The organism is Niveispirillum sp., assembly GCF_052437035.1.
Lineage (GTDB): Bacteria > Pseudomonadota > Alphaproteobacteria > Azospirillales > Azospirillaceae > Niveispirillum.
Genome location: NZ_JBQVOH010000002.1, coordinates 685,003 through 799,744, shown reverse-complemented (window position 1 = coordinate 799,744; position 114,742 = coordinate 685,003). Strand labels below are relative to the sequence as shown.

At 63.7% G+C, this 114,742-nt stretch carries 99 protein-coding genes and 4 tRNA genes (1 of these 103 cut by a window edge); 49 read left to right on the top strand and 54 right to left on the bottom strand.

Annotated elements, in window-relative coordinates:
* Positions 1–128 precede the first annotated feature (128 nt).
* Entirely contained in the window at positions 129–1,157 is a 1,029-nt protein-coding gene (locus ACT6Q8_RS08805) for a DUF2786 domain-containing protein (RefSeq protein ID WP_444733226.1), read from the top strand.
* A complete protein-coding gene (locus tag ACT6Q8_RS08800) occupies positions 1,154–2,326 on the top strand; it encodes a sialidase family protein (RefSeq protein ID WP_444733225.1) in 1,173 nt (390 codons plus the stop codon). The genes ACT6Q8_RS08805 and ACT6Q8_RS08800 overlap by 4 nt, the downstream gene beginning before the upstream one ends.
* A 108-nt stretch (positions 2,327–2,434) precedes the next feature.
* Here the strand turns inward: ACT6Q8_RS08800 and ACT6Q8_RS08795 are convergent, their stop codons facing one another.
* The 5 genes from ACT6Q8_RS08795 to ACT6Q8_RS08775 form a co-directional block, all read right to left on the bottom strand.
* Positions 2,435–6,247: a response regulator gene (locus ACT6Q8_RS08795; protein WP_444733224.1), complete on the bottom strand. Its 3,813-nt coding sequence runs from the start codon at positions 6,245–6,247 to the stop codon at positions 2,435–2,437.
* A 253-nt stretch (positions 6,248–6,500) separates the two neighbouring features.
* Positions 6,501–6,576: transfer RNA gene (locus tag ACT6Q8_RS08790), tRNA-Lys, on the bottom strand.
* A 91-nt stretch (positions 6,577–6,667) separates the two neighbouring features.
* Positions 6,668–7,189: a pantetheine-phosphate adenylyltransferase gene (gene coaD / locus ACT6Q8_RS08785; protein ID WP_054168750.1), complete on the bottom strand. Its 522-nt coding sequence runs from the start codon at positions 7,187–7,189 to the stop codon at positions 6,668–6,670.
* 132 nt (positions 7,190–7,321) lie between these two features.
* Positions 7,322–10,051: a DNA gyrase subunit A gene (gene gyrA, locus ACT6Q8_RS08780; protein ID WP_444733223.1), complete on the bottom strand. Its 2,730-nt coding sequence runs from the start codon at positions 10,049–10,051 to the stop codon at positions 7,322–7,324.
* Positions 10,052–10,158: 107 nt separating this feature from the next.
* Entirely contained in the window at positions 10,159–11,535 is a 1,377-nt protein-coding gene (locus ACT6Q8_RS08775) for an MATE family efflux transporter (RefSeq protein WP_444733222.1), read from the bottom strand.
* Between the two features lie 142 nt (positions 11,536–11,677).
* On the opposite strand from ACT6Q8_RS08775, the gene ACT6Q8_RS08770 reads away from it, so the two are divergent.
* Positions 11,678–11,857, top strand: coding sequence for a hypothetical protein (locus tag ACT6Q8_RS08770; RefSeq protein WP_444733221.1), 180 nt, complete (start codon positions 11,678–11,680; stop codon positions 11,855–11,857).
* Positions 11,858–11,889: 32 nt separating this feature from the next.
* Positions 11,890–13,254: a methylenetetrahydrofolate--tRNA-(uracil(54)-C(5))-methyltransferase (FADH(2)-oxidizing) TrmFO gene (gene trmFO / locus ACT6Q8_RS08765; RefSeq protein ID WP_444733220.1), complete on the top strand. Its 1,365-nt coding sequence runs from the start codon at positions 11,890–11,892 to the stop codon at positions 13,252–13,254.
* A 502-nt stretch (positions 13,255–13,756) separates the two neighbouring features.
* Here trmFO and ACT6Q8_RS08760 read toward each other — a convergent pair.
* Complete coding sequence (locus ACT6Q8_RS08760; protein ID WP_444733219.1) at positions 13,757–14,707, bottom strand: hypothetical protein; 951 nt, start codon at positions 14,705–14,707, stop codon at positions 13,757–13,759.
* Between the two features lie 288 nt (positions 14,708–14,995).
* Complete coding sequence (locus ACT6Q8_RS08755) at positions 14,996–15,841, bottom strand: phytoene/squalene synthase family protein (protein ID WP_444733218.1); 846 nt, start codon at positions 15,839–15,841, stop codon at positions 14,996–14,998.
* A gap of 209 nt (positions 15,842–16,050) precedes the next feature.
* Between ACT6Q8_RS08755 and ACT6Q8_RS08750 the strand changes: the two genes are divergently transcribed.
* The 3 genes from ACT6Q8_RS08750 to hpnE all read left to right on the top strand — a co-directional run bounded on the left by ACT6Q8_RS08750 (position 16,051) and on the right by hpnE (position 19,941).
* A complete protein-coding gene (locus tag ACT6Q8_RS08750) occupies positions 16,051–16,677 on the top strand; it encodes a superoxide dismutase (RefSeq protein ID WP_054168756.1) in 627 nt (208 codons plus the stop codon).
* 256 nt (positions 16,678–16,933) lie between these two features.
* Entirely contained in the window at positions 16,934–18,688 is a 1,755-nt protein-coding gene (locus ACT6Q8_RS08745; RefSeq protein ID WP_444733217.1) for a squalene/phytoene synthase family protein, read from the top strand.
* An 8-nt stretch (positions 18,689–18,696) separates the two neighbouring features.
* Positions 18,697–19,941: a hydroxysqualene dehydroxylase HpnE gene (gene hpnE / locus ACT6Q8_RS08740; protein WP_444739368.1), complete on the top strand. Its 1,245-nt coding sequence runs from the start codon at positions 18,697–18,699 to the stop codon at positions 19,939–19,941.
* A 4-nt stretch (positions 19,942–19,945) separates the two neighbouring features.
* Here hpnE and ACT6Q8_RS08735 read toward each other — a convergent pair whose 3' ends face one another.
* The 3 genes from ACT6Q8_RS08735 to ACT6Q8_RS08725 all read right to left on the bottom strand — a co-directional run bounded on the left by ACT6Q8_RS08735 (position 19,946) and on the right by ACT6Q8_RS08725 (position 25,168).
* Complete coding sequence (locus ACT6Q8_RS08735) at positions 19,946–21,241, bottom strand: Xaa-Pro dipeptidase (RefSeq protein ID WP_054168757.1); 1,296 nt, start codon at positions 21,239–21,241, stop codon at positions 19,946–19,948.
* Between the two features lie 72 nt (positions 21,242–21,313).
* On the bottom strand, positions 21,314–23,371 hold the full coding sequence (locus ACT6Q8_RS08730) for a methyl-accepting chemotaxis protein (protein ID WP_444733215.1): 2,058 nt from the start codon (positions 23,369–23,371) through the stop codon (positions 21,314–21,316).
* 387 nt (positions 23,372–23,758) lie between these two features.
* Positions 23,759–25,168: a class II 3-deoxy-7-phosphoheptulonate synthase gene (locus ACT6Q8_RS08725; protein ID WP_054168759.1), complete on the bottom strand. Its 1,410-nt coding sequence runs from the start codon at positions 25,166–25,168 to the stop codon at positions 23,759–23,761.
* Positions 25,169–25,412: 244 nt separating this feature from the next.
* Here ACT6Q8_RS08725 and ACT6Q8_RS08720 point away from each other — a divergent pair, with 244 nt between their 5' ends.
* Positions 25,413–26,765, top strand: coding sequence for an AmpG family muropeptide MFS transporter (locus tag ACT6Q8_RS08720; RefSeq protein ID WP_444733214.1), 1,353 nt, complete (start codon positions 25,413–25,415; stop codon positions 26,763–26,765).
* A gap of 37 nt (positions 26,766–26,802) precedes the next feature.
* On the opposite strand, the gene ACT6Q8_RS08715 is transcribed toward ACT6Q8_RS08720, so the two are convergent.
* Positions 26,803–28,533 (bottom strand): hypothetical protein, encoded by a 1,731-nt coding sequence (locus ACT6Q8_RS08715; RefSeq protein WP_444739367.1) that lies wholly within the window; start codon positions 28,531–28,533, stop codon positions 26,803–26,805.
* A gap of 166 nt (positions 28,534–28,699) precedes the next feature.
* Between ACT6Q8_RS08715 and ACT6Q8_RS08710 the strand changes: the two genes are divergently transcribed.
* From ACT6Q8_RS08710 to ACT6Q8_RS08700, 3 genes are all read left to right on the top strand, one after another.
* The gene (locus ACT6Q8_RS08710) at positions 28,700–28,906 is read left to right on the top strand and encodes a hypothetical protein (protein WP_054169473.1); all 207 of its coding nucleotides are present in this window, start codon (positions 28,700–28,702) and stop codon (positions 28,904–28,906) included.
* Positions 28,907–28,982: 76 nt separating this feature from the next.
* Positions 28,983–29,057: transfer RNA gene (locus tag ACT6Q8_RS08705), tRNA-Met, on the top strand.
* A 102-nt stretch (positions 29,058–29,159) separates the two neighbouring features.
* On the top strand, positions 29,160–29,444 hold the full coding sequence (locus ACT6Q8_RS08700) for a hypothetical protein (RefSeq protein ID WP_054169474.1): 285 nt from the start codon (positions 29,160–29,162) through the stop codon (positions 29,442–29,444).
* Between the two features lie 2 nt (positions 29,445–29,446).
* On the opposite strand, the gene ACT6Q8_RS08695 is transcribed toward ACT6Q8_RS08700, so the two are convergent.
* Positions 29,447–30,385 (bottom strand): hypothetical protein, encoded by a 939-nt coding sequence (locus ACT6Q8_RS08695; RefSeq protein WP_444733212.1) that lies wholly within the window; start codon positions 30,383–30,385, stop codon positions 29,447–29,449.
* Positions 30,386–30,618: 233 nt separating this feature from the next.
* Between ACT6Q8_RS08695 and ACT6Q8_RS08690 the strand changes: the two genes are divergently transcribed.
* Both ACT6Q8_RS08690 and ACT6Q8_RS08685 read left to right on the top strand, forming a co-directional pair.
* Positions 30,619–32,415 (top strand): acyl-CoA dehydrogenase, encoded by a 1,797-nt coding sequence (locus ACT6Q8_RS08690; protein ID WP_054169476.1) that lies wholly within the window; start codon positions 30,619–30,621, stop codon positions 32,413–32,415.
* A 155-nt stretch (positions 32,416–32,570) separates the two neighbouring features.
* Positions 32,571–32,777 (top strand): hypothetical protein, encoded by a 207-nt coding sequence (locus ACT6Q8_RS08685; RefSeq protein WP_054169477.1) that lies wholly within the window; start codon positions 32,571–32,573, stop codon positions 32,775–32,777.
* Between the two features lie 96 nt (positions 32,778–32,873).
* Here the strand turns inward: ACT6Q8_RS08685 and ACT6Q8_RS08680 are convergent, their stop codons facing one another.
* Complete coding sequence (locus ACT6Q8_RS08680; protein WP_082372577.1) at positions 32,874–33,413, bottom strand: sigma-70 family RNA polymerase sigma factor; 540 nt, start codon at positions 33,411–33,413, stop codon at positions 32,874–32,876.
* Between the two features lie 439 nt (positions 33,414–33,852).
* On the opposite strand from ACT6Q8_RS08680, the gene ACT6Q8_RS08675 reads away from it, so the two are divergent.
* The 3 genes from ACT6Q8_RS08675 to ACT6Q8_RS08665 all read left to right on the top strand — a co-directional run bounded on the left by ACT6Q8_RS08675 (position 33,853) and on the right by ACT6Q8_RS08665 (position 37,901).
* Positions 33,853–34,917, top strand: a complete 1,065-nt coding sequence (locus ACT6Q8_RS08675; protein WP_444733211.1) for a glycosyltransferase family 2 protein — start codon at positions 33,853–33,855, stop codon at positions 34,915–34,917.
* Positions 34,918–34,974: 57 nt separating this feature from the next.
* Positions 34,975–36,537, top strand: coding sequence for an ArnT family glycosyltransferase (locus ACT6Q8_RS08670; RefSeq protein ID WP_444733210.1), 1,563 nt, complete (start codon positions 34,975–34,977; stop codon positions 36,535–36,537).
* A gap of 95 nt (positions 36,538–36,632) precedes the next feature.
* Positions 36,633–37,901, top strand: coding sequence for an NAD(P)/FAD-dependent oxidoreductase (locus ACT6Q8_RS08665; protein WP_444733209.1), 1,269 nt, complete (start codon positions 36,633–36,635; stop codon positions 37,899–37,901).
* Between the two features lie 13 nt (positions 37,902–37,914).
* Here the strand turns inward: ACT6Q8_RS08665 and ACT6Q8_RS08660 are convergent, their stop codons facing one another.
* A complete protein-coding gene (locus tag ACT6Q8_RS08660; protein WP_054169480.1) occupies positions 37,915–38,193 on the bottom strand; it encodes a hypothetical protein in 279 nt (92 codons plus the stop codon).
* 33 nt (positions 38,194–38,226) lie between these two features.
* Positions 38,227–38,865, bottom strand: a complete 639-nt coding sequence (locus ACT6Q8_RS08655; RefSeq protein WP_444733208.1) for a pyridoxamine 5'-phosphate oxidase family protein — start codon at positions 38,863–38,865, stop codon at positions 38,227–38,229.
* Positions 38,866–39,027: 162 nt separating this feature from the next.
* Here ACT6Q8_RS08655 and mscL point away from each other — a divergent pair, with 162 nt between their 5' ends.
* Positions 39,028–39,438: a large conductance mechanosensitive channel protein MscL gene (gene mscL, locus ACT6Q8_RS08650; RefSeq protein WP_054169698.1), complete on the top strand. Its 411-nt coding sequence runs from the start codon at positions 39,028–39,030 to the stop codon at positions 39,436–39,438.
* A 22-nt stretch (positions 39,439–39,460) separates the two neighbouring features.
* Here mscL and ACT6Q8_RS08645 read toward each other — a convergent pair whose 3' ends face one another.
* From ACT6Q8_RS08645 to ACT6Q8_RS08630, 4 genes are read right to left on the bottom strand one after another with little or no spacing between them, the layout of a single operon-like run.
* Entirely contained in the window at positions 39,461–41,167 is a 1,707-nt protein-coding gene (locus ACT6Q8_RS08645) for a GMC oxidoreductase (RefSeq protein ID WP_444733207.1), read from the bottom strand.
* Complete coding sequence (locus ACT6Q8_RS08640; RefSeq protein ID WP_054169483.1) at positions 41,167–41,715, bottom strand: gluconate 2-dehydrogenase subunit 3 family protein; 549 nt, start codon at positions 41,713–41,715, stop codon at positions 41,167–41,169. Before ACT6Q8_RS08640 ends, ACT6Q8_RS08645 begins: the two co-directional genes overlap by 1 nt.
* A 12-nt stretch (positions 41,716–41,727) precedes the next feature.
* Positions 41,728–42,492, bottom strand: coding sequence for a family 16 glycoside hydrolase (locus tag ACT6Q8_RS08635; RefSeq protein WP_444733206.1), 765 nt, complete (start codon positions 42,490–42,492; stop codon positions 41,728–41,730).
* A complete protein-coding gene (locus ACT6Q8_RS08630; RefSeq protein WP_444733205.1) occupies positions 42,465–42,998 on the bottom strand; it encodes a 3-keto-disaccharide hydrolase in 534 nt (177 codons plus the stop codon). The genes ACT6Q8_RS08635 and ACT6Q8_RS08630 overlap by 28 nt, the downstream gene beginning before the upstream one ends.
* A 293-nt stretch (positions 42,999–43,291) precedes the next feature.
* On the opposite strand from ACT6Q8_RS08630, the gene ACT6Q8_RS08625 reads away from it, so the two are divergent.
* Together ACT6Q8_RS08625 and ACT6Q8_RS08620 are read left to right on the top strand one after the other, a co-directional pair.
* The gene (locus tag ACT6Q8_RS08625; RefSeq protein WP_444733204.1) at positions 43,292–43,768 is read left to right on the top strand and encodes a hypothetical protein; all 477 of its coding nucleotides are present in this window, start codon (positions 43,292–43,294) and stop codon (positions 43,766–43,768) included.
* Positions 43,769–44,090: 322 nt separating this feature from the next.
* A complete protein-coding gene (locus tag ACT6Q8_RS08620; RefSeq protein WP_444733203.1) occupies positions 44,091–44,453 on the top strand; it encodes a hypothetical protein in 363 nt (120 codons plus the stop codon).
* Positions 44,454–44,465: 12 nt separating this feature from the next.
* Here the strand turns inward: ACT6Q8_RS08620 and ACT6Q8_RS08615 are convergent, their stop codons facing one another.
* A complete protein-coding gene (locus tag ACT6Q8_RS08615; RefSeq protein ID WP_444733202.1) occupies positions 44,466–46,082 on the bottom strand; it encodes a peptide chain release factor 3 in 1,617 nt (538 codons plus the stop codon).
* A 119-nt stretch (positions 46,083–46,201) separates the two neighbouring features.
* On the bottom strand, positions 46,202–47,977 hold the full coding sequence (locus ACT6Q8_RS08610) for a DEAD/DEAH box helicase (protein ID WP_444733201.1): 1,776 nt from the start codon (positions 47,975–47,977) through the stop codon (positions 46,202–46,204).
* A gap of 461 nt (positions 47,978–48,438) precedes the next feature.
* Here ACT6Q8_RS08610 and ACT6Q8_RS08605 point away from each other — a divergent pair, with 461 nt between their 5' ends.
* Positions 48,439–49,506 (top strand): hypothetical protein, encoded by a 1,068-nt coding sequence (locus tag ACT6Q8_RS08605; RefSeq protein WP_444733200.1) that lies wholly within the window; start codon positions 48,439–48,441, stop codon positions 49,504–49,506.
* Positions 49,507–49,619: 113 nt separating this feature from the next.
* Positions 49,620–50,726 (top strand): energy transducer TonB, encoded by a 1,107-nt coding sequence (locus tag ACT6Q8_RS08600; RefSeq protein WP_444733199.1) that lies wholly within the window; start codon positions 49,620–49,622, stop codon positions 50,724–50,726.
* A gap of 45 nt (positions 50,727–50,771) precedes the next feature.
* On the opposite strand, the gene ACT6Q8_RS08595 is transcribed toward ACT6Q8_RS08600, so the two are convergent.
* On the bottom strand, positions 50,772–53,255 hold the full coding sequence (locus tag ACT6Q8_RS08595; protein ID WP_054169490.1) for a glycogen/starch/alpha-glucan phosphorylase: 2,484 nt from the start codon (positions 53,253–53,255) through the stop codon (positions 50,772–50,774).
* Positions 53,256–53,495: 240 nt separating this feature from the next.
* Here ACT6Q8_RS08595 and ACT6Q8_RS08590 point away from each other — a divergent pair, with 240 nt between their 5' ends.
* Complete coding sequence (locus ACT6Q8_RS08590; protein ID WP_444733198.1) at positions 53,496–54,992, top strand: alkaline phosphatase D family protein; 1,497 nt, start codon at positions 53,496–53,498, stop codon at positions 54,990–54,992.
* Here the strand turns inward: ACT6Q8_RS08590 and ACT6Q8_RS08585 are convergent, their stop codons facing one another.
* Positions 54,993–56,270 (bottom strand): tetratricopeptide repeat protein, encoded by a 1,278-nt coding sequence (locus ACT6Q8_RS08585; protein WP_444733197.1) that lies wholly within the window; start codon positions 56,268–56,270, stop codon positions 54,993–54,995. It lies immediately after the preceding gene.
* A gap of 327 nt (positions 56,271–56,597) precedes the next feature.
* Here ACT6Q8_RS08585 and ACT6Q8_RS08580 point away from each other — a divergent pair, with 327 nt between their 5' ends.
* From ACT6Q8_RS08580 to ACT6Q8_RS08565, 4 genes are all read left to right on the top strand, one after another.
* Positions 56,598–57,266, top strand: coding sequence for a transglycosylase SLT domain-containing protein (locus tag ACT6Q8_RS08580; protein WP_444733196.1), 669 nt, complete (start codon positions 56,598–56,600; stop codon positions 57,264–57,266).
* A 153-nt stretch (positions 57,267–57,419) separates the two neighbouring features.
* Positions 57,420–58,361 (top strand): DMT family transporter, encoded by a 942-nt coding sequence (locus ACT6Q8_RS08575; protein WP_054169494.1) that lies wholly within the window; start codon positions 57,420–57,422, stop codon positions 58,359–58,361.
* A 1-nt stretch (position 58,362) separates the two neighbouring features.
* Positions 58,363–59,226: a 23S rRNA (adenine(2030)-N(6))-methyltransferase RlmJ gene (locus ACT6Q8_RS08570; RefSeq protein ID WP_444733195.1), complete on the top strand. Its 864-nt coding sequence runs from the start codon at positions 58,363–58,365 to the stop codon at positions 59,224–59,226.
* Positions 59,227–59,383: 157 nt separating this feature from the next.
* Positions 59,384–60,115 carry a protein phosphatase CheZ gene (locus ACT6Q8_RS08565; protein WP_245924139.1) on the top strand — a complete coding sequence of 244 codons (732 nt, stop codon included), beginning with the start codon at positions 59,384–59,386 and terminating at the stop codon, positions 60,113–60,115.
* Between the two features lie 49 nt (positions 60,116–60,164).
* Here the strand turns inward: ACT6Q8_RS08565 and ACT6Q8_RS08560 are convergent, their stop codons facing one another.
* A complete protein-coding gene (locus ACT6Q8_RS08560; RefSeq protein ID WP_082372545.1) occupies positions 60,165–60,566 on the bottom strand; it encodes a DUF1465 family protein in 402 nt (133 codons plus the stop codon).
* A 297-nt stretch (positions 60,567–60,863) separates the two neighbouring features.
* Between ACT6Q8_RS08560 and ACT6Q8_RS08555 the strand changes: the two genes are divergently transcribed.
* Entirely contained in the window at positions 60,864–61,331 is a 468-nt protein-coding gene (locus tag ACT6Q8_RS08555; RefSeq protein WP_054169497.1) for an Hsp20 family protein, read from the top strand.
* A gap of 219 nt (positions 61,332–61,550) precedes the next feature.
* On the opposite strand, the gene ACT6Q8_RS08550 is transcribed toward ACT6Q8_RS08555, so the two are convergent.
* Entirely contained in the window at positions 61,551–63,449 is a 1,899-nt protein-coding gene (locus ACT6Q8_RS08550) for a propionyl-CoA synthetase (protein WP_444733194.1), read from the bottom strand.
* Positions 63,450–63,666: 217 nt separating this feature from the next.
* Here ACT6Q8_RS08550 and ACT6Q8_RS08545 point away from each other — a divergent pair, with 217 nt between their 5' ends.
* Complete coding sequence (locus ACT6Q8_RS08545; protein WP_054169499.1) at positions 63,667–64,017, top strand: hypothetical protein; 351 nt, start codon at positions 63,667–63,669, stop codon at positions 64,015–64,017.
* 4 nt (positions 64,018–64,021) lie between these two features.
* Here the strand turns inward: ACT6Q8_RS08545 and ACT6Q8_RS08540 are convergent, their stop codons facing one another.
* The 5 genes from ACT6Q8_RS08540 to ACT6Q8_RS08520 all read right to left on the bottom strand — a co-directional run bounded on the left by ACT6Q8_RS08540 (position 64,022) and on the right by ACT6Q8_RS08520 (position 69,713).
* Positions 64,022–65,278 (bottom strand): divergent polysaccharide deacetylase family protein, encoded by a 1,257-nt coding sequence (locus ACT6Q8_RS08540; protein ID WP_156344766.1) that lies wholly within the window; start codon positions 65,276–65,278, stop codon positions 64,022–64,024.
* A gap of 88 nt (positions 65,279–65,366) precedes the next feature.
* A complete protein-coding gene (locus ACT6Q8_RS08535; protein WP_444733193.1) occupies positions 65,367–66,752 on the bottom strand; it encodes a S41 family peptidase in 1,386 nt (461 codons plus the stop codon).
* 2 nt (positions 66,753–66,754) lie between these two features.
* The gene (locus tag ACT6Q8_RS08530) at positions 66,755–68,005 is read right to left on the bottom strand and encodes a murein hydrolase activator EnvC family protein (protein ID WP_444733192.1); all 1,251 of its coding nucleotides are present in this window, start codon (positions 68,003–68,005) and stop codon (positions 66,755–66,757) included.
* Between the two features lie 147 nt (positions 68,006–68,152).
* Complete coding sequence (locus ACT6Q8_RS08525; protein WP_444733191.1) at positions 68,153–69,175, bottom strand: alpha/beta fold hydrolase; 1,023 nt, start codon at positions 69,173–69,175, stop codon at positions 68,153–68,155.
* A gap of 55 nt (positions 69,176–69,230) precedes the next feature.
* On the bottom strand, positions 69,231–69,713 hold the full coding sequence (locus tag ACT6Q8_RS08520; protein ID WP_444733190.1) for a hypothetical protein: 483 nt from the start codon (positions 69,711–69,713) through the stop codon (positions 69,231–69,233).
* Positions 69,714–69,935: 222 nt separating this feature from the next.
* On the opposite strand from ACT6Q8_RS08520, the gene phaR reads away from it, so the two are divergent.
* Positions 69,936–70,547: a polyhydroxyalkanoate synthesis repressor PhaR gene (gene phaR, locus ACT6Q8_RS08515; RefSeq protein ID WP_444733189.1), complete on the top strand. Its 612-nt coding sequence runs from the start codon at positions 69,936–69,938 to the stop codon at positions 70,545–70,547.
* A gap of 64 nt (positions 70,548–70,611) precedes the next feature.
* On the opposite strand, the gene ACT6Q8_RS08510 is transcribed toward phaR, so the two are convergent.
* From ACT6Q8_RS08510 to purE, 4 genes are all read right to left on the bottom strand, one after another.
* Positions 70,612–73,770: an efflux RND transporter permease subunit gene (locus tag ACT6Q8_RS08510; protein WP_054169505.1), complete on the bottom strand. Its 3,159-nt coding sequence runs from the start codon at positions 73,768–73,770 to the stop codon at positions 70,612–70,614.
* The gene (locus ACT6Q8_RS08505; protein WP_444733188.1) at positions 73,767–74,945 is read right to left on the bottom strand and encodes an efflux RND transporter periplasmic adaptor subunit; all 1,179 of its coding nucleotides are present in this window, start codon (positions 74,943–74,945) and stop codon (positions 73,767–73,769) included. The genes ACT6Q8_RS08510 and ACT6Q8_RS08505 overlap by 4 nt, the downstream gene beginning before the upstream one ends.
* A gap of 164 nt (positions 74,946–75,109) precedes the next feature.
* Positions 75,110–76,177 (bottom strand): 5-(carboxyamino)imidazole ribonucleotide synthase, encoded by a 1,068-nt coding sequence (locus ACT6Q8_RS08500; RefSeq protein WP_444733187.1) that lies wholly within the window; start codon positions 76,175–76,177, stop codon positions 75,110–75,112.
* Between the two features lie 32 nt (positions 76,178–76,209).
* Positions 76,210–76,677, bottom strand: coding sequence for a 5-(carboxyamino)imidazole ribonucleotide mutase (purE, locus tag ACT6Q8_RS08495; protein WP_444733297.1), 468 nt, complete (start codon positions 76,675–76,677; stop codon positions 76,210–76,212).
* Between the two features lie 276 nt (positions 76,678–76,953).
* On the opposite strand from purE, the gene ACT6Q8_RS08490 reads away from it, so the two are divergent.
* The gene (locus ACT6Q8_RS08490) at positions 76,954–77,640 is read left to right on the top strand and encodes a uracil-DNA glycosylase (protein WP_444733186.1); all 687 of its coding nucleotides are present in this window, start codon (positions 76,954–76,956) and stop codon (positions 77,638–77,640) included.
* 394 nt (positions 77,641–78,034) lie between these two features.
* Positions 78,035–78,496: a PAS domain-containing protein gene (locus ACT6Q8_RS08485; RefSeq protein WP_444733185.1), complete on the top strand. Its 462-nt coding sequence runs from the start codon at positions 78,035–78,037 to the stop codon at positions 78,494–78,496.
* A gap of 14 nt (positions 78,497–78,510) precedes the next feature.
* Here ACT6Q8_RS08485 and ACT6Q8_RS08480 read toward each other — a convergent pair whose 3' ends face one another.
* The 4 genes from ACT6Q8_RS08480 to ACT6Q8_RS08465 all read right to left on the bottom strand — a co-directional run bounded on the left by ACT6Q8_RS08480 (position 78,511) and on the right by ACT6Q8_RS08465 (position 81,306).
* Positions 78,511–79,269 carry a substrate-binding periplasmic protein gene (locus ACT6Q8_RS08480; protein ID WP_054169509.1) on the bottom strand — a complete coding sequence of 253 codons (759 nt, stop codon included), beginning with the start codon at positions 79,267–79,269 and terminating at the stop codon, positions 78,511–78,513.
* Between the two features lie 232 nt (positions 79,270–79,501).
* Positions 79,502–79,741, bottom strand: coding sequence for a hypothetical protein (locus tag ACT6Q8_RS08475; RefSeq protein WP_054169510.1), 240 nt, complete (start codon positions 79,739–79,741; stop codon positions 79,502–79,504).
* A gap of 76 nt (positions 79,742–79,817) precedes the next feature.
* Positions 79,818–80,009 carry a hypothetical protein gene (locus ACT6Q8_RS08470; protein WP_444733184.1) on the bottom strand — a complete coding sequence of 64 codons (192 nt, stop codon included), beginning with the start codon at positions 80,007–80,009 and terminating at the stop codon, positions 79,818–79,820.
* A gap of 67 nt (positions 80,010–80,076) precedes the next feature.
* Entirely contained in the window at positions 80,077–81,306 is a 1,230-nt protein-coding gene (locus ACT6Q8_RS08465; protein WP_444733183.1) for a bifunctional alpha/beta hydrolase/OsmC family protein, read from the bottom strand.
* A gap of 100 nt (positions 81,307–81,406) precedes the next feature.
* Here ACT6Q8_RS08465 and ACT6Q8_RS08460 point away from each other — a divergent pair, with 100 nt between their 5' ends.
* From ACT6Q8_RS08460 to ACT6Q8_RS08420, 9 genes are all read left to right on the top strand, one after another.
* Positions 81,407–82,051 (top strand): NUDIX domain-containing protein, encoded by a 645-nt coding sequence (locus ACT6Q8_RS08460; protein WP_054169513.1) that lies wholly within the window; start codon positions 81,407–81,409, stop codon positions 82,049–82,051.
* A 122-nt stretch (positions 82,052–82,173) separates the two neighbouring features.
* The gene (locus ACT6Q8_RS08455; RefSeq protein ID WP_444733182.1) at positions 82,174–83,175 is read left to right on the top strand and encodes a cysteine synthase A; all 1,002 of its coding nucleotides are present in this window, start codon (positions 82,174–82,176) and stop codon (positions 83,173–83,175) included.
* A 142-nt stretch (positions 83,176–83,317) separates the two neighbouring features.
* Positions 83,318–84,046, top strand: coding sequence for an alanyl-tRNA editing protein (locus tag ACT6Q8_RS08450; protein ID WP_444733181.1), 729 nt, complete (start codon positions 83,318–83,320; stop codon positions 84,044–84,046).
* A 10-nt stretch (positions 84,047–84,056) separates the two neighbouring features.
* Positions 84,057–84,449, top strand: a complete 393-nt coding sequence (locus ACT6Q8_RS08445) for a DUF1801 domain-containing protein (RefSeq protein WP_054169515.1) — start codon at positions 84,057–84,059, stop codon at positions 84,447–84,449.
* 43 nt (positions 84,450–84,492) lie between these two features.
* Positions 84,493–85,347: a 3-mercaptopyruvate sulfurtransferase gene (sseA, locus tag ACT6Q8_RS08440; protein ID WP_054169516.1), complete on the top strand. Its 855-nt coding sequence runs from the start codon at positions 84,493–84,495 to the stop codon at positions 85,345–85,347.
* 98 nt (positions 85,348–85,445) lie between these two features.
* Positions 85,446–86,072, top strand: coding sequence for a GNAT family N-acetyltransferase (locus tag ACT6Q8_RS08435; protein ID WP_444733180.1), 627 nt, complete (start codon positions 85,446–85,448; stop codon positions 86,070–86,072).
* The gene (metC, locus tag ACT6Q8_RS08430; RefSeq protein ID WP_054169518.1) at positions 86,069–87,271 is read left to right on the top strand and encodes a cystathionine beta-lyase; all 1,203 of its coding nucleotides are present in this window, start codon (positions 86,069–86,071) and stop codon (positions 87,269–87,271) included. Before ACT6Q8_RS08435 ends, metC begins: the two co-directional genes overlap by 4 nt.
* Positions 87,271–87,705 carry a phosphoribosyl-AMP cyclohydrolase gene (gene hisI / locus ACT6Q8_RS08425; RefSeq protein WP_444733296.1) on the top strand — a complete coding sequence of 145 codons (435 nt, stop codon included), beginning with the start codon at positions 87,271–87,273 and terminating at the stop codon, positions 87,703–87,705. Before metC ends, hisI begins: the two co-directional genes overlap by 1 nt.
* A 106-nt stretch (positions 87,706–87,811) precedes the next feature.
* The gene (locus tag ACT6Q8_RS08420) at positions 87,812–88,183 is read left to right on the top strand and encodes a hypothetical protein (protein WP_054169520.1); all 372 of its coding nucleotides are present in this window, start codon (positions 87,812–87,814) and stop codon (positions 88,181–88,183) included.
* Between the two features lie 24 nt (positions 88,184–88,207).
* On the opposite strand, the gene ACT6Q8_RS08415 is transcribed toward ACT6Q8_RS08420, so the two are convergent.
* The 7 genes from ACT6Q8_RS08415 to ACT6Q8_RS08385 all read right to left on the bottom strand — a co-directional run bounded on the left by ACT6Q8_RS08415 (position 88,208) and on the right by ACT6Q8_RS08385 (position 96,685).
* Positions 88,208–88,465, bottom strand: coding sequence for a hypothetical protein (locus tag ACT6Q8_RS08415; protein WP_444733179.1), 258 nt, complete (start codon positions 88,463–88,465; stop codon positions 88,208–88,210).
* A 169-nt stretch (positions 88,466–88,634) separates the two neighbouring features.
* On the bottom strand, positions 88,635–90,563 hold the full coding sequence (locus ACT6Q8_RS08410; RefSeq protein WP_054169522.1) for a flagellin N-terminal helical domain-containing protein: 1,929 nt from the start codon (positions 90,561–90,563) through the stop codon (positions 88,635–88,637).
* Between the two features lie 686 nt (positions 90,564–91,249).
* A tRNA-Arg gene (locus ACT6Q8_RS08405) sits at positions 91,250–91,326 on the bottom strand.
* Positions 91,327–91,341: 15 nt separating this feature from the next.
* The gene (locus tag ACT6Q8_RS08400; protein WP_054169523.1) at positions 91,342–91,647 is read right to left on the bottom strand and encodes an ETC complex I subunit; all 306 of its coding nucleotides are present in this window, start codon (positions 91,645–91,647) and stop codon (positions 91,342–91,344) included.
* A 38-nt stretch (positions 91,648–91,685) separates the two neighbouring features.
* Positions 91,686–91,762 (bottom strand) — tRNA-Pro (locus ACT6Q8_RS08395).
* A gap of 91 nt (positions 91,763–91,853) precedes the next feature.
* Complete coding sequence (locus ACT6Q8_RS08390) at positions 91,854–92,759, bottom strand: DMT family transporter (protein ID WP_054169547.1); 906 nt, start codon at positions 92,757–92,759, stop codon at positions 91,854–91,856.
* A gap of 113 nt (positions 92,760–92,872) precedes the next feature.
* Positions 92,873–96,685: a LamG-like jellyroll fold domain-containing protein gene (locus ACT6Q8_RS08385; protein WP_444733178.1), complete on the bottom strand. Its 3,813-nt coding sequence runs from the start codon at positions 96,683–96,685 to the stop codon at positions 92,873–92,875.
* Between the two features lie 256 nt (positions 96,686–96,941).
* On the opposite strand from ACT6Q8_RS08385, the gene ACT6Q8_RS08380 reads away from it, so the two are divergent.
* The 3 genes from ACT6Q8_RS08380 (at position 96,942) to ACT6Q8_RS08370 (ending at position 101,456) form a co-directional block, all read left to right on the top strand.
* Positions 96,942–99,812 carry a TonB-dependent receptor gene (locus ACT6Q8_RS08380; RefSeq protein WP_444733177.1) on the top strand — a complete coding sequence of 957 codons (2,871 nt, stop codon included), beginning with the start codon at positions 96,942–96,944 and terminating at the stop codon, positions 99,810–99,812.
* A gap of 81 nt (positions 99,813–99,893) precedes the next feature.
* Positions 99,894–101,027 carry an aldose epimerase family protein gene (locus ACT6Q8_RS08375; RefSeq protein WP_444733176.1) on the top strand — a complete coding sequence of 378 codons (1,134 nt, stop codon included), beginning with the start codon at positions 99,894–99,896 and terminating at the stop codon, positions 101,025–101,027.
* 63 nt (positions 101,028–101,090) lie between these two features.
* On the top strand, positions 101,091–101,456 hold the full coding sequence (locus tag ACT6Q8_RS08370) for a helix-turn-helix domain-containing protein (RefSeq protein ID WP_444733175.1): 366 nt from the start codon (positions 101,091–101,093) through the stop codon (positions 101,454–101,456).
* On the opposite strand, the gene ACT6Q8_RS08365 is transcribed toward ACT6Q8_RS08370, so the two are convergent.
* Both ACT6Q8_RS08365 and ACT6Q8_RS08360 read right to left on the bottom strand, forming a co-directional pair.
* The gene (locus ACT6Q8_RS08365) at positions 101,457–102,998 is read right to left on the bottom strand and encodes a CYTH and CHAD domain-containing protein (protein WP_444733174.1); all 1,542 of its coding nucleotides are present in this window, start codon (positions 102,996–102,998) and stop codon (positions 101,457–101,459) included.
* 85 nt (positions 102,999–103,083) lie between these two features.
* The gene (locus ACT6Q8_RS08360; RefSeq protein WP_444733173.1) at positions 103,084–103,620 is read right to left on the bottom strand and encodes a SixA phosphatase family protein; all 537 of its coding nucleotides are present in this window, start codon (positions 103,618–103,620) and stop codon (positions 103,084–103,086) included.
* On the opposite strand from ACT6Q8_RS08360, the gene ACT6Q8_RS08355 reads away from it, so the two are divergent.
* From ACT6Q8_RS08355 to ACT6Q8_RS08345, 3 genes are all read left to right on the top strand, one after another.
* Positions 103,619–105,970, top strand: a complete 2,352-nt coding sequence (locus ACT6Q8_RS08355) for an RNA degradosome polyphosphate kinase (RefSeq protein WP_444733172.1) — start codon at positions 103,619–103,621, stop codon at positions 105,968–105,970. The two genes, ACT6Q8_RS08360 and ACT6Q8_RS08355, sit on opposite strands and share 2 nt — an antisense overlap.
* A gap of 15 nt (positions 105,971–105,985) precedes the next feature.
* Positions 105,986–107,515 carry a Ppx/GppA phosphatase family protein gene (locus tag ACT6Q8_RS08350; RefSeq protein ID WP_444733171.1) on the top strand — a complete coding sequence of 510 codons (1,530 nt, stop codon included), beginning with the start codon at positions 105,986–105,988 and terminating at the stop codon, positions 107,513–107,515.
* A gap of 78 nt (positions 107,516–107,593) precedes the next feature.
* Positions 107,594–107,983, top strand: a complete 390-nt coding sequence (locus ACT6Q8_RS08345; RefSeq protein ID WP_054169556.1) for a hypothetical protein — start codon at positions 107,594–107,596, stop codon at positions 107,981–107,983.
* Here the strand turns inward: ACT6Q8_RS08345 and ACT6Q8_RS08340 are convergent.
* From ACT6Q8_RS08340 to flgB, 7 genes are all read right to left on the bottom strand, one after another.
* Positions 107,970–110,153 (bottom strand): PAS domain-containing hybrid sensor histidine kinase/response regulator, encoded by a 2,184-nt coding sequence (locus ACT6Q8_RS08340; protein ID WP_444733170.1) that lies wholly within the window; start codon positions 110,151–110,153, stop codon positions 107,970–107,972. The two genes, ACT6Q8_RS08345 and ACT6Q8_RS08340, sit on opposite strands and share 14 nt — an antisense overlap.
* Positions 110,154–110,234: 81 nt before the next feature.
* A complete protein-coding gene (flhB, locus tag ACT6Q8_RS08335) occupies positions 110,235–111,317 on the bottom strand; it encodes a flagellar biosynthesis protein FlhB (RefSeq protein ID WP_054169558.1) in 1,083 nt (360 codons plus the stop codon).
* Between the two features lie 15 nt (positions 111,318–111,332).
* On the bottom strand, positions 111,333–112,097 hold the full coding sequence (gene fliR, locus ACT6Q8_RS08330) for a flagellar biosynthetic protein FliR (RefSeq protein WP_054169559.1): 765 nt from the start codon (positions 112,095–112,097) through the stop codon (positions 111,333–111,335).
* Positions 112,097–112,390, bottom strand: coding sequence for a flagellar biosynthesis protein FliQ (gene fliQ / locus ACT6Q8_RS08325; RefSeq protein ID WP_054169560.1), 294 nt, complete (start codon positions 112,388–112,390; stop codon positions 112,097–112,099). Before fliQ ends, fliR begins: the two co-directional genes overlap by 1 nt.
* A gap of 21 nt (positions 112,391–112,411) precedes the next feature.
* A complete protein-coding gene (gene fliE, locus ACT6Q8_RS08320) occupies positions 112,412–112,720 on the bottom strand; it encodes a flagellar hook-basal body complex protein FliE (protein ID WP_444733169.1) in 309 nt (102 codons plus the stop codon).
* A gap of 34 nt (positions 112,721–112,754) precedes the next feature.
* Positions 112,755–113,168: a flagellar basal body rod protein FlgC gene (gene flgC, locus ACT6Q8_RS08315; protein ID WP_054169562.1), complete on the bottom strand. Its 414-nt coding sequence runs from the start codon at positions 113,166–113,168 to the stop codon at positions 112,755–112,757.
* A gap of 35 nt (positions 113,169–113,203) precedes the next feature.
* Positions 113,204–113,608: a flagellar basal body rod protein FlgB gene (gene flgB, locus ACT6Q8_RS08310; protein WP_054169563.1), complete on the bottom strand. Its 405-nt coding sequence runs from the start codon at positions 113,606–113,608 to the stop codon at positions 113,204–113,206.
* Positions 113,609–113,983: 375 nt separating this feature from the next.
* On the opposite strand from flgB, the gene ACT6Q8_RS08305 reads away from it, so the two are divergent.
* The 3 genes in view from ACT6Q8_RS08305 to ACT6Q8_RS08295 are tightly spaced (each overlapping or abutting the next) and all read left to right on the top strand, a layout consistent with a single transcriptional unit that may run on beyond the window.
* Positions 113,984–114,277, top strand: coding sequence for an EscU/YscU/HrcU family type III secretion system export apparatus switch protein (locus ACT6Q8_RS08305; protein WP_444733168.1), 294 nt, complete (start codon positions 113,984–113,986; stop codon positions 114,275–114,277).
* A complete protein-coding gene (locus ACT6Q8_RS08300) occupies positions 114,274–114,621 on the top strand; it encodes a hypothetical protein (RefSeq protein WP_054169565.1) in 348 nt (115 codons plus the stop codon). Before ACT6Q8_RS08305 ends, ACT6Q8_RS08300 begins: the two co-directional genes overlap by 4 nt.
* A protein-coding gene (locus ACT6Q8_RS08295) for a flagellar biosynthetic protein FliO (protein WP_444733167.1) crosses the window boundary here: on the top strand, positions 114,622–114,742 show its 5' end (the start). The gene runs 200 nt beyond the window's last position; the window shows 121 of its 321 coding nt (coding positions 1–121); its start codon is at positions 114,622–114,624; its stop codon lies beyond the right edge, outside the window. It begins immediately after the preceding gene.

Here is a 114,742-nt window from a genome sequence, read left to right as displayed (position 1 = left end):
TCTTTACCGGAAACTGTCAGGCTCGTCGCGCAACCAAGGATCGGGAGAATTTGTGCGCTGCCGCGTGGCCGAACTGGACAGGGCGCAGGGTGCTGCTATGCTGACCGTCCAATATGGACGGTTTTCGTATGCTGGATCTCGTTAAGCTGGGCAAGGTGCTGGCCCTGGTCGACAGCTCGAACGAGGGCGAGGCCGCCGCCGCCATTGAAAGCGCACGGCGCCTTCTGGCCCGCGATGGCAAACGCTTCGCCGATCTGGCCGCGATGCTGATGGAAACAGCACCGGTCACACCGCCGCCGCCTCCCCCGCCTGCACCTCCGCCCCCGCCGCCGCCCGCAGCACCCCAGGCCGCCACCGCCACCCCACGGCCCGACTTCAAGGGCCGGCGGGCGCGGGCCGGTGTGCCCGATGCGCAAGCCGTACTAGACCGGCATGGCGGGCGCGACGCCGTGATGGCCCCCTGCTCCCGCGAAAAGCTGCTGCGGGCCGCTGTCGCCCGCTGGTCGATCGCACAGGATGCCCCCAATGAGCGCTGGACACGCAGCCTGTCCGGCTGGACCAGCGACAGCCTGCCCCGGCACATGCCCCCGGAAATCCGCCGGGCCGTGGAAACCGCCTATTCCCTGCCGATCAGTGTCACGGGGGCGCTGGCAGAGCTTGAATATTGGGAGAAGCGTGGGTTCGAAATCGCGTCTGTCCGGGGCCTGGACGGACAGCTGATCGCCGAGGATATCGAGCCGACACGCCATCTGGACCTGCCCGCCTATGCCCGCGCCATCGTGATCCGCCGGCTTGTCGAACATGGGCTGCGCGCCGCAACGATCCAGGATGCCCTGGCCAGGGCCGAGTATTGGCGGGCGCATAGCGGGCGCGGCAGTTGGGTGGAGGCAGCGATCCTGGCCGACCTGCGCCATCTGGCCGGTATCGACCGCGCGGGCCGGGACCCGGATGGGCCGGAGACGGAGATCGGGTCACCGACCCATTTCCGCACCGCCTCGGAACGGCGCGAGGAAGTGATGCGGATTCTGTCCGATCCCGCCATGGCCAGCCTGCCCGACCGTGAAATCGCCCGGCGTGTCGGCGTATCGCCGCAGACGGTGGGCAACCTGCGCCGCCGCGTTACCGATGGGGCCCAGACACAGGGAAACCAGATATGAAACTCCTGCCGGGCCTTGCCTTGTTGAGCACCCTCACCCTTATGACACCGGTGGCTATGGCGGATGCACCGCCCTATACCGTGGCAACCGGCCTGTTCAACCATGATCGGCCCGGTGATCTGGGGCTGGTGCCGGCACCGGGAACGGAGACTTTCACGATCTTCTCCCCCGGCGCCGACGCGCGGGATAAGTTCCATAACGGTGTCGTGCTGATCGCCTTCAAGGGACGGCTGCATGCACAATGGCAGGCATCGCAGCGGGACGAAGATACGCTGGACACCTGGATCGCGCACAGCGTCAGCGATGATGGCGGCAAGACCTGGTCCCCGCCCGCCGCCCTGTCGCCCCCCGCCACCAAACCGGGAGAGATGCGCTCCAACGGCGGCTGGTGGACCGATGGGCGGCAGTTGGTCGCCTTCACCAATGTCTGGCCAACGGGGTTTCAGTCCGGCGATGGCGGTTATGCTGAATACCGGATCAGTACGGACGGACAGAACTGGTCACCGCCACACCGCGTGATGGGCAAGGATGGAAAGCCCGTTGAGGGCATTATTGAGCAGGACCCCCACGCCCTTCCCGATGGCCGCATCATCACCGCCTTTCATCAACGGCCGGGCATGATCGTCGCCCCCTGGTACACGGATGATCCGCTGGCCGTGACGGGCTGGGTTCGTGGGCGGTTTGACAATCTGCCGCATGAGGGACGGGTCAGCCGGGAGTTGGAACCCAGCCTGTTCCTGCGCGGGGATTGCGCCATCATGGTGTTCCGCGATCAGGCCGAAAGCTTCCGGCAACTGGCATCGGAAAGCTGCGACCGGGGCGAAAGCTGGACGACACCTGCGCTGACCGCCATGCCCGATGCACGGGCCAAGCAGAGTGCCGGCAACCTGCCAGACGGCACCGCATTTCTGGCCACAGCTGTGAGCCAGGACAAGGCACGGATTCCGCTGGCGCTGACCCTGTCGGCGGACGGACAGGTGTTCGACCGCTCGTTCCTGCTGCGCGGTGCCGGCGACTTGCCGCCTTTGAGGTATGCAGGCCGGTTCAAACGCCCCGGATATCATTATCCCAAAAGCCTGATCTGGAATGGCTATCTCTACGTGGCCTACAGCACGAACAAGGAAGATATCCAGGTGACGCGCGTGCCGCTGACCTCGCTGGCCCGCTGACCGGTGTCATACCAGCGGGCGGGCGCATTCGCGCCCTTGGCTACGCCGCATGGGCGGCGCGGCGGCAGTCGCCGCCGTACCATCGGTCACAATTTATGACCGACGGTATCAGGCGCCCTCTTCCTCATCCTCTTCCTCGCGGATCAGGGGCGATGACATTTCGGCACGCACCTGATCGATCAGGGAGGTGGCGGTAAAAGGCTTGCCAATGAAGCCATCCATGCCTGCCACCGCCAGTGCCGGCCAGGCCCGCGACCGTTCCGCCGCCGTCATGCCGATGATGCGCACATGCCGTCCCGGCCCTGGCAAGGCCCGGATACGACGCGTCGCAGCGGCCCCATCCATGCCCGGCATCTGCACATCCATCAGGACGGCATCGAACGACGTGTCTGCAACGGCATCGATGGCCTGCTGCCCCGACAGGGCCTGACTGACGCGGTACCCGGCACGGGCCAGCACGCTGGTTACCAGGGTCAGGTTCATGTCGTTATCATCAACCACCAGGATATGGGGAGCCTCCGGCTCCACCGGGGGCAACGCGGCTGTGCTCGTCGCATCCACCTCCGGCGTTTGGGCGGGCCGCTGCGCCAGCCGGGCAAGGATGGCAGACAATCGGTCCAGCACGGGCTCAACGGAAGTGGCCCAGTTATCATCGCCAGAGCGCATCATGTCTTCCACTGCGCGAGCCTGATCACCCAGGTCGGCGGCACCGATGCTGGCCGCGGTACCGGCCAGTGTGTGCAGGATGGGCAGGACTTTATCCGCATCGCGCGCTTGGATCGCCGTACGCAAATGCAGGAAATCCGCCCCCTGCTGCCGCGCGAATCCATCCAGAAGCCGAAGCAGCAGATCAGGATTGCCATCCGCCCGTTTCAGCGCGTCCTCCACATCCAGGAGCGGCGGCAGTTCACGCAGGAAATTGATCATCAGGCGCGGTGGGACGTTCAGGGGCGTAGAGACCGCGGCTGCGGCTGCGTCGCGGCGCGGCAGCCAGGTCAGCAGCGCTTCGACCAGTTCATCCACCACCACGGGCTTGGTGACATGGCCGTCCATGCCGGCCTCCCGGCATTTCTGCCGGTCGCTTTGCAGCGCGTGTGCGGTCATGGCCAGGATGGGCAGGCGCGGCTTGCCCGGCACGGCCAGCGCCTCCTCCCGGATCACGCGGGTCGCCTGATACCCGTCCATCACCGGCATCTGGATATCCATCAGCACCAGATCGAACCGACCGGCCTTCACCTTGTCGGCGGCCTGCCGCCCATCCTCGGCCAGGGTGACATGCATGCCCCAGCGGGTCAGCATGTCGAACGCAACCTGCTGGTTCAGCGGGTTATCCTCGACCAGCAGGATTTCGCCACCGGCAACCGGGGCCAGCCTTTCCTCGGGCCGGGCGCTGATCGATGCCGGCCCCCGCGCCTGCGCGAAGGACTGACGCAACGCCTCGCGCAGGGCCGTGGGCGTCACGGGCTTGGCCAGGATATTGCGCACGGGCGTGCCCGCCGTGGCGGCGGCCAACTCGTCCACATCATAGGCAGTGACCATCAGCATGGGCGGTGGCGGCGACGCGGCGGCCATGATGGCACGGCACAAATCCAGTCCGTCCGTTCCCGGCATGCGCCAATCGGCGATGACGAGATCGTACCCCGCCCCCTCGCTGCGGCGCAGACGTTCCAGCGCCTTTTCAACCGTCTGCACCCCCTCCACCGCCAGCCCGTACTGTTCCAGCATGCTGGTCAGCACGTCGATGGCCAACGCGCTGTCATCGACCAGCAGAGCGCGCTTGCCCGTCAGGTCCACGTCGCTGTGCAGCAGATCGCCGGATGTGACAGGGCGCCAGCGCAGCGGCAGGCTGAAATGGAAGCGGCTGCCCTGCCCGACGGCGCTTTCAACGCCAATGGTGCCTCCCATCATCTCCACCAGTTGCCGGCTGATGGCGAGACCCAGCCCGGTGCCGCCATAGCGGCGGGTGGTGGAACTGTCGGCCTGGGAGAAGCTGATGAATAGCCGTTCCATCTGCTCCGCGCTCATGCCGATGCCGGTATCCTCCACCTGCACCGACAGGCGCAGGCTCTCATTCTCCTCCGCTTCGAAGGCAGCGGTGACGGTGACACGGCCCTCATGGGTAAACTTGATGGCATTGGCGATCAGGTTGCTGATCACCTGGGTCAGGCGCAGCGGGTCACCCAACAGAACACGCGGCGCCCCCGTGGGCCGGCGCAGGATGAATTGCAAACCATGGCGCCGCGCCTCATCGGCATGCAGCGAGGCAACGGCATCCAGCAGCTCATCCAGCAGGAAATCAACGCATTCGATGGTGACGCGGCCAGCCTCGATCTTCGACAGGTCAAGGACGCTGTTGATGATGCCCAGCAGGGATTTGCCGGCCTCTTCGATCTTGGTGAGATATTCCCGCGCCTTGGGCGGCAGATCGGTGCGCAGCGCCAGATAGCTCATGCCGATCACGGCATTCATGGGCGTGCGGATTTCATGGCTCATATTGGCCAGGAATTCCGACTTGGCGCGGCTGGCGGCCTCGGCGGCCAGCTTCGCCTCGCCCAGCGCCTCGGCAAGCCGCTGCAGCTCTTCCTCGCGCCGGCGCGCCTGGGTAACATCGGCATAGGACGTGACAAAGCCACCGCCCGGCATCGGGTTGCCATGGGCCTCCAGCACGGTTCCGTCAGGCCTTGTCAGTTCGAAATGATGCGGCTCGTTGTTGGCGGTGGCGCGCAGCCTTTCATCAATCAGGGCATCGACACCGTCCGGCGCCACGGGGCCATATTCTTCCCGCAGGGCTTTCCAACGGATCAGGTCGCGCATGCCCACGCCCTGCCGGCACAGGCCGGGTGGCAGGCCATGCATGGAAATGAAGCGGGTATTGAAGGCCAGTACGCGCAGATCGGCATCAAAGGCCACAATCCCCTGATCCACCGTATCCAGGACGGTGGCCAGCATCGTTTCCCGCGACCGCGCCGTGGCCCGCGTCTCCTCAAGCAGGCTGACATCCTGGAAGGTGCGAATCCATTGGCTGACACGACCGCCATCACCCAGGACGGGGGCGCTTTCCTCCCGAATCCAGCGATGGCCGCCATCGGGCATGGTCAGCCGGCACAGGCGGTTGATGACACCATCGGCGCTGCGCAGTGCGTCCGCCTGTTCCCCCGCCTCCAGACGTTCGGCGATCAGGGCGGGCAGCCGATCGGTGGACATCGCCTCGTCATGCGACAGGCCCATGAGACGCGGCAGATTGCCGGAGATTTCGCAACCGCCGTCCACATCCTCCACCAGCCAGGCCAGATTGGCGACGCGCTGCGCCGCTGCCATCCTTTCCTCTCCCCAGCGCAGGGCGCGAAACCCTTCCCAGTTGCCGCGCAGGAACAGGATCTGCCCCATGGTCATCAGCAGCATCAGCAGGGATGTGCCCAGCCAGATTGGGTCGCTGCGATCGGCGATGCTCAACACGATGGCAGCCGCCATCATGGGGCCGGCATAGGCGACGCAGGCCTGCGGCACCACCGACAGGGCGGCGTTGGCTCCCACCGCCAGGAAGGCGCAGCCGCCGAGCAGCAGCGCCTTTGCCTCCAGCGGTGCGTTGGACAGGTAGAACAGCATCATGCCGCCCCAATAGAGGCCCATGATGCTTGAACTGGCGATGATGATGCGGATGCGGCGGCGGGATGCCGTGCGTGGCGGGCGCCGCCCCCGGCTGCGCAACAGGCCCCGAATGGCCGGCAGCATCAGCAGGGGCACACCCAGCAGCAGGGGTGTCAACGCCAGAAACGAGAAATCATGCCAAAGGACGACAGCACCGATCCATGCGCCCAACAGATTTCCCAGGATGATCATGGGCAACTGCCGCACAAAGGCCGCCGATTGTGCGGCCCTTATCGTTTCATCGTCCTGGATACGGTACCAAGGGCTCAACACAGGCGTGTTCCGTGCACAAGAGAAGTGGAAACACGACCGGAACCCCGTCGTCGCCGGAATCGCCCGTCGCCGTCACTGGTGGATGGCTTTCCACACAGCATAGTATGTAGGCGACACGCATGGTGCGCAATCGCCCGCTTATATCCTTTGGACAGGGAACGGATTTTTCCAGCGATGATGGCATCATCGGAAAAACGAAAGACCCGGAACAATGTCCGGGCCTTTTCGTAACAGACTGAATTTACTTCGGGGATGGTGATTCCGGTGGGATTCGAACCCACGACCCCATGATTAAAAGTCACGTGCTCTACCGACTGAGCTACGGAATCATGCTCCCGAAGTGGCGCGCACCATAGGCAAGCCGACAGCGTCCGTCAACATGCGCGATGCGGCACCGCACCTTTGATTTTTCGCAGGGCTTCACCCCGGCTTGTTCACCCTTTCGGCATCGAAACGAGCCTGAAGGCTGGCCGCGACGCGCGGGCTGACAAACTGGCTGATATCACCACCCAGCCGCCCAATCTCCTTCACGAAGCGGGACGAGATGAACTGATGCTTGTCGGAGGCCATCAGGAAGACAGTATCGACAGCCGGGTTCAGGCGGGCATTCATGCCGGCCATCTGAAACTCATATTCGAAATCCGAAACGGCGCGCAGGCCGCGGATGATCACCGATGCCCCGCAATCGACCGCGAACTTCATCAGCAATTTATCGAAGGGCCGCACCTCGACATTGAAACCCTGTTGCCGCAACGTCGCCAGTTCACCCGCCACCAGGGCCACACGTTCATCGGTGGTGTAGAGCGGGCCCTTGCCGGCATTGCTGGCCACGCCAACGATCAGATGATCCACCATACGGCAGGCGCGCTGGATAATGTCGAAATGACCATTGGTCACCGGGTCAAATGTACCCGGATAGACGCCGATACGCGAAGCCACCATGGTCCTCTTCCCCTTCCCCTCAAGGCTCTCTCTACTGACCGTCGGCCCGGGTCCATGGCCCGCGCACTTTTCCGGTCACCGGCGCGGGTTCCGAGGGCTCTCTCCCCGATACCCGCGCTGATCGTCGTGAACTCACTCGGTCGCAGCGGCCTCGGCGAGGTCGCCACTGGTTTCGGAACCGTCATCTTCCAAACGGGCGACCGACACCACCTTCTCCTCGCCCGACAGGCGGAACAGGGTGACGCCTTTGCTCTTGCGGCCCGTCAGGCGGATATCATGGACAGGCATGCGGATGACCTGACCGCCATCGCTGACCATCATCAGCTGATCCGTCTCATGGATGGGGAACACGGCGGCAATCGCCTTGTTGCGGTCCCCCATATCCATGTTCCAGATGCCCTGGCCGCCGCGGCCCGTCAGGCGATATTCATAGGCTGAGGTGCGCTTGCCAAAGCCCTGCTCGGACACGGTGAGGATCATTTCCTCGCGTGCCTTCATCTCGGCAAACTGTTCGGGCGACAGCGTCGCCTCGCCCACCGGCTCGGCATCCACATCCACCGTATCGTCGGTATCCTCACCCTCGGCCCGGCGCAACTCGCGCGCCTGCTTCAGATAGGCGGCGCGTTCTTCCATGCTGTAATCGGTATGGTGCAGGATCGACATGCCGATCACCGCATCGCCGTTCGCCAGCCTGATGCCACGCACACCGGTAGAGGTGCGACCGGAGAAGACGCGCACCTCCGTCACGGGGAAGCGGATGCAGCGGCCCAGGTGGGTAGCGAGCAGCACATCATCCTGATCGGTACAGGTGCGGACGGAAATCAGGGTCTCGCCCTCTTCCTCCAGCTTCATGGCGATCAGGCCGTTGGCACGGATATTCTGGAAGTCCGACAGCTTGTTGCGGCGGATGCCGCCCTTGCTGGTGGCGAACACGATCTCCAGATCGCCCCAGGTGCCCTCATCCTCCGGCATCGGCATGACGGTGGAGATGGTTTCCCCCTCCTCCAGCGGCAGCAGATTGACCAAGGCCTTGCCGCGTGTCTGCGGCGTGCCTTGCGGCAGGCGCCAGACCTTCAGCTTGTGCACGATGCCGCGGCTGGTGAAGAACAGCATGGGCGTGTGCGTGTTCGACACGAACAGGTCGGAGACATTGTCCTCCGCCTTCAGGCTCATGCCCGACCGGCCCTTGCCGCCCCGCGCCTGGGCGCGATAGGTGGACAAGGGCACGCGCTTGATATAGCCGCCCTGGGTGACGATAACGACCATGTCCTCGCGCTGGATCAGATCCTCGATATCGGACTCGAACTCCGATTCCTCGATCTGGGTGCGGCGCGGCGTGGCGAAGCGGGCCTTCATCTCGCCCAGCTCGTTGCGGATCACGTCCAGCAGCAGGCCACGCTCGGCCAGGATCGCCAGGAACGTCTTGATCTGATCGGTAACGCCGGTCAGTTCTTCGCCGATCTTGTCACGCTCCAGCCCGGTCAGGCGGTGCAAGCGCAGGTCCAGGATGGCGCGGGCCTGGGCTTCGGACACGCGGTAGGTGCCGGCCTCAGACAGGCCACGGCCCGGCTCGTCAATCAGCGCGATCAGTGGCGCCACGTCGGCGGCGGGCCAGTCGCGGGCCATCATCTGCTCACGCGCCGTCTGCGGATCGGGCGCGCTGCGGATCAGGGCGATCATCTCGTCCAGATTGGCGACCGCGACAGCCAAACCGACCAGGATATGGGCGCGTTCGCGGGCCTTGCCCAGCTCGAACTCGGTCCGCCGCGTCACCACCTGTTCGCGGAAACGGACGAAGGCGGCGATGATGGTCTTCAGATCCATCAGCTCCGGCCGGCCGCCATTCAGCGCCAGGGTGTTCACGCCGAAGCTGGTCTGCAGCGCGGTATGGCGGAACAGCTGTGCCAGCACCACCTCAGCCACGGCGTCGCGCTTCAGTTCCACGACCACGCGCACGCCGTCGCGGTCCGACTCGTCGCGGACATCGCTGATGCCCTCGACCAGCTTCTCGTTCACGCATTCGGCGATGCGTTCCAGCAGCTTGCCCTTGTTCACCTGGAACGGGATTTCGGTGGCGACGATGGCCCAGCGATCCTTGCGGATCTCCTCCACCTCCGTCTTGGCGCGCATGATCACGCTGCCACGACCGGTATGGAAGGCCGACCGGATGCCGGATCGACCCAGAATCAGGGCGCCGGTGGGGAAATCCGGGCCGGGAACGATCTCGATCAGCTCATCAATGGAGATGTCGGGATTGTCGATATAGGCCAGACAGGCGTCGATCACCTCCCCCAGATTATGGGGAGGGATGTTGGTGGCCATGCCCACCGCAATACCGCCGGCACCATTGACCAGCAGGTTGGGAAACTTGGCCGGAAGGACCGTGGGTTCTTCTTCCGACTCGTCATAGTTCGGCTGAAAATCGACGGTTTCCTTGTCGATATCGTCCAGCATGAATTCGGCGACCTTGGCCAGACGGGCCTCGGTGTAGCGCATGGCCGCCGCCGCGTCGCCATCCATGGAGCCGTAATTGCCCTGACCATCGATCAGGGGCAGGCGCATGGAGAAATCCTGCGCCATGCGGACCATGGCGTCGTAAATCGCACTGTCGCCGTGCGGATGGTATTTACCCATCACGTCACCGACGATACGCGCCGACTTCTTATAGGGCTTGGTGCTGTCGTATCCGCCTTCCTTCATGGCGAACAGGATGCGGCGATGCACGGGCTTCAACCCGTCACGCACATCCGGCAAGGCTCGGCTCACGATCACGCTCATCGCGTAATCGAGATAGGATCGCCGCATCTCATCTTCGATGGTGATGGGCGTGATATCGGACGGCAGAGCGGGCGTGGAAGTCACCGAGCGGAACTCGTCATTACGGGTCTACAAAACCAACGACCGGGCGTGTCCGGCCATCGGGCACCCCTTGTAGCACCATTCGCGGGTGCGAACAACGAAAGGGGAAATCAGCCTGCCGCCGCCCGCGCATCGCGCCGCGACAGCCACCAGAACCGCGCCATCAGGAACCCGACCGACACGATGCTGGCGATGAAAATCCCTTCAAAAAGGCCCAGCACACCGCGCCCCAGCGGAAAGGCCAGGAACCAGCCGACCGGCATCATAATGGCGTAATAGCTGATAAAGTGCAGTGCCGTCGGAACCCAGGTGTCGCTACGCCCACGAAGGGCCTGCGCCATCACCACCTGCCCGCCATCGGCCACCAGCAGCCAGGCAGAGAAGGCCACCACCGGCGCCGTCAGAGCCAGCACGGCGGCATCCTGCGTGAACTGCCCCGCGATCCAGCCGGGAAACAGCAGGAAGATGACGCCGACCAGCGCCAGGATGGCACTGGTCACGCCCAGTCCCGTCCAACCCGCCACCGTGGTTTCGGTTCGGTCGCCAGCGCCATAGGCATTGCCCACCCGCACAGAGGTTGCCGACGCCAGGCCCAGCGCGCACATGAAGGGCAGCGCGATCAGGTTCAACCCGATGGCATAGGCAGCGACCCCCACCGCCCCCAGCCAGCCCGCGAACAGGCCCAGCCCGCCGAACGCAGAGCCTTCCAGCCCGTTGGACAGGCCGGCGGCATAGCCGATGCGCCGCTGTTCGCGCCCGCCGTTCCACCATCCCTTGAACCCGCCGCGCACGCCCCATTCCTGCCGCTTCGGATGCCACCAGATATAGGCGATCATGCCGAAGGCGCAGAGCCAACGGAGCGCCGTGGTCGACCAGGCGGCCCCAATGGCGCCAAGGGCCGGCAAGCCGAAATGGCCCCAGACGAACATCCAGACCAGCAGGACGTTCAGGACATTGCTGATCAGCATGGCCACCATGCCCGGCAAGGGCCGTTTCAGCCCCTCCAGCCACAGCGAGCAGGCCAGATACAGCGCAGCCGGCGGCATGCCAAAGGCCATGACGGCCATGACATGCCCGGCCCCGCGCGCCAGATCCGGTTCTTGTCCTGTCAGCAGCAGGAACTGTTCCCCGAATAGGCAGATGCCGAACACGGCAGACCCGACCAGCAGCGCATAGGGCAGCGACCGGCGCCAGACGGTGCCGACCGTCCCCTCCTCCCCGCGCCCCACGGCCTGCGCCGTGACCACGACCGTGCCCAGCAGCAGGCCGACCATCACACCCATCATGACCGCGACAGGCGTGTGTCCCATGCCCAGATAGGCCAGTTCCTGCGCGCTGTAGCGACCCACGATCAGCGTGTCGGTCAGCGCCATGACGATAATCCCGGCCCGCGCGATGATAACCGGCACGGCCAGCCGAAACAGGTCACGCACATGGCGCTGAATACGGTGGGGAAGGGTTTCGGCCTGAAGGGCGACAGCAGTCATTTTGGGACGAGAATCCGATATCTTGAAACGCCGCGCACGATACATCCGATATCGGAAATGTCCAGTGCCACCATGTCGGGGGAACAATTCACCCCGCGCCGGGGTTGGTTGATAGCAACCGTCACAAGAGAGGACCCGGCCCATGGGTATCGTTCCCCCGCTTCCCGGTTCCACCCCGCCCGACCAGACCGAAGTGCCGCCGCCGGACGAGTTGCCAACGCCGCAGCCGGGCGGGCCGCCCGAACCGCCGCCTGTACCGCAACCCGACCCGGAACCCAAGCCGATGCGCATGTCCGGGCGCGCATGCATGCTGGGGGCTTGACGGCGGGGCCGTGGCGCGCGACATCACGGCCCATGACCCAGAAGAACCCCATCCACGTCATCGGCGCCGGCATGGCCGGCAGCGAAGCTGCATGGCAGATCGCCCAGGCCGGCATCCCCGTCATCCTGCATGAGATGCGCCCCGTTCAGAAAACGGACGCGCACCAGACGGATTTCTTTGCGGAGCTGGTCTGTTCCAACTCCTTCCGGTCCGACGATGCCGAATATAACGCCGTCGGCCTGCTACATGAGGAGATGCGCCGCTGCGGCTCGCTGATCCTGACGGCGGCGGACACGCACAAGGTGCCGGCGGGTGGCGCGCTGGCCGTGGACCGCGATCATTTCGCCGAACATGTGACGCAGACCCTGACCAGTCACCCGCTGGTGACGGTGGAGCGGGGCGAGGTTGCCGGCATCCCGCCCGAAGACTGGGACAGCACCATCATCGCCACCGGCCCCCTGACCAGCATGAAACTGGCCGAGGCCATCCGGGCGTTTACGGGTGAGGAGCAGTTGAGCTTCTTCGACGCCATCGCACCCATCATCCATACCGACAGCATCGACCTGTCCAAGGCCTGGTTCCAGTCGCGCTATGACAAGGTCGGGCCGGGTGGTACGGGCAAGGACTATATCAACTGCGCCATGGACAAGGAGCAGTATCAGGCGTTCATCCAGGCGCTGATTGATGGGGAAAAGGGCGACTTCAAGGAGTGGGAGAAGAACACCCCCTATTTCGAAGGCTGCCTGCCCATCGAGGTGATGGCCGAACGCGGCGTCGATACCCTGCGCTATGGCCCCATGAAGCCCGTGGGCCTGACCAACCCGCATGAGGGCAAGCGCCCCTATGCCGTAGTGCAGCTGCGTCAGGATAACGCGCTGGGCACGCTCTATAATCTGGTCGGGTTCCAGACCAAGCTGAAATATGCCGAACAGGTGCGGGTGTTCCGCATGATCCCCGGCCTGGAAAATGCGGAGTTCGCGCGCCTGGGCGGCCTGCATCGCAACACCTTCATCAACTCCCCGCGCCTGCTGGACGGGTCCTTGCGTCTGAAGGCCATGCCGCGCCTGCGCTTTGCAGGCCAGATCACGGGCTGTGAAGGCTATGTGGAAAGTGCCGCCGTCGGCCTGATGGCCGGGCGCTTCGCAGCCGCTGACCGGCTGGGCAACGAACCCTCCCTGCCCCCGCGCACCACCGCCCTGGGCGCATTGCTGTCCCATATCACGGGCGGTGCGGAGGCGGAGACGTTCCAGCCCATGAACGTCAATTTTGGCCTGTTCCCGCCCGTGACGGAGCGGCAGCCCAACGGCAAGGAACTGCACGGCAAGGACCGCAAGAAGGCCTACAGCACGCGGGCCTTGAGGGATTTGGCGGGGTGGCTGGAAGGCAGCGCGGGTTAAGCATTCCCAAAATACCAACCGGACGACGTCAAGCTGGGGGTACCGATGCCCCCAGCGGACGCCTTGCCACTGCCATGCTTTGTGGACCTTGAACCAAGCGATGTTGCGAAGGTTCGGGCGGTCATGTCATTGTTTCGCTATGATCCCTCGATCAATTCCCCCGCTGATTGTCGCTGGCGCCCTGTTTGCGGTGGGTGCCCATGCACAGCAATTGCCGCCTCTGCCGCCATCGCTGGCGAACACAGCCGCCGTGGTTTGCATCAGCATCTCGAATGAAGGCGGCATCAAAGGCGCCTACGTCCTGTCGAGCACTGGGAACTTTATGACCACCGGCGACTTGCTGGCCTGGGTCCGCCAATTGCGATGGCCCCCCACAGAACCGGGGCAATCGCGGGAGGATGTCTGGATCCCAATGCCAATTGCATTTGGCGCGGCCCAAATTCCCCCCGCACCCTCGACCTGCAGCGCGCCCCCCAAGACAGGCTCCCCCTGAAATGTTTGCTCAAACCTTCAGAAAGCCCATAACCCCCGTCGTCGCACCGATCCGTTCGTCCAACTGGATCATGTACTTGTAGCTTGCCAGGAAATGCCGGCCCGTATTGAGGATGCCGTACTGCGACGGCACCGCCAGCCTTGCATAGGCGGGGTTGGCGGGCGGGCCGCCGCATTGGCTGGTGTTGAAGCCCCATGACACATCGCCCAACACCACGCCAACCGTAACATCCGGGATCAGCATCTGGCCGCCAGCGGGATTGGCTTCCTCCCAATCCGCCGGGTTTGGCGGGGGATTGCCGGGCTGGTTGGGTGTGATGATGGTGTAGTCGATGCCCGTATCCATCAGGAAGGGCAGCGTGGCGTCATAGGGCGTCAGGCCGCTATTGGCCGGCGGCGACAGGGTAACGCTGGCGGACGCGGTGCGTTGCCCCAGGTTCATGTTCACCGGCACCTGCACGAATTGCTGCGCCAGGGCGGCATCATAGCCGAACAGCACACCATTCTGGTCCAGCATGTAACCGGGCGCCCAGGTGCCGGCCACGATCTCCGGCACGTTCAGGAAGATGTTGAGCGGGTCCAGGCCCGTCATGCGGGTACTGACGCCCATCATGGCCACGTTGGACGGGCTGGTGCTGCGGAAGATCGTCAGCGACGGCACGGTGAAGCTGGCCCCGTTCCCCCCGCTTACAATGGCGGAAACCGTCACCCACTGCCCCTGATAGGCGTTGCCGCTGCTGGAATAGAAGGGGTGGGTATAGGGCGGCTGCGGCACGATGACCTGATAGGTGCCATCCGGCAAGTAATCCGCCCCCACATTCAACCAGGGGGAGCCGGTATCCATCAGCAGGGGTGTCTGCGTCTGCCCGCCATCGAAGGAGACATTGAAATGGTAGGCCGTCTCCACACCGCCGCCACCCGAAACATAAGACAGAAACAGCCCCTGCACCGCGTCCAGCATGATCAGCCCCCTTCGCCGTTGGTTGGATGCGGCGTTACCCGGCACCCGGCCCACAGCATACAGAAAGCACACCAGACAGGCATCTGACATTTTCACGTAAAACGAGCAAATTGATAAATATCACTAAACCCAAATTAATGGGTTAACCGCTGCATCCTGGGCCGTTTCGTGCTATCTTCCGACAATCATGGGGCGAGCCGTGTCCGGGCCGGGGGCAGGCGTTCGGGAAGGCCTCCGATATGAAACACCCCCTGATTTTCCGTTGCATCCTGTTGCACGGGCGGCGGCTTACCACCGCCCGATGGTCGCGGCCCAACCGACGGAAAGCGGGCGGCGCACGCTGGGGCGTAGCAGGATGGGGTTCATCAGGTCATAGCCTGCCGCCGCCATCCGGCCCAGATAGTGGTCGGCCAGGATGGCCGGCAGCAGGGCCGGCAGGGCGGCCTTGGGCACATCACGCCGCAACCGGCGGGCATCGGACAGCAGCGACCGGGCCGTATCGGCCACGGCAGCGGCCACACTGGACAGGCCGGGCTCTGGCTTCAAGTCGAACAAAGCCGGTTCAGTCACCCCATGTTCGACCATCAGGGTCACCGGCAGGCGGGAGCGGTGGCCGCGCGCCAGGAAGGGGGTAGCCCGCAGGATACCGGTCAGGGCCCAGACCGTACCGACCAGCCTTGCGGCCTCCATCGCGGCCTGATCGCGAACGCCCAGCGTCTGACAGGCCAGCCGGGCCAGGGGTGCCCCGGTGACCTGGGCGTAATTGACCAGGCATTCCATGTCGGCGGGCGCCTCATCGTCCATGTCGGCCTCCCGCCCGTCGATCAACAGATCGAACTGGGTGCGGTCCAGACCGTGGCGGGCGATGGATGCCGCCAGCGGTTCCACCACCTCATGCCGGCGCGGGGTGCCGGCATAGGCGCCATCAATGCTTTCCCGCCACCATTGCAGGCGGATCTGGCCCAGCGTCGGCTCGGTCACCACCTCCCGCGTCTTGGCCACCTCATGGTTGAAGGCGTAAAGCGCGAACAGGTCCTCACGTACGGTGGCGGGCGCGAACAGGGCCGTCAGGAAGCGGTCATTATCATGCTTGCGGACCGCCTCGGCACAGGCGGAAAGGGCGGGGGGCGCCATTCTTGCTCAATCCAACAGGGGTGATGCCGCCTTATAGGCGCTCCGCCCCTGTTCGCAAAGCCCAAGCATCCCATATGGTTGATACAACAATTATTCAGGGGTCGAGCAGGTTGACCCGCGCGCGGCGCGGTCGTATCTCTCAACCCCGTGTCCGGTCGTCCCCGCGTCAGGGGCGACACCCACCCCGAGAGAGAACAGGAGCCATCATCATGGCCTTCACCCTGCCGGCACTGACCTATGACACCGCGGCGCTGGAGCCGCATATCGACGCGCTGACCATGGCCACCCACCACGGCAAGCATCACCAGACCTATATCACCAACCTGAACAACGCCCTGGCCGACCACAGCCAGTTGCATGACCTGTCGCTGGAAGACCTGCTGAAGCGTCTGGGCGAACTGCCGGAAAGCATCCGCACCGCCGTGCGCAACAATGGCGGCGGTCACGCAAACCATTCCATGTTCTGGTCCATCATGGGTCCGAATGGCGGTGGCGACCCGACCGGTGAGGTTGGTTCCGCCATCACCCGCGATTTCGGCAGCTTCGACGACTTCAAGAAGAAGTTCAACGAGGCCGGGACCAAGCAGTTCGGCTCCGGCTGGGTGTTCGTCACCGCCGACGCCGCCGGCAAGCTGGCCATCGTGGCACAGCCGAACCAGGACACGCCGCTGTTCAACGGCACGCCCGTCCTGTTCGGCAATGACGTGTGGGAACACGCCTATTACCTGAAGTACCAGAACCGCCGCGCGGACTATCTGGCCGCCTGGTGGAACACCGTCAGCTGGGACGCCGTGAATGCCCGTCTGGCCAAGATCAAGGCCGGTGCGGTGATTTAAGTTTTCCCTCAGGCGCCGGGCGGGCGCATCCGCGCCCTTGGCTCACGCGCCACGTGGCGCGGGCCGGCAGTCGCCGGCCTCCACCGGTCATGGAGATGACCGGTGGTTTGCTCTACTGGTCTGACGTTTCCTGCAAACCCCGCCGGCCAAAACCGGCGGGGTTTGTCATATCGGGGCCGCGCCCCATTATCGCCACTTCTCCGTGCCTCTCTGTCGTGGCAAACTAGGGGCACGATGATGAAGAGCGCCGGGACCCATGGCTGAATTCCGCCTGTCAGCACAGAACCCCGCCCAACCGGGCGACCCTGCCGCCCGCAAGAGCGCGGAGGCGGAGAATTTTCCTGTCGCCTCCCGGCTGATCCCGGCTCCTTATCGCCCGCATGTCATGGCCTTCTACGCCTTCGCGCGGCTGGCCGATGACATCGCGGACGACCCGCACGTCGAACCCGATATGAAGATCGCGCAGCTGGATGCGCTGGAACGCGCGCTGGTCAGCGGCATCGGCAACCAGCCCTGGCTGGCCCCTGCCCTGACGCTGAAGGCAACGCAGACGGCCACCGGCGTATCGGGCCTGCATGCGCGGCAGCTGCTGCAGGCCTTCCGCCGCGATGCCACGGGCAGCCATTGCAAGACCTGGCAGGACCTTGTCCTTTACTGCCGCTATTCCGCGAACCCCGTGGGCCGCTTCCTGCTGGAACTGCATGGGGAGGGGATCAATGCTGCCCCCGCCTCGGACGCGCTATGTACCGCGCTGCAGATCCTGAACCATATCCAGGATTGTCGGCATGACTGGGTGGAACTGGGCCGCTGCTACCTGCCCACCGCCTGGTTCAAGGAAGCAGGCGGATCGGTTGAACATCTGGTGGAGACGGAGGCGACGCCCCCCGTGCGCGCCGTCATCGACCGGACGCTGGACAATGTCGATTCGCTGCTGCGCCGGGCGGGCGCCCTGCCACGCCTGATCGCCAATCCGGGCCTGCGCATGGAATCGGCGGTCATCATTGAGATGGCGGTGGCCCTGTCGAAACAACTGCGACGCCGCGACCCGCTGGCCGGCAAGGTGCAGTTGTCGGCGTTCAGCCGGCTGGGTGCGGTGCTGCTGGGTGTGTTGCGCGGTATGTCGCGCCGCCCGCCGCGCCTGTCGCCCGAAAGCGGGCTGGCCAAGGCCGGGAGCTGCGGTACCTCCACCTTCTACTGGCCGCTGCGCCTGCTGGGACAGCGCAAGCGCCGGGCGATGTTCGCCATCTATGGCTTCTGCCGTGCTGTGGACGACATTGCCGACGGCAAGGAGAATAACGAGGTCAAGCGCGGCGCACTGACCGACTGGCAGCGGCGCATCGACGCCATGTATGGCATGCCCAGCCCTGGCCGCCATCATGGCCGGCTGCGCGATCTGGCCTCTGCCGTCCGGCGCTACAACCTGCCCCAGGCGGAATTCCAGGCCGTGATCGACGGCATGATGATGGATGTGGAAGGGCCTATCCGCGCCCCCTCGCTCGGCATGCTGGCGCAATATTGCCGGCGCGTCGCGGGGGCCGTGGGCCTGTTGTCCGTACGCGTCTTCGGCAAGGGCGATGCCAGCGCAGACGCATTCGCCCTGGCCCTGGGTGAGGCGTTGCAGCTCACCAACATCCTGCGGGATGTGGATGAGGATGCGCGCGATGGCCGTTGCTACCTGCCGGAGGAGATGCTGGAGGATGCGGGCATCGACATTTATGCCGTGCAGTCCGATCCCGTCGCCCTGCTGACCGACCCGGCCCTGCCGCAGGTCTGTGAGGCGCTGGCCGCCCGCGCGGAAGCCGCGTTCCATCAGGCCAACAGCCTGTTGAAGCAGCCCCATCGCAAGCTGTGGCCGGCGGCGGCCATGATGGTGCTGTATCATCGCATCCTGCTGCGCCTGCGTCAGCGTGGCTGGTCGCCCGACGCCCTGTCCCACCGCCCACGCCTTGGGAAGTGGGAGAAGATCAGCGTGGCGCTGTCCTGCGCCCTGGGTCGCGCGCCCCGCCTGTGACGGGTAGCGTGCATGTGGTCGGGGCCGGCCTGTCGGGTCTGGCCTGCGCCACCGCCCTGGCCGGTTCCGGTCGCGACATCATCCTTTATGAAGCAACCGATCATGCCGGCGGTCGCTGCCGCTCCTGGCATGATGCTTTGCTTGACCGTGTGATCGACAATGGCAATCACCTGATCCTGGGTGCCAATCCCGAATGCTTCGCCTATCTGGACCGGATTGGTGGACGGGCGGGCCTGATCACGGTTGATCCGGTTGCCCTGCCCTTTCTGGACCTGCGGGATCGTCGGCACTGGACCCTGCGCCCCGGCAATGGCCCCCTTCCCCTGTGGCTTGCCGATCCTGCCCGGCGGGTGCCCGACAGCGGGCTGTTGGATTATCTGGCGGTGCTCAAGCTGGCCTTCGCCGGTCCGGATGCACGGGTCGTGGATGTGCTGCCGGAAGGAAGTCCGTTGACCGACCGGCTGTGGAAGCCGCTTGCCGTCAGCATCCTGAACACGCCGCACGAGGCCGGATCAGCCCGTCTGCTCTGGTCCGTCTTCCGCCGCACCCTGCTGCGTGGGGCCAACGCCTGCCGCCCGTGGATCGCCGGGTCCGGCGGATTATCCGCCGCCCTGGTCGATCCAGCCCTGGCCTATCTGGCCCGATTTGGGGCCAGGGTGCAGTTCGGGAACCGTCTGAAAGCACTGGAGCGGACGGCGGATGGCCTTGTATCAGCCCTGGATTTCGGGTCGGACCGGATTGTTCTGGCGGCCCGTGACAAGGTGGTCCTGGCTGTACCACCAGAGGCCGCCGCACGCTTGCTGCCCGATCTGCCGGTGCCTGACCGCTTCCACGCCATCCTGAATGCCCATTACCGGCTGGAAAGCCCGGTGACGCTGCCCGGCGGCCTGCCTCTGGTCGGTCTGGTCGGCGGGGTGGCGGAATGGCTGTTCCTGCGCGATGACCTGATTTCGGTCACCATCAGTGCGGCGGATGCCCTGATGGACCGCGATGCCGACGACCTGCTGCACCTGATCTGGCGGGATGTGGCGGCGGCGACAGGGCTTGATCCTGACCACCCGGCACCGGGCCGCATCGTCAAGGAAAAGCGCGCCACCTTTGCCGCCACGCCGGAGCAGGGGCACAAACGCCCCCGCCCGCAACAATCGGCCAACCTGCTGCTGGCCGGTGACTGGACCGATACAGGACTGCCCGCCACCATTGAGGGGGCGGTGCAGTCGGGGCACCGGGCAGCGGCAATGGCGGCGCAATAGCGGTTCAGGGCTTGCCCTTCACCACATCCCCACCTTTCACCACCACATCGACCTTTTCCAGGATCGAGATATCGGCCAGCGGATCGCCCTTGACCGCGATCAGGTCGCCATAGCGGCCAACGGCCAGGGTGCCGACATCGGCGGACGCACCCAGCGCATCGGCGGCGTTGACGGTGGCGGCCTGGATGGCCTGCATGGGCGTCATTCCGAACTGCACCATACGGCTGAACTGCTTGCCATTGTCGCCATGGGGATAGACGCCGGCGTCGGAGCCGAACACCATCTTCACCCCGGCCTTCACGGCGCGGGTGAAGCTTTCGCGCTGGGTCTTGCCGACCACCCGTTCCTTGGCCAGACTTTCCGGCAGGAAGCCCGCCGCCTCGCCCGCCGACAGAATATATTCGGTGTTGTAGATATCCATGGACAGGTAGGTGCCGCGCTCCTTCGCCAGCTTGATGCCTTCATCATCGATGAAGCTGGCATGCTCGACCGTGTCCACGCCGGCGCGGATGGCGGCCTTGATGCCGGCGGTGCCATGGGCATGGGCGGCAACCCTCAACCCCAGGCGCTTGGCCTCTGCCACGATGGCGTCCATCTCTTCCTGCGCCAACTGCTGGGCACCGACCTGCGTGCCCTTGGACAGGACGCCACCGGTGGCGCAGATCTTGATCAGGTCGGCGCCATACTTCTTCACCTCGCGCACCTTCTTGACCACGCCCCAGGGGCCGTCGGCGGCACCCTGGCTGTGCGCGTCATATTCGGGCGGCAGCAGGTTATTGTCGCAATGTCCGCCCGTGGCCCCGATGGAGGGACCGGAGACATAAAGGCGGGGACCGTTCAGCCGGTTGGATGCCAGGGCACGGCGCAGAGCGACATCGGAATAGCCGGCGGCACCAAGATTGCGTGCCGCCGTGAAGCCGGCCATCAGGGTCTTTTCAGCATGGATGACACCGTTGATGGTTTCATCGCCCGTCGATTCTGCCAGCCCCTCATAGCCGTGCATATCGTGCCGGCCCGTCAGATGCACATGCATGTCGATCAGGCCGGGCAGAATGGTCATGCCCGTCAAATCAAGACGTACGGCCCCATCCGGCACCGCCACGGTGCCCTGGGTGCCGACCGCCGCGATGCGGCCATCGGTAATGACCAGGGCCGGCTTCTCCACCAGCTTTCCAGACACGACATCGACCATGCGGTCAGCCTGGACATAGGTGGTGCCGGCCTGCGCGGACAGCGCCCCGCCCAGGGCGGTGGCGGCCAGCAGCAGTGCGGAAAGCGAACGGGAGAGAGAGATTGCCATGGGATCGCGGCCCCTTATTGTCGGTTACCAAAGGCGTAACATAAGGGGCCGCAGAATTTAACCCAGCCTGTATCAGGCGCGGATACCAGTGACGAAGCGCTGAACCTCCTGGCGCAGCAGTGTGGCTTCGCGCGACAGGCTGTCAGAGGCGTTGTGCGCCTGGGCCGCCATACGCCCGGTTTCGGCAGCGGCCTGGGTCACACCCTCGATATTGGATGTCACCTCACGCGTGCCGGTGGCCGCTTCCTGGACATTACGGCTGATCTCACGGGTGGCGGCGCCCTGTTCTTCCGCCGCCGCGGCAATGGTGGTCACCGTCTCGCTGATGCTGACGATGGTGCGGCCAATGGACTGAATGGCGGTGACGGCGGTGCCGCTGACGGACTGGATGGCGGCGACCTGTCCGGCGATTTCCTCCGTGGCCTTGGCGGTCTGATTGGCCAGACTTTTTACCTCCGACGCGACGACGGCGAAGCCCTTGCCAGCCTCCCCGGCGCGGGCCGCCTCAATGGTCGCATTCAGGGCCAGAAGGTTAGTCTGGGCCGCGATGGACTGGATCAGATTGACGACATCGCCGATCTTCTGGGCCGCCTCGGCCAGACCGGCGACGGTGCCGTTGGTCCGCTCCACCTCGCCCACGGCCTCTGTCGCGCGGCGGGAGCTGTCGGCGATGCGCTGGTTGATCTCTTCGATCGAATAGGCCAGTTCCTCTGCCGCTGCCGCCACCGTCTGCACATTGGCATTGGCGATATCGGCGGAGTTCGACACGACGGTGGCCTGGGAATTGGTCTGGGTGGCGATGGCGGACAGAGCCTCGGCGTCGCTACGGATGCTGTCGGACTGTTCGGCCACGGCGGACACGACCTGCCCGACGGAGCTTTCAAACTCATCGGCCAGACGGTTCAGCTCCTGACGGCGGCTTTCAGCAGCGGCCAGTTCGTCCTGACGCCGCTGTTCCTCCATCTCTGCCACGCGGCCGGCATTTTCCTTGAAAAGCTGCAGGGCGTTATTGATGGCGCCGATCTCGTCGCCACGGTCGCGGTCGGTAACCTCCACCGCGTGGTTGCCGCTGGTCAACGCCTGCACGGTATTGATGATCCGGCGCAGCGGCGTGCCGACGATATGGCGGGTGGAATACCACAGCGCCAGGACCAGAATTGCCGTCAGGACCAGGGCACCAATCAGGATGGCGTTGCGCAACTGCACCTTCGGTGCCTGTATCTTGTCCATGGGCAGGTTGATCAGGATCGACCAGGGGGTACCGGTGGCACCGACACGGATCGGTACGAACAGTTGGGTCACCTCGGTCTGCAGGCTTTTTGAGAAGGACAGGTGCGAATAGGTGCGGCCTTCCTTGATGGCGGGCAAAGCATCCTTCAGCTTCTCATTGGTCTGGCCAATGGGCTTGCCCAGATGGTCACGGTTGGCATAGCCCACCCACAGACCGCCATTGGAGATCAGCGAGATAGTGCCCGTATCAAACGGCTTAACAGATTTCAGTTCATCACCAATGCCATCGGTCGCAATATCGACGCCCGCCACGCCAATGAATTTGCCGTTCTCAATAATCGGTACTGCCAGCGACATGATCAGGGTGGACTTGCCGGCGACCGTATAGGTGTAGGGTTCAATCGCCACCTCACGCATCAGACGCTTGGGCAACTGATAGTAATCCCCGGCGCCGTCCTTGTCGAAATCGACCAGGGGTTCCAGTTCCACCTTGCCGGAACCACGGTTCCAATAGGGGACAAAGCGACCGGCGGCATCGCTGCCCGGCGTGTTGGCCGCCGCAGCATCCTTACCATCCAGGGCGTTGGGTTCCATCCCAACCCAAACGGCCAGCACGCCAGGGTTGGCGTCCAGCTGCGATTTCAGCCAGATGTTCAATTGGGCGCGGTTGACGATGCCGGCTTGCTTCATGCTGAGCATGGAGGTCGCCACAAAACGGCTGACATCCATCGCGTCGTTCAGGCGGCGCTCCACCATGGCACCATGATACTCGCCCAGCCGCTGCCCAACCTCCAGTGACAGGGTGTCGGTGCTCTCCCCGCTGCTTTCCGTAATGGCGACAATGCCCACGCCAAGGCCGGCAACAAGGACGAGGATGATCGCCAGGATCAACTTCGTCACCAACGGTAGTTTCTTGAACATAACGCCCCCTGTCATCTGGAAGCGCGCATTAACGACCTTTACGATTAAAATTTTCTTTAGATGAATCAGCTGGTTACCTTTGTGTGGATTACTGAAGCCACCCCTTGATTGCTATCGATAGCAATGGCGGATTTCTGCCACTTTCCACCAGAACAACTCTACCAGGGCACCTTATCGATCATGGATATCGGGAAAGCGGCGCAACGCAGCGAACAGCTGTTACAACCAAATCGGATTTTAGAAAATCCATTAAATCACAATAAGATAAGGCCCCGAAACTTCCAGATCGGAAATTCCGGGGCCTTTGTTTCCAAGTGACAACCAGACCTATGATTGCAGCGCATGCCACAACCGCAGGGATAGTTTTTATTCAGCCGCCACGCGGGCGCGCGGCTGACCGTCACGCACGGCCTTCAGAGTTTCCGCGATCAGGAAGGCCAGTTCCAGGGCCTGGCTGGCATTCAGGCGCGGGTCGCAGGCGGTGTGATAACGCAGGGCCAGCGCATGGTCGGTGATGGCCTGGGCACCGCCCGTGCATTCCGTCACGTCCTGACCGGTCATTTCGAAATGCACGCCGCCCGGATGGGCACCTTCGGACCGGATGACCTCCATGAAGCCCCGCACCTCGCCCAGAACCCGATCGAACGGACGGGTCTTGAAGCCGGTGGAGGACTTGACGGTATTGCCATGCATCGGGTCGCAGGACCAGACGACGGTGCGGCCTTCCCGCTGCACCTTGCGGACCAGCGGCGCCAGCTTGTCCGCCACCTTGTCGGAGCCCATGCGCACAATCAGGGTCAGGCGCCCCGCCTCGTCCGCCGGGTTCAGAATGTCGATCAGGCGGATCAGGTCATCCGGGTCCATGGTCGGGCCGCATTTCAGGCCGACCGGGTTCTTCACCCCGCGCAGGAACTCCACATGCGCGCCATCATGCTGGCGCGTGCGGTCGCCGATCCACAGCATATGGGCCGACACGTCGTACCAATCGCCCGTCGTGCTGTCGATGCGGGTCAGCGCCTGTTCGTAGGGGAGCAGCAGCGCCTCATGGCTTGTGAACAGTTCCGTCTCGCGAATCTGCGGGGTAGTTTCACCGGTGATGCCGCAGGCGGCCATGAAGGACAGCGTCTCGTCCAGGCGGTTGGCCAGATCCTGATACCGCTCGCCCTGCGGGCTCTTCTCCACAAAGCCCAGGTTCCACTGATGCACCTTGTGCAGGTCGGCATAACCGCCCTGGGCGAAGGCGCGCAGCAGGTTCAGGGTGCTGGCCGACTGGTTATAGGCCTGCACCATCCGTTCGGGATCGGGGATGCGGGCGTCGGGCGTGAAGTCGAAACCATTGATGATGTCGCCGCGATAGCTGGGAAGCTCAACGCCGTCGATCACCTCGGTGTCGGCCGAACGCGGCTTGGCGAACTGCCCGGCCAGACGGCCCACCTTCACGACGGGCGTCGCCGCACCGAAGGTCAGGACGACGGCCATCTGCAACAGCACGCGGAACGTGTCGCGGATATTGTTGGGATGGAACTCGGCAAAGCTTTCGGCGCAATCGCCGCCCTGCAGCAGGAATGCCTCCCCGCGCGCCACCTTGCCCAGATGATCTTTCAGCCGCCGCGCCTCGCCCGCAAAAACCAGCGGCGGATAGGCCGCCAGCTTGGCTTCAACGGCCTTCAACCTGGTTTCGTCGGGATAAGACGGGACCTGCCGGATCGGCTTGGCGCGCCAGCTGTCAGGCGTCCAGCGCCCAGCGGTCCCCACCTTCTGCGTATCCGTCGACATGTCCTGCTCTTCCTTCTACAGCCATCGCCGCACCGGCCTCTTCCCGGCGGCGGGATGTGCATATGGGTTACCCAGCATCGGATTTCACCGGTGGGTCGAACTTTGTAAGCGACTCGCGCCGGTATTTTCCAGTCCAAACGACCTGCATTCTGCGCAATGTTCGTGCGCAAATAGGCCGCGCGGGCGGACAAGGCCTTGCCTATACTCGCCGACAGATTATCCGCAGACAGGACAGGACCCGCCCATGACGGCCGATGCAGCAAGCCCGGAGCAGAAGAAGGCCCCCATCGGCTGGCGACAGGTGCTGCGATCACTGGGCCAGCGCAAGGTGCTGGTCATGCTGCTGCTGGGCTTTTCCTCGGGCCTGCCCTTCCTGCTGACGGGCAATACGCTGGGCTTCTGGCTGCGGGAGGGCGGGGCCGATCTCGCCACCATCGGCTTTCTGTCCTGGATCGGGCTGGCCTACTCATTGAAGATGCTGTGGGCGCCGCTGGTTGACCGGCTGGACGCGCCGATCCTGGGGCGGCTGGGCCGGCGGCGCGGCTGGATGGTGCTGTCGCAGCTGCTGATCGGGGCCGGGCTGTTCGGGATGGCCGCCGTAGGGCCGGACGGGGCGAACCTGTGGAAGCTGGGGGCCTTTGCCCTGCTGGCGGCGTTCGCATCGGCGACGCAGGATATCGTGGTCGATGCCTGGCGCATTGAAAGTGCGGAGGATGGGGCCGAACAGGGCCTGTTGTCCGCCGCCTATCAGACTGGGTATCGGGCCGCCATGCTGGCCACCGACAGCCTGATCCTGCTGCTGGCGGCCGGGATCGGCTGGCAGTCCTCCTATGGCGTTGCGGGTGCCGTGATGGCGGTTGGCGTTGTCGCCACCCTGATGGCGACGGAACCGATGCGTCACACCCCGACGGGCGGCATGGCGTCCGCCCCGCTCTGGACGCCGGTGGGCCTGTTCGATGCTATTGTCGGGCCGCTGCTCAGCTTCCTGCGCACCTATGGCGCCTTATCGGTGCTGATGCTGCTGGTGGTGATGACCTTCCGGCTGGGTGATTTCATGATCGGGCCGATGATCAACCCGTTCTATGTCGATCTGGGCCTGACCAAGGAAGTGGTGGGAACCGTTCGCGCCTCGGTCGGACTTTGGGCCTCTATTGCCGGCATCGCGCTGGGCGGCATCGCCTCGGTCAGGCTGGGCTTCCGGCGGACCTTGATCTTAGGCGCGGTGCTAGGCCCCTTCTCCAACCTGGCCTTCTCCGTCATGGCGCTCAGCGGACCGGATATCAGCGTGTTCACGGCGGCCATCATCGTTGACAATATCGCCACTGGCTTCGCAGGCGTGGCCCTGACCGCCTATATGTCCAGCCTGACCAGCCTGGGCTATACGGCGACACAATACGCCCTTCTCTCCTCGCTCTATACGGTGCTGGGCAAGGTGCTGAAGGGTTTCTCCGGACAGATAGTGCTGGGGTTGGAGCCGATTGCCGGACAGATGGGGGCTTATGCCCTGTTCTTTGCCGGCACCGCCGCCATCGGTATTCCCGTGGTGGCGCTGTGCCTGTTCCTGGACCGTGCAGCCAGCCGGCAGCGGCAGGCATGATCGAAGCCGGGTGGGGATCCCCACCCGGAACGCCGATTTAAAAGCCGCAAGGACAGGTACACATGGGCGGGTTCGTGCCACCGCCGCCAGGATTGGTACCACCACCGCCAGGGTTCGTGCCGCCACCGCCGGGGTTCGTGCCGCCACCGCCGGGGTTCGTGCCGCCACCGCCAGGGTTGGTGCCACCGCCGCCAGGATTGGTGCCGCCACCGCCGGGATTGGTGCCACCACCGCCAGGATTGGTGCCACCACCGCCAGGATTGGTGCCACCACCGCCAGGATTGGTGCCACCACCGCCAGGATTGGTGCCGCCACCGCCGGGGTTCGTGCCACCACCGCCAGGATTGGTGCCGCCACCACCGGGGTTCGTGCCGCCACCGCCTGGGTTGGTGCCACCGCCGCCAGGATTGGTGCCACCACCGCCAGGATTGGTGCCGCCGCCGCCGGGGTTCGTACCGCCGCCAGGATTGGTGCCGCCACCGCCGGGGTTCGTACCGCCGCCGCCAGGATTGGTGCCGCCACCGCCGGGGTTCGTGCCACCACCGCCAGGATTGGTGCCACCACCGCCGGGGTTCGTACCGCCACCGCCGGGATTGGTGCCACCACCGCCGGGGTTCGTACCGCCACCACCGGGATTGGTGCCACCACCGCCGGGGTTCGTACCGCCACCACCGGGATCGGTGCCACCACCGCCAGGGTTCGTGCCGCCGCCACCAGGATTGGTGCCACCACCGCCAGGGTTCGTGCCGCCGCCACCAGGATTGGTGCCACCACCGCCGGGGTTGATCCCACCACCGCCAGGCAATGTACCACCACCGGGATCAATTCCGCCGCCACCAGGGTTCGTGCCGCCACCGCCTGGGTTCGTACCACCGCCACCGGGGTTAGTACCGCCCCCACCCGGATTGGTGCCGCCACCGCCGGGATTGGTGCCACCGCCGCCGGGATTGGTGCCACCGCCAGGGTCAGTTCCACCGCCACCGGGATTTGTGCCGCCCCCCCCTGGGGTGGTTCCCGGCCCCCGGCCACCGCCGCCGCTAGTACCGGCCACCACGCTGCCGCCGACACCAGCCGCAACACCAGCAACAACGCCCGGAGCCACAGCCCCAGCGCCAACACCAGCACCGGCGGCCGTCGCCCCCGTGGTACCGCCCGCGCCGCCGCCACCGCCCCCAAGGTTGGACGCGGCCCCCCGATCATCCTGGGGGACGACCTCCGCCACCTGCTGATCCTCGCTGGAGCGTGAATTGATATTGGTCAGCGTGTCATCGCCAAGCGCCACCACCGTCCGGCTGCCTGGATTGATGACCTCGCCACCCACCAGCTGTATCTGGGTATGCAAACCCGTAGCGACGCTGATGGCGGTTGCGATGGCGCCCAGATTCAGGGGCTGGTTGGCATAGATGACAGGATTTTCCACCATGGCCGCCAGGACCACGCGCCCCCGCAGCATGCTTTCCATGACATTGACAACGACGCGGACCTTGGCCGCCGTCATGGCCGTGGCCGCCACGCCCTGCGGCCCTGGCACCGTCACGCGCAGGTCCCTGATTTCCAGTTCCGGCGGGAAGCCACGCACTGATTCTGGCAGCGCCTGCACCCGCATGCCACGCAGGTTGCCGGCATTCATGGTGGCCAGCACCTTTTCCGCCCGCCCCGGAATGTCAAAGGCAAAGGGTGCCAGCAGCACAAGAAGGGTCAGAATCACGCTGGTATAAAGCACGAAGCGGAAAAACCAGCGAAGCGGGGTCAGCATAAAACGCAACATGGCGGATAACCGGCACGGGTTGGCGGGTGGCGCATCCTACAGCGGCACTACACCCAAAGTCTTGTGGTCGATACACAGATCAACCACCAAACTTGGACAGGGTGGACAGGGACGCCATCCCGACGCATCCTGCACCCCGTGAAGCCGCCGACAGGTCCCCTGCCCCATGCCGCCAACCGCAACGCCACAGCTGTTCGTCTTCCGCTGGCGCAACGAGGCCGGCAGGGATACGGAGCTGTCCTGTTGGGCCGTCAATGAGCGGGAGGCGGAATTGTCGGCCCTGCGCGCCGGCTGGCCCGGCCATGACGGGTCGCGTATGGGCCGCTACCGGGCACAGCTGAAACGGCACCTGCTTTATGATGAAGATTTTTGAAAACAGATATTGACAGGCCCGACGCAGTTTCATAAATAGCGGCTCCCGTTCGGGACCACCCGGACGGACGAGCTTCGGCACCGTAGCTCAGCGGTAGAGCAGGGGACTCATAAGCCCTTGGTCGCGTGTTCAAATCACGCCGGTGCCACCATATAGAACCCCGTCAGAGATACCTCTGGCGGGGTTTTCGCTTTTCAGGCTTGGCGGTGATACGATCTTCTTTCTGCTCAATCAGCCGAAAAGGGCCGCCCGCATGCTGAAATCCTTTGATCGCAAGGGGGCGCTGCGTGGCGCCATGTTGTTGCTGCTGGCCCTGTCGGTCGCGGCCTGCGCCAACCAGCCGGCACCCGAAGTGACCCATCCCCTGCCCGGCCTGCTCTGGGGTGTGGTTCATGGATTCCTGGCCCCGATTTCCTTCATCGGCAGCCTGTTCCTGGACATGCGGATGTACGCCTTCCCCAATGACGGGCTTTGGTACGATTTCGGATTCGTCGTGGGCTCCGGCATCCTGTTCGGTGGCGGCAGCCGGGCCGTTTGAGATTAGGCAGCGATCAGGCTACCAGCAGACAGGTTCGGGCCGACCTTCATGCCATAACCGTTGGTCGCCTTGCCGCTGCTCTGATCGCCTTCATCGCTGTCACGGGCGCCGGAGCCGGTGGAGCGCTTCTTCTCCTCATCGTCATCAGACGGCACGGCAAGGCTGTCCAGCATCATGATGGTGAAGGTGGAGATCGGCTCCTTACCCGACACGGCAGAGCGCATGCCCGTCAGCCAGGGCTGGGAGGAAGTATCCGCCGGCTGAATAGTGCCCAGCGTCGTGGACCCGGCAAATTGTGCCGGGGCGTCATCGAACTTGGCGGCAAAATTGTCGAAGATTTGCCCCACCGACTTGGGCCGGGTGCCGTCGTAGAAGACGTTCAGATTGGCCTTGGCCGCGTCGGGCAGCAGATTGGCCGCCGGCTGGTTGGGGTTCTTGTCCATAGCCTTCAGGAACTTGGCGGCCCCACCGGCACCCAGGAAGTGCGCCATGTAAAGTTCCGTCTTTCCGACCGGACGGCCCAGTTCATTTTCCAGATGGGTCTTGTTGTCATTGGCCAATTCGGCGGCAAAAATGGCCGACAGGCGCGGATCCTTGCGCAGGTTCAGGATTTCCTTGCGCGTCTGGGGATCAGAGACAGAGCCATTATTGATCTTGTCGGCATAAACACCCAACCCGTACTTGGCACCGTGCTGTTCCACCATGTTCAGCCAGGTTCCTTCCGTGAACTGGAACAGGCCGGTGGCGCTGCTGGTCGATGCCTTGACATCTGTTCGATAGCCGCTTTCGACCCCGGCCTTATCCATCAGATAGGCAAAATCAACCCCGGTTGCCGCACTGGCCTGCTGTACGGCGCGAACCACATGGGCCGGCGCATTGCGCGCATTTCCCTTGGTTTCAGCGACGCTGCCCTGGTTCAGGAGGTTGAGGTTGCTATTCACGGGACGGCTCCACGGGTACGGGTGTTGGCAGAGGTAAAGCAATCGGCGTGCCAAGCCCAAAAGCGCCCCAAACCCTGATGACAAACACCTACCTTTTACGTTAACGTAAGCACCGACAGCCGAACATCCAGCCAGCGGGGCTTGCCGGGTGGATGTGTTCGCGCGATGTTTCATCATGAACCGGGCGGGGCGCTGGAACCTGCCCATATGTTAAGCCGGGAGGATAAGGCGAAATGACCGCTTACAACGCACCCATCCAGGACATGCGCTTCACTCTGAACCATGTGGTTGGCCTGTCGCAGGTGGCCGGCCTGCCCGGCTATGACGTGGTGACGCCCGATCTGGTGGATCAGGTCCTGGATGAGGCCGGCAAACTGGCGCGCGATGTGCTGGCACCGCTGAACTGGGTCGGCGACCAGAACGGGTCGAAGCTGGAGAATGGCGTAGTCACCACCGCCCCCGGCTTCCGCGACGCCTACTGGAAATATGCCGAGGGTGGTTGGAACGCGGTCCCGTTCGATCCGGATTTCGGCGGTCAGGGCCTGCCCTGGACGCTCGCCCTGCCGATCCAGGAAATGTGGACCTCGGCCAACATGTCCTTCTCCCTCTGCCCCATGCTGAACCAGGGTGCGGTGGAGCTGCTGCAGGCCCACGGGTCGGAGCAGCAGAAGAAGCTGTATCTGGAAAAGCTGATCAGCGGCGAATGGACCGGCACCATGAACCTGACGGAGCCGCAGGCCGGTTCCGATGTCGGTGCCGTGCGGACCAAGGCCGTGCCGAATGAGGACGGGACGTGGCTGATCACCGGTCAGAAGATCTTCATCACCTATGGCGAGCATGACTTCACCGACAATATCATCCATCTGGTTCTGGCCCGCACGCCCACGGCCCCGGCGGGCGTGAAGGGCATCAGCCTGTTTGTCGTGCCGAAATTCATGGTGAACGAGGATGGCAGCCTGGGCGCGCGCAACGACCTGCGCTGCGCCGGGCTGGAGCACAAGATGGGCATCCATGCCAGCCCGACCGCCGTCATGGCCTATGGCGACAATGGCGGCGCTGTCGGCTTTTTGGTGGGCGAGGAAAATCGCGGCATCGAGTACATGTTCACCATGATGAACAATGCCCGCCTGGGCGTTGGCCTGCAGGGCATGGCGATTGCCGAACGCGCCTATCAGCAGGCGGTTGACTATGCCAAGGGCCGGGTGCAGAGCCGCGCCTTGACCGGCAAGGACCCAGCCCCCGTCGCCATCATCAAGCATCCCGATGTGCGCCGCATGCTGATGTGCATGAAGTCGCAGATCGAGGCAGCCCGCGCGCTCGTCTACCTGACGGCGTCGGCGCTGGACAATGCGCATCGCAACCCGGATGCCGAGGCCGCAAAGGCCGCCAACGCCCTGAACGACCTGCTGACGCCCATCACCAAGGCCTGGTGTACCGACTTGGGTGTGGAACTGACCAGCCTGGGCGTGCAGATCCATGGCGGCATGGGCTTCATCGAGGAAACCGGTGCCGCCCAGCATTACCGCGACGCCCGCATCGCCCCCATCTATGAGGGCACGAACGGCATCCAGGCCAATGACCTGGCCTTCCGCAAGGTGCTGCGCGATGGTGGTCAGGCGGCATTTGCCCTGATCGCCGAAATGCGCGCCACGGCCGCAGCCATCGCCGCCCAGCCGGGCGACGACATGGCGACCATGGGTGCCAACCTTACCGACGCCATCGACGCCGTGGAAACGGCGACCAAGTGGGTGGTGGAAACGGGCAAGGCCGACATGACCGCCGTCGCATCGGGCGCCGTCAGCTATCTGCGCATGTTCGGCGTCACCATCGGCGGCTACCTGACGGCCAAGGCCATGATGGCGGCCAATGGCCTGATGCGCGAACCGGGTGCCGATGCCAAGTTCCTGGATGCCAAGATCATCACGGGCCGTTTCTATGCGGACCAGATCCTGCCCCAGGCGCGCGGCCTGTTGACCGTTGTGACCCAGGGTCACCGCGCCGTCATGGGCCTGTCGGAAGACCAGTTCTGATGACGTACCGTGTGGGTGGCACGGGGTTGCCACCCACGCATTCCGACGAAGGGCATAGGCCCAACGTTTGCGTGTCTAGGCTTTTGCGTCAAATGGACTTAAAGGGGGTCCCGGTTCCACAGTGCCTTATCGATTAAGGGCTGGAGGAAACCCCGATGACCGAGACGCCGACGGATGAACTGCGCCTGCTGGCCGCCAAGATAGCGACCGCTTACATACAGGCCAACCCGCAGGCGCCGGATCAGCTTACAGGCGTGATCCGACTGGCGTACCAGGGCCTGCAACGCTGCATTGCCCCGCCCCCGCCCGCCGCACCGGAGCCCAAGAAGCGTCGCCGCCGGGGCCGGCCATCGGCAGCCTGATCGGTGCGTGGCGTGCCCGCGCCCTTGACGATGCCGCATGTTCGGCGCGGCGGTAGTTGCCGCCGTAGCAACGGTCACAAATTGTGACCGTTGGTCTTAAGCGCGGCCTTCCACGACCATCTCACCATCCATCAGGCGGCGCAGGGTGCCCCGTGCCCGCGACAGGCGGGACTTCACGGTCCCGACCGAGACGTTGGCATTCAGCGCCGCCTGTTCATAGCTGACACCGCGCAGTGCCACCATCACGACCATGTCGCGCTGGTCGGACGGCAACCGGGCCATGGCGCGGCGCAGGTCGCGGACCTGCATCCGGCCCATCTGCCGGGCAGGCGTGCCCCCCAGTTCAGCGCCGTCACAATCATCCAGGGCCACATGCTGCCGGTTCCGGCGCAGGCCGTTGATATGCAGATTGCGGAGCATCGTGGACAGCCACGCCCGCAGGTTCGTGCCCTCTTCCCACAGATGCAAGCGCGTCAGGGCGCGTTCCATGCACTCCTGGGCCAGATCGTCGGCCAGTGTACCATCGCGGCACAATCCCAACGCATAGCGGCGCAGATATTCGCGCTCGGCTGCCACCTGTGCCGCAAGGTCGGGGCGGGCAGAGGCAGTGGTGATATTGTACTGGCTGCTGGCCATGTTCATCTCCATCGTCCAAAGCTGGAACCAATGTCTGCTGCGCCAAATGTCGAATATCGAAATATATTCGATTTTTTTATTGGCGAGGCCAAAGTGAGGGGAAATTTGTTGATCTGAATTTTCCCCTTCGTGATTTAAGTAATTTTTACCCAGACCGTGTCACGATTGTGGCGGCGGCGGTCTAAGCTGTGATCTCTTTAGTCAGAGCCGGTTGGATATAGTCCATCCGCTACAGAAATGACGCCCGGTTGGAAAAACGGTGCGGATACGCTATATCCACCGGACAGGTGGAACATGGCTGCATCGACCGGCTGGCCAGTGCCTAACCCTCCGGTTGGCTGGCGGTTTGGTTGGTTAAGGCTTAGTGTTCGCGTCTGAAGCGGCAATGGCCGGTGACAGCCGTCATCGCCGCTGCCACGTGCCCTGCCAAGGACCCGTCATGTTGACGCCCACCCACGAGACGTCCAAGTCCCCTACCCCGCTGCGGCCCTTGAATGAGGCCACGGTGCTGTCCGTCGTTCTGCCCATGCATAATGAGGGGGAGAATATCTACGCGCTGTTTGCCCGGCTTGCGCCCGTGATGGAACGGCTGGGCGTGCCGTATGAGGTTGTGTGCGTGGATGACGGCTCCCGCGATGACACCTGGGTCCGGTTGCAGGCGGCACACGCGGCCAATCCGCGTATCCGTCTGGTCCGGTTCAGCCGAAATTTCGGCAAGGAAATGGCCATGACGGCCGGCCTTCGCCATGCGTCGGGCCGGGCCGTCGTCCTGATGGACAGTGACCTGCAGCACCCGCCCGAAGTGATCGAAGAGTTCTATGCCCATTGGCAGGCCGGTGCGCAGGTGGTCTATGGCGTGCGCCGCTCGCGCGATACCGATCCGCCGCTGCGCCGTTTCCTGACCCGCCGTTTCTACCGCATGCTGGATGGCATGTCGGAAGTGCCCCTGCCCCGCGATGCCGGCGACTTCCGTCTGATGGACCGCGCCGTGGTCGATGCGCTGAACCAGATGGGCGAACGCACGCGCTTCATGAAGGGGCTTTATTCCTGGGTCGGTTTCCGGCAGGTGGCGGTTCCGTTCGAAACGGCACCGCGCCATGCGGGCACGACCACCTTCAGCACCTGGAAGCTGTTCCGTTTCGCCATGGATGGCATCGTTTCCTTCTCCACCCTGCCCCTGCGCATCTGGTCATGGCTGGGGCTGGCCGTGGCGGCCATCGCGGTGCTGTATGGCGCCGTCATCCTGCTGAAGACCATGATCTTCGGGATCGATGTTCCGGGCTATGCCTCCTTGATGGTGGCGACCCTGTTCATTGGTGGGGTGCAGTTGATCTGCCTGGGCGTGCTGGGCGACTATCTGGGCCGGGTCTTCACGGAAGTGAAGGGACGGCCCCTCTATCTCGTGTCGGACAGCGTCGGCTTCGCGACCGGTGCGGCGACAGAGACTGCCGATCACCGCCATCCGGCGGCGGCCCTGCCCGACCGGCGCAGCGGCGCGAACTGACCCGTGATGGGCCCATCCGGCGCAAGGGACGAAGGCCCTTCCAATTTCTGGGATATTGTGGCGCAGCTCATCTTGGCTGGCGCCTTGCTGTTCGTTGCCTCCACCTTCAAGCAATATGGCATCACCTGGGATGAGCCGCTGCACCTGGAGAACGGTCGCCGCGCGCTGGACTGGTATCTGTCGCTGGGGGAAGACCAGCGGGTGCTGGGGTTCCAGAACCTTTATCTCTACGGCGCTCTGTACGACACAGTGACGGCGGTTGCCGGCATCCTGCTGCCCTTCGATGCGTATGAGACGCGGCGGCTGGTCGGCGGGCTGGTGGGTGTCGCAGGGCTGGCGGCAGTTCGGGCGCAGGCACGGACGCTGGCGGGGCCACGCGCAGGTGCACTGGCCGTTATGCTTCTGGCGCTGACGCCCGAATGGATGGGACAATCCTTTGCCAATCCCAAGGACGTTCCCTTTGCCACCGCCGCCGCCTGGATGGGCCTTTACCAGATCCGCCTGATCCGCGACCTGCCGCGCCAGCGGATGCACACGCTGCTTGCCTACGGTATCGCGTTCGGGGCCGCACTGGGCATCCGTGTGGGCGGGGTCGTGTTGATCGGGCCGTTGGGCATCGCCTGCCTGTACTGGCTGTTTCTGCGCCTGCGGGAACGGCCCCTGGGTACGGCCCTGTGGGAAGGGGTGACGGCGGCGGCGCGGCTACTGCCGGCCTTTGCGCTGGCCTGGATGATCATGCTGGCCTTCTGGCCCTGGGCGCAGCTGGACCCGGTATCCCGCCCGCTGGAGGCCTTGGCCGGCTTCTCGCACTTTCCCTTGGCGTTCAGCTTTCCGTTCGCGGGCCGGACGCTGGTAACGACCGACCTGCCCTGGTGGTACGTGCCGGTGGCCTTTGGTGTGAAGCTGCCGGAGGTTACATTGTTGGGCCTTGGCGTTGCGGCTGTCATGAGTGTGCGTGCCCTGCGCCGGCCCCTGACCCTGTTGCCCGAACGGGTCGGGTTGGCGGCGGCGATCCTTTTGCCCCCCCTGATCGTGATCGTTACGGGTGCCGTGCTTTATGACGGTATCCGGCATCTCTTGTTCCTGCTGCCGCCCCTGTCGGTGGCGGCTTCCATCGGGCTGGACCGGCTGGCCAGTCACTTGTCAGCACCAATGGTTACCGAGCGCCTGCCCCTGGCCAGCCGCATTGCGGGTGGAATGCTGTTTCTGTGGGCGGGGTGGCAGATGCTGACCGTTGCCCGCCTGCATCCGTATGAGGCCATCTGGTACAATGCCCTGGCCGGTGGGGTGCGCGGGGCCGAGGGCCGGTTCGAACTGGATTACTGGGGCAGCCCCCTGTCAGAAGCCGCAGACCGGCTGCGCAACCTGATTGTAGGACAGGAAGGCGGCGGCGCCGTTGCCCATCCCTACCGTATCCGCATCTGCGGCCCGCATGACAGCGCCCTGCATTACCTGCCCCCCACCTGGAAGGCGCCCAAGGACGGCCAGGGGGAGGCCGATTTCTATATCGCCTTCACACGCGGGCAATGCGGCCCGGTTCCGGCGGGGCGGGAGTTGCTGCGGGTGGAACGGATGGGGGTCGTCCTGGCCTATGTCCTGGACCTGCGGGATAAGCCGTAGGCCGGGGCGACGATGGTCCTGGCAGGATGAGAGGGTGCAGTTCCGCACCCCCGCCTGTAGAATGATCCGTATCCTCCATCGCGACCCGCTCCGACATGCCCCACGCCCCCTCCTGGTACGCCGCCACGGCCCACCACGCCCCCGCCCGCCTGCCGCTGGTGGGCGATATCGCTTGCGATGTCTGCATCGTCGGGGGTGGCTATACGGGTCTGGTGACCGCCATTGAACTGGCGGCCAAGGGCATGTCCGTCACGATCCTGGAGGCCGAATCCGTCGGCTGGGGCGCATCCGGGCGCAATGGCGGACAGATCGTCACCGGCTTCAACAAGGGGATCGGGGATATCGAGGGCTGGGTCGGCAAGCAGGATGCGCGGCACCTGTGGGACCTGTCGGAAGAAGCCAAGACCATGCTTTCCGGCCTGATCGACCGGTACGGCATCGATTGTGACCTGAAATGGGGCTATCTGCTGGCGGCCCTGAAGCCCCGGCACATGACAGGTCTGGCAGAGCATCAGACGGAACTGGAGGGGTTGGGTTACGGCAAGACGCGCATGGTGGGGCGCGAAGAAATCCGCTCCATGGTGGCGACCGATGTCTATCTGGGCGGGCTGTTCGATGGCGGCAGCGGGCAGTTGCACCCGTTGAACTATGCACTGGGGCTGGCGGTTGCCGCCGAAGGGCTGGGCGTGCGCATCCATGAGGGCAGCCGGGTGGTGCGTATCGATACGGGAACCGCCCCCAAGGCGTTCACGTCAACGGGATCGGTATCGGCCAAGTTCCTGGTCCTGGCCGGCAATGCCTATCTGGGGGACTTAAGCCCCCCCATCCGCGCCAAAGTGATGCCGGCGGGCACCTACATCATTGGGACCGAGAAGATGGAGGCGGAGCGGGCGCAGGCCCTGATCCCGTCGGACATCGCCATCGCGGATGTGAATTTCGTACTGAACTATTACCGGCGCAGCCCGGATAACCGCTTCCTGTTCGGCGGGGGCGTCAGCTATTCCGGATTCGACCGGCCCGACCTGAAACAGTCGCTGCGCCGGACCATGCTGAAATACTTCCCGCAACTGGCCGATCTGGACGTGGAGTTCTGCTGGGGCGGCCATGTCGCCATCACCATGAATCGCATGCCGCATCTGGGCCGGGTCAGCCCCACGACCTATTTCGCGCAAGGATATAGCGGCCATGGCGTGGCCCTGACCGCCATTGCCGGCCGTGTGATCGCGGAGGCAATTGCCGGTCAGGCGGGCCGTTTCGACATCTTCGCCCGCGTGCCGCACCGGGCCTTTCCGGGACCGCCGGGCCTGAAAATGCCTGCCCTGGTGCTGGGCATGCTTTGGTACCGGCTTCAGGACTGGCTGTAGCAGCTACGAAGCTTCACGCCACCCGGCGCTGCCATATCCAGCGGATGGCGGTGATCACCAGGGTGATAGAAAAGGCCTGGGTCAGCAGGGTCGACAGCTGGAACAGCGGTTGCTGATCCAGACGGTTGAAATATTGCCACCAGAACCGGGTCACGGGATCGCGTAAGGGCCGTAACAGGCTGTCCCATGCATCGAACAGCCCGTCCGGAATATTGTCCCGAAAGACCATGGGCAGGGTCAAAAACAGGACCACGCCGATCAGCGTGGCGATAAAGCGCAGCAGGCCCCACATTCCCGTCCGTCCCCCATCTCCAGTTTCAGCACTTCACCATAATGTGCGGCGCTGCCGTTCGGGAAGGGCGGCGTCATAGGCGGGGCCGCCTTCGGCACCGTTACTGGCCTCCGCCGTCATTTGCCCCGCCGTGGGAACGCCATCCGGGTGGCCCCGCGCGCCTTGGGCCCAGAGGTCGGAACGGATCAGGGCGCGGGCGCACTGGAAATAGACCTCGTCGATTTCCAGCCAGATCACGGACTGCGGCAGCTGCCCCTCCATGGCCAGACGCTGGCAGAGGTCGGCATCAATGCTTATGGCGGCGCGGCCATTGATGCGCAGGCATTCATTGACGCCGGGGATCATGAACATGCAGGCCACGCGCGGATCGGCGATGATGTTGCGCAGACTGTCGATACGGTTATTGCCGCGCCGGTCGGGGATCAACAGGGTCCGGTCATCCAGGATGGTGACCGCCGAACCCGCATCCCCGCGCGGCGACACGTCAAGCCCACCTGCCCCCACAGACCCCAGCGCGAAGAAAGGTGCTGCCGACAGCCAGGCACGGTAGGCTTGCGTCAACCGGTCCGAAACCTTGGCCAGCGACGGCGCGCCCGGCGGGCCATAAAGCCCCTCCAGCACCGTCATATCACTGACAAGGCCGGGCGGAACGGGGCGGGCGGGATGCGGCATGGCGCGACACCTAGGGTGGTGAGAACAAGCCCAGTGTCAGGGCCGGGACGGGTGGGGACAAGTGCGCGGGGCACATGGGGGCTTTCCATTCCGGGCACGATGCAGGATGCTGATCCGGTTGGCACGGCCACAGGGGCCGCTGCCGATGGGAATGGGGAACCCATGCTGAACGAATTCAAGACCTTCATCAGCCGCGGCAATGTCGTGGATCTGGCCGTCGGTATCATTATCGGCGCCGCCTTCACCGCCATCGTCACCTCGCTGGTGAACGATATCCTGATGCCGCCCATCGGCTACCTCATGGGTGGAATCGACTTCTCCGATTACTTCATCAGCCTGTCGGGCGGCGATTATCCCACCCTGAAGGCCGCCAAGGATGCCGGTGTCACCACCATCAATTACGGCCTGTTCATCAATGCCATAATCAAGTTCTTCATCGTGGCCTGGGCCGTGTTCATCCTGGTCAAGCAGGTGAACCGCTTCAAGAAGAAGGAGGACGCCAAGCCCGTGGAGCCGACCAAGAGCGAGATTCTGCTGACCGAAATCCGCGACCTGCTGAAGGCGAAGGATTGATCAATCGCGGACAAGGGGCGCGTCAGATCGCCCCTTGCCGCAGCAGCTCCACCGCATGGTTCGCGGCACGCGCCGTCAGGGCCATGTAGGTCAGCGACGGGTTCTGTGTGCCGTTCGACGTCATGCAGGCCCCATCGGTGACGAACAGGTTCGCCACCTCATGCGTCTGGTTCCAGGCGTTCAGTACGGAGGTGGCGGGGTCGCGGCCCATGCGGGCGGTCCCCATCTCATGCGTCTTGAAGCCCACCGGATGGTCGAACCGGGCGCCCGCCGTCACATCCTCACACCCGCCGGCGCGCAGGATTTCCGCTGCCTCGTCCCGCCCCCGGGCGATCATGGCCAATTCATTGTCACGCAGGGTGCAGTCCAGATGCGCCAACGGGATGCCCCAGCGGTCCGCCTTGGTCGGGTGCAGGGTCAGACGGTTATCGGCGTGGGGCAGCATTTCCCCGAACATGTCGATGCGGATGGTCCAGGGGCCGTAATTTGTGGCGCCATCCTTCACCTTGGCCCCGAAACCCGCCTGCCGCCCGGTCCCATCCATGGCGCGTCCACGCGTGGCCCCACCTTGAAAGCCGAAGCCCCTGATGAAACCGTCGCCCGGCTTCTGTCCCCTGGCCCGGACATTGGGGATATAGATGTTATTCGGACGCCGACCAAATTCATACCGGTCCAGCATTCCCGGCACCCGGCCCGCCGCCCAGGCGCCGCCGACATGATCCATCAGATAACGGCCCAGTGCGTCGCTGCCGTTGGCCAGCCCGCGCGTATGCGCCTCGCTGCGGGAGTTCAGCATTATATGCGCGGACCCGATGGCCGAGGCACACAGGAACACCAGCCGGGCACGGTGGGTGCTGGCACCCATGCTGTTGGCATCGATGACCCGAACGCCGGTGATGCGGCCCGTGGCCGGATCATGTTCCAGGCTGTGGCAGATCTGATCGGTAAGGATGGTCAGGTTGCCGGTATTTCGCGCCGCCGGCAGGGTGGCGGACAGGCTGCTGAAATAGGCCCCGAAGGAGCAACCCCGGCTGCAATGCGACCGCGCCTGGCAGCGTGACCGGCCCAGGGCCTCCTGCGCCGCCGTTGGTTCCGTCAGGTTGGCAGTGCGGCCCATGATCATATGCAGATCGGGGCGCCGGCGTTTCAACGTCTCCGATACGCGGCGTTCGGCGCAGTTCATCTCGAACGGCGGCTGAAACACCCCGTCAGGCAGTTCGTCCAGCCCCTCAAGGCTGCCGGAAATGCCCGCAAACCGTTCGACATGATCATACCAGGGCGCCAGATCGGCATAACGGATGGGCCAGTCCACCCCGTGTCCGTCGCGCAGGTTAGCCGTGAAATCCGCCTCTCCCCAGCGATAGGATTGCCGATACCAGGTCAGCGACCGTCCCCCCAGCTGATAGCCCCGCGTCCACATGAAGGGCCGGTCTTCGGGATAGGAAAAGGGGTAGGTCGTGGTATCGGCGAAGAATTGCAGATGCTGCATCTTATAGATCCAGTCACCCTTATCCTTCATGTACTGCCAGCCCTTATCGGGCCAATCCTCCGGCACCAGATTGCGGAACTCCACCTCCCACGGGGCGTCCATGTCGGTATAGTCGGGACCGCCATGGTCGATATGCCGGCCACGTTCGATGACCAGGGTCTTCAGGCCCTTCTCGCACAGTTCCTTGGCCGCCCAGCCGCCGGTGATGCCGGAGCCGACGACAATGGCATCCCATTCCATCACCGCGCCCCCGCCACCAGCTGTTTCATCTCCACCCGCGTAATGTCGCCCCGATACTGACCGGGAACGGCGACATAGTCGGGATCGGCCCCTTCGGACGTGAAATAGGCGTACCAGATCAGTTGCTTGAGCCGGCGATAGGCCTGATCCGCCGGCCCCTGCCCCTGGAAGGCGGCGATGTCGATGCTGGTCAGCAGGGCGGCGCGTTCGGCGGGTGGGCGGGCCATGAAACCATGGGGTGCTGCCCTGGCATCGATATCGGCCAAGGCCTGACGGAACTGCACCCGCGTCGCCGGCACCGCCCAATCCAGCATCAACCCATCAACCACACCATGGACATTGGCCGCCATGGCGCCGGGCGTATCCGTGGCGGGTATCATGATCTCCGCCACATCGGCCAGCAGCGCCATTTCGCGGGCATTGAAGAAACGGCCCGGCTGGCCCTTGGCCCCCCTTGTCCCCTCATAGGCCCAAACGGGCAGCGCACCGTCCAGGAAGGTGCCGCCCAGCAGCGTGATGGCGGCCAGAAGGGCCTGTCGCCGGTTCATATGCAGCGTTCCTTACAGGGGACGGATACGGACGGAACGGAATTCCAGACGGTCCTTGCCGGGGCGCAGCAGGATGGGGCCCGATGGCGGCAGGCCCAAGGCCGCGCGGCTACCCTCCACCAGCTTTGATCCATTCAGCCAATGTTCGATCCGGTCGCCGCGCGCCAGGATACGGACGCGGTTCCACTGGCCGGCGGGCTTCATCGATGGCTTGTCGGGATTGGGATCGGTCAGGTTGCGGGCCGGTACCTTGCCGATCAGGGTGCCGCTGGCGGCATCCCCCTGCCCCTGCGGCCCCTGTGCCACGCGATAATCGGCACTGCCCAGATAGGTGACGGTGCCATCGGCCCCGTCAACCGTGCGCACATCCAGTTCCAGATCGAAATCCGTAAACCGGTCGGCGGTGACCAGCGGGGTGGCGGCACCGTCGCGGATGATAACCCCGTCACCGATCTGCCAGCCGGTAGCCGACAGGCCGGACCACCCCGCCCCATCCTGCCCATTCCACAGCAGACGCCAACCCAGGGCAGCGCGTTCGGCGCTGACATGGTTGGCGATGAAGTCCTGCTCATCCGTCACGTCCAGCGGCCTGCGCATATAGCGGGCAGGATCGTCGGTGATGATGCGCAGGTTGCGGAACCGCACCTCCAGCCCGGCATTGGCGGGATCGGGGCCGACATCATGCACCTGCAACCCGATAAAGCCGCGCGGCGTCATGTCATCGACCATGACAATGGCAGGCAGACCGTTCAGCCAGGTGCGAAAACGCGTCCCCACCGCCTCCACCCGCAGATGGTTCCAGTCGCCGGATTTGAAGCTGGCCTGGGTTCAGGCCGGTGGGCCGGTGTCGCCAGCCACAGCCGGCGCTGTTCATCATACAGCCCGCCCGTCCAGCGGCGGGCGGCATGGTCGATTTCCACCTGATAGCCATGGACGACGCCGTTGCGATAATCGGGCTTGGACTCTGCGCGGATCATCACACCGGTATTCAGGCGCGGATCGGTCTTCACCTCGAATTCCAGGATGAAATCGCCGAACAGTTCCTCGCTGCACAGGAAACTGTTGGGCGATTTCTCCACCGATGTCCCGACAATCTCCCCCGCGTCCAGCCGATAACTGGCCCGTCCGCCCAGCGGGCGCCAGCCGGTAATGGAACCATCCGGGGCGGCGGCAGGCGGGATCAATGAATGCCACGGCGGTGGGCTGGAAGCCCAGGACGGGGCCAGGGGGGCGGATGCGGCGGCAGCCAGCATCCCCAGTGCCGCACGACGCGTAGGGGCCATGATCTATCCTCCCTGCTTCACCCGCCGGATCATTCTATCGCCCAGCTATGTGACAACCTTGTCATAACGGATTATGGGGCGATGGAAAAGGGTCTTGTTTATTGCATTATGCAAAACTGGACACTTTGCACAATGCAATTGCAGGCACTACAAAACCACCAAACCATTGCATAGTGCAACGACAATCCGATGCAGATGCCCTAAATTACCTGGAATCAGTCTTGCTTTAGTACAGGAACGACCGGCATCAGCCGGCATTGCAAGGCCCCAAGGCCAGAACCGAGGTTGTCACCATGGTCCGCAAAGACCACGCATGCGCGGCGTTGGCCGCCACCCTGCTTTTGGCCTCCAGCGCCCTTCCGGTGCTGGCGCAGTCCAATGGCAGCATCGGCCTGCGTGGCACCATGGAAAGTATCTGCTTCGTGCAGATCAATCAGACAAACACCAGCAGCGTCGATCTGATCAAAGGCACCAGCAATCTGACCATCGGCACCGTGGGTGAAAAGTGCAACCGTGGCAACGGCTTTACCGTCACCATCTCGTCCGCCAATGCCGGTGCGCTGGTGAACGCCACCGGCGCGCGCGCCGCCTATACGGTGCAATATGACAATTCGGGCGTGAAATCGCTGGCCAACCCCGTCGTCCTGACACGGACCAGCGCCAAGAAGACGGTGTCCACCAAAAGCTTCAAGGTGAACATCCCCGCCAACCCGCAGGCCATCGCCGGCACCTATGCCGACACGATCACGGTAGCGATTGCGGCACGTTAAGACGGAACCATCCGCACCGTAACGCTGTTCCCTCTCCATGAACCCCACGGTCAGAGGAGAAAGAACATGCGCGGCATTCTGCTTTGGGCCCTCGGTATCCCGATCCCTATCATCATCATTCTGTATCTGGTCGGCGTGATCTGATATCGGGTGGGCATGTGGCCAGAAAGGCAGCAAGCCCATGTCATTCTTTTCACATCGGCGGCAGCGCCTAGCCGCCGTGCGCCCACCTCCGCCAACCTTCACCCGCCTGAACCGGGGTTGGAACGCGGAGCCTGTGTGCCCAGCGCCAGAATTCTGGACCCAGGATGGGGCGCTTCACATGCGCCTTATCCTGAACCACTATGCCTTTCCTGCATTCCAGGAAGACGAACAAGGGATTCTGAGGTTCGGCAATAGCAGCCGGTACCGGCTGGGCGAAACCAATGACGAGGGCTGGTACCAGAACCAGTGCCGCTACCGTCAGGCGGCCCCGGATTGGGGCGAATTCTACGAACTGACCGGCCCCGATCCATTGCGGGATCAGCCGGACGACTGGATTACCCTGGCCCCCGACGCAGACGGGATGCGCCACTTCCTGTTCCACATGAAGGACGAGACTTTCGAATGCATGGCATCCGACTGGTCCTTCGCGCCCATGGCCGATAACGCCCTCCATCGGGTGTTGGGCGCGCAAGGGGGATAGGTGGCGGCCCGGTCAGGCCGCCACTGTTGTCACGCTCTTGTTCTGCTCACGCGTCTTCAGGAACCGCAGGGCCGGGAAATCCTCCTGCGCGCGGTTCAACTGCCAGCCATTGCGGGCCAGATAGACCAGCGCGCCGTCATGATCCTCGGCCAGATCGGCGCGGCGGCTGTCGATGAAGTTCTTCAGCGCCACCGGATCATCGCTTTCCACCCAGCGGGCAGCGTCATAGCCCGCCGTCTCGAACCGCGCCTTCATGCCATATTCGGCCTCAATGCGCGCGGCCAGCACTTCGAACTGCAGCTGACCGACCACGCCCACCACCCAATCGGCGCCGACGATGGGCTTGAAGACCTGCGACGCCCCTTCTTCGGCGAAATGCTCCAGCGCCTTGCGCAGATGCTTCACCTTCATCGGGTCGTCCAGGCGCACGCGCTGCAACAGTTCGGGCGCGAAGCTTGGCACGCCCGTGTAGCGCAGTTCCTCGCCCTCGGTCAGCGTGTCACCGATGCGCAGGGTGCCGTGATTGGGAATGCCGATGATATCGCCGGGGAAGGCGTCTTCAGCCAGTTCACGGTCGCGGGCCAGGAACAGAACCGCATTGTTCACGGCCAGGATCTTGCCGCTGCGCATATGCTTCAGCTTGGTCCCGCGCTTGAAATGGCCGGAACAGAGGCGGAAGAAGGCGATGCGGTCGCGGTGGTTGGGGTCCATGTTGGCCTGGACCTTGAACACGAAGCCCGTGACCTTGCCCTCGTCCGGTGCCACCATGCGGCCATCGGCCTTTTGATGGCGCGGCGGCGGGGCATAGGCGGCCAGACCCAGCAGCAGCTCACGCACGCCGAAATTATTGATGGCGGAGCCGAAGAAGACCGGTGTCTGGTGACCTTCACGATAGGTTTCCAGATTGAAGGGCGGGCACAGTTCCCGCACCATCGCCACATCCTCGCGCAGCTTGGCGGCCTGATCGGCGGGCAGCATCTGGTCGATCTTGGGATCGTCGATGCCGTTGCATTCCACGCCATCGGTCGCCACATCGCCCGAACGGCGATCCATCAGGATCAGCCGGTCGCGGATCAGGTCATAACAGCCCCGGAAATCCGACCCCGACCCGATGGGCCAGGAGGCGGGCGTTACCTCCAGTTGCAGGTCGCGCTCCACCTCGTCCATCAGATCGAACGGGTCACGCGCCTCGCGGTCCATCTTGTTCACAAACGTGATGATGGGCACATCACGCATGCGGCAAACCTCAAACAGTTTGCGCGTCTGGGCTTCGATACCCTTGGCCCCGTCGATCACCATCACGGCGCTGTCGACGGCGGTCAGGGTGCGATACGTATCCTCGGAAAAGTCTTCGTGGCCCGGCGTGTCGACCAGGTTGAAGGTGCGGTCGGCATAGTCGAAATTCATCACCGACGCCGTGACCGAAATCCCGCGCTCCCGCTCCACCTTCATCCAGTCCGACCGCGCGCGCCGCTGCTCGCCACGCGCCTTCACGGCACCCGCCATCTGAATGGCACCGCCGAACAGCAGCAGCTTTTCCGTCAACGTCGTCTTACCCGCGTCAGGGTGCGCGATGATGGCAAAGGTACGACGCTTGGCAACTTCGGTTTCGAGGATGTTGTCGGGCATGACGCGTGCTCTTCAATCGGACAGCGGGCGCTGGTGGATTAACGGATACGGACCGAAACTTGAAATGAAAAAGCCCCTCCCCCGGCCAGCGGCGGGAGAGGGGCTTCTCCGGTCAGTGATCAAGCCTGACGGAACGGACGGCGCGTCGGGGCGGCACCGCCTTCGGCGCGGGCTTCACCTTGGCGTTCGCCACGGAATTCGCGGCGCTTTTCACCACCATGGCCGGCGTCGCGGAAGTCGGCGCGGCCTTCGCCGCCATGGCCGTGGGGACGGCCCTTGCCGGCATGGGGCTTGTAGGGGTTGGCCTTGTGCGGGTGCGGGGTGCGGGCTTCACCGGCGACGGGGCTGGCATCCGGGGTCCAGGCGCGCTGGGGACGCTCGCCGCCTTGATGCTGGCCTTCGCCCTGGAAGTCGCGGCGTTCACGACGCTCGCCCTGGTAACCACCTTCACGGCGTTCGCCCTGCCAACCGCCCAGACGGTCGCTCTGCGAGCGCTGTTCGCCGCCCTGGTAACCACCCTCACGGCGTTCGGCGCGGAAGCCGCCTTCGGCGCGCTCGCCACCCTGGGCGCCATCACGGCGTTCGCCGCCCTGATAGCCACCCTCGCGGCGCTCACCACCCCAGCCGCCTTCACGGCGCTGGCCGCCATAGCCACCCTTGTTGCCATAGGGCTTGCCAGCCTGATTGCTGCGGGCACCGTACGGCTTGGGCCCGGCACCGCCGGGACGGAACTTGCTGCGCTCCGGCTCGGGCATCGGCTCCAGGCCCGGCAGAGTGGTCTGGATATGCGGCTGGCCCGTATACTGCTCAATCGCGCGGACCAGATTGCGGTCATGGCGGGTGAACAGGCTGTAGGAGATGCCGGTGGCACCGGCACGGCCGGTACGGCCAATACGGTGCACGTAATCTTCGGCAACGCGCGGCAGGTCGAAATTGATGACGTGGGACAGGTCGGAAATGTCGATGCCGCGGGCGGCAACGTCGGTGGCGACCAGCACGTTGATGCGGCTGTCACGCAGCCACTGCACCACGCGGTTACGCTCGCGCTGCTGCATGTCGCCATGCAGCGGCATGGCGCGGTGGCCCTGCTCGGACAGGCGGTCGGCCATCACATCGCAATCGGCCTTGGTCGCCATGAAGATGATGCCCTTGCCGAAGGCTTCATCTTCCAGCAGGCGGCCCAGCAGCTTGTGCTTGTGGTCCAGCCCGTCGGCGCGCAGCCACCGCTGCTCAATGGAGGTGTTGGTGACAGCCTTGCCGGCCACATCGACGCGCACCGGGTTCTTGGTCAGGCTGGCGGCCAGCTTTTCCGCGGTGCGGTCCAGCGTGGCGGTGAACAGCAGGGTCTGGCGACCTTCCGGGCAGGCGCCGGCGATCTGTTCCACGGCATCGCGGAAGCCCATGTCCAGCATGCGGTCGGCTTCGTCCAGCACCAGCATCTCGATGCAGGACAGGTCGACCTTGCCGTTTTCCAGATGATCGATCAGGCGGCCCGGCGTCGCGACGATCAGATCGGCGCGGCGGCGCAACATCTCGATCTGGGCGCGGTAGGGCATGCCGCCCAGCACGGTGCCGGTCTGGATACGACCGAATTTCGACAGAAGGCGAACCTGCTCCAGCACCTGGCTGGCCAGTTCACGCGTCGGCGTCAGCACCAGGACGCGCGGGCCCCAGGAACCGGCCTGACGCTCCGACGCGGCAATGCGGGCCAGAGCCGGCAGCACGAATGCGGCGGTCTTGCCGGTGCCGGTGTTGGCGGAGGCCACGACATCCTGGCCCTCCAGCGCGGCGGGAATGGCCTGCGCCTGGATCGGGGTCGGGTTGACATAGCCCAGCTCGGCCACGGCCTGCATCAGGGAAGCGGGAAGAGCGAGATCGGAAAAGGTAATGGTCAAGGAACGTGCTTTCTTCGGACAAAGCCAAACGCTCCGCACCGCCGGCCCTTGACGGGTCCGGACGCGGTTGGAGCGCAAGGGATGCCAAACGTCGGGGTTATCCCGGCGCTGGCGGTTGCGCTTCGGAGCGGCTTCTGCTGGTTCGGAAAGCGAAGGGCGGCACCATCAGGGCGATGGGCAGCGACACGACCCGACTCTCATCATTCGGGGCGTATCTTATTGGTGGCATGGGTGGCCACCGGGGGCCCCACAGCCACTCGGTTACGGAACGGACCATGACGGAAACCATGCTGTTGCACCAGCGAAATCCGTCCAGCCCCATCACAAGGCTGGGCAGCGCGCGGCGCAGGGCGAGTGCAAAAGCAGAAACATTGCACGAGCCAAACTTTCCCCGCTTGAGCGGAGACGCAAAGCATCGTAAGTTACATTTAACTTTTTACTTGACATTCCCAGGAGGTTGCATGTTTGCAACGAAATTGATCCCCGTCGCAGCGTGCGCGCTACTGCTGGCTGGCCCAGTACAGGCCGCATCCAGCTGGCAGGAAGCCAACAAGGCTTCTGTGGCGTTGATGGTGGAAGGCAAGTTGCAGCCGGCCTTCGACTTGGCGTGGCAGGCCGCAGAACTGTATGAGAAGGCCCCCAACTACAAGCCCAGCAATCATGAGCGTCTGCTGCTGAACGCGGCCGACATCTTCCTGCAGATCCAGAATCCGGCCAAGACACCGGAAATGCTGCAAAAGGCGCTGACAGCCATTGGCCGGCATGTGCCCGAGGGGGCGCCGGAAACCATCGCGCTGAATGAGCAACTGGCCAAGTCCTATCTGGCCCTGGGCGACAAGGCCAAGGCCAAGCTGATCTATGAGCGGGTGGCCACGCTTTATGAAAAGAACTATGGCGCCGATAGCGTAGGCAGCGTGAATGCGCAGCTGGAACTGGTCCGCACCGCCAAGGCCGCCCGCGATGCGGCCACGGCCCAGCGCTATCTGGATCGGATCGACGGCCTGACCAAGAGCCTGCCTGCCGATCATCCGATCCGCCTGCAGGTGGAATTTGAACAGGCCATGGGCGCCATCGATGCCGGTCGCGACAGCGCCGCCGGCGCGCAGCTTCGTTCCATCGTAAGGCAGGCGCGGGCGTCGGAGAATGTGGCGATGCGCAGCCTGGCCCGCGATGCCTATGGCATGCTGGCCTTCATTGCGCAGCGTGAGGGCGATCCGCAGACCGAGGACCGCATGGTGGAGGCCACGCGCGGCCTGCCGCAGCATGCCGGCGGTCCGCAGCCCCTGTTCCGCTCCATCCCGGAAAGCATCGAGAGCGGGCTGACCGGGTCCGCCACCATGGAGCTGCGCGTATCCACCGCCGACGGCAAGGTCAAGGAAGTCCGCGTTCTGGAAAGCTCCGGCGATCCGAAATATGTATCCGTTATGACCAAGTCCATCCTGAACTGGCGCTTCCAGCCCACCGCGACCGAAGGGTCAGCCGGATCGCTGGTCACCGTGCGGCAGAGCGTCAGCAACGCGGCAAGCTGACAGGTTAAAATACACCATACGATTGCATGCATTTGCAATCGTGCAATCTCCTGTATTGAATGACGCCCCCCGGAAAGATATCGTGCAGCCCGCGATATTTTCCGGGGGTTTCCATGCGTGTTGCCAGTCTGGCTGTCTGTGCCCTGCTGCTATCATCCTTGCCGGCATCGGCCATGACGTGGCAGGAGGCGAACAAGGCCTCCGTGGCGATGATGAATGAAGGCAAGCTGAACGAGGCCTTCGATCTGGCCTGGCAGGCAGCAGAACTCTACGAGCAGTCACCCACCTATAAGGCGGCCAGCCATGAGCGACTGCTGCTGAACGCCATCGATATTTTCCTGCGTACGGCCAAGGACCGGGCCGCCCCCAGCACGATCCGCAAAGCCATCGTGGCCCTGAAACGCCATGTCGGCCCGGAGGATGGAACCCTGATCGCGGTGCATGAGCAATTGTCACTGGCGCTGATCCGTGCCGGGGATTTTGAGGCGGCGCGCGATGCACAGGATCAGGTCATCAACCTGTATGCCAAGAATTTCGGCGCGGAATCGGTGGGACATGTCAACGCCCTGTTGACCCAGGCGCGGCAGTTGAAGGGCGCCATGGACATCGTTGATGTCCGCAAGTACCTGGACCGCGCCTCCGCCGTGGCCCAGGCCGTGCCGGCAAATCATGTCGTCCGTCTGATGGTGGATTATGAACATGCCCTGCTGACCATGGAAACCGGTCGCAAGGATGAGGCCGAGGCCCTGTTCATCTCCGTCGCGGATCGGGGTGTCGGGCAGGATGATGCGGCAGTGAAGGCGGTTCTGCGCCCCACCTATGGCATGCTGGCCTATATCGCCTTCAAGCGCGGGGACAGCGTGACAGAGGACAAGTGGGTCGAGGCGACGCGCGGATTGCCGGTGCCGGAGGGTGAGGTGAAACCGCTGTTCCGGGAGGTGCCGGACACGCCGGACAACCGCATCTCCGTATCGGGTCAGGTGACCATCGAATTCATGGTGTCCACCGCCGATGGCCGGGTGAAGGAAACAAGGATTCTGGAGAAATCCGGCAACCCGCAATATGCGACATCGGTTGATAAGGCCGTTCGCACATGGCGTTACCAGCCGACGGTGCCGGTAGGCGATCCCGGCACCCTGATCCGTCAGAAGCAGACCTTCGGTTATCAGTATGAAAACGAAGAGGCAGAGGTCGGGTCACGGTTCAAGCGGCGGAACTGATGCGTGAAGGCCGGGGCATCCAGACGGACGCCCCGGCGATTGCGGTCAATCCGCCGCATCCCCAACGGGCAGCACCGGCGCCACGCCCCAGATTTCGCTGGCATATTCCATGATGGTCCGATCGGAAGAGAACCAGCCCATACCGGCGGTATTCAAAATGGCCTTGGCCGTCCATTCCGCCTTATCCCGGTAGAGCGCGCGGGCGGCACTGTGGGCGTTGCGGTAATCCTCGAAATCGGCGGTGACCAGGAAATGGTCGCCGTACAGCAATGCATCGACGATGGGGCGGAAACGTCCAGGGTCATCGGGGCTGAAAGCACCATTGCCGATCATGTCCAGCGCACGCTTTAAATGCGGGTTTGCACCCACGACGGCACGCGGGTCAAAGCCGCCACCCGACCGCAGATCCTGCACCTCCTGCGCGGTCAGGCCGAAAATGAAGATGTTGTCGGCGCCGACATGGTCGCGGATCTCGACATTGGCCCCGTCCAGGGTGCCGATGGTCAGGGCACCGTTCAGGGCCAGCTTCATATTGCCGGTGCCCGACGCCTCCATCCCCGCCGTTGAAATCTGTTCCGACAGGTCGGCGGCGGGCATGATGATTTCCGCCTGGCTGACATTGTAATTGGGCAGCATCACCAGTTTCAGCCGCCCGCGCACCAGCGGGTCATTATTCACCACCTTGGCAATGTCATTCGCCAGTTTGATGATCAGCTTGGCCTGGTGATAGGCGGGTGCTGCCTTGCCGGCCAGGATCTTGGTGACGGGGGTAAAGTCCCGGTTGGGATTGTCCCGGATATCATTATAGAGCGCCACCGTCTGCAACAGGTTCAGCAACTGCCGCTTATATTCATGGATACGCTTCACCTGCACATCGAACAGACTGTCGACATCGACATCGATGCGCAGGTGGCGGGCGATATAGGCGGCCAGCCGCTTCTTGTTCTGGCGTTTGGCCCGGCGGAATTCCTCCTGGAACACCTCGTCCCCTGCCCTGTCCTTCAAGGCTGCCAACTGCCCCAGATCGGTGATCCAGCCATCGCCGATGCGGCTGCTGATCAGGCGGGACAGGGCCGGGTTGGCCTGATGCAGCCAGCGGCGCGGGGTGATGCCGTTGGTCTTGTTGGTGATGCGTTCGGGGAACAGGCGGTGATAGTCGGCGAAAACCGTCTGCTTCATCAGGTCGGTATGCAGGGCAGAAACCCCGTTCACCTTGTGGCTGCCCAGAAAGGCCAGCCCGCCCATGCGCACCCGCCGCCCGCCATTCTCATCAATCAGGGACAGACGGCGGATCGTATCGATATCGCAACGAGACCAGACCCCTTGCAGGAACTTGGCGTTGATATCGTAGATGATCTGCATATGCCGGGGCAGCACATGTTCCATCATGCCCACGGGCCAGCTTTCCAGCGCCTCGGGCAGCAAGGTGTGGTTGGTATAGCTGAAGGTACGGCGGGTGATGTCCCAGGCCTTGTCCCAATCCAGCCCATGAATATCGATCAGGATACGCATCAGTTCGGCGATACCGATGGCCGGATGTGTGTCATTCAACTGAATGGCCGCCTTTTCCGGCAGCGCATCGAAATCCTTATGATGCTGCATATAGCGGCGCAGGATGTCCTGGATGGACGCGCTGGTGAAGAAATATTCCTGCTTGAACCGCAGTTCGCGCCCCACTTCCGTCGCGTCATTGGGATAGAGCACGCGTGACAGGTTCTCCGACAGGACCTTGCCTTCCACAGCCTTCAGATAGTCGCCATCATTGAAATGGTGGAAGTTGAAATCACTGGTGGCGCGGGCGGACCAAAGGCGTAAAGTATTGATCGTTTCGCCACCGTAACCGACGACGGGCGTGTCAAACGCCATGGCATGGACGGTTTCGGTATCGACCCAGCGGCGGCGTTCCACCCCGGCCCCATCGATATAGGTTTCGACCCGGCCATGGAAATGGATCGGGTACAGCACCTCCGGCCGCGCAAACTCCCACGGGTTGCCGAAACGCAGCCAATTGTCCGGGAACTCCACCTGAAAGCCCTGATCGAAGCGCTGTTCGAACAGACCATATTCATAGCGGATGCCATAGCCATAGGCCGGCAGATGCTGCGTCGCCATGCTGTCCAGGAAACAGGCGGCCAACCGGCCCAGGCCGCCATTGCCCAGTGCCGGGTCGGGTTCGGCATCCAGCACTTCTTCCAGGCGCAGGCCCAGACGGTCAACCGCCTCCCGGCAGACCTCCGTCAGGCCCAGATTGTCCAGATTGTTGGACAGAAGCCGGCCAATCAGGAATTCCATTGAGAAGTAATAGATGCGCTTGGCATCAGCGGCATAAACCCCGCGCGTCGTATCCATCCAGCGATCGACGACACGGTCACGCACCGACAAAGCGCCGGAGGTGAACCAGTCGCGGCGCGTCGCCGTCTTGGCATCCTTGCCCACCGAATAGACCAGCCATTCCAGGAAAGAGCGCTTCAGCGCGTCGACATCTTCGGCCTTGCGGCCAATTTCGCGGGAACGGTAACGGGCATCCATGGTGAGCAGGCTTTCAACAACGGTAATGACAGAAAGATGTCACCATTCCGCCTTGCCGCCGACCGGTTGGCAATGGGAAAAAGCGGGGGCCGCCCCGCACGCCATTAGCCTTGTCAAACTGTTACAGGCTTGACCTTTCCCGCCCGCCACCGCATTTCGAGGATGATGAGTTCCCCACCCCCTCCTTCACCCCGGCGTTCCCGACAGAAGACGGAACCGCCCGTCATCCTGATGGGCCCCTTGCTGCGCGCCCGCGGCGCCCAGGGGGCCACGGGGTCGGGGCAGCGCTGGCGTGTGTCCGCGGTTTTCCTGCTGGCCGGTGATGCCGAACCACCCGATCTGCGGGTGGAGGGTGTGGGTCTGGCGGTACCCCCGCGCTTCCTGCATGAATGGAAGGATATGCCGCCCGTGGGGCCGGTGGGTGTTCCCTGCCCGCCCGGCACGTTGCGCCTGTGGCGGTATGATTTTGCGGTACCGCGCGGGCTGCAGGATGGCCGCGCTACCTATGGCTTTGCAGACGATGAGCGGCGGTGGATGCTGTCCGTGCCCGGCACCGCCATCGCGCCGCGCATCGGCTTTGTCAGCTGCGGCGGCTGTGAGGATGAGGACAGTATTGAGGCCGCCGGATTGCGGCGCAACGCCCTGTGGGCACGTCTGCTGGGCCGGCATCGGTCCAACCCCATACATCTTTTGCTGATGGGTGGCGATCAGGTCTATGCCGATGGCCTTTGGGAACGGGTGCCGGCCCTGCGCAGCCTGTCGGAAGCCAAGCTGATGAAGCGGCTCGGCCTGTCAGCCGGCCCCGATCTGACCGCACAGTTGAATGCCTGGTATCTGGCCACCTACCTGCATGCCTGGACCCAGGCCGAGCCGGCAGCCCTGCAAAGCGGTGTCGCATCGCTGTGCATGTGGGACGACCATGACATTATCGATGGCTGGGGCTCGCACCCGCCGGAACTGCTGGACAGCCCCGCCTATAGAGCGATTTATGAGGCAGCCCGCCGCGCCTTCCGCCTGTTCCAGATCGGCATGGGCGATGATGATCCCGCCGACACACTGCTGGCCGATGGTCCGCCATCTTTCAGCCAGGCCCTGATGCTGAACGGTGTCGGTGTGCTGGCCCCCGATCTGCGCAGTGAGCGGACGGAGGATCGGGTTATGTCGCCACAGACGCTGGCCGCCCTGCCGGAATGGCTGGATCGGTTTGCGTCCTGCCGCCACCTGCTGCTGATGTCGTCGGTACCGCTGATCTTCCCCGGCTTCGGGCTGGCCGAACGGTTCTTGAACCTGCTGCCGGGGCGGCAGGCGATGGAGGATGATCTGCGCGATCAGTGGCGCAGCCCCGCGCATCGCGAGGAATGGCTGCGGGTGCTGCGCATGCTTACCGACTTCGCCCGGCGCAGCGGCGTACGCGTCACCATCCTGTCGGGGGAGGTGCATCTGGCGGCCCATGGCATGCTGGCCAGCCCCGGCCTGCGCATCCGGCAGTTTGTCAGCTCTGGCATCGTGCATCCACCGCCAGAAGGGTTCGGTGTCAGCGTCATGGAACGGCTGGCCGGGCGACGGGAAAGCCTGTTCGACCGGCTGGCCCTGTCCATGGAGCCCATGGATGCGGATGGAAGCCGCCTGTTGGCCAAGCGCAATTACCTGACCCTGACGGGCCAGGACAATGGCGACCTTCTGGCCGAATGGCATATTGAGGGCCGTGACGATCCCTGGACCGTCACCGTCGCCTGATCACGCCTTGACGACCAGCGCAATCCAGCCGGGAACCGGCTGTCCCCGGTCGATACGGGTGCTGTGATGGGCCAGATGCGTCAGGGTCAGGCCGGCTGTCGCCACCGCATCCTCTATATGTGTCTCTCCATGGGCAAAGCGCCGGCCTTCATGCAGCTGGAACCCCGGCCCATCGCTGCGTTCGCAGGTGAAGGCGAAGCGGCCACCGGAAACCAGTGTTGTGGCAGCGGCTTCCATCACCGGCGCCAGATCACCGATATAGACAAGCACATCCGCCGCCAGAACCAGATCGAACGCCCCTGGCCGCTCCGCCATGGACCCCACCAGGTCCCCTACCCATAGCGCATCATAGACATCCCGCGTGCGCGCCTTGTCCACCATGCGCGGTGACAGGTCGAACCCCGCCAGATACGAGGCCATGTCCCGAACCGCAACGCCGGCCAGACCGGTGCCGCAGCCCGCATCCAGAATGCGCAAGCCCGTTAAGCCTCCATGCTCCAGCAGCAACTGCCGCAGGGCCTGTGGCGCATCGTACCGCAGCTTGCCCACCAGTTCGCGGTCAAACCGGTCAGCATAGGTATCGAACAACGCGCGGACGAAGGCCGGCGGCAGGCTGGTCTGCGCCCCGGCCCCGGCCAACCCGGCAAGCAGCGGGGTGGCGCCGGCGGGGTCGGCCTCATCCATGTCCAATGCGTCCTGCCAGGCCTTGGCCGCTTTTTCCGGCTCCCCCAGATGCAGCCAGGCCTTGCCCAGCGCCACCCAGCCGAACGGCTGTGCCGGGTCTGCGGGATGGGCCTGACGCAGGGCGGCGTCCAGCATCTCCACGGCAGCCAACGCCTCATCGGCATCGGTCAGGATGGCGGCGGTCGCGGTCGTGATGTCCAGATCACCCTTGGCCAGAAAGCGCGCCTCGCGCGCATGATCAAGGGCGGCTTCCCGCTCCCCCCCATCCAGCAGCAGGCGGGCCATCCGCACCTGTCCCACGGCATCGTCGGGGCGGCGGGTCAGCAGGTCGCGGCATTGGGATAACGCCTCTTCCCCCCGGCCCGCCATCATCAGGGCGGTGACCAGGGCACGGCGCCAGGGAATGTGCCCTGGATCGGCAGCCACCGCAGCTGAGAGGGCGTCCGCCGCCGCCTCCGCCTGCCCGTCCTCCAGCAAAAGCTCCCCCAACAGGCCGACCGCCTCACGACCGCCATCCTGCCGCAGCAGCGCAATGGCACCGGGGCGGTCCTGGGCATGCAGCAATTCATAGGCGCGGGCGACGGTATCCGACATGGCGAATCCTGGGACGGGCAAGGCGAGATGAAACCTGTTCACCCGCCCTATAGCATGAGTGTTGTTCCATGAGAGACGGCTTCCAGAGGCGTTAAAGGTCCAATTTTCTTTGATCTGTGACAAAGACGCATCAATCAGGACGATTCTTGGTTGACCCAATGCGTCAATTCTGGGATTGGTATGCGGTCGGCGCATGAAGCCGGTGACTTTGAGGGAGCGACCACCGCATTCCAGTAACGGTGGTCTGATTGCAGGGCCCGCACGCAAGCGGGATTAACCGGCGGGGTAACCCGTCATGGATGACCGGAACCAGAGGGGACGATTGAGATGACGATGCGCCAATCCCGCGTTGCCACCCGCTCCCGCCCGGACTCCCGCCTGCTCCTCGCCTTTACTTTCCTCATCACTCTGATGATCCTGGCCATTCCGGCCCGCGCCGGTTGCCTGGACCACATCGTCGATGCGGAAAAGGAATTCAATATCCCCAAGGGTATCCTGCTGGCCGTTTCGCTGGTTGAAAGCGGCGGTGGCGGCACGCCCAGCCCGTTCATCATGAATGTGCGTGGCCGTGTGATGTTCCCGCGGTCGGAGGCGGAGGCCGCCACCTATCTGCGCGACAATCAGGGTAACCTGCGCGGCAATGTCTATGCCGGCTGCATGCAGCTTTCGCTGGCCCATCACAAGCAGGCCTTCCGCCCGGTCGAAAAGATCGTGAACCCGGAAGCCAATGTGCGCTACGCCGCCAAGTATCTGGTTAGCCTGCGCCGTGAAACCGGCAGCTGGGCTGCCGCCGTCACCCGCTATAACGGGTCGTCGGGCGTCAAGGCTGCTTCCTACCAGTGCAAGATCAAGAATCAGCTGGTCAGCCTGGGTGCCCAGGGCAGCGCTGAACTGATCAGCACCACCGGCAAGTGCGACGTCAGCGATCCGCCGGCGGTGGGTCCGCGTACCCGCAGGGCGTTTGAAAAGCACGACGAGAACACGCCCGTCGGCTGATCCCCCGGAACGACGCGTCCGCACGCCTTTGAATCTTTAAAATAAAATCAACACGGCTGCCCATGTCAGCCATGTGAACGATTGGCTGGTCTCTGGCCCTGGTTTAGCGCACCCATGATGTTCTGCCATCACGGTCGCTGAAACCGCCTGTCCATGCCGCGTCTTTCCACATTGCCGCCTGTCGCCCGCGCCATCCTGGCGATGATTGCCGCTGTCACCCTGTTCAGCGCCATGAATGCCAGCATCAAATGGCTGGGTGGTCGCTATCCGGTCAGCCAGATCATCTTCTTCCGAGCGCTGTTCGCCATGGTGGTTCTGCTGCCGCTGATCTGGCGCGCGGGTGGGCTGATGTCGCTGCGGACGAAAAGGCCGCTGGGCCATCTGGCACGCAGTGTCATCGGCGTCATTTCCATGACCTGCGGCTTCACCGCCATCACTTATCTGCCGCTTGCCAATGCCTCGGCCCTGGCCTTTACGGCCCCTCTCTGGACCACGACATTGGGTGTTCTGGTGTTGGGGGAGAAGGTGCGGTGGCGACGGGCGCTGGCGCTGATCGTCGGTTTTTCCGGCGTGTTGATCATGGTCCGGCCTGACGCCGCCCTGATTGAGGGCATCATGACCGGCGGCACGCAGGCGATCGGCAGCCTGTTCGGCCTCACCTCCTCCTTCTTGGCGGCCTGCGCCATGATTTCGGTGCGACGGCTGTCGGCAACGGAGCCAAGTACCAGCATCGTGTTCTATTTCATGGCCACCGGCATCATTGTGGCCGGCATTGCCATGTCGCGGGAGTTCGTGATGCCGACACCGCGTGATGCCGCCATGCTGGCCCTGCTGGGCATTATCGGCGGGCTGGCCCAGGTGCTGCTGACCACCGCCTATCGCGGGGCGCCCGTGGCGGTGATCGCGCCGTTCGATTACACTGCCATGCTGTGGGCAACCGGCTATGGCTTCCTGATCTGGGGTGAGGTTCCGCACCCGGCGGTGGCGGTTGGGGCCTTGATCGTGATCGCCAGCGGCGTCTACATCACGGTTCGCGAAACCCGCCTGGGCGTGACCAATCCCGTCAAGGCACAGACGATCACGAAGAACGCCTGAGATGAATTACCGCCACGCCTTCCATGCCGGCAACGCCGCCGATGTGATGAAGCATGCCGTCCTCGCCTGGGTGCTGGACCGGCTGCGGACCAAGGATGCGCCTTTCTTCGTGCTGGATACCCATGCCGGTATCGGTCGTTACGACCTGGATGACCAGGCCGCGACCCGCACCGGCGAGGCGCTGCGCGGTATCCGCCGTGTATTGGCCGATGGCGGTGCCAATCGGTTGCCTGAGGCGGCGAAACCCTATCTCGACCTGCTGAACCGGCTGAATGACGGTGTGTCACCGATCCGCACCTATCCGGGTTCCCCCCTGATCACCCGCATGATGATGCGCGAACAGGACCGGCTGCTGCTGGCCGAACTGCATGCCGAGGATGTGCAGACGCTGCGGAACCTGTTCCGGGGTGACGCGCAGGTGGCGGTGCATCATATGGATGGGTGGCTGTCGCTGAAGGCGCATCTGCCGCCTAAGGAACGGCGCGGTCTGGTCGTCATCGACCCGCCATTCGAGGCACCGGACGAGTATGAGCGCATGGTGGCGGCCCTGGCTCTGGCACATCGCCGCTGGGCCACGGGACAATATCTGCTCTGGTACCCGGTCAAGGACCGGGCCGCCGTCTGGAAGTTGCATCAGATGCTGGAAGATACCGGCATTCCCAAGATGCTGGCCGCCGAACTTTGCTGGTCCGACGATGACCGGTCCGGCCGCCTGAACGGCTCTGGCCTGATCCTGGTGAACCCGCCCTGGAAGACGCAAGAGGCCCTGTCCGAATTGCTGCCCGCACTTGGCACGGCGCTGGCGGCGGGCACCGGTCCTACCGGTTGCCATTGGATCCGGGACGAGAGCGGAAAAACGGCGTGAGTGCCGGTTCACCATCTTCATCTTTTGGTCATTGATCGCGTCTTGCAGGCGCCCGCGGCATCGGTCACAGTGCGGAAGCGTTTACCGCACCCGATGGTATGAAGCCTTTTGGACAGGTCGGGTGACGGCGTTCTTGTGTGACGGGGGAGAGATGGGAATGGTGCAGACGCCGCGACGGCCCTTCATGGCGGAAATCCAGATGGCCAAGAGGGCGCCAAACCGTGGCGGTGAGGTGGCAGCCGCTGGTCCCGCCCTTCCCCCGCCCCCGCCGGCACCCGTCCATGTCGAAATGGACAATAGCGAGGTGATGGCGGCCATCGGCGCCCTGGGCGCCAAGCTGGACCGGTTCCTGACTGTCGATCATACCCAGATCGAAAAAATCCAGATCGAAATCTCCGATATCGCAGGCCGCATCAAGGCCACGAAGGTGGAGATGGCGGCGCTGCGTCACCCGCTGTCCAACCAGGATACGTTCATGGAGGCCAGCGAACAGCTGTCCGCCGTGGTGCGCTCCACAGAAACCGCAACGAACAGCATCATCTCCGCCGCCGAGGAGATTGAGGATATCGTCAACGAGGTGCGGTCGCAGTTGCCCGAGGGCTATCAGAACAGCCGCCTGAAGGATCTGAATGACGTCACCCTGCGCATCTTCGAAGCCTGTAACTTCCAGGATCTAACGGGCCAGCGCATCACCAAGGTGGTGCAGGCCCTGGCCTTCATCGAAGAACGTATCGATGGCATGATGTCGGTCTGGAACAGCAAGGAATTCGAGGCCCTGCCCCTGCCGCCGAACATCTCCAAGCATGATGACGGTCTGGCCCTGCATGGTCCGCAGGAAAATACGAAGGCCAGCATCTCGCAGGCCGATATCGACGCCCTGTTCGATTAAGGCAAGGCACGAGGGGCGGCACTACGCCGCCTCTTCACGCCCACGCTCCTCACGCCACGGCGCGCCGGACCATTTCCTCCAGGCGCGTCGTGCGCATGTAAAGACTATGGCTGCGTTCCAGCAGGGAGCGCAGGGCCGATGGCAGCAACAGATTGTCCGGCCCCGACGGGTCGGCACAAACGGCCCCGCCTGACAGGGCATAATCATCGCCCACCGCCTGTGCCGGGGTTATTTCGCCCGCATGCACCGCCTTCTGCGCCAGCATCCAGGCCATGACCTGGGTCAGGCGGCTGGTCACCCGCATGCTTTCATAGGATACCTGAAGACGGACGGTTGGCGGCAGACCGCGCTGGTCTGCTGCCTCCTGATAAGCGACATAGTTCCGCGCCTCGACCAGAAGAGACATGGTCTCGTCGTAAGCGCGGTTAAAGAAGGCTGTCGGTCCGTTCACCCGCGGCTCCTTCCAGGCCTTCCGCTCACGGGACCGGCCTTTGTCGTTTCTTCAGTGTGGGGCCATCCATCCCGGCTGACAATTGCGGCGAAAGTAGGTGCCGGGGCCTTTTCCGCGCCTTTCCGGCATGTGACCAATTTTTTTGAATATGGCCCCTTGAAGGGGGGCTGGACGTTTCTTAAGTCTTGCAGTGTGAGGACGGCGCCCGTGACCGGGGTCGGAAATCTTCACTAAACCAAGGGGTTGGCCGATGTCGGGAACCCCGCACCTTAAACGTATCGCTCTTGGAGGATACCTATGCGTAGCTATGATCTGTCGCCGCTGTTCCGTTCCACCGTCGGTTTCGACCGTGTGACGCGCCTGCTGGAAAGCGCGCTGAACGGCGAGGATAACAGCCAGAACGCCTACCCCCCGTACAATATCGAAAAGCTGGGCGACGATAATTACCGCATCACCATGGCGGTTGCCGGTTTCGGCCTGGGTGATCTGGAGATCACCGCCCACCCCAACCTGCTGATCGTGCAGGGCAAGGCCAAGGAGCAGCAGGCTGGCACCTTCCTGCATCGCGGCATCGCCGGCCGCGCCTTTGAACGCCGTTTCCAGTTGGCCGACCATATCCGCGTGAACAATGCCGCGCTGGAAAACGGCCTGCTGCATATCGAGCTGGTGCGTGAGGTGCCGGAGGCCATGAAGCCCCGTACCATTCAGATTAGCAATCTGACGCCCGCCGCCCTGCCGGCGACCACGACGGCGGTTGCGGCCTGATATCAGGGCTGACAGCAGTACCAAATAAAAAGAGGGCCGCTACGTTGGCGGCCCTCTATTTTTTACCCGTTTCCCTGAAGCCCCACCCGTTCAACTCTGCCGAACGAGCAAGGCGACCCTATGTGCGCGGGGCGGCCCGGTCAACCGGGCTTGTCGGCATGACAACGATAACCGTAAAGAAATCGTCATCATTGTTGCCGAATTAACGCACCCCTTGTCCTATCCTTTCGCATAGCCAGCGGATTTCAGCGCCTCACCGATCTCACCCAGAATGGCGGGATCATCGATGGTGGCCGGCATCTTCCAAGTCTCGCTGTCGGCGATCTTCTGCATGGTACCACGCAGGATCTTGCCCGACCGTGTCTTCGGCAAACGCTCCACCACCAGGGCCTGTTTGAAGGCGGCGACGGGGCCGATTTCGTCGCGCACCTTCTTCACCACTTCCTTGATGATGTCGGCATGGGGCCGGTCCACACCACGCTTCAACACGACAAAGCCCAGCGGCAATTGGCCTTTCAGGTCGTCGGCCACGCCGATCACGGCGCATTCCGCCACGTCCGGATGGCCGGACAGCACCTCCTCCATCGCTCCTGTCGAGAGGCGATGGCCCGCGACATTGATGATGTCATCGGTGCGGGCCATGACATAGATATAGCCATCCTCATCGATGAAGCCGGCATCCGACGTCTGGTAATAGCCGGGAAAGTCGGCCAGATAGCTTTTGAAGAAGCGGTCACGCGCATTCCACAGGGTCGGCAGTGTGCCCGGCGGCAGGGGCAGTTTGGCCACGATGGCGCCGATATCGCCCCGCTTCACCTCCGTCCCGTCCGGTGCCAGCACACGGATGTCCCAGCCGGGTAGCGGGACAGCGGTGCTGCCATATTTCACCTTCATCAGGTCGATACCCAACGGATTGCCCGCCACCGGCCAGCCGGTTTCCGTCTGCCACCAATGATCGATGACCGGCACCTTCAGATGGGTTTCGGCCCAGTTCAGCGTATCGGGATCAGAACGCTCACCAGCCAGGAACAGAGCGCGCAGGCAGGACATGTCATACTGGCCCAGCAGCTCGCCGTTCGGGTCCTCCCGCTTGATGGCACGGAACGCGGTAGGGGCCGTGAACTGCACCGCCACCTTATGCTCCGATATCACCCGCCAGAAGGCGCCAGCATCGGGCGTGGCGACGGGCTTTCCTTCGTAAACCAGTGTGGTGCAGCCATGCAGCAGCGGGCCATAGACGATATAGCTGTGCCCGACGACCCAGCCCACATCACTGGCGGCCCAGAATACCTCCCCCGGCTTCACGCCATAGAAATGCTCCATGGTCCATTTCAGGGCGACGGCATAACCGCCAGTATCCCTCACCACCCCCTTGGGCTGCCCCGTCGTGCCGGAGGTGTAGAGCACATAAAGCGGGTCCGTGGCCTCCACCGCCACACAGGCCGCCGGCTCGGCAGTGGCGGCAGACTCATCCCAATTGATGTCACGTCCGGGGATCAGGCTGGCCAGTGCCTGCGGACGCTGGAAGATCACGCAATGGTCGGGCTTGTGGCTGGCCTGGTCGATGGCGGCGTCCAGCATGGGCTTGTAGGCGAGGACCTTCGCCCCCTCGATCCCACAGGAGGCAGACAGGATGGCCTTGGGCGTGGCATCATTGATGCGCGTCGCCAGTTCGTGCGGGGCAAAGCCGCCAAACACCACCGAATGCACCGCCCCGATGCGGGCGCAGGCCAGCATGCCCACCACCGCCTCCGGGATCATGGGCATATAGATGATGACGCGGTCACCCTTGCCCACGCCCAGGTCACGCAGCACGCCGGCAAAGCGCGCGACCTTGTCCAGCAATTGGGCATAGGTCAGGGTCTGCTTCACACCCGTTACGGGGCTGTCATAGATCAGGGCGGCCTGTTCCGCCCGCCCGCCCGCCACATGCCGGTCCAGGGCATTATGGCAGATATTCAGCCGACCGCCGCGATACCAGCGGTAGAAGGGCTTGTCGCTGTCATCCAGGATGGTGGTTGGGAAGACATCCCAATCGATGGCCCGCGCAGCATCCGCCCAGAAACCTGTCGGGTCCGACAGGGACCGTTCATGCATGGCCTGATATCGACCGGACATTTTGTAGCCTCCCCATATTTTTCCGCTTGGGGTAGTGATCCCTGGTAGTCTATTCCCATCCGCTTATGGATCGACCTGTACGATTGGGATAGAAAAACCGGAGATCACGACGCCGCATTCTGTGCCTAGAATCACCGGAACGTATGTGTGGATTCATCCCCGACCTTGGTCTGCGACATTCGTTCCATTCATTGCCTGACCGGAAATACTGCCCCCAATGATCGTCGACAGCCGCCACATCATGTTTTCCCCGGAAGCCATCCGGGAAGCCGTGAAAACCTATCGCGAACTGTTTCCAACCAAGCAGCCGCCGGGACTGCTGGGTCCTATCGTCATCCGGGGGGCTGATCCGCTGATACTCGGCGTCAAGGTACAGGCCATGGGGTCCAGTACCTATCGCGAAGTGGAAATGGATGAAAACGAGATCGCGGCCATGCTGATCGTGTTCTGCCGCAAGATCAAAATCCCCCTGCCCCGCACCGCCAACAAATCATTTGAGGTGGATGGGGAGAATATTGCCCTGGTTGTCTCCAAGGCCATGATGATGCAGCGGCCCACGGGCGCCTGATGTCTTAGCGATCCGCCTGCCGGTTCACGATGGCTGTGACCGGGGCCAGAACAATCCCACGGTCGCGCAGGCTGGCGGACCATGCCGACAGGCGTTCCAGGCTGACGGGGTTTGTCACTTCCACAAATCCCACAGCAACGCCATTGGCCTGCGCCAACCGCTCCAGCTGCGCCAGTTGCGCGTCGATGCCGATGCTGGACGGGATGCGGTCTATCTGCAAATCACTGATGGCGCGGGGCAGCGACAGTTCCTTGGCGACAGAGGCCGCCTTGCTGCCCGACACCTGCCATAGGTCAAGGTAGACCAGACCCCGGCGCTGCACCTGCAACAGCACGCCGCGCAGGCTCTCCCGCTGGGTCAGGAAATCAGTGCCACTATCGGTCTTCGAGGTCACCCCGACATAGCCGGTAAAGGCCGCCAGACTGGCCTCCAGACGCCGCGCATTCTCCTCGTCCGACAGGTTGGACAGAAGCGTGTTGGGGCCCGGATCATTGGCGGGATAGCCCAGCGGCTGCATCGGTACCGATAGCAACACTTCGTGCCCCTTGCCCCGCGCCTCATCCACCTGCGCCTGCAAATTCTCCCCCGATGGGGTGAAGGCGAAGGTGACGGCACCCGGTAGCCGGTCGATGGCCTCATGCGTGGCCGCCGCTGCCTGTCCCAGGCCCGTCACGACGATGGCAATGCGTGGGCGCTTGTCATCCTGGGGGAAAGGACGCGCGTAATATTGCCAGGGCGTGGTGCCATCCGCCGCCATGCGGGGCACCCGGCCCACGCGCAGCCGTTCCAGCAACTGATCATTGCGCGACGGTTGCAGGGTGACCGGCATGTCCACCGGGTCCAGCGGCACATCTTCCGCCGGCGCAGCCTCCGCCGCATCGGCAAAACGCGGGCTGCCATCCGGCAGCACAACCGGGACCGACCGTCCCAGGCCGCGCGCCGCCTCCAGCCGCTCCATCGTATGCGGGGCCTCAATCGCCAGCCAGCCGGCGGTGCCGGCCAGCGCCAGAACCAGGACCATTGCGGCGACAGCCGGCGGCGATGGCTTCGGCAACTTGCGCGCCGCCTTTACCGGCGCGTCACCGCCTTCATCGTCCGCTGCCCCGCCGTCATCCGCCATGAAGGACAGATCCTGGTCATCACCGCCCTTGGCCTTCTTGCCTTTGCGGCCAAAGGACCAGCGTTTGCGATCCTTCTTGGCAGCGCGGTCATGCGTCTTGGCCGGCTTCTCCCGCTTGGCCCCCAGACGGGACGCCAACACGGCGGCACTTCCGCCGTCCGCCGGGTCGGCTTCCTTTTTTTTCTTCCTGGCGAGCGGGAACAAGGCCACGGTTCAGATGCTTTGCGGGTTAATTGGTGTGCTTGGGCTGGTTGAACATCGACACCCCCCGCAGCAGATCGACGGCACGTGCCAGCTGATAATCCACGGGCGGCGCGTCAGCATTGTTATTGGCCGCGACGGACGTGGCCGCAGGGACCGGCGCTGCCGCAGACGGGGTGGCGGGCGGCTGCGCCGCCGCACCGGGTGCCGTCGCCGGTGCAGGCTTTGCCGCGCCCTGATCGGTGTTGCGCAGGGCGTTGGGCAGGTCGGCCTCCCGCCGGCGCTGACCGGCAGCGGCCAGTTCCTCGATCTTGGCGGGCTGAACCTCGATATCCGGAGTGATGCCCAACTGCTGGATCGATTTACCCGACGGGGTGTAATAGCGCGAGGTGGTCAGGCGCATGGCGCTCTGCTGCCCCTGCAACGGGATGATGGTCTGGACCGATCCCTTGCCGAAGCTCTGCGTGCCCATCACGATGGCGCGCTTATGGTCTTGCAGCGCACCGGCCACGATTTCCGAGGCAGAAGCCGATCCGCCATTGATCAGCACCACGACGGGCAGGCCGTCCGCTACGTCACCGGGCTTTGCCGTATACCGATCACCTTCCTTGCCGCCGCGCCCACGGGTGGACACGATCTCGCGGCCCTTATCCAGGAATGTGTCGGACACCGAAACAGCCTGATCCAGCAGACCGCCAGGATTGTTGCGCAGGTCCAGCACATAGCCGATCAGCTTCGGCCCCAGCTGTTCCTTCAGCTTGGCCATGGCCTTGTCCAGACCGGGCTGCGTCTGCTCGTTGAAGCTGGAGATGCGGATATAGCCGACATTGTCCTCGGCCCGAAACCGAACGGACTGCACCTTGATGCTGGCGCGGGTCAGGCTCAGCTGGATTGGTTCGGCCACGCTGGCACGGCGGATGGTCACCTTGATGTCGCTGCCCACGGGGCCGCGCATCTTCTCCACCGCCTCATTCAGGGACAGGCCGACAATCGGCTCCTCATTCAGATGGGTGATGAAATCGCCGGGCTGCACGCCGGCGCGGGCGGCGGGCGTGTCATCCATGGGGGAGATGACCTTGACGAAGCCATTCTCCGTCGTCACCTCAATGCCCAGGCCCCCGAACTCGCCCCGGGTCTGCACCCGCATATCGGCGAAGTTCTTCTTGTTCAGGTAGGAGGAATGCGGATCGAGCGAGGTCAGCATGCCATCGATGGCCGCCTCGATCAGCTGCTCGTCTGTCACCTCTTCCACATACTCGGACCGCACCCGCTCGAACACGTCGGCGAAAAGGTCCAGTTGCTTATAGGTTTCCGACTTCAGCGGCTCACGCGCCAGGGCATCCGCCGTCACGCCGAGGGGAGCGGAGAAGGCCAGCAGGGCCGCGATGGCGGCAGTGGAGAAGAGCTTGCTCATGTTCAACCTTGTCCTTTGCCGTCGGAGACTGCAAGGCCGCGCGCGGGGTTGACCGGCTGACCACCGCGCCGCAGCTCATAATACAATGTCGGGTCCCCATCCCCCGACAGAAGTCCCACCGGCTCCCCGCCCAGCACGCGCTGTCCAACCTGAGCGTCAATACGCCCCAGCCCGGACAGAAGCGAATGATATCCGTTGGAATGTTCAAGGATCAAGAGAAGCCCGTAGCCCTTGAACGGTCCTGCGAACATCACGGCGCCATCGGCCGGCGCCACCACAGGCCCCCCGGCACGGCCGCTATAGGTCAGGCCCCGGCTGGTGGCCCCCACATCGTCGGTCTGTCCATATCGCCGGACCACCTTGCCGCTGACGGGTGCCACCATGCCGCCCAGGATTCCCGCCGATTGTGGCTCCTGCGGGGCACGCTTCAGGCCAGCAACCTTGTCACGGGCCCGCTGCTCCCGGTCGGCCTCAAGCTTGGCCTGACGTTGTCTGTCGGCCTCCGCCTTGCGGGCAGCGGCGGCCTTGCGCTCCGCCTCGATCTTTTCGATCAGTTCCTTCAGATCGCCGGCCTTATCGGCCAGGGACGCCATCTGGGTCGCCAGCCGCGCCCGCTCGCTGTCCGTCGTCTTCGACAGTTCCTCGCGCTTGGCCACCAGTGTGGCCAGATCCTTCTGACGCAGGGTCAGGCTCTCGGCAGCGCGGGCGGCCTTGTCCTTCTGTTCAGCCAGTTGCCGGCGCAGATCGACCAGCCCTTGCAGTTCCTTGGCCAGCGCATCGGCGCGGGTCTTCAGCTCCGGCACGGCGGAGCGCAGCAGCAGCGCGCTTTTCACGGTATCGCTGGGCGATTGCGGGGCGGCGATCATGGTATCCGGCGGCAGGCGCGACAGACGCTGCAACGCGCCCAGCAGATCGGCCAGGGCGGCACGGTCAGCCTCGATCTTCTCCAGCCGGGCCTTTTCTTCCGTCCCCAACTCACCCAGGGCACCTTCCAGCCGGGCCAGTTCGTCGGCCTGGGTCCGCTGCTGATCCGCGGCCTCGATGGCGCGGGCGCGCAGGTCGGCCAGGTCCTTTTCCAGCTGTTCCGCCTTGGCGTCCAGCTCCGCCTTGGCCTTGTCCGCTTCCTTCAGATCGCGTTCAACCTGCTGCAACTGCTTGGTCGGATCGGGCTTCTTCTCCTGCGCCAGAACAGGTGCCGCCAGCAAGGCCGGCAGCAGCAAAAGCAGGGGGACAGGGGCAGAACGCAGGGACAAGAAAGGCGATTCCCGAATCGTTATAAGATTTGAGGTGAGGAAATTACAGCAACTTTTTGAATTTCATAGGTTGCATCATTCCCATCACCATCCGCAGGGCAGTGTAAGGGGAACTGACGGCGGCGTCGACGGGCGTTGATGACTGTGTCAATTTCCTTCCAGCAGCCAATCCCTCAACGGCGCCCAGACCTTGGCCTTGGCACCGCCGCTGACCACCATGCCGATATGGCCCAGCGATGGCTGCCAGACAGTGGCACCGGGCATGGCGCTGCCCAGGGCGGCAGCAGAGGCCGGGGGCACGATACGGTCACGGGCCGGCACAATCACCAGAGAACGGCAGGTGAGCGCCTGGGGCCGGACCGCCGCGTCGGCCACGCGCCATTCGCCCCGACCGGTCGTATTCTCTCCATACCAGCCCGTCAGGCATTCGCGCGCGATGGCCGATGGCAGGGTCACGCCGTCATTCAGCCAATCCTCCAGCGCCACGAAATCGTCCGCTTCATCGCTGGCCATATCCATGGCGGCAAAGCGGCTGAATTTCTTATAGGCTAGCAGCGGGTCCAGCGTGGCGAACAGGGTCTGCACCGCATCCACCGGTAGTTCGCCGAGCATCCGCATGACGGGATCAAACGGGTTGATCAGGGCCGCCGTACGCTGCGCCGCCGCCGCATCATCGGCATGGAAATCCCAGGGCGTGGCCAGCGCCACGTAACCCGACACAAGGTCGGGCCGGCGCAGGGCCGCCCCCAGCGCCAGCAGCCCGCCCATGCAATAGCCGACCAGGGTCACCGGCCCGCCGACACGGGCGCAAGTTGCCTCCAGCGCACGGATCAGGCGGCCCGCCACCACGTCAGACAGGCTGTATCCCCGCTCCACGGCCCCCGGATACCCCCATTCAAGCAGGAAAGGCCGGATGCCGCCGCCACCCGCCGCATCGCCCCCCTGCCCAGCCAGCCAGCGTAGCAGGCTTTTGCGCCAGGACAGATCCAGGATGTAGCCGCGATTGACCAGGGACGGGACGAACAGCACGGGCCTTCCCGTCTGTCCCACTTCCAGCAGCCGGGTGGCGCCTTCGCACCAGACGGTGGGGGCGTCGTTGATATCACGCTGATAGGGATGGTGGCGGTAACGTTCCAGGCCGGTCAGAAACCGGTCGAGTCGCCGCCGCATCTCCCGATCCACCGCCACGGCGAAGGGCGCGAAGACCTCCGTCGGCAGGGGTGCGTCAGGCGGGTTTGGCGGCCGGCTTGCGCTTTGCGCGAGGTTTTGGCGCAGGTCGCGGCGCAGATTTTCCGCCGTCTGGCGCACCGTCGGGTGCCAATGCGGCCAGTTCGCGTTCAAGAGCGGCAATGCGGCCGGCGAGCTCAGCAACAGCGCCGTCCCCATCCCCAGATGCAGGCCCAGGGGACGCGGCCCCTGGCGCAGTGGTTTGGGTCCCGGCGGTTCGGGCCTTTTCCTGGCGTTCGTCATGGGTTTCCGCCCCCTTCGCCGCCGCCGCCATGGGCCACAGCGATTTCATCATGTCCGCCCAGGGGTTCACGGCCGTGGCCGATCCCAGGGTCTGTTCCAACATGCCATTGATTGTCAGCGCCGTCTGGCCGAAGGCCGTCATGGTCCGTGCCATGCTGTCGGCCACGGTCGGATCGGCACAGACCGCGGCCCACTGGTCCTGCCACAGGTCCAGAAAACGCCGGGCCAGATCCTCCATCGCGGGTGGTTCGTCGCGTTCACTCACCATCGCATTCCCATCCAAGGGCGCGGGGCCGGACTGGTCCCCGCCTGCTGTTCAGCATAGATCATACCGGTATGGTCGCAGAACAATAGTTACGCTTTCAACGTTCGGCATTGCGGAAGGCTTGCGCTGCGACCGCGTAATGACGTACTCCTTGATATAACGGTTCGCAGCATTGTCCGGGGGAAGCGACGCCAAATGGCTGAAAAAGAAGACACCAAGCCCGCACCGGTCACCATCAAGAAGTACGCCAACCGCCGGCTGTACAACACGGCGACCAGCAGCTACGTGACCCTGGACCACCTTTGCCAGATGGTGAAGGACGGGACCGATTTCGTGGTCTATGACGCCAAGACCGGTGATGACATCACCCGCTCGGTGCTGACGCAGATCATCGTGGAAGAGGAATCGAAGGGGCAGAACCTGCTGCCCATCCCGTTCCTGCGCCAGCTGATCAGCTTCTATGGCGACAATATGCAGTGGCTTGTGCCGCGCTACCTGGAACACTCGATGAAGTCGTTCACGGGCAACCAGGACAAGATGAAGGATTATTTCCAGAACACGTTCGGGAGCATGTTCCCCTTCGGCGGGTTCGAGGAGATGAGCAAGCAGAACATCGCCCTGTTCGAACGCGCCATGCGCATGTTCAGCCCTTTCAACGCTGAAGGTGGCGGCGTGCCCATGGCCGATGCCGCACCTGCGACGTCACCGGAGGCCAAGCCCCGGGCGGAGGATAAGTTCTCCGAGCTGCAAAAGCGCCTGGACGAGTTGCAGACGCAGATGGAAAGCCTGACCAAGCGCAAGGATTAAGGTCAGGCTTTTCTTCGGGGATAAGAGATCAAAGGGGGCGTCCGATGGACGCCCCCTTTTTGCTTTACACAGTCATCGCTCTATCCCGTCCGGCCAGACGCCGGATGACGACATAGAAGACGGGCGTGAACAGCAGGCCGAAGAAGGTGACGCCCAGCATGCCGAAGAACACGGCCGTGCCCAGGCTCTGCCGCATCTCCGCCCCTGCCCCCGTCGCGATCATCAAGGGCACCACGCCCAGGATGAAGGCGAACGAGGTCATCAGGATGGGACGCAGACGCAGACGGCAGGCCTCGATCACCGCGTCATAGCGATTGCGGCCTTCGGCCTCCAACTGCCGGGCGAACTCCACGATCAGGATGGCGTTCTTCGACGCCAGACCGACCAGCACGACAAAGCCGATCTGGGCCAGGATGTTGTTATCCATCCCCCGCATCATCAGCCCCGCCACCGCCGACAACAGGCACATGGGCACGATCAGCAGGATGGCAAACGGCAGGGACCAGCTTTCATACTGCGCCGCCAGCACCAGGAAGACGAAGAAGACGCAGAGCGGGAAGATATAGAGGGCGGAATTGCCCGTATTCTTCTCCTGATAGGACAGGTCGGTCCATTCCGCCTTGAACCCCGGTGGCAGGGCCGTCGCTGCCGCCTGCTCCATCGCCTTGATGGCGGTGCCGGAACTGACGCCAGGCAAGTTGTTGCCCTGCAATTCCGCCGCCGGATAAAGGTTGTAGCGCAGCACGCGGTCCGGCCCCGTGACGAAGCGGAAATCGACAAAGGAACCCAGCTGCACCATCTGGCCCTTGTCATTGCGCGTCTCCAGCCGCCCGATATTCTCCGGGTCCAGACGGAAGGGGCCATCGGCCTGCGCCGTTACCTGAAAGGTTCGCCCGAACAGGTTGGTATCATTGACATAAGCAGAGCCGAGATAGATGCCCAGAGTCTGAAACACCGATGTCATGGGCACGCCCAGCATCTGTGCCTTGACCCGGTCGACATCCAGATAGACCTGCGGTGCCCGCGCGCTGAACGGCGTGAAGACATTGATCAGGCCCGGCACCTGATTGCCCGCCATGGCCAGGGCCCAGGTCGCCTGTTCCAGGGCCGCCGGTCCGGCGCTGGCGAGGTCCTGCACGCGCAAGGTGAAGCCGCCGGATGTCCCCAGACCCCGGATGGGCGGCGGCGGCACCACGAAGATCAAGGCCTCGGGAATGGCCATGGCCACCCGCTTTTGCAGGTTCTGCAACACGGCCACCGCCGTCTGACCCTTGGGCAAGCGCTCCTCAAACGGGTCGAGGGGCGTGAAGATGGCCCCGGCATTGGGCGCAATGGTACGGGTGGCACCGGAAAAGCCCGCGAACTGCACCGTATGCGCAATGCCCGGCGTTTCCCGCGCAATCTGCGCCGCTTTCTGAAGCACCTTGGTGGTATTGGCCAGCGAGGTGCCTTCCGGCGTCTGGATCGCCATGATCAGATAGCCCTGATCCAGCGCCGGTATGAAGCCGCCGGGAATGCGGGTGAACAGGAAGCCGGTGGCGGCAATCAGCAGCACATAGACACCCACGACCAGGGGCGTCAGGTGCGTGATGCGTGCCACCAGCCGGCCGTAGCCATCGGCCATCCGGTCGAACAGCCGGTTGAAACCCGCGAAGAAGCGGTCGACCAAGGCCGACACCGCCGCCAGCCGTGCCGTCGCCGCCTGATGCCCTTCCGTATGGGGCCGCAGCAGCAGGGCACACAGGGCCGGCGACAAGGTCAGGGAGTTGAAGGCGGAAATGATGGTGGCCGCCGCGATGGTCACCGCGAACTGCCGGTAAAACGCACCCTGGATGCCTTCGATGAAAGCCGTCGGGATAAAGACTGCCGAGAGGACCAGGGCGATGGAAACCAGCGCCCCGCCCACCTCATCCATCGTGATGCGCGCACTTTCGATGGGAGAATGGCCCAGTGCCAGATTGCGCTCCACATTCTCCACCACCACGATGGCGTCATCGACCACGATGCCGACGGCCAGCACCAGCCCAAACAGGGTCAGGTTATTGACCGAATAGCCCAACGCCGACATCACCGCGAAGGTACCGATCAGCGATACCGGGATGGCCAGCACAGGGATGATGGCCGCCCGCCAGCGCTGCAGGAACAGCATCACCACCAGAACCACCAGCACCATGGCCTCGCCGATGGTCTTGATCAGTTCATGGATACTCTCGGCAATGAAACCGGTCGTGTCATAGACGATGCGATATTCCAGGCCGGGCGGAAAATCCTTGGCCAGTGTCGCCACTGCTTCACGCACCCGCGCCGCCGTTTCCAGGGCGTTGGAGCCGGGAAGCTGTGAAATGGCCAGCACCACCGCCGGCTTTCCATCCAGGAAGGAATTGGTGACATAATCGCGGGCACCCAGTTCCACCCGAGCCACATCCTTCAACCGCACGATACGGCCATCCTCGCCATGCTTGACGATGATGCCCTCAAACTCCTGCGGTTCGGTCAGGCGGCCCTGAAGGGTGATGTTCAGCTGATAATCGCGGGGATTGTCCAGCGGCGGCTGCCCCAGGCCACCACCCGCCACCTGCACATTCTGCTGCTGGATGGCGGCCACCACCTCCCCCGCCGTCAGGTTCAGCGACGCGATCTTCTGCGGGTCCAGCCAGACACGCATGGAATAATCACGCGCACCGAACAGGTTGATATTGCCGATGCCGTCCAGCCGGTTCAGCACATCACGCACCCGCAACAGGGCGTAGTTGGAAATGTAAAGCTGGTCATAGGTGTTATCGGGCGACAGCAAATGCACAACCATCATCAGGTCGGGGCTGTCCTTGCGCGTCACCACACCGTTGCGGCGCACCTCCTCCGGCAGGCGCGGTTCCGCCACCGCGACACGGTTCTGAACCAGCACCTGCGCCTTATCCAGATCGGTACCCAGCTTGAAGGTGATGGTCAGGTTCATCTGACCGTCGCTGGTGGAGTTGGAGGACATGTACAGCATGCCCTCCACCCCGTTCACCTCCTGCTCGATCGGGGCGGCGACCGTGTTGGCCACCGTCTGGGCATTGGCACCAGGATAGCGGGCATTCACGGTGACCGTGGGCGGCACCACCTCCGGATACTGCGTGACCGGCAGGGTGAAATAGGCGATGGCGCCAACGGCGATCAGCAGGACCGACAGGACAACGGCAAAGACCGGGCGGTCGATGAAGAAACGACCGATCTTCATGGCGTGCCTCCCGCCGCGGCGGTGATGGGCTGTTCAACCGGGGTGACGGCGGCACCGGGCTTCACCCGCTGCAAGCCGCCCACCACCACCTTGTCGGTTTCCATCAGCCCGTCGCGGATGACGCGCAGCCCGTCGATCAGGGGGCCGGTGGTCACACCGCGATAGGTTGCCTTGTTATCCTTGTCCAGGACATAGACGAAGCGCCGGTTCTGATCGGTGCCAATGGCAGCATCGGGCAGCAGCAGCCCGTCATAGCTGGGCCGCCCCACCAGCCGCAGGCGGGCGAACATGCCGGGCGTCAGCACCATGTCGGGATTGTCGAAAACCGCGCGGGCCCGGATGGTGCCGGTGCCGTCATCGATCTGGTTATCGACGAAATCGATATGGCCCTTATGCCCAAAATCCTTCTCATCCGGCAGGGCCAGGATGACGGGGTTGGGATTGTCGCGGCTGCTGGCCCGTTCGCCGGACCGGGATTGCCGCGTGTAGCGCAGGTAGGAGGCCTGATCGGCATCGAAATAGAAATGGATCGGGTCCAGCGACACGATGGTGGTCAGCAGGGTCGATTGCGCCGACCCGCCGCTGACCAGATTGCCGACAGAGACGCGGTGGTTGGAGACGCGGCCCGTGACAGGCGCCTTCACCGCCGTGAATTCTAGGTCCAGTTCCGCGGCCCGCACCTGTGCCTGCGCCGCCAGCAACTGTGCCTGCGCGTTCTGAAGCTGCTGGGATCGGGTATCCAATACCGCCTGCGACACCGCCTGGGTCTGCCGCAAATCGCGGGCGCGGTCCAGTTCCCGCTGGGCCAGTTGCACCGAGGATTGCGCCTGCGCCACCCCGGCGCGCGCGATATCCGCCGCCGCCTGATAGGGGCGCGGATCGATCACGAATAGCGGGTCGCCCTTGAAGACGATCTGCCCGTCCTGGAAATTCACTGCCGTCAGATAGCCGCTGACACGGGCCCGGATCTCCACCTCCTCCACGGCGGCGAAGCGACCCGTATATTCATCCCATTCCTGGACATTCTTCTTCACGGGCTGGGAGACGACGACCTGCGGTGCCGCCGATGGCGGCCCGCCCGCCTGCTGTCCGCCCGGCCCGCATCCGGGCAGCACAATCAATCCTGACAGTCCAGCCGCCAGCAAAACAGCGCGGCCGACATGGCGCCCACCCATGGAATCCTCCACCCCAACAAATCCGGTCAGCTTTCAGCATGACAAGGGTTTGCGGGGATGAATTCCATTTTCTTGCTGTGACATTGCTGCGGACGCGAAGATCGCCGCAATGGTGATATCCGGAACGGCTGTGCGCACTATCACAGACAGGCTGACAAGGGCCATCAGGCTGGCCGCGTCACATGCCCCATCTTGCGACCGGGCCGCGCCTCACCCTTGCCATAGAGATGCAGGCGGGCGCCGGGTTCGGCCAGCATCGCCTCCCACCCGTCGATATCATCGCCGATCAGGTTGGTCATGACGCACGGGGCCGTGACACCAACCGCACCCAGCGGCAGACCGCAGATGGCGCGGACCAACTGTTCGAACTGGCTGGTTTCGGCGAAATCGATGGTCCAGTGGCCGGAATTGTGGGGGCGCGGGGCCATTTCATTGACCAGGACACGGCCATCCCGCGTCACGAACATCTCCACCGCCAGCAGGCCGACCACATGCAGTTCGGCGGCCAGCAGCTCCGCCACGCGCACAGCCTCGGCGGCGATTTCGGGCGTGATGCCGGCAGGCACAATGGTGGTGTCCAGGATGCCCGACTTGTGCCGGTTCTCCACGGGCGGATAGGACAGGATGGTGCCATCGGCGCGGCGCGCCGTGACGACCGAAATCTCCCGCTCGAAATCCACGAACCCTTCCAGGATCGCCTCATCGCTGCCGATGGCGTCAAAGGCGCCGGACAGGTCATCGCCGGGGTTCAGGCGCAACTGCCCCTTGCCGTCATAGCCCATGCGGGTGGATTTCAGGATGGCAGGCAGACCGATCTCCGCCACCGCCTGCTTCAACTCATCCAGGGTGCGGACGGCGCGGAAGGGCGCGGTGCCGATGCCCAGCTTGTTGGCGAAGCTTTTCTCCGCTACCCGATCCTGCGCCACCGACAGGACGTTGGAACCGGGATGCACGCCGACATGGCGGGCCAGGAAGTCAACGGCATAGGTGGGCACATTCTCCCATTCCAGCGTGATGACATCGACGTCATCCGCGAAACGGGCCAGGGCGCGCAAGTCATGCCAGCCGGCCTGGGTATGATAGGCCACGACCTGACCACAGGAACTGTCCATGCTTTCAGGCGCGAAGACATGCACGCGGTAGCCCAGGCGGGCGGCGGCCAGCGCCGTCATGCGGCCCAACTGGCCGGCACCCAGGATGCCGATGATGGAGCCGGGGGGGATCACGGTCATGGTCTTTGTTCCTTCAGGCAAGGCCAGTTGGATCAGACGGGTTCGTCAACGGGCACCAGGGCCACGGCATCCGTCGCCTTGGCACGCCACGCGGTCAGTGCGGCATCCAGGCGCGCATCCGACAGGGACAGGATGGAAGCGGCCAGCAGGCCGGCATTGATGGCCCCGGCCCTACCGATGGCCAGCGTGCCGACAGGCACGCCGCCCGGCATCTGCACGATGGACAGAAGGCTGTCCTGACCCTTCAGCGCGTGGCTTTCCACCGGCACGCCCAGCACGGGCAGCGTGGTCATCGCCGCCGCCATGCCCGGCAAATGTGCCGCACCGCCGGCCCCGGCAATGATCACCTTGATCCCCCGCTCCTTGGCGGAGGTAGCATAATCATAAAGCCGCTGCGGCGTGCGGTGGGCCGACACGATCCGCGTTTCGAACGGCACGCCCAGGTCCGTCAGGACCGTGGCCGCATGCTTCATGGTGACCCAGTCGGACTGGCTGCCCATGATGATACCGACGGGCACGGGCGTGCCCTGGCTGTCGCGGGTGATATCGAAGGTCACGGCTGCCGGCTCCCCTGTCGTTCCATGCGACGTTTCCGGAAAGCGCCGGATTATAGGCACCCGTCCCCATGACACAACAGCCGGGCACGCAGGGCGGCCCGGCATAAAATCGGGTATTGGTGCGGGAACATAACTGGACGGAACCGTGGTTCCCCTTGACCAGGCCTCAATCAACCCATAACCCCAGAGCAGTAATCAACAGGGTTCATGGGGCGGGTCATGGCGGTACGGCAGGCGGTTAAGGTGGTGATGGCGTCGGGCGGCCAACCGGCGGTGCCGGGGCGCGATTGCGGCCTGTGCCCGCGTCTGGCGGAATTCCGCGCCCGTAACCGCGCCGCCTTCCCCACCTATCACAACGCGCCCGTCCCGGCCTTCGGCACGCTGGACGGACGGCTGCTGATCGTGGGTCTGGCACCTGGCCTGCACGGGGCCAATCAAACGGGCCGTCCCTTCACGGGCGATTATGCCGGCGATCTTCTGTATGACACGCTGATCCGTTTCGGCTTTGCCACCGGCACCTATGACAAGCGGCCCGATGACGGGGTGCAACTGATCGACACCCGCCTGACCAACGCCGCCCGATGCGTCCCGCCGGAGAACAAGCCGACACCGGCGGAGATTGCCACCTGCCGGAATTTCCTGACAGACGAAATCGCCGCCATGGGCAACCTGCGCGCCATTGTGACGCTGGGCACCGTCTCTCATGCCAGCACGCTGACGGCACTGGGCCGCCGTCCGGCACACTTCGCCTTCGGCCACGGCGCGCGCCATGACGTGCGGGACAAGGTTGTGCTTTTCGACAGTTATCACTGTTCCCGCTACAACACGAACACCGGGCGTCTGACCACCGAGATGTTCCAGGCGGTGTTTTCCGCTGTGCGGGAGCATATCGACCGGAACGGCTGACGCGCCATCCAGGAAACCAATTGAGAAACAGCGGCCGCGTCATCGGTGCGTGATGGGCCGGATGGGATCGTCACGCCCCCAGGGCGGCGCCGACCACGAACCACGCATACATGGTACCGAAGAAGCCGGTGATGGCCAGGAAATCACGAACGTAAGCAACGCGGTTCATGTGAGCCTCCTTCGTTTTCGTGAGGCCACAATGTCAGAACAAAATGTGAACATCAAGGGGTTTGTTCTCACTTCGTTCGCATTCCTGGCCCCTCGCCTCATGTCCGGAACGCATGCCTATCCTCCCGCATAGTTTGCCGGGCAAAGGACCATTCCTGACCCTACGGTTAGTTGCCCAGGGGGTGGAACAGGGTCATGGTTCCTCCAAACGGGATTGGAAACAGCCATGTTCAAATTATTGCAGCGATCACCCCCTGTGCCGCCGCCAATACCGGCAACAAGCCGGCTGCGTGAATTTCAGGACTACTGGTCTGGAATTGGCGCAGAAGGGGTGATACCCGGACGTCAACATATCCACCCAGGTGATATACCGGGTCTTCTTCCCTATATCCTGATCCTTGACTATACAAATGGTCAGTATCGTTGCCGCCTCGCAGGCACGGCGGTGGTGGAGGGGTTGGGCCAGGAACTGACAGGCCGCGTTCTGGATGATGAATTGCTGGGCTCCGCCTTTGCCGGCTGGTTCCGCCGGTTGGAAACGGTGCGCCGCCGCGCATGCCCGCTGGGTGGGGAAGAGAACCTGTGGTGGTTGAGCCGCAGCTACCGCAATTTCCACTGGCTGTGCCTGCCGCTAGCCAGTGACGGACAGCGCGTGGACAAGCTTTTGATGTGTATCGACTGGACCTGACCGCGCTACAGCCGTCAGGAGGGCGGACGACGGTCCTGCCCCCATCCGCCCCACGAGCCGGGCGTACTGTACCGCCGCTCCACGGCACCCGCCCTGCCATCGGCGATGATCGTATCCAACGCCTTCTGCATGCGCGCGATCGTAGGGGCCGGCACCTTCTTGTTACAGGCCATGGCGCCGATTGAGCGTGTGAGCCGCATGACCATGCGGACGGGCATATCAACCTGCCGCGCCTGATACGGGGCCGCCCAGGCACCACCCGCATACAGGTCGGCCTTGCCATTGAAAATGCTGCCGATTTCCGCAGCCCCCTCCTGCGCCACAAGGGTAACGTTGGGCACGTCGCGGGTCAGCTCGATCAGATGTTTCTCCACCGCCGCGCCACCCTGCACCGCGATCCGCAGACCGGACAGGTCCGACGGGCCATTGATCCGCCGTTGAAAGCCCAGCGGCGCAAAGAGAGCCCAGCCCCCCTCCATCAATGGCACCACCCATTGATAATTGGGCCGCCGTTCATCGGTGAGGTTCATCAGAAAGATGCAGGCATTGGGGGTGCTGTCGACCATGGCCTGCGCCTCCGGCCAGGGCATGATGCGCATCTCATGCGCCAATCCCGTTTCCTGCATGATCAGGCGGACCTTGTCGGCGGCAAGGCCGATGATCTGCCCGGTCAGGGGATCAGTAAAATTGACCGGCGGATTGGGCTCCGTCAGCAAAAGCAGCGGCGGTTCCGGCTTACGGGCCTGCTGGGCGTGCACGGCAACAGCAGACATCAGACATGTCAGCACGGAAAGCCCGAGAGCCAACCGCCCCTTTTTCCCTGTCCGTATACCCGAACCACGCAGATCCACGTTCTATCCATATGAAAGCGGCTGCCACTGCAACCTGGATGGCATTAAGTACGCACCAACCTGAACGTTCGCGCAACGGGTAAAGAGCGGCCTATATCCAGTTTCATAGGCAGACAGCTACACAGACAATTGTGTGTTTTGACACCACCACGGGTCACATATCATCATACAATGTAGAGTTGCCTGGTATTTCGGGTTCCGGTGCCTCCCGCACACCGGCATTGCGCTGCCATTCCCCGCACCAGTCGGTGAAATTGGTGGTCGGCATGGCGCCCGATGGATAGCGGTCCGTCACGACGGGCGGATACCGGCGGCATGTGCCCTTCGGTCCACGTTCCCGCACCCCATGCCCCACCCAGAACCGGCAGCTGTAGCAATTATCGCCGCGACGCAAGATCGCCCTCTCCCCCTCGGTAACAGACCCATATCCTATGCTGCGCCGCATGGATTGCAAAGGGAGAGCACGGGGATCAGCCGTTGGGCAGCAGCTCTGTGCGCGGCTTAGCCGGGCGAAGGTTCTGCTGATGTTGATGATAATAGGTCTGGATATCGGCGTTCAGGGCCTCTCTGCGGGCCGCACTGTCGGAGCCTTCAGGAGCATTGCGCAGCCGTTGGTACTCTTGAACAGCATTCTCCAATTCATGATCGGTCCGGATGCCCATAACCCGCTCCTCCCTTCTCTGTCCGCTCAAACAACGGCAGCGAAGGAAGGAGGGTTCCCCGTGACCTTCAGGCCAGAAGGCTGTCAATGTTGGCCCGGCTGCGCAGGGTGCGGTGAACGGGGCAATTGCCGGCGATTTCCAGCAGGCGTTGGCGCTGTGCCTCGTCCAGCTTGCCTTCCAGCGTGATGGTGCGGGTGAAATGATCGACCTTGCCGCCCGCATTCTCCGTCACCTCCCCCTCCTGCGGGTCGCGCTTTTCATGGCTGACGACCACGGAGACGCGGGTCAGGGGCAGGTTCTTGCGGTTGGCGTACATGCGGATCGTCATGGAGGTGCAGGCACCCAGCGCGGCCTGCAGCAGCTCATAGGGGTTCGGGCCAAGACCCGTACCGCCCACATGCGTCGGTTCATCCGCGGTGAAGCGGATGCCCGCCGCCGTCACCAGATTATGGAAGGTGCTCTCTCCCGTCTCCGCGACGGTGACGGGGCCTTCATGTTCCGCCCCCACCGGCTTGGGCGCATTGGCGGCGTCCAGGCGCAGGGCACGGCGGGCCCAGCCATCGACCAGCTCGGCCACGAAAGCCGTATTGCGCTGATCGGCCACCAGATGCCCGGCCCCATCCAGCGCCACGAAGCTTTTCGGATGCTGGGCCAGCGCGATAATGCGGTCGGCCTCCGCCAACGGCACCACAGGGTCCTTGGGATCATGCAGGACCAGCAGCGGGCGGCCCAGACCGCCGATGACGGATGCCATGTCATGGCGCGCGACATCGGTCACGAAATCCGCCGTGATCGGCATTTCCCGGTCGCCGACATTCAATTGCACCCGCCCGTCGCGCTGCATCTCCGCATCGCGGCCCGCAATCTTGGCCAGCAGGGTGTGCGGGCCGGACGGTGAATTGACGGTGACGACAGCCCCCACCGATGGCAGGTCCCGCGCCGCACGCATCACCGCCGTTCCACCCAGGCTGTGCCCGATCAGCAGGCGCGGGGCCGATATCTCCACCGTCAGCGCGGCAGCGGCGGACAGAAGGTCGGCGACATTGGTGGAGAAATTCGTCTCATCAAAGGCGCCGCCGCTGGCCCCCAGGCCTGTGAAATCAAAACGCAGAACGGCCCAGCCGCGTTCGGCCAGCCCCCGGCTGATTCGGGCCGAGGCGTGGTAATCCTTGTTGCAGGTAAAGCAGTGGGCAAAGATCGCGGTGGCCACCGGATGCCCGTCCGGCAGGTCGATCCGCCCCGAAAGCGTGGCCCCAGTCGAACCGGCGAAGTTGAAATCCTGCGTTACGCGCGCCATCGTGGCCCCCGTCTGCCCTTGGCAAGTTAACCTGTACGGCCCCTAAGCTGGACCGGGGTCATGGGCCGGCGCAAGTGATTTGCCAACCGATGGATCCTTCATGACCCGCCTTCCCATCCACCCACCCCTGCCCGGCTTGGAAAGCCCTACCAGGGTGGAGGTAACCGAAAACGATTTCCGGCATGACGGCTTCATGAAATTTTCTGTCATGAAACTACGTCATGAACGGTTCGCGGGCGGCATGACACCGACGATTGACCGTGATGTGTGCTATCGCGGGCATGCGGTTACCATTCTCCTGTACGATCCAAAGGCCGACGTTCTGGTCATGGTCGAACAGTTCCGCATCGGTGCCTTTGCGGCCGGCGTAACCCCATGGGTTCTGGAATTTGTCGCCGGTATGGTGAAACCAGACGAAGACCCCGCTGACGTGGCCATCAGAGAGGCTGGGGAAGAGGCCGGGTGTGTTCCTTATAATGTCCGGCTGATCTACTCCATGATGCCAAGTCCCGGCGGCAGCACAGAGATCGTGGAGATCTTCGCGGGCCTTGTAGACAGCACCGGCATTGGCGGCATCCATGGGGTGGAGGAGGAGGTGGAGGATATCCGCGTCCATCTGGTTCCCGCCGAGAAGGCGATTGCCCTGATGGATGAGAACCGGGTGCCCAGCGGTTTCACCCTTCTGGGCCTGTCCTGGTTCGCACGCCACCGCGAGGCGCTGCGACGTGAGGCAGGTGTGGTTTAAGGAATTCTACACCCCGCATTGCAACAACCGATAATCTGCGGTGCGGAACCACCCCTGGTAATTCCGCAGCCCCACCGCCATATTTGATCCCAAGTTTCACACATAAACCAAGGTTATTTACCGTGGACGTACGCACCGGATTCCTGGACAGCATCGGTCGCACCCCCCTGATCCGCCTGAAGGGCCCGTCGGACCTGACGGGTTGCGACATCTATGGCAAGGCCGAATTCCTGAACCCCGGCGGGTCGGTGAAGGACCGCGCCGCCCTGGCCATCGTTCAGGACGCGATTGAGCGCGGGCAGCTGCGCCCCGGCGGCACCATCGTCGAAGGGACCGCTGGCAATACTGGCATCGGTCTGGCCTTGGTGGCCAATGCCCTGGGCTTCCGCACCGTCATCGTGATGCCGGAAACGCAGAGCCAGGAAAAGAAGGACATGCTGCGCCTGTGCGGGGCCGACCTGCGGCTGGTGCCTGCCGTGCCCTTCAAGGATCCGGGCAATTACGTGCATGTCTCCCGCCGCATTGCCGAGGAACTGGCCGCGACGGAGCCGAACGGCGCCATTTGGGCCAACCAGTTCGACAATCTGGCCAACCGTGAGGGCCATCGCCGCACCACAGGGCCGGAGATTTTCGACCAGCTGGGCGGCAAGGTCGACGCCTTCACCTGCGCCACCGGCACCGGCGGCACGCTGGCCGGCATCGCGCTGGCGCTGAAGGAACGCAGGCCGGATGTGAAGATCGTGCTGGCCGACCCGATGGGATCCGCCCTGTTCTCCTGGAAGAAGACTGGCGAACTGAAGTCCGAGGGCAATTCCATCACCGAAGGCATCGGCCAGGGCCGAGTCACGGCCAATCTGGTCGATGCACCCATCGACGATGCCGTTCAGGTGACGGATGAGGAAGCGCTGCCCATCGTTTTCGACCTTCTGAAAAACGAAGGTCTGGTGCTGGGCGGATCCAGCGGCATCAATGTGGGTGCCGCCATCAAGGTCGCCAAGGCGATGGGGCCGGGCCACACAATCGTGACCATCCTGTGCGATGGCGGCTCACGCTATCAATCGAAGCTGTTCAATCCCGCCTTCCTGCGCGAAAAAGGATTGCCGGTGCCCAACTGGCTGGAATGAGTCTTCAGTGCCCTCAGGCGCCGGGCGCCGCCATCCGGCGGCTTGGGCTGGCGCGTGCATAGGCACGCGGGCGCTTAACGCGCCAACCGGTCTGCGATGAGCTATACTCATCGCAGACCGGTAACAAACAAGGTGGATGCCCATGACCCTGCTGTTCCGTGACGATCCGTACCAGGTTGAAGCCGAGGCGGTGGTGATGGCGGCGGGGCCGGAAGGCATCCTTCTGGACCGCACCCTGTTCTACCCCAATGGCGGCGGGCAGCCGGGCGATACCGGCAGTCTGGCCTGGGATGGCGGCAGCGTCGCCATCATCGATGCGCGCAAGGCCGAGGCGCTGGTGGAACGTGGTGATCAGGTTCTGCACATCCCGGCCCCCGATACGGCCCTGCCGCCGGTCGGCACGCTTGTGACGCAGAAGATCGACTGGGAACGCCGCCACCGCCATATGCGCATGCACACCACCCTGCATCTGCTGTGCGCCGTGGTGCCGGGGGCCGTGACGGGCGGACAGGTGGGGGCCGACCGGTCGCGCCTGGATTTTGATGTGCCGTCGGCCAGCCTGGACAAGGAACAGATTGAGACGGCGGTGAACGAACTGATCGCCGCCAACCACCCTGTCCGCGAACGCACCATCACCGATGCCGAACTGGAAGCCACGCCCGACCTTGTCCGCACCATGTCGGTGAAGCCGCCCACCGGGTCCGGCTCCGTTCGCCTGCTTCAGATCGGCACCGACGATGCCATCGTCGACCTGCAGCCTTGCGGCGGTACCCATGTGGCGCGGACGGGTGAGATTGGCGGCATCACGATTGTAAAGATCGAGAACAAGGGCAAGCAGAACCGGCGCGTACAGCTGGCGCTGCGGGACTGAGAGCCGCGCCATGACCGAAGCACCCGACGCCGTCCGGCAGATCGACGCACGCATCGCCGAACTGGGCGGTTGGCGTGGTGAAACCCTTGCCCGCATGCGCGCCCTGATCCACGAGGCGCTGCCCGATGTAGTGGAAACGGTGAAATGGGGTGGCGTTCCGGTCTGGGAACGCCACGGCATCATCTGCACCGGAGAGACCTACAAGGACAAGGTCAAGCTGACCTTTGCCAAGGGCGCGTCGGTGGAGGACCCGGCCAGGCTGTTCAATGCCAGCCTGGATGGCAATGCCCGCCGCGCTCTGGACCTGTTCCGGGACAGCATGATTGATACAGACGCCTTCAAGGCCCTGATCCAGGCGGCAGCTTCATTGAACAAGCCGAAGACGCGCGCTACCAAGGGCTGAACAGATACTCGTTTGACATCACTACAGGATCGGAGAGCGTGCGATGACGGACCCGTTGGTTTCCCCGCTTTGGCTGGAAACGGAACTGCGCAATCCGAAGCTCCGCCTTCTGGATGCGTCCTGGCACATGCCGGCGGCCCAGCGCGACCCGAAGGCGGAATGCGTGACCAAGCGTATCCCCGGTGCGCAGTTCTTCGACATTGACGGCATCTCCGATCCCAGCAGCCCCTTGCCCCACATGCTGCCCACCCCGGAAAGCTTCAAGGCATCGGTGGAGGCGCTGGGCGTTGGTTCCGACAGCATCATTGTCGTCTATGACGTGACGGGCCTGTCCAGTGCCGCACGCGCCTGGTGGATGTTCCGCGTCTTTGGCCATGACAATGTTTTTGTGCTGGATGGCGGCCTGCCGGGCTGGGTCAATATCGGCGGCCCGGTGGAAACGGGACCGCTGGCGCCCCCTGCGCAGGGCCAGTTCACCCCGCATTACCGCGCCCATCTGGTGCGGTCGGTGGAGGATATGCGGGCCAATCTGGAAAACGGTGCCGAACAGGTTCTGGACGCCCGCGCCGCCGGCCGGTTTGAAGGGACCGCGCCGGAACCGCGCGCCGGCCTGCGTGGCGGCCATATCCCCGGAGCCCGCAACCTGCCCTTCGGCGACATACTGGACCCGGAAACCAAGCTGATGCTGACGGGCGATGCCCTGGGCGATCGTTTCTCCCGGGCCGGCATCGACCTGTCCAGGCCCATCACCACGTCTTGCGGCAGCGGCGTCACGGCAGCGGTCCTGACGCTGGGCCTCTACCGTCTGGGCGTGGATAATGTGGCGCTCTATGACGGGTCGTGGACCGAATGGGGCGGACGTGATGATCTGCCGGTGGCAACCGGCCCTGCGGCATGAGCTGTCAACCCCTTGAAGCGTAAGGGGAGGATTGACGGACGCGGGGTCGATCAGCGCATCACAGGCGTTATTGTGGGCTGATTAAAGGAGAAGCAGGCATGAGCGACAGCCTCCCCACCCCGCCGCCGGGCCATATCAAGGTCACGGTGACCTATCTGGAGATGACGACGAAGCCGATGCGCCGGCAACGGCCGCATCCGCACGGTCTGTCGCTGTTGCGGGCGGAGAACTGCACCTTCTCCTTCTACCGCTATCTCTATGACACGGTGGGAGAAGAGTGGCTGTGGTGGTTCCGCCGCGCCATGCCGGCGGACGAGCTGCGTGCCATCCTGGCCGATAAGCGGGTGGAAATCTATGTCGCCTATATCAGCGGCGTTCCCGCCGGATATGTTGAATTGAGCCGCACCAATCCGGGTGCGTGCGATATCCAGTATCTGGGCCTGATCCCCGAATTCATCGGCAAGGGCATCGGTCCCTGGCTGCTGGATTGGGCGATTGAGGCGGCATGGAACGGGGCCGGGGTGGAGAAGGTGACCGTCAACACCTGCGACCTGGACCATCCGCGCGCCCTGATGACCTATCAGAAGGCGGGTTTCCGCCCCGTGGGCCAGGAAGTGCGCTTAGATCCCGATCCACGTCTGGCGGGTCTGATCCCGCTGACCGCCGGTTCCCACATCCCCCTGCCCAACCAGAAGCTGCCCCCGTCAGAGGCCACGCCCGCATGAGCACGCATGACCGCGACCGGCCGTTCGCCGAGAATACCCGTCTGATCCATGCGGGCCGCGCACCGGAGAAGTTTGGCGGGGCTGTGAATATCCCGCCCTTCCGCGCCTCCACAGTGCTGTTCCCGACCCTGGCGGAGTTGGACGCCTATGACCCGGCCCATCGCACCGTGCGCTATGGCCGCACGGGCAACCCGTCCAGCCATGCCTTCGAAGCAGCGATGACGGAGCTGGAGGAAGGCCACGCCGCCGTCTCTTATGCATCGGGCCTGCAGGCCATCACCAGCAGCCTTTTGGCCTTCACCCGACAGGGCGATCATGTGCTGATTGCCGATACCGCCTATGCCCCGACACGCAACTTCGCGAACGGCATCCTGTCGCGTTCCGGCGTGACGGTGGAATACTTCGATCCCGGCATCGGCGCTGGCATCACGGGGCTGCTGCGCCCTGCGACCAGGGTCGTGTTCCTGGAATCACCGGGATCGCTGACCTTCGAGGTACAGGACGTGCCGGCCATCAGCACCGCCGTCACCGCCGCCAATGCCGACATCGTGGTGATGATCGACAATACTTGGGCGGCGGGCCTGCTGTTCAAGCCGCTGAAACAGGGCGTTCATGTCTCTATCCAGTCGGCGACCAAATATGTGGGCGGGCATTCCGATGCCAGCCTGGGGGTCGCGGTCTGTGCGCGGCAGGATCATTGGCTGCGGTTGAAGAAGACGGCGGTGGAACTGGGCGCATGCGCCTCCGCCGATGAGCTTTTCCTGGGGCTGCGTGGCCTGCGCAGCCTGCCCGTGCGCATGCGCCGCCACCATGAGTCCGGCCTGAAGGTGGCCCGTTGGCTGGAAACACGGGCGGAGGTGACGCGGGTGCGTCATCCAGCATTGCCCGCCTGCCCCGGCCACGACCTGTGGAAGCGCGACTTTACGGGCGCCTGCGGCCTGTTCGCCTTTGAAATGGCCCCCACCCCGCGCAAGGCGATGGCCGCCATGGTCGATGGCATGGCGCATTTCGGCATGGGCTATAGCTGGGGCGGCTTTGAAAGCCTGATCCTGCCCTCAAACCCCACCTCCATCCGCACCGCCGTCTCCTGGACGGGCGGGGAACTGATCCGGCTGCATATCGGGCTGGAGGATGTGGATGATCTTATCGCCGATCTGGAGGCGGGCTTCGCCCGCCTGAAGACGGCGCTGGAGGCATGATGAGCACCTTCCCCTTGCCCGATGCCAGCATCGAGGCCGCGATTGCCGCCGTAAAGTTCGATACTGACGGCCTGGTCCCTGCCATCGCTCAGCAGCATGACAGCGGCGAGGTGCTGATGATGGCCTGGATGAACCGCGACAGCATCGCGGAGACCCTGCGCACGGGCCGCGTCTGCTACTGGTCCCGCTCGCGCCAGAATTTCTGGCGCAAGGGCGAAAGCTCCGGCCAGGTGCAGATGCTGATCGAATGGCGGGTTGATTGCGATGGCGATACCATCCTGCTGCGTGTCGATCAGCAGGGCCCCGCCTGTCACACGGGCCGGCGTTCCTGTTTCTACCGCCGCGCCGACGCCGATGGCCTGACCATTACCGACCCGGTGCTGCTGTCACCGGAGGCGCTTTACGGGAACAAGGGCCAGACACCCGGCTTTTGAATACCAACGCGGCGCGCACCATCCAAAAGTTCATAGGTTCCAGGCTGGGCCATGCGATTGGATCAGCGTAAGGTGACAGCTTGATGTTGCTACCGGACGTTGCCCCATGAAGGAACTACGCTGCATTCTGTTCACCGACCGCGAGGTTCTCGTGGCCGTGCTGGATCGCAAGCGCCGTCTCAAGGAAGAGCTGCCGCTGGGCCAGATCAGCGGGCTTCGGATGGATAGCGGTGATGAGGGCGTCACCTGCACCTTGAGTTATGACCAGGGCCGCGAAACCGTTACGGTTCCGGAGAACGAGCTGCAGGCCGCCTTGATCGCCCATTGCATGGCCCGCAAGGTGCCGCTGCCGGTGGATGCGGAAAAGAATGTCCACCTGATCCGTGGCCGCGCCACGTTGATGATCACCATGAATTTCAACAAGGCGGCCCGGCTGGTCCATGTCGCCGCGGCAGAGAAGCGTGGCCTACCCAACTGACGGGCGGCCTACCACAGCAAGCGGTCAATCGACGCTGCGGTTATCGCGCCGGCGGCGGCGGCGCAGTTCCAGCACCAGACCGATCAAGGCAAGCGGCACCACGATGATGGCGCCCTGCTTCACATAGGGCCAGGCCCAGTCCGCAAAGCCAAGCACCCAGGTCGGCAGATGGCCCAACAGGTGCCAAAGCCAGCCAATAAGCTCGGCTGGCGTCCAGCCAAGCCAGGCCAGCACCAACCCCACCACCAATGACCAGATCAGGATGCGGATCACAAAGCGCATGTGATCGGCTGTACCCTATTGCCTTGCGTCGGGCAATGAGAGATTGGCGTTGCATTAATCCAAGGAATTTACCTTAAATTCTTTTGTATTATTCCTTGATCTTTGCATCGCAAAAAGAAAGGGCGGCGACCCTGCGGTCGCCGCCCCTTTTTCACTCCAACCCGGCCTCTTAGAAGAGACGCAGGATCGCCTGCTGGGCCTGGTTGGCCAGCGAGAGGGAGATGGTGCCCAGCTGCTGACGGGTCTGCAACAGCAGCAGGTTCGCACCTTCCTCGTTCTGGTCAGCCTGGATCAGTTTGTTCGAACCTTCCGTCAGGACGTTGGAGAACTCACTGGTGAAGTTCTCACGCGTCTGGATGATGTTCAGGTTCGTCGACAGGGCCTGAGAGGTAGACCGGAGTTTCGCCGTGGCGAAGTCCAGGCTGGACACGGCCTTGTCGATGTCGGCGCGATCCAGGAAGTTGTTCTGAGCATAGTCGAGGCGCAGGCCCTGACCATCCGTCTGAATATTCTGGGACACAACCGCGATGGTGGAGGTGTTCGCCTCGTTGAACTGCACCGTCAGGTCGTTCTCGGTGTTGGCATCGGTACGCTGAACCGTGATCAGGTTGTTCGACCGCTGGGCCGAGGCAGCCTGCTTCAAGGTGGCGCTGTCAACTTCGAAGCGGACCGTACCGCTGTCGAAAGCCAGCGAGTTCTCACCATCCGACAGCTTGCCCGAACCGCGGGCGTTGGCCGCCGAACGTTCGATGGTCACGCCGTTCAGGTTGGTGGCCGACACCGTCAGATCGACATTCTTTTCGATCGTCGAGGTACCATTACCGCCGGTTCCCAGGTTATCCAGGGCCGTACGGTCGACCGTGAAGCTCACCACAGTACCCGAGGAGAAGGTGATCGAGATCGCCTTTTCCAGCGTGTTGGTGGAAGTGGCGCCGACATTGAAGCTGACGCCTGTGCCCGTCGACAGATCCGACCCGATCTCGAAATAGTCGTTAGCGGTGTCGTAGGCGATGTTGAAGCGGGCGCCCGTGCCGTCGGCAGTGGCCAGGGTCGTCGGAGCCGTCACAGCCGTGGAGCCATCACCACCGAAATCCGTGCTCTTGGCGATTTCGTTGGCCAACTGGCTGGCTACCTGGCGGCGCAGTTCGTCGGGGTTGCGGGTGACGCCCGCATTGGTGAGATCGTCTGCGGTGACCTTGTAGCTATAGGCCTTACCGTTGACGGTTGCCGTGAAGGTGTCGCCTTCTTCAATCGAGCCGCTGATCGTGACCCGGGACGTCTGCGGCGTACCTGAGGCGCCGGCAGTGGTGGTGCTTGCCACGGCGGCCTGGGTGTTGTCGAAGAACTTCACCGTCCGGCTTTCACTGCCCTCGGAGATAACCAGGGTACGCTCACGACCGACATTGCCACGCATCTCGACGCTGACATCGGCGAAGTTGCCGGCAGTGGCGGAGATGGTACCCGACACCTTCAGAGAGGCAATACCGCGGGCGGTTTCGGCCTTGGCGATGTCCTCCAGATCGGCGCTGATGGCACCGGTGCCGGAAACACGGATGGAGTAGGTGTCGGCGCTGACCACGTTGGTGACGCGGCTGTTCGACATGCCCTCGATGGAGTTCACATTGGCGCGGCTGCCGGCAGTGCTGTCCAGCGTCAGGCCGTTGCCGACCAGAAGGTTCTTGCCCTGATAGCCGCTGTCACGGGCGATCTTGTCGATCTGATCCTTCAGGCGGTTGAACTGCTCGGCCAGCGACTTACGGGTGGCGACGCTGGCGGCGTCGGTGCCCAGGTTGCCGTAAGCCGTGGTGGTCAAGCCCTTCGCCTGTTCGATCAGGCTCTCGATGGCCGTGATACCCTTGTCGCCAGCCTGGATCGTGCTGATCGACTGGCCCATGCTTTCCTTCAGCTTGGACAGGTCGGTGGCACGAACGCTGAGGCCCTTGGCCGCGAAGAAGTTGGTGGGACCGTCAAGGGCAGAGTTGATCTTGTTGCCCGTGGACAGACGGTTCTGAATGCTTTCCACCTGCTTGTTGGTCTTCTGGAGCAGCAGCAGGTTGTTGCGCATTCCTGCGGTCAACTGAACGTCACTGGTCGACATGGTATATCTCCTTTTGAGCCGTGAGAGGGGCCGTTTCGGCCCAAATCGATCTCGTGGACTTGTCAGGAAGGACGTCGCCGTAACCCGTGGAAGACGCCGGGTGCAGTGCATGACCGGCAGTTTCTTGTCGGATCGGGCAATCCGTTTTGCTGATCGCGGTATCAGGCTTGCTTGGCTTATCGCCTTAAAGGCTGGTCTGCACCGCTACTCGCTCAACGCCTTGTCCAGAGCTTCGGTCTCTTCCTCCTGAGGGTGAACACGATTGGGTTCGACAGGTGATAAGCAGGAAGCGTGCCAAGTTCACAGACGCCCGAAGACCTATACTTAAGAGGTATATTGCAGGGTACACAGAGCCTGAAACGGCGCATTCTTGCCGCCTTGGGGCCGGTCTGGACGGGGGCTCTGGGCGATTTTTGCCTAGGCAGGCATTTCCTGCCGAGCCCCGGAAACAGGCCAAGGGGGCAAGGCGGCGGCGGCTTTTGCCGCCTGGAACGGGTTCGCTTAGAGCTGTTTTCGGATGACCGGAAACAGCTCCGGCGGCGATCGCCGCCGCGCGGCACGTGCCGCGTAAGTCAAGCTGCGGATGCAGCGCCGACGCCTGAGGAAACGAAAAGCTAGAGCATGGTTCCGGAAACGAAAAAGGGCCGCCCGTCACATCGGACGGGCGGCCCTTTCGATCAGATGTTTGGCGACCCCAGCAGGATTCGAACCTGCGACCGCTCGCTTAGAAGGCGAGTGCTCTATCCAGCTGAGCTATGGGGCCGGATAGGGGAAAGGATCAGAACCGGCCGATGCGCGGACGGTCGGTACGGAAATTATCCGCGTAATTCTTGGGGATCACCCGGCGTTCCTGCCATTCGGCGACATCGGCATCCCAACCCTTCTTGGCGACAAAGGCCAATGCTGCCTCCTTGGTCGGGAACTTGACGCGCACCTGGTTCAGCGTGTCGCCGGAGCTGGTCCAGCCCATCATGGGCTCCGGACGGCGCGGGGTGGCCAGTTCGTATTCCAACACCCAGTCACCGACCTTGCCGCGGCCGGACTGCATGGTGGTCTTGGACGGCTGGTAAATCCGGACCTTCATGGCGAACCCTGTGACTGATGGTTGAACCGTAAGGGAAATGGTCGGAGCGAGAGGATTCGAACCTCCGGCCTGCTGGACCCAAACCAGCCGCGCTACCAGGCTGCGCCACGCTCCGCCAATTCAGCGGTGGGAATACACCACCGAAAGCATGGGGGCAAGTATCCGAACACGCGCGAAGTGCGCATGGCCCCAATCTTTATGCAGGATCAGGCCAGCTGACGCCGCAGAAGGGCCCCCAATGAGGCCGGCGCCATGACCAGAAGATTGCCCAGAACGGCCAGAAGCAGGCCGGCAATACCGGCGGGCGTCCAGTGGTAATCCTCGAACATGGTCGAAATGACCAGGGCGACGACCGGCGTCATGATGGCCACATAGCCCGACCGGCCCGGCCCGATACGGCCCAGCAGCGTGAAATAACACAGGAAAGCCGCGATGGAGCCGAACAGCGCCAGATAGGCCAGCGACAGGAAATAAGGGGCTGACGGCACGATGGCAAAACTGGCGCCCTGCACCAGGGCCACGATCACCATGATGCCGGCACCGACCAGCATGGACCAAGCCGTGGTGCCGATCAGCGGCATTTCCGCCTTGCGCGTCTTGGAGACGACCATGTTGCCCAGCGAAGCAGAGTAGTTCGACACCATCATCAGGCCGAATCCGATCAACGCCCCACCGGTCAGCATCCCGCCATCCAATTCCGGTGTGAACAGCAGCAGGACGCCCACCACCCCCATGATGCCACCGGCCAGCACGGCGGGCCGCATCGGCTGTCCCAGGAACAGCCGGGCGTTGACGACATTCATCAAGGACAGAACCGACCCCGCCACGGCCACCAGACCCGATGGCAACAGAGCGGTGGCCTTATAGACCATGAAATAGTTCAACGAGAAGTTCAGCAGCCCCGCACCCAGAATCAGGCCCCACCCGCCCCGCTTCGGCAGGATCGGCTGCCGGCGCAGCGCCAGCCAACCCAGCAGCACACCACCCGCCAGCAGGAACCGGTAAGCCACCGACACGGCCGGATGCACCGCCCCCAACTGGAACGTGATGGCGTACCAAGTCGAGCCCCAGATCAGGACGGAACAGAAAAACAGAGCGAGATTGACGGGCATGAAGGCACCGGTGGCGGATATCCAGGCCCCAGCCTATAGACCCGCCACCCGGTGCGTCCAATCCGATTGTTGTGGGGGTGACAAGTCCAATGGACGCTGCCACCCCCGGCACCTCAGCGGAGCATCACCTTATTATTGTCGGCGCGTGCTTCCACGGCCCCGCCATCCAACAGCACATCCACCGACACCGCCCCCGCCGGAGCCTTCAAGGTGACCTTCGCGACCTTGGGCTTCAGGTCCAGCGGTGCCGCGATGGGCGGCAGCGACGCCTCCGCCAGGACGGAGCCATCGGCGGCCAGCATCCTGACACGGCCCGTAGGGGCAGGCACCGAACCGATATTATGGACGGTCACATCCACCCTGCCCTTTACCCGCACCACATCACGCGCCGCGATGGCCAGGTCCGGACGCTGTGTCAGATCCTGTTCAGGCCCTGACAGGACGAAATCGAACACGCTGGTCCGGCCCGGCACCAGAGTGACCGAAACCGCCTGCCCCTCACCAAACGCGACCTTGCGGCTGGCGCTGCTATCCGCCTTGTCATCGCCGTCGGCATCAATGCCTTCGGCCAGCGCCCAATCGCCGGTGGCGACATCGGCACCGATGATCCGGGCAGTAACGGGCTTGTCGGACAGGTTATGGGCCAGGACACGGAATCCGGTTCGGGTCGGCTCCTTCACCAGGATGGCCACCTTCTCCGCCCCATCCTTGTCATCGAAATCCCATTCGATGCGGTTACCGCGCACGATGGCGTTGCGATAGAGCGCGACACCGCCCAGACGCTGGCGCTGCAATTCCTGGGTCGGCAGTTCGACACGGTCGGTCCACCAGTGATCGGCGGTTATCATCTCCATGCGCAGCGCCGCGAACTGCCGCTGATTATCGTACTGCTTGACCAGCCAGGCCTTGTCGTCCGTCGCGATCCAGGCCGTGTGGTAGGTATAAGGGCTGGCATAGCGGTCGGCCTTGGCCTGCTCCAGAACAGCAGCCCGCAGGTCGGTGCGTTTCAGGTCGATGGCCAGATCGCTGCTGACGATCCCGGCCAGCGCCGACAGCCCGCCCTTGCGCAGCACCTGTTCGATGGGCCGAAGATATTTGGCATCACCCGTCCAGCGATACGCCGCCCACATCAACAGATTGGTCTGTTCCGGCCCGGCACTGCCCCGCGTGGCACCATCGGGCCAGTTGATCTCCGACGGGAAGGTCCAGGTGCCGTCCGCGGCCTGCTTGCCATGGGCCAGGTAGCCATCGGCCAGTTCCAACAACAGCTTGCGGGTCGCGGGATCGCCATTGATCTCCACCAACCGGATGCCGGGATGGAAGATCAGGTACGAATAAGGCTTCGACCACTGCCAGGGCGCTTCCTTGACGATGTGCCCGGCCCCGAAATAGTTGGAGACCAGCAGACGATTGCCCTTGGGATTGACCGCCGTCAGGTCTGGGAAGTTGGCCGCCGTCTCCATCAGCCGTTCCACGGCCTGCGGATCGCCGGGGGTCAGCAGCGACATCTGCGACTGCGCGTTGATCCCTTCCTCATAAACATGCAGTTCATCGGTGACGATGGTGCCCAGGCCGTCCTTCATCATGCCATTTGCATAAACGGCGTCGATCATCTCGGAAAGCGAGCGGGTCAGCTTCTCCCGGTCCACACCCATCAGGGCAAGTCCCGGCCACTGATTGGTCAGGTCGGTATCATCCGACAGGCCCCCGCCGAATTCCCCCTCCACCTGCCGGTGGTCGATCCACCAGTTCACGAAGGACCGGACCTGTGCCAGATAGCGGGTCTGGCCCCAGGCCCAGGCGGGCACACCCGGCGGCGCTGCCTCCAGATCGACGGGCGGAAGCGGCTGCTGCGGGTTCCATTCCGACCAATAGCCATTGCCGACCTTATTGTCGGGATCGATGCGCAGGAGGTCGGTTACATCCTCATAGAATCGTTGGAACAGGCCCAGGTTCCGGCTGCTTTGCCGCTCCTCGACCAGGAAGCCGTAATTGTCCTGGATCTGGCGTTCACGGTCGAACGCATGCTCGACCTTGGCCTCTGCCTTGGTCTTGAACACCAGCCGCAGCGAGGCCCCATCCAGCTTCGCGACCGAAAAGTCTGGCGCAGACGAGGCGATGGTCAAGTATAGCGGCTTGTCGGACGGTAGGATGCGGTCACGCGTATCCAGCCACAGGGTGCGCGCCTCCCCCGGCTTGACGGCGACATTGACATCCAACAGGTCGCGTTCGGGCGTCAGCGGGTCCTTGACGCGGATGTTCAGGGCGACCAGTCCGCCTTTATGCGTCGGCTTCACGTCCAGCGCCGGGATCACCAGTTCGATCCCGTCCAGGCCGCCGATATTCTCAAAGCCTTCTGTGCTGGCACGGTACAGCGGCAGGCCCGGCTCCTGTCGGCGGAAATCCATGGGAATGGCGATATGGGCCACGGGCCGGCCCTTAGTTGCCGGCGGCGTCACGCGCTTGCGGGTCGGCACGCCGCCATCGGGAATGGCGACGATCACGTCGCGTTCCCCCTCCGGATAGCGGCCCTCGATAAAGTGGCGCAGCGGCAGGATGGCTGTGAAATCCGGTTCCGCCGCCAGACGCAGGTTGAAATGGAAATCACCCAGCCCGGCAGGCGCCGCGCCAGGGCCGACATGATAGGCACCGATCTCTTGGATCGGGGTTTCCTGTGCCTCGTTCACGAAGCGCAGGGCACCGCCAGCCGCCTCCTGCTTCAGGCGGGTGGTGCTGCGTTCAGTCCCCGCCCGGCGTTTGGCAAGCAGGTCGCCATCAACCGTGATCTGACCATTTCCTTCCGGAACCTTGGCCCCCTTCACCCAGCCCAGCTTGCCATAGGCAGCGCCCTGGATTTCGACTTGATTGAACGGTTCATCGGGCAGGAACCAGGTCCCGGACTTGCCACCCATGGAATAGACATTCCAGTCCGGCAGGGTGAAATAATCGTGGCGGCCCGCAAGACGGGAACGGTTATAGACGCCGGGCCAGGTGGTTTCCCGGATACCGTCATTGCCCTTCCACATGCGCTGCGCGATATCGCGCTGTTCGGTGAATTCGACCTTGCGGATACGTGTGCTGGCATCGGCCAGATAGGGCGGCGGATCGTCAGGACGGTCAAAGCCGTTGCGATGCGCCCACGCGGACCAGCCATCCGGCGCCGCCGGTACTGACGCCGGTTCCCCACCCCCGGCCAGGGTCTTGATGGATGCCGCGTCCAGGGCACGGTCATGAATGCGGATATCATCGATATCGCCACCGCGCAGGAAATTATACCGGCTTTGCACCTGGATCGGGCTGATGATGCGGCTGTGCGGCCCTAACTGATCCAGGCTAGCATCCAGCGAGGTCGGTTGATCCTTGCGGGCCACCAGGGCACCGTTCACGTAAAGCTGCACCCCTGTCGCTTCGTCCCAGGCAAACGCGATATGGGTCCAGGCGTCGGGCGCCGGGGCTGCGGGCATTTCCCAGGAAACCCGGACACGGGCGAGGTTCGTATCCGTCACGAATCCGTCGAACCCCTTGCCGTTCCAGTCCAGGCGCAGGAACACCATGTCCCAGCTGCTGTGATTGGCAAAGGACACGCGAAACAGCGGAAATTGATTGCTGCCAACGGGATAGCGGGACCGCCAGAAGAAGCTGAGCGTCCCGCGCTGCGCCCTGATATTGCCGGGGGCTGCCCAGGCCAGGACCTGATCATCGGCGGCCTGAAGATAGGCACCGGACGCGCCGCCCTGCGGGACCACAGCCACCTTGTCGGCGAAGGTGGGACGCGCGTCGCCCACGGCACGGTCGGCCACCAGCCCCCTGTCACCCGTGACCCGGAACAGCAACCCATCGGGCGCATCCGCCCCCGCCACAGGCAAGGCCCCCGTCAACAGGGCAAGCAGCGCCACCCCTGTCCGCAACCGTTTCGCATGCGCCATTTTCGGTGTCCTTCCCTGACCATGGCGGCGGTTCATCCGCCTGCCCTGTTTATCGCCGGTCGTTGGTTCGCATCCGTGCCACAGGAACAAAGTTTGTTTCGTTTCCTGTTTCCACCGCTTGCGTTCCGTTTCAAACCATGCATAGTTTCTTATGACACCGGTGACAATTGGCAAGCAAAATCGCCCGTCGCTGATGCAAAAAAGGGGATAAACGGTGCGACAAAGCACCGAGGTCCCGAACAGGAGGAGGAATCCCATGTCCCGTATCCATCGTGGCCTTCGCCGCGCAATTCCTTATGGCGTCTCGGCTTTCGCCCTGTCCATGGCCGTTTCCGCCACGAATGCACAGGCCCAGCAAGCCCCGGCCCAGACCGACAGCGGTGCGGTCCTGGAAGAAATCGTGGTTACCGGTTTCCGTGCCAGCCTTGCCAATTCGCTGAACATCAAGCGTAACGAGGCCGGTGTCGTCGATGCGATCAGTGCCGAGGATATTGCGGATTTCCCCGATACTAACCTCGCCGAAAGCATTCAGCGTATTCCCGGCGTTTCCATCGACCGCGACGCGGGCGAGGGCCGTTCGCTGACCGTTCGCGGCCTCTCCTCTGAATTCACCCGCACCCGTATCAACGGGATCGAGGCGCAGGCCACCACCGGCGCTACCGACAGCTCCGGCGGCACCAACCGTGGCCGTGGCTTCGACTTCAACGTTTTCGCATCCGAACTGTTCAACAACATCACGGTGCGCAAGACCGCATCCGCCGAGGTCGAGGAAGGCTCTCTGGGCGCCACTGTCGATCTGAAAACCTCGCGCCCCTTCGATTTCAACGGCTTCACCGCCGCAGCGTCCGCCCAGGCCGGCTATAATGACCTGTCGGAGAAGGTGGACCCGCGCGGTGCCGTCCTGCTGTCCAACACCTGGCTGGACGATCAGGTGGGCGCGCTGCTGTCGGTTGCCTATTCGGAGCGTGACCTGCTGGAAGAAGGGTTCAGTTCGGTGCGCTGGGGCCCCGCCAATGGCGATAACGGCTTCCAGAATCCGGCGGCCCTGCCCGGGGGCGCCTCTTCTGCCGGCGGCGTCTTCCACCCGCGCATCCCGCGCTATGGCCGTCTGGTCCATAACCAGGAACGCACCGGCGCCACCCTGTCCTTGCAGGCCAAGCCGAACGAGGGCAACACCACCGTCAGCTTCGACGTGCTCTATTCCAAGCTGGACAGCACGCGACAGGAAAACTTCCTGGAAGCCTGGTCGCTGAGCCGCAACGCGTCTCAGGGCGGCAAGCCGGAAGTGGACATTGTCCAGGCCGTTGTCGATCCCCAGACCGGCGAAATGGTCTATGCCAAGCTGGACGACATGGATATCCGGTCCGAACAGCGCTTCGACGTGCTGAAGACCGAGTTCACGCAATACACGCTGAACGTGGATCACGAGTTCAGCGAGACGGTGCGCGGCAGCGTGACGGGTGGTCGGGCCAAGTCGAAGTTCGACAATCCGGTCCAGACCACGGTCCTGATGGACCGGCAGAATACCGATGGGTATAGCTGGGACTTCCGCGACAACAGCAACCTGCCGCTGATCGATTACGGGTTCGATGTTACGGACCCGACCAAGTGGGTCATCACCGGTACGACCGGCGCCAATCCCCGGTCGGAAATCCGCATGAACCCGACCTTCCAGACCAACACCTATGACACGGCACAGGGTGATCTGGCCTGGGACATCAATGACACGTTCAGCGCCAAGGGCGGTGTCAACTGGAAGCGGTTCAAGTCCGACGCCCAGGCCTTCGCCCGCCCCTCGGCCACCAGCAATGTCGGCCCCGCCCTGCCCACCGGCACTACCCTGGCCAGCATGACACAACTGCTGACCGGTTTCGGCAAGGGCCTGAACCTGCCCACCGGCACGCCGACCAGCTGGCTGGTCCCTGATTTAGCCGCGTTCGAGAAGCTGTTCAACATCAACTGCAACTGCGATACCGGCATTGCCGGCGGCGACTTCCGCAGCCAGGGTCTGGAAAACAGCGCCACCCTGGCCAATTGGCGCAATGTGAAGGAAGAGTCGCTGGGCTTCTGGGCGCAGGTGGACTGGAATACCGAACTGGGCGATATGCCGTTCCGCGGTAATATCGGCGTGCGTCAGGTGAAGACCGACGTCACGGCCACCGGCTACTCCTTTGTAAGTGGCGCCACCCGCCCTGTGACTGGCAAGAACAGCTACAAGGACACCTTGCCCTCTATCAACCTGTCGCTGGAGCCAGTTGACGACGTGATCCTGCGCGCCGCCGCCGCCAAGGTGCTGTCGCGGCCGCCGGTCACCAACCTGACGCCGGTCTTCACCCTGTCGGCCCTGAACGCGCCGAACCCCAGCGCGTCGCTGGGCAATGTCACGCTGGAACCCTACCGTGCCGATACGGTGGACCTGTCGCTTGAATGGTATTTCGCGCCGGAGTCGCTGATCTCCGTCGCCTATTTCTACAAGGACATCTCCACCTTCGTGCAGACCACGCAGCAGACCATGACCTATGCCCAGCTGACGGCCATGAATCCGGAGGCGTTCCCGGCGGGCGGCGGGCGTGATCCCAACCTGTCCTATGTGTTCAGCACCCCCACCAACACGCCGGGCGGCCCGCTGAAAGGCTATGAGATCAGCTTCCAGGCGCCATTCAGCTTCCTGCCGGAAGGGTTCGACAAGCTGGGTGTGCAGGCCAACTACACGCATGTGTCGTCGAAGATCGACTATTGCTCGACCGCAGCCTGCTCGGTCTTTGTCACCGCGGATCTGGTGAACCTGTCGCCCGACGCCTGGAATGCCACGCTTTACTATGATGATGGCGAGAAGCTGAATGTCCGCGTGTCGGCGGCACACCGGTCAGGCTATTACCAGCAGGTTCCGGCGGCCAATGGCGGTACGCGGGGCATCGTGGCCATCGGCAAGTCGGGCACCACTACCTTCGACGCCTCCGCCTCCTATAATGTGACAGAGAATTTCTCCGTCTCGTTTGAAGCGCTGAACCTCACGGATGAAGCCAACCGCCAGTATCATGGCGAGTTGGATGGCGTCCGCAACTCCACCTATGTCTATCACCATACGGGCCGCCAGTTCTATCTGGGTGCCCGCTACAAGCTGTAAGATGGGTCTTTGACGGGGGCCGGGATGCGTGATCCGCGTCCCGGCCCTCTTTCTATTTGCACCTTGGGAAATGCGACCATCATGACCATGATCCTGTCCCGCCGCGTCCTTCTCTCCTCCCTGGCCGCCTTGCCGCTGGCCGGTTGTGCCGCGCGGGTCACCGGCAGGCCGGGCGTGACGGAACAGGTGTTCGGGCAGATGCCGGACGGGTCGCCGGTGACGCTCTACACCCTGAGCAACGGTACCAGCGCCAGCCTGCGGGTCATGACCTATGGTGCCGCCGTCACCAACCTGATCATGCCCGACAAGGCGGGTAATTTCGCCGATATCGTCCTGGGCCTGGATGATTTCGAAAGCTACCGTACCAAGTCCCGCAATTTCGGCACGCTTGTTGGCCGTTATGCGGGGCGCATCGGCAATGGCCGCTTTACGCTGGATGGGCATGAGGTTGTGCTGGACACCGGCGGGTCCAAACATTCCTCCCATGGCGGGCCGGTGGGCTTTGCCAAACGCAACTGGCAGGGTCAGATCCTGAACGGTGCCGCCGTGCGCATGACCCTGCTGTCGGCGGACGGGGATCAGGGCTTCCCCGGCGAACTGGGCATCAGCGTCACCTACAGCCTGACACCGGATAACCGCTTCTGCCTGGAGATCGAGGCGCTGACCACACGGCCCACGGTTCTGAACCCCACCCATCATGGCTATTTCAACCTGTCAGGCGTGCCGGGATCGCTGATCCATGACCACCTGCTGACCCTGGAGGCCGATGGTTTCACCGCCTTCGGACCTGACAAGATGGTGACCGGGGAGATCAGGCCCGTCGACGGCACGGCACTGGATTTACGTAGCACCAAACCTATTGGTCGCGACATTGCCTCACCTGAAGAACAGATGCGTATCGGTGGTGGCTATGATCATTGCTTCGTGATCCGCGGCCCGCATGGCGGCGCCTTACGGCGGGCGGCACGTCTGTCACATCCCGGCAGCGGTCGGACAATGGAGCTCTGGACCACCGAACCCGGCGTGCAGCTTTTCACCGCCAACGGTGTGGACATGGTGGGCCGTGGCGGTGCGGTCTACAAACCCCATTGCGGCGTCTGCCTGGAACCCCAGCATTTCCAGAACAGCCCCAACCAGCCGGGATTCCCTGGCACGGTCCTGCGACCGGGGCAGCACTTCCGGTCGCTCAGTGAGTATCGGTTCGGGGTGGCGTGAGCTGGATCAAATGGCTGGGAAGCCACCGTGACTATGACCGCATCGACGTGACGGAGATTGGATATGATGGCTGAGTTGAAGCCCATCCGCACCGAAGCAGATTATGACGCGGCCCTGGAACAGGTCGAACAGCTCTGGGGCGCCGCCAGCGGCACGCCCGATGGGGACAGGCTGGATATTCTGGCGACGCTGATTGATGCCTATGAGGCGGAGCATCATCCGATGGACCCGCCCGACCCGGTGGAGGCCATCAAGTTCCGCATGGAACAGATGGGGCTGACGCGCAAGGATCTGGAACCGATGATCGGCACCCGGACACGGGTGGCGGAAATCCTGAACCGGCGGCGCAGCCTGTCCATCGGCATGATCAGGCGTCTTCATGAAAGGCTGGGTATTCCCGCAGAAATCTTGATCCGACCCTTGGCCTGATCAGGCCGCCACCGCCACCACATCCGCTGCCAGAAACGCCGTCCACAGCGCCGGCAGCGGCTTCAATGCGGCGGCAGCGCGTTTGCGCAAGGCGTCGGCGGCGGTTGTCTGTTCAATCTTGTCCAGCAATCCCGCCGCGTTCATGTCATCCGCCACCTGCTTCAATGGCGTGCGCAGGGCATCCACGGCGCGCTGCAACGGGTCCACCCGTTCGGCGGGCCACACGGCACGGCAGAAATCCAGGTCATAACGCAGCTTGCGCAGGCGCTTATGCGCCTTGATGGCGGTCGCGACATCCCCCGGCAGACCGACAGCGCGCAAGGCATCCAGACGAAGGCGCAGCATATCGCCAGCGATTTCCGACAGGGTGGTGCCGAACGGGCAGCCATGGGGCTGCTGCGCCCAGTCACCAGCCTCTAACCATGCCGCGAATTCCAGTTGCCAGCCCGTCCATTCCGGGGAGGACAGCAGGCGCATTGCCTTGTCCAGTGCCTTGGCGCGGGCCGCCGATACGGGTCCGACGGCGCCCTTGCGGGCCTCCTGCGGCAGTTCAGTCAGGGCCATGGCCAGCTTCTGCCAGTCGCGCGCCCTTTCCAGCTTGCGGCCCAGCACCTTCAACTGATCACGCAGCGCGTCACCCTGATCGGTATGGATCAGGTCGGCGAACAGGCCATAGGCCGTGATCAGCCGCCGTACCGCTGACGCCATTTCGCGCAGGGCTGCTGGATCACCCATGGCTTCGGTAAAGGCCGGCTGATTGTCCAGAAGATGGGCCAGACCGTTGCGCCCGATATGGCGGAACGCCTCCATTACGGTGGTGATGGGCGTGATGCCAAGGGGCCGCACGGCATGGGCGCGCGGCTGTGCGCCCGTCAGCAGGGCCAGACCCAGATCGGCCTTGCTGCGGGTTGACAGGCGCAGCGGCACGCGGGCATGGATGTCGGCGGCCAACCGGAACAGGTCCGCCACCTCGCCTTGGCGAAGCTCCAGTTCCACCTCGCTGATCGTGTGGCGGGCCGATGGCTGGCCGTCTGGTGACATGACCTGGGCCTGCCCCAGATCCAGTGCCAGTTCCACCCGCCCTTCATCACCCGCACGCAGCAGCAGGATGGTGCGCTGCACATCGGTGGTGAACAGGGGGGAAAGGCTGTCCAGCGCGTCGGCAGGAATCAGTTCCGACAAGTCCCCCTGACGCAACAGGCCGGTATCCAGCCCGTCACCGGCCACATCCCAGCGCCATTCGCGGCGGACGGCAATGCCGGCGCCATCGCCCGCCTCGCCCGACGACATGGTCTTCACCGACTGTTCGCGCCTCATCCCCTGCCGGCGCAGGCGCAGGGCCAGACCGCGCTTGGCCAGCGCCAGACCGGGCGTATCAAAATAGGCCGTATGCTGACGCGCCGGCTCTGCCTGCATCACCAGCCGTTCGCGGATCAGCGACAAGGACGCGATGCGGGGCAGATCCGCCGGATCGGCCAGCAGTTTGATTTCCACCTCCCGCTCCGGGCGGGGAATGCGGGGGGCCTTGGGCTTGGCGTTCAAGGGGGCTCGCGCCTCGGTTCCGTCGGGGAATGATCCCTTCACATACCGCAGTGCGGCATGGGACGGAAGGGGCAAAGACCCCCGGTTACCGTTCTTCCAGATCGCGCGGTCGCGTAAAGCCCGACAGGGTGCAGCTTCCCCAGCTCAGGTCCCGCCAGTTCATCCCGTCCGGAACGGTAACTTCTACAAACGAGCAGGTGGGCAGCTTGGTTGCCAGCGACTGGCGAAGCCCCGCCTCCCCCCGGCCACACAGATCACGGGCCAGAAGCTGAAAGTCCGGATTATGGCCGACGAACAGGGCCGCCCCCACCTGCTCTGGCAAGGCCTTCACCCGGTCCAGCAGCAATTCCTCCCCACACAGATAGATGGACCGGTCGAATGTGGTGGACGGCAGGTTGGTGCCCCAGGATGCCGCCACAATCTCCAACGTGGCGCGGGCGCGGGTGGCGGTGGAGCAGACCACAAGGTCGGGGCGCGGTGGCCCGCCCTTGCGCGCCGTCCAATAATTCGCCATCGTCGCGGCGGCGCGATGGCCCCGCGCGCTCAACGGCCGGTCATGGTCGGCCAGCCGCGGGTCATCCCAGTCCGATTTGGCGTGCCGCAGCAGATAGAGTGTCTTCATGACCACCAATGGCAAGGATAGCGGAACCGGAACAGCAGGGCAGCGTCGCCGCCCGCGCGGGACCCGTGTACCCAAAACCGTCACAGAAGCAACATATACTGCTCCGGCCCCACAGGACCAGAAGGACGAGATCGCTGTGACCGCCGCCCCTGATACGCTGCCGACCACCACGCAACCCGATACGTTGCTGGCCGACACGCTGGTCGCCAACGCGCTGATCCCGTCCAAGAGCGGGATCGCGGCCGACAGCCCGGAACGGTTCATCAACCGCGAACTGTCCTGGCTGGCCTTTAATCAGCGTGTTCTGGAAGAGGCGTACAATAATCAGCATCCGCTGCTGGAACGGCTGCGCTTCCTGTCCATTTCTGCCAGCAACCTGGATGAATTCTATACGGTCCGCGTCGCCGGCCTGAAGGCACAGGTGGCCGCCAAGGTCACGACTCCATCCGACGACAACCTGACGCCGGCGCAGCAACTGGCCGCCATCAACTACCGGGTGACGGAGGTGATGCGCGACCAGCAGGTATGCTGGCTGATGCTGCGCAAGCTGCTGCGCACCAGCGGTATCGCGGTCGTCGATCCCGATGAATTGACCGCGTCGGAGCATGACTGGCTGGAAGCCCGCTTCATTGACGAGATTTTCCCCGTCCTGACGCCCATCGCCGTCGATCCGGCCCACCCGTTCCCCTTCCTGCCGTCCAGCGGCTTCGCCCTGGCCCTGCAGCTGTTCGACCCGCAGAAGGGCGCCAATCTGGACGCGCTGGTCATGCTGCCGACGCAGCTGGAACGGTTCATCCGGCTTCCCGGCAACGAGACACGCTATGTCCTGCTGGAACAGGTGGTTCTGACCTTCATTTCCCGGCTCTTCCCGCCCTTCGTGCTGAAGGGCAGCGGCGTATTCCGCGTGCTGCGTGACAGCGAAATGGAGATTGAGGAAGAGGCGGAGGATCTGGTCCGCACCTTCGAATCCGCGCTGAAGCGGCGCAAGCGCGGCAGCGTGATCCGGCTGGCCGTCAATGCCGGCATGTCGAAGGAACTGCGCGCCTTCCTGGTCGATGAACTGAACGTCTCCAACGACGATGTGTTCGTGCTGGATGGGTTGATCGGGCTTGCCGATACCAAGCAGATCATCGGCGATGATCGCCCGGACCTGCTGTTCCCGCCCTATAATGCCCGCTTCCCGGAACGTATCCGCGATTTCGGCGGCGATTGCTTCGCCGCCATCCGGCAGAAGGACATCGTCGTCCATCACCCGTTCGAAAGCTTCGACGTGGTGGTGCAGTTCCTGCGTCAGGCCGCCGCCGACCCCAACGTGCTGGCCATCAAGCAGACGCTCTACCGCACCTCCAAGAACAGCCCCATCGTGGCCGCATTGATCGATGCCGCCGAACAGGGCAAGTCGGTGACGGCGCTGGTGGAGTTGAAGGCGCGGTTTGATGAAGAGGCCAATATCCGCTGGGCCCGCGACATGGAACGCGCCGGGGTTCAGGTGGTCTATGGCTTCGTGGACCTGAAGACCCACGCCAAGGTGTCGCTGGTGGTCCGCCGTGAAAGCCAGGGGCTGCGCACCTATGTGCATTTCGGCACGGGCAATTACCACCCGATCACGGCCAAGGTTTACACCGACCTGTCCTTCTTCACCTGCGATCTGGCGCTGGGCCATGACGCGGCCCACATGTTTAATTACATGACGGGTTACGCCACGCCCAGGGCGCTGGAAAAGATCGCCATCGCCCCCATCACCCTGCGTCAGCGTCTGTTCGAACTGATCGATGCCGAAATCGCCCATGCCCATGCCGGTCGCCCGGCACAGATCTGGGTGAAGCTGAACAGCCTTGTCGATGCCAAGCTGATCGACAAGCTGTATGAGGCATCGCAAAACGGGGTGAAGATCGAACTGGTGATCCGCGGCATCTGCTGCCTGCGCCCCGGCGTGCCTGGCCTGTCGGAGAATATCCATGTGAAGTCGATTGTGGGCCGGTTCCTGGAACATGGCCGCGTGATCTGCTTCGGCAATGGCCATGGCCTGCCCTCGCGTCAGGCGAAGATTTACATCTCGTCCGCCGACTGGATGCCCCGCAATCTGGACCGCCGTATCGAAACCCTGGTGCCCATCGAGAATCCGACGGTGCATCAGCAGGTGCTGGACCAGATCATGGTCGCCAACCTCAAGGACAATACGCAAAGCTGGGTCCTGCAACCCGACGCGACATACCGCCGCGTGGAACCTTGCCTCGAAAGCTTTAACGCTCATACCTACTTCATGACGAACCCCAGCCTTTCGGGTCGGGGCAGTGCCACGACGGAGGCGCGTCTGCCGCCGAAACTGGTATTGAGCAATTTCCCGTAACCCGGCATTCTCCCGATGTTGTCACAGAAAGCGGATCACCCCAACGTGGATCACGCCCATGCCGACGACCGCCTCGCGGTCATCGATGTCGGTTCCAATTCGATGCGCTGCGTCGTCTATGAGAAGCTGACACGCTCGCCCGTCGCCCTTTTCAATGAAAAGGTGCTGCCCAGCCTGGGCAAGACGGTGGAACGGACGGGCAAGCTGAACCCCGACGGGGTGGTGCTGGCGCTGGATAACCTTGTCCGCTTCCGCCGCCTGCTGGAGGGGATGCAGGTCCGCCGCATCGACGTGCTGGCGACTGCGGCGGTGCGCGATGCCGCCGACGGGGCCGATTTCGTGGCGGAGATCACGCGTCGCACCGGGTTTCATGTCGATGTCCTGTCCGGTGAGGAAGAGGCGCGGCTGGCGGCACTGGGCGTGCTGTCCGGTGCCCCCAATGCCGAGGGGCTGGCCGGTGATCTGGGCGGTGGCAGTCTGGAACTGGTGCTGCTGGAGAAGGGCGAGATCGGGGCGCAGGTGACCACCCCGCTGGGTCCGCTGCGCCTGCTGGAGGCGACAGAGGGCAAGCCCGGTCCCGCCGCCAAGCTGATCGATCAGCATCTGTCCAAGCTGGACTGGCTGTCGCGTGGCAAGGGCCGGACCTATTACCCGGTCGGCGGCGCTTGGCGCGCGCTGGCCAAGATGCATCTGGAGCAGGTGAACCATCCCCTGCACATCATCCACCAGTACAGTGTGGATGGTGCCGCCATGGCGGAATTCGCCGGTACCGTGGCCCGCGCCGGACGCAGCAATCTGGAAAAGATGCAGGGCGTGTCGAAACGTCGCCTGGATACTTTGCCCCTGGCTGCCCTGGTCATGGAACGCGTGCTGAAAGCGGTGCAGCCATCGCGCGTCACCTTCTCGGCATACGGTCTGCGTGAGGGGCATCTGTACGACCTGCTGGACGCGACGGAAAAGCGGCAGGACCCGCTGATCACTGCGTGTGAGGATGTGGCCGAACGGATTGGTCGCTTCGGCCATGCCGAAATCCTCACCGGCTGGACGGCGCCGCTGTTCGTGGGGGAGGACCCGACGGCCCGTCGCCTGCGTCAGGCTGCCTGTCTTCTGTCCGATCTGGGTTGGGCCGAACATCCCGACTACCGTGCCGAACATGCCTTCCTGCGTATCTTGCGCATGCCGTTTGCGGGCGTGGACCATGCCGAACGTGCCTTCTTGGCCACTGCCATCCATGTCCGCTATGCCGGCACTATGGACAGCCCCATCCTGGCACCGGCCCGGGGGCTGCTGAAAGAGGGGGCATTGGCCCGCGCCTACATCGTCGGGCTGGCCCTGCGTCTGGCCCATACGCTGACCGGCGGTGCGGCAACCCTGCTGCAGCGGACATTGCTGCGCCTGGGCGATCAGAAGCTGACCCTGCTGCTGCCCGAAGATGCCGCCATGCTGACCGGCGACAGCGTGCAACGCCGGCTGGATGCGCTGGCCAAGGCCCTGAACCGCACCGGTGAGGTCAGCGTACAGTCGGGCCCGAAACTGGCCCGGTGACAGGACTATTACCTCACGCGTAATCGTCCTGCCGTCGCCCCGCCCCTACCCTGCGCGTTGAATGACAAGCGGGAGGGGATGATGGTGGAGAAACTGGCAAGGGCCGCGTGGCTGCTGCTGGCCCTGGTACATGTGATGCCGGCTACGGTACTTTTCGCGCCCGATCTGTCGATGCGGCTTTATGGCGTGGACCCAATAGGGCCTGCCGGCATCCTGATCATTCACCGGGGAGCGCTGTTCCTTGCCATCACGGCAGCATCCCTCTGGGCGATAATCGATCCCTCAGCGCGCCGCGTGTGCAGCATGGTCGTGGGGATCAGCATCATCGGCTTTCTGGGGGTCTATGCCCGCGCCAGCCTGCCGGACGGACCGGCACGAACGATTGCCATGGTCGATGCCGTGGCCCTGCTGCCCCTGATCTTTGTCAGCTATCGGGCCTGGGTAAGACCCGGCCTCACCGCTCCATGACTTCCTTCACCTTGCCGGCCAGCTGTTTCAGGCTGAAAGGCTTGGGCAGGAACTCCACCACCTCCCCACCGCCGACGGAGCTGCGGAAGCGTTCCTCGGCGTAGCCGGAGATGAAGATCACCTTCACGTCGGGCATGAACTCACGGACCGCGCGGATCATGGCCGGGCCGTCCAGTTGCGGCATCACCACATCGGTGACGATCAGGTCCACCTCTGGCCGGTCGGGACGGCGCAGCAAGTCAAGGGCGGCCTCACCACTCTTGGCTTCCACCACCTCGTACCCCTTGTTGCGAAGGGCACGGGCGGAGAAGACGCGGACGGCGTCCTCATCCTCCACCAGAAGGATACGGCCCGTCCCGGTCAGGTCGGCGCTGCCCTTTTCGCCCTTATCCAGGGTGGCGGCCTGCACGCCCTCCTCCTGGTATCGCGGCAGATAGATGGAGAATTTGGCACCATCGCCCGGTGCGCTGTCGACAAACACAAAGCCACCCGTCTGCCGCACAATGCCATAGACGGTGGACAGGCCCAGCCCCGTACCGGACCCCAGCTCCTTGGTGGAGAAAAACGGTTCGAAGATACGTTGCAGGTTTTCAGCCGGGATGCCCACACCGGTATCGATGACCTCAATCACCACATAATCACCGGCGGGCATCGTCTCTGTTGCGCGCTGCACCGGATCGGCGACATGCAGATTGGAGGTAACGACGGTCAGGCGTCCGCCTGTCTCCACCATGGCGTCACGGGCATTGACGCAGAGATTGATGATCACCTGCTCCAACTGCCCCTGGTCCACCTTGACCAGCCCCAGGTCGCGGCCATGCAGCATCTTAAGTTCGATATTCTCACCGATCAGCCGGCGCAGCAGGTTGGACAGTTCGGCCAGAACGTCGGTGACGGACAGAACACGCGGCTGCAAGGTCTGCTGTCGGGAGAAGGCCAGCAACTGGCGCACCAGATTGGCTGCACGGTTGGCATTCTGCTTGATCTGCATGATGTCGGTGAAGGAATGGTCACCCGGCTTGTGCCGCAGCAGCAGCAGGTCGCAGAAGCCGATCATGGCCGTCAGCAGATTGTTGAAATCATGTGCCACGCCGCCGGCCAGTTGCCCGATGGCCTGCATCTTCTGCGACTGGACGAACTGCGCCTCCAGGTTCTTCTGGTTGGTCATATCGACCATATGCAGAACCACGCCGGCAGCAGGCGCACCATCATCGCGGCGGGCATAAAGATGCACGACCGGGCCGTGGCTGCCGCGCAGTTGTGCCTCATGCACGGGCCCCCCCTCACCCCCATCGCGGATGGCCGACAGGCGCTGTTGAATGGCCGTCCGCTGATCCCGCTTGAACAGATTGGCCACAGGCCGGCCCTGCGCATCGTCCCGTGACAGGCCGGACAGGGCCAGGACAGTGTCATTGCATTCTGCCAGCCGTAGGTCGGCATCGATCAGCGCAATGCCGATGGGGGCATAATCGAAGAACCGCCGGAACCGCTCCTCAATCCGCGCCAGATCGCAGCGCAGCCGCTCAATTTCCGCAAGATCGGCGGCAGGTGCGGGCAGCACCGGGGCATGCTCCATCACCGGGGCAGCGGCGGCCTCCACGGCCTGAACCTGCCAGACCGAACAGCCGGCGATGCCATCAAGCGGCCGGGCGGTTACGCGGAACCGGCGACCGTCGGCAAAACCGATATCCGCCTCTCCATCCAGCCCGCGCTCCACCGCGGCCAGCAGCCGTTTGATCTCCAGCGGCGCCAGACCGGTCCCCGCCGCAGCACCCAACGCCGACAAGGGCGGCTGGGTCCCCGGCTGTGCCAGATCGCGGAAGGCGGGATTATAGTGCAGGGCGCGTCCATCGCTGCCGATGATGACGGTCGCAACCGGCGCCGCCTCCAGCGCGCGGGCCAAAAGATGGCGGCGTTCCTCGACACCGCCTGCCCGCTCCGCCACGCTACGGACCAGCATCACAGCCGCAAAGGCCAGGACGCCGCCACCCAGCCAAACGGCCACACCCCCCCGAAGCCCGGCAGGCCATTCCACCGGCGGCGGGCCATCCAGCCGGGCCAGCCAGACCATGGCGGCAATACCCGCCAGCACCATCACCAATGCCCACAGGCCGGCAGCGCGCGCAGTCGGGTTCAGGCCGGAACGGGCAATAGGGGTGGATTTGCGCATAGGAACACCGGTCGGGTCTGTCGGCGGGCACACCATCCTACACGAAGGATAATATCAGGCACGACAAACAGTTAAGGTCGATCACTGCCGGGGAATCGGCTTGCGTTTCATCTTGAAGACGTAGGAGATGATTTCCGCCACCGCCTTGTAATGATCGGTGGGGATTTCCTCATTCACCTCTGCCGTTGCATAAAGCGCACGGGCCAGGGCGGGGTTGGTGATCAGGGGGACGTCATGTTCTTCCGCGATTTCGCGGATGCGCATGGCCAGATGGTCGACGCCCTTGGCCACCACGGTCGGCGCGCCCATCACGGCGGGATCATATTTCAAGGCAACGGCATAGTGGGTGGGGTTGGTCACCACAACGTCAGCCGTGGGAATATTGCCCATCATGCGGTTACGGGCACGTTCCATACGCAACTGCCGGATCTTGCCCTTGATCAGCGGGTCACCTTCCGCCTGCTTGAACTCTTCCTTGATCTCCTGCTTCGTCATGCGCATCTGCTTCATGAACGTATAGCGCTGATAAATATAGTCGGCGCCGGCCAGCGTCAGCAGAACCAGGATGACCGCGAAAATGATCTTGGCCGCCAGATGCTGCGTCTCCTTCACGATGTCGATGATCGCCATCGAAATAAAGTGATCGACCGAGTCCCAAAGCGGCCGCAGCATGATGTAGACGACGATGGAGACGATCACCAGCTTGGCCAGCGATTTCAGAAACTCCACCAGATTCTTCATCGAGAATTTCTGCGCCAGGGCCGGCAAGGGATTCAAGCGGTTCAAATCGAACTGCATGAATTTCTCGGTCGTCACCAAAAAGCCGACCTGCACGATGGAGGCGGTGACCCCGGCGATCAGCAGAATGACCAGCGGCACCACCATAGAGATCAAGGTGCTGGTGATCAGGTCGGTGAATATATCAGTCAACGCGCCACCATCCATGATGATGGCGTGTGGCTGTTCAATGAATGGTGTGATCGATGCGGATATGCGCCCGAATGACCAGGGCAGGACCATCAGGATCAGCACCAGCGAGGCGCTGAGCACGAACAGGTGGGTGAATTCCTGCGACTTCGGGACCTGGCCTTTCTCGCGCGCGTCCTGAAGCCGTTTACCAGTAGGTTCTTCTGTTTTGCTGTCATCATCCTGGTCTTCAGCCATGGCGAGCCCTCCCCGTCACAGCTGCAGGATATTGACAAGCTGACCCTCGAACCGGGCCAGCCAGAAGGTCATCAGTGCCGTCAGGCTGAGGCCCAGCAAAAGCAGGCCCAGCACGATCTGGATCGGCGCACCGACAAAGAACACCTGGATCTGCGGCACCATGCGCGAGATCAGGCCAAGTCCCAGATAGAACAGCAGCCCGATCACAGTAAAGGGTGCGGATAACTGCATCCCGATCAGAAAGCTGTCGGCCATCACGCGCGTCAGATGCTGTGCCACATCGCCGATAGGCAGCCATTGCCCCGGCTGAAACAGCGAATAGCTGTCAACAACCGCCAGCAGCAGCATGTGATGCATGTCGGTGGCAAAGATCAGCATCAGGGCCAGCACACCCAGGATGGAGGATATCGCATTGCCCGGCGACGACATGGCCGGATTGAAGGCCTGCGCCGCCGAAAGCCCCACCTGATTGGCGATCAGCATCCCCGCCGTTTCCAGCGCCGCCATCAGCATGCGGGTGATGGTCCCCAGAAAGATGCCGATCATCGCCTCCGAAATGATCAACAGCGTCAGATCAGCCGGACTGGCGGGTGGCTTCGGCATGGAAGGCAGCAGAATGGGCAGCAAGATGAACGACACGGCCAGCGCGAACAGCAGACGGATGCGCGGCGACACAAACTGTTCGCCATAGCCGGGCATGATCAGAAAGGCGGAACCCAGCCGCACGAAAATCATCAAAAAAGCATAGACGGACCCGCCCAGGATCGCATCCAGCGACATCAGCCATCATCCCCGTTATCGACGCCGGTCCCCACCGCGATGATGCGGTCCATGATCCGTTCGGTGAAAACCTTCAGATGCCCGTTCATGAAGGGCAGCAGGAACACCATGGCCGTGAACAGGATCAGGATTTTCGGCACGAAGGTCAGGGTCTGTTCCTGCAACTGTGTCAGTGCCTGGAACAGAGAAATGGCAAGGCCAACCACCAGCGCAATCAACATCAAGGGCAGGCTGACGATGATCGTGGTGAACAGCGCATCGCGCACGATCTCGATGGCTTCGGCCTCATTCATGATCCGGTCCTGGCCCCGCCGTCACATCGGCATGCGCAGGATTTCCTGATAGGCGGAAATCACCTTGTCACGCACATTCACCACCGCCTGCAGGGTTACCTCGGCATTGGTGACGGCATTCACCACATCGGCCAGATCGGCCTTGCCCAGCACGCCCTTGGCCGTCATCTCCTCGCCCTTGTGCATGGTCTGGATGGATTGCCCGACCGCACTTTCCAGCATGTCACCAAAGGACGGCCCCTCCGTCGGGCCGGACCGGGACGGGGCGGTGAGGCCGCGGGTGGCGGCGCTGGCATAGGCGGCGGCGGCACCGCTGAAGGGAATGGCCATGGCTCTGTCTCTTCTGTCCGGAGGGGCGGGTCAATCAGTTGGAACGCAGCAGGTCGATGGTACGCATGATCATGGAACGGGTGGCGTCCAGCGTGTTCAGGTTCGCCTCGTATGAACGCTGCGCCTCGCGCATGTCCATGCTTTCCACCAGCGAATTAACATTGGGCAGCAGCACATAGCCATCGGCATCCGCCGACGGGTGGCCGGGATCGTACCGGCGCTGGAAGTCGCTGCGGTCCACATCGATCTTCTTGACCTGGACCAGATCGGTTTCCATCTGCTTGTCCAGCGCGTTCTGGAACATCACCACCTTGCGGCGGTACGGCAGATCGCCCGGTGACGGAGCGGTGGAATTGGCATTGGCCAGGTTTTCGGCGATGACGCGCAGGCGGGTGCCCTGCACCTTCATGCCGGCGGCCGATGCCGCCATCGAATTCATCAGATCCATGTTCCGTTCCCCCTAACAGCCAGCAGCGGCGCGTCTTAACGCGGCGGCGTCATCGCGGTTTTCAGCATGCCAACCTGCTTGCGGTACAGGTTGGTGACGGTCTGGTACTCCATGGAATTCTGGCCAACCTTCATCATCTGTTCTTCCAGAACCACGGCATTGCCGGCGGGCGCGGTTTCATAGGGGTTGCGTTCCTGCCCATCCTTGAAACCTGTCTTCGACACGATGGTGCCGGACAGATGACCATTCTCGCCACCGGCCAGCGGCATGCGGGCCGTTTCGCGCAGTTGCTTCTTGAAGTCGAACTGCACCAGATCGTGGGGACGGAATTCCGGCGTATCGGCGTTGGAGATGTTCTTGGACAGAACCTCCTGCCGCTGATTGTGCCAGGCCATCTTGTCCGACATCAGGCGGAATATGCCGCTATCCTTCAGATCCATGGCGATACCCTTCTTCCATCCTTGCCCATGAATGCACCCGACAGGCGCCTTCTCCAGACCAAATTTAATGCAATTTCCGCGCCATTTTCGGCTGTTCGGGTGGGTTTTTGGCCACCCTGCCCGCCTTTTGCGGGGACAAAACCACGGGGCCGGGGGCGGCCCAGCGGCTTTCATTCCCAACATAGCGCAAGTGCGACGCCAAGGAACGTGAAATCGCATGCGCGAAGCCGCCTCGCACAGGACAATCGCATCTGCTAGGATGCTTTCTGCCGCAAGGGTGGTTTCGCGCCCGGAATGGCACATCCGACAAGGGCCATGCCGTTGCCTCCACCGCCTGAAAGCCCCCCGCCCGCCCCCGCCCGCCGACAGGTGGCCGTGGCCCTCCGGCATGAACGGGGCGATCCCAGCCTGCCGCGCATCGTGGCCAGCGGACATGGCGCGGTGGCCGAACAGATCCTGGAACTGGCCTTTGCCCATGGGGTAAAGGTGCGCACCGATGCCGACCTTGCGGAAATTCTTGCCGCCGTCGATGTGGAAAGTGAAATTCCCATTGAAGCCATCGCCGCCGTGGCGGAAATCCTTGCCCATGTGTACCGCGCCAATGGCACGCTGAATGAACGCGCGGGCGAACTTGACCTGAAGCCCCTGGATCGGCCGACAACGCCATGACCGACAATCCCACCATCCCCACCCTGCCCGCTCCCGACGATATCGGTCAGACGCTGGACAGTCTGCTGTCGCTGCTGACCCAGGGCGACAAGACCCTGGGCGAAGGAGAGATGGTCGATCTCTATGGTCTGGAGCGGGAGGTGAAGCCCATTCTGGACACCATCCTGGCCCTGCCACCGCCACAGGCGCGGTCGCTGCTGCCCCGGCTGGAACAGGTGATGGCGGCGCTGGATCAGGTGGCCGGTACGCTGGAACGCGTGCATGGTGACAAGCTGGGGGGACGGGAGACGCACGCCACCCGCATGCGCGCCGCCCAGGCCTATCGTACCGGCAAGGATATGTGAATGGACGCGGCCAATTACCTGCGGCTGATCCTGGCGCTGGGTGCCGTTCTGGCGCTGATCGCGGTTTTTGCGGTTCTGCTGCGCCGTTATGGGCCCGCCGCCGGGCTGGCCGTACGCCGGA

What these genes read in the sequence shown, in the direction of transcription:
- ACT6Q8_RS08500 (WP_444733187.1), bottom strand. Translation starts at nt 76,177, where the DNA reads ATGACCGTGATCCCCCCCGGCTCCATCATCGGCATCCTGGGTGCCGGC.
- ACT6Q8_RS08420 (WP_054169520.1), top strand. Translation starts at nt 87,812, where the DNA reads ATGAAGGAACTACGCTGCATTCTGTTCACCGACCGCGAGGTTCTCGTG.
- ACT6Q8_RS08380 (WP_444733177.1), top strand. Translation starts at nt 96,942, where the DNA reads ATGTCCCGTATCCATCGTGGCCTTCGCCGCGCAATTCCTTATGGCGTC.
- ACT6Q8_RS08525 (WP_444733191.1), bottom strand. Translation starts at nt 69,175, where the DNA reads ATGCGGCGGCGACTCGACCGGTTTCTGACCGGCCTGGAACGTTACCGC.
- ACT6Q8_RS08735 (WP_054168757.1), bottom strand. Translation starts at nt 21,241, where the DNA reads ATGGCAATCTCTCTCTCCCGTTCGCTTTCCGCACTGCTGCTGGCCGCC.
- ACT6Q8_RS08535 (WP_444733193.1), bottom strand. Translation starts at nt 66,752, where the DNA reads ATGAGCAAGCTCTTCTCCACTGCCGCCATCGCGGCCCTGCTGGCCTTC.
- ACT6Q8_RS08685 (WP_054169477.1), top strand. Translation starts at nt 32,571, where the DNA reads ATGACCGAGACGCCGACGGATGAACTGCGCCTGCTGGCCGCCAAGATA.
- mscL (WP_054169698.1), top strand. Translation starts at nt 39,028, where the DNA reads ATGCTGAACGAATTCAAGACCTTCATCAGCCGCGGCAATGTCGTGGAT.
- ACT6Q8_RS08505 (WP_444733188.1), bottom strand. Translation starts at nt 74,945, where the DNA reads ATGGGTGGGCGCCATGTCGGCCGCGCTGTTTTGCTGGCGGCTGGACTG.
- flgB (WP_054169563.1), bottom strand. Translation starts at nt 113,608, where the DNA reads ATGGATCTGAAGGATAGCGGCATATTCCGCCTGATGTCGGACAAGATG.
- fliR (WP_054169559.1), bottom strand. Translation starts at nt 112,097, where the DNA reads ATGTCGCTGGATGCGATCCTGGGCGGGTCCGTCTATGCTTTTTTGATG.
- ACT6Q8_RS08655 (WP_444733208.1), bottom strand. Translation starts at nt 38,865, where the DNA reads ATGCCGCATCCCGCCCGCCCCGTTCCGCCCGGCCTTGTCAGTGATATG.
- hisI (WP_444733296.1), top strand. Translation starts at nt 87,271, where the DNA reads ATGAGCACCTTCCCCTTGCCCGATGCCAGCATCGAGGCCGCGATTGCC.
- ACT6Q8_RS08620 (WP_444733203.1), top strand. Translation starts at nt 44,091, where the DNA reads ATGCGCCTTATCCTGAACCACTATGCCTTTCCTGCATTCCAGGAAGAC.
- ACT6Q8_RS08480 (WP_054169509.1), bottom strand. Translation starts at nt 79,269, where the DNA reads ATGTCTGCTGTTGCCGTGCACGCCCAGCAGGCCCGTAAGCCGGAACCG.
- ACT6Q8_RS08300 (WP_054169565.1), top strand. Translation starts at nt 114,274, where the DNA reads ATGACCGACAATCCCACCATCCCCACCCTGCCCGCTCCCGACGATATC.
- ACT6Q8_RS08460 (WP_054169513.1), top strand. Translation starts at nt 81,407, where the DNA reads ATGACCCGCCTTCCCATCCACCCACCCCTGCCCGGCTTGGAAAGCCCT.
- ACT6Q8_RS08645 (WP_444733207.1), bottom strand. Translation starts at nt 41,167, where the DNA reads ATGGAATGGGATGCCATTGTCGTCGGCTCCGGCATCACCGGCGGCTGG.
- ACT6Q8_RS08755 (WP_444733218.1), bottom strand. Translation starts at nt 15,841, where the DNA reads ATGGCGCCCCCCGCCCTTTCCGCCTGTGCCGAGGCGGTCCGCAAGCAT.
- ACT6Q8_RS08580 (WP_444733196.1), top strand. Translation starts at nt 56,598, where the DNA reads ATGACGATGCGCCAATCCCGCGTTGCCACCCGCTCCCGCCCGGACTCC.
- flgC (WP_054169562.1), bottom strand. Translation starts at nt 113,168, where the DNA reads ATGGATCTGATGAATTCGATGGCGGCATCGGCCGCCGGCATGAAGGTG.
- ACT6Q8_RS08520 (WP_444733190.1), bottom strand. Translation starts at nt 69,713, where the DNA reads ATGGAGGATCTGGCCCGGCGTTTTCTGGACCTGTGGCAGGACCAGTGG.
- ACT6Q8_RS08360 (WP_444733173.1), bottom strand. Translation starts at nt 103,620, where the DNA reads ATGAAGACACTCTATCTGCTGCGGCACGCCAAATCGGACTGGGATGAC.
- ACT6Q8_RS08720 (WP_444733214.1), top strand. Translation starts at nt 25,413, where the DNA reads ATGACGGCCGATGCAGCAAGCCCGGAGCAGAAGAAGGCCCCCATCGGC.
- ACT6Q8_RS08770 (WP_444733221.1), top strand. Translation starts at nt 11,678, where the DNA reads ATGGGTATCGTTCCCCCGCTTCCCGGTTCCACCCCGCCCGACCAGACC.
- ACT6Q8_RS08390 (WP_054169547.1), bottom strand. Translation starts at nt 92,759, where the DNA reads ATGCCCGTCAATCTCGCTCTGTTTTTCTGTTCCGTCCTGATCTGGGGC.
- ACT6Q8_RS08715 (WP_444739367.1), bottom strand. Translation starts at nt 28,533, where the DNA reads ATGTTGCGTTTTATGCTGACCCCGCTTCGCTGGTTTTTCCGCTTCGTG.
- ACT6Q8_RS08665 (WP_444733209.1), top strand. Translation starts at nt 36,633, where the DNA reads ATGCCCCACGCCCCCTCCTGGTACGCCGCCACGGCCCACCACGCCCCC.
- ACT6Q8_RS08510 (WP_054169505.1), bottom strand. Translation starts at nt 73,770, where the DNA reads ATGAAGATCGGTCGTTTCTTCATCGACCGCCCGGTCTTTGCCGTTGTC.
- ACT6Q8_RS08605 (WP_444733200.1), top strand. Translation starts at nt 48,439, where the DNA reads ATGTTTGCAACGAAATTGATCCCCGTCGCAGCGTGCGCGCTACTGCTG.
- ACT6Q8_RS08400 (WP_054169523.1), bottom strand. Translation starts at nt 91,647, where the DNA reads ATGAAGGTCCGGATTTACCAGCCGTCCAAGACCACCATGCAGTCCGGC.
- ACT6Q8_RS08585 (WP_444733197.1), bottom strand. Translation starts at nt 56,270, where the DNA reads ATGTCGGATACCGTCGCCCGCGCCTATGAATTGCTGCATGCCCAGGAC.
- ACT6Q8_RS08415 (WP_444733179.1), bottom strand. Translation starts at nt 88,465, where the DNA reads ATGCGCTTTGTGATCCGCATCCTGATCTGGTCATTGGTGGTGGGGTTG.
- ACT6Q8_RS08385 (WP_444733178.1), bottom strand. Translation starts at nt 96,685, where the DNA reads ATGGCGCATGCGAAACGGTTGCGGACAGGGGTGGCGCTGCTTGCCCTG.
- ACT6Q8_RS08410 (WP_054169522.1), bottom strand. Translation starts at nt 90,563, where the DNA reads ATGTCGACCAGTGACGTTCAGTTGACCGCAGGAATGCGCAACAACCTG.
- ACT6Q8_RS08565 (WP_245924139.1), top strand. Translation starts at nt 59,384, where the DNA reads ATGGTGCAGACGCCGCGACGGCCCTTCATGGCGGAAATCCAGATGGCC.
- ACT6Q8_RS08350 (WP_444733171.1), top strand. Translation starts at nt 105,986, where the DNA reads ATGTTGTCACAGAAAGCGGATCACCCCAACGTGGATCACGCCCATGCC.
- flhB (WP_054169558.1), bottom strand. Translation starts at nt 111,317, where the DNA reads ATGGCTGAAGACCAGGATGATGACAGCAAAACAGAAGAACCTACTGGT.
- ACT6Q8_RS08490 (WP_444733186.1), top strand. Translation starts at nt 76,954, where the DNA reads ATGGCGGTACGGCAGGCGGTTAAGGTGGTGATGGCGTCGGGCGGCCAA.
- ACT6Q8_RS08450 (WP_444733181.1), top strand. Translation starts at nt 83,318, where the DNA reads ATGACCCTGCTGTTCCGTGACGATCCGTACCAGGTTGAAGCCGAGGCG.
- metC (WP_054169518.1), top strand. Translation starts at nt 86,069, where the DNA reads ATGAGCACGCATGACCGCGACCGGCCGTTCGCCGAGAATACCCGTCTG.
- ACT6Q8_RS08595 (WP_054169490.1), bottom strand. Translation starts at nt 53,255, where the DNA reads ATGGATGCCCGTTACCGTTCCCGCGAAATTGGCCGCAAGGCCGAAGAT.
- ACT6Q8_RS08750 (WP_054168756.1), top strand. Translation starts at nt 16,051, where the DNA reads ATGGCCTTCACCCTGCCGGCACTGACCTATGACACCGCGGCGCTGGAG.
- ACT6Q8_RS08345 (WP_054169556.1), top strand. Translation starts at nt 107,594, where the DNA reads ATGATGGTGGAGAAACTGGCAAGGGCCGCGTGGCTGCTGCTGGCCCTG.
- ACT6Q8_RS08570 (WP_444733195.1), top strand. Translation starts at nt 58,363, where the DNA reads ATGAATTACCGCCACGCCTTCCATGCCGGCAACGCCGCCGATGTGATG.
- fliE (WP_444733169.1), bottom strand. Translation starts at nt 112,720, where the DNA reads ATGGCCATTCCCTTCAGCGGTGCCGCCGCCGCCTATGCCAGCGCCGCC.
- ACT6Q8_RS08340 (WP_444733170.1), bottom strand. Translation starts at nt 110,153, where the DNA reads ATGCGCAAATCCACCCCTATTGCCCGTTCCGGCCTGAACCCGACTGCG.
- ACT6Q8_RS08710 (WP_054169473.1), top strand. Translation starts at nt 28,700, where the DNA reads ATGCCGCCAACCGCAACGCCACAGCTGTTCGTCTTCCGCTGGCGCAAC.
- sseA (WP_054169516.1), top strand. Translation starts at nt 84,493, where the DNA reads ATGACGGACCCGTTGGTTTCCCCGCTTTGGCTGGAAACGGAACTGCGC.
- ACT6Q8_RS08690 (WP_054169476.1), top strand. Translation starts at nt 30,619, where the DNA reads ATGACCGCTTACAACGCACCCATCCAGGACATGCGCTTCACTCTGAAC.
- phaR (WP_444733189.1), top strand. Translation starts at nt 69,936, where the DNA reads ATGGCTGAAAAAGAAGACACCAAGCCCGCACCGGTCACCATCAAGAAG.
- ACT6Q8_RS08435 (WP_444733180.1), top strand. Translation starts at nt 85,446, where the DNA reads ATGAGCGACAGCCTCCCCACCCCGCCGCCGGGCCATATCAAGGTCACG.
- fliQ (WP_054169560.1), bottom strand. Translation starts at nt 112,390, where the DNA reads ATGAATGAGGCCGAAGCCATCGAGATCGTGCGCGATGCGCTGTTCACC.
- coaD (WP_054168750.1), bottom strand. Translation starts at nt 7,189, where the DNA reads ATGGTGGCTTCGCGTATCGGCGTCTATCCGGGTACATTTGACCCGGTG.
- ACT6Q8_RS08445 (WP_054169515.1), top strand. Translation starts at nt 84,057, where the DNA reads ATGACCGAAGCACCCGACGCCGTCCGGCAGATCGACGCACGCATCGCC.
- ACT6Q8_RS08555 (WP_054169497.1), top strand. Translation starts at nt 60,864, where the DNA reads ATGCGTAGCTATGATCTGTCGCCGCTGTTCCGTTCCACCGTCGGTTTC.
- purE (WP_444733297.1), bottom strand. Translation starts at nt 76,677, where the DNA reads ATGGGCAGCCAGTCCGACTGGGTCACCATGAAGCATGCGGCCACGGTC.
- ACT6Q8_RS08680 (WP_082372577.1), bottom strand. Translation starts at nt 33,413, where the DNA reads ATGGCCAGCAGCCAGTACAATATCACCACTGCCTCTGCCCGCCCCGAC.
- trmFO (WP_444733220.1), top strand. Translation starts at nt 11,890, where the DNA reads ATGACCCAGAAGAACCCCATCCACGTCATCGGCGCCGGCATGGCCGGC.
- ACT6Q8_RS08355 (WP_444733172.1), top strand. Translation starts at nt 103,619, where the DNA reads ATGACCACCAATGGCAAGGATAGCGGAACCGGAACAGCAGGGCAGCGT.
- ACT6Q8_RS08485 (WP_444733185.1), top strand. Translation starts at nt 78,035, where the DNA reads ATGTTCAAATTATTGCAGCGATCACCCCCTGTGCCGCCGCCAATACCG.
- ACT6Q8_RS08630 (WP_444733205.1), bottom strand. Translation starts at nt 42,998, where the DNA reads ATGGCCCCTACGCGTCGTGCGGCACTGGGGATGCTGGCTGCCGCCGCA.
- ACT6Q8_RS08375 (WP_444733176.1), top strand. Translation starts at nt 99,894, where the DNA reads ATGACCATGATCCTGTCCCGCCGCGTCCTTCTCTCCTCCCTGGCCGCC.
- ACT6Q8_RS08545 (WP_054169499.1), top strand. Translation starts at nt 63,667, where the DNA reads ATGATCGTCGACAGCCGCCACATCATGTTTTCCCCGGAAGCCATCCGG.
- ACT6Q8_RS08625 (WP_444733204.1), top strand. Translation starts at nt 43,292, where the DNA reads ATGGTCCGCAAAGACCACGCATGCGCGGCGTTGGCCGCCACCCTGCTT.
- ACT6Q8_RS08660 (WP_054169480.1), bottom strand. Translation starts at nt 38,193, where the DNA reads ATGTGGGGCCTGCTGCGCTTTATCGCCACGCTGATCGGCGTGGTCCTG.
- ACT6Q8_RS08745 (WP_444733217.1), top strand. Translation starts at nt 16,934, where the DNA reads ATGGCTGAATTCCGCCTGTCAGCACAGAACCCCGCCCAACCGGGCGAC.
- ACT6Q8_RS08725 (WP_054168759.1), bottom strand. Translation starts at nt 25,168, where the DNA reads ATGTCGACGGATACGCAGAAGGTGGGGACCGCTGGGCGCTGGACGCCT.
- ACT6Q8_RS08760 (WP_444733219.1), bottom strand. Translation starts at nt 14,707, where the DNA reads ATGCTGGACGCGGTGCAGGGGCTGTTTCTGTCTTATGTTTCGGGTGGC.
- ACT6Q8_RS08800 (WP_444733225.1), top strand. Translation starts at nt 1,154, where the DNA reads ATGAAACTCCTGCCGGGCCTTGCCTTGTTGAGCACCCTCACCCTTATG.
- ACT6Q8_RS08805 (WP_444733226.1), top strand. Translation starts at nt 129, where the DNA reads ATGCTGGATCTCGTTAAGCTGGGCAAGGTGCTGGCCCTGGTCGACAGC.
- ACT6Q8_RS08700 (WP_054169474.1), top strand. Translation starts at nt 29,160, where the DNA reads ATGCTGAAATCCTTTGATCGCAAGGGGGCGCTGCGTGGCGCCATGTTG.
- ACT6Q8_RS08775 (WP_444733222.1), bottom strand. Translation starts at nt 11,535, where the DNA reads ATGACTGCTGTCGCCCTTCAGGCCGAAACCCTTCCCCACCGTATTCAG.
- ACT6Q8_RS08640 (WP_054169483.1), bottom strand. Translation starts at nt 41,715, where the DNA reads ATGAACCGGCGACAGGCCCTTCTGGCCGCCATCACGCTGCTGGGCGGC.
- ACT6Q8_RS08465 (WP_444733183.1), bottom strand. Translation starts at nt 81,306, where the DNA reads ATGGCGCGCGTAACGCAGGATTTCAACTTCGCCGGTTCGACTGGGGCC.
- ACT6Q8_RS08470 (WP_444733184.1), bottom strand. Translation starts at nt 80,009, where the DNA reads ATGGGCATCCGGACCGATCATGAATTGGAGAATGCTGTTCAAGAGTAC.
- ACT6Q8_RS08575 (WP_054169494.1), top strand. Translation starts at nt 57,420, where the DNA reads ATGCCGCGTCTTTCCACATTGCCGCCTGTCGCCCGCGCCATCCTGGCG.
- ACT6Q8_RS08615 (WP_444733202.1), bottom strand. Translation starts at nt 46,082, where the DNA reads ATGCCCGACAACATCCTCGAAACCGAAGTTGCCAAGCGTCGTACCTTT.
- ACT6Q8_RS08675 (WP_444733211.1), top strand. Translation starts at nt 33,853, where the DNA reads ATGTTGACGCCCACCCACGAGACGTCCAAGTCCCCTACCCCGCTGCGG.
- ACT6Q8_RS08370 (WP_444733175.1), top strand. Translation starts at nt 101,091, where the DNA reads ATGATGGCTGAGTTGAAGCCCATCCGCACCGAAGCAGATTATGACGCG.
- ACT6Q8_RS08600 (WP_444733199.1), top strand. Translation starts at nt 49,620, where the DNA reads ATGCGTGTTGCCAGTCTGGCTGTCTGTGCCCTGCTGCTATCATCCTTG.
- ACT6Q8_RS08550 (WP_444733194.1), bottom strand. Translation starts at nt 63,449, where the DNA reads ATGTCCGGTCGATATCAGGCCATGCATGAACGGTCCCTGTCGGACCCG.